The following is a 114,204-nucleotide window of genomic DNA, read 5'->3' as shown; positions in this document are numbered from 1 at the left end:
GGCGCCCTGGTGTTCATGTCGGGATGGATGGGCATCGACCTGTCGCAATACGACCTCGACGAGCCGATCGGCAACGTGCACAGCAACGCCATCCAGTCGGCGGTGGCCGCGTTCAGCCAGGCCTCCGATACGGGCAAGGAGTGGACCATCCGCGACATCGCGGCGTGGGGCGGCATCGGAGGGATGGGCCCGCTGTTGGTCGGGTCGGGCGAGAGCATCGCCGACCAGTTGCTCGAGTGGGCAAACGACACCGATGTCGACGGATTCAATCTCGCGTATGCGGTCACCCCCGGAACGTTCACCGACGTCATCGAGCACGTGGTCCCCGCGCTGGAGGCACGCGGGGCCTACGACCGCGAGTACGTGCCGGGAACTCTGCGGCACAAGCTGTTCGGCAAGGGAGATCTGCTTCCCGACCATCACCGAGGTGCGAGCTTCCGGGTGGGCGGCGTCAACTCCACGGTGGACGACTCTCTGCGTTTCGGAGCTGTCGCGCCCGCATGACCGACCAATGAACTCAAATCTCTGAACTGAAATCGGTAGCGATCGAAAACCGAATCTCAACGACACCCCAAATGTGCTTTCACATGCCATGATTCGGGAGAGGTCGCCGATTTCGGCGAGACACCATCAAGCAAGGAGTGGTCGGTCATGTGGGATTCATTCTGGGATTTCATCTGGTACACCGTGGTGATATTCGCGTTCATCGCGTATCTGATGATTCTCTTCAACGTTCTCGCGGATTTGTTCCGCGATCACAAAACATCCGGTTTGGTCAAAGCCGTCTGGATCATCTTCTTGATCCTGCTGCCGTACATCACCGTGTTCGTCTACTTGATCGCTCGTGGTCGGGGAATGGCAGAACGTGCGGCAGCGTCGCATGAAGCTGCCAGGAAGCAAGTCGACGACTACATCAGGCAGGCGGCGGGTACGTCACCGGCAGATCAGATCGCCCAGGCCAAGGCGCTTTTGGCTGATGGCACCATCGACCAGAACGAGTTCGAGCAGCTGAAGACCAAAGCGCTCAGTTCCTAGTTGGCGCCGGGCGTAGGGCTCGGTGTCGTCAGGCGTTGGCGACACCGAGTGCCATGCCGAGCATGACCAGGAGCACGCCGTTCGCGCAATTCCAACGCCGCCGGATCACGTCGCGCCGCAAAGGGCCCGACAGACGCCTTCCGGCCATCACAACCCCGACATAGACGGCGATTCCGAAGACGACGTCGACCAGCCCAAGAATGGCGAGTTCAAGTGGCAGTGATGCCGTGCCGGTGGCGAATTGGGGAAGCACACCGGTGACAAAAACGATCGCTTTCGGATTGAGCAGATTGGTCCCGAGGGCATTGCGAAACGCTGTCGCCGGGGACACCGCCTCACGATCGCGGGAGTCGCGGCGAACGATCAGACGGACTCCGAGGTAGCACAGGTAGACGGCACCGAGTATCTGGATGATGGTGAGTGCCATGGGCACACGCGCGACGAGAAAGCTGACCCCGGTCACCGCGAGGACGATGTGTACGGACAGACCCGTCTGAGCACCGGCGAGTGCGAGCAGCCCGTCGCGGCGATTCTCTGTGGACCACCGCAAGATCAGCAGGAAGTCGGGCCCGGGCACCACGTAGGCGACAGTCAGTACCGCGAGATAACCCAGCCAGTCGATCGTCACCGTGGACCGTTGCGGCGATGACGATGTCGATCGACCCGCGCCCGGTTGCCGCATCCTGGACTGCACCAGCGTTGGTTGGGGCGCGCCCGGTGAAAGAACTGGCCGCACAAGGGCGCATGACAGACCGCGAGGTTGGCGAGGTCGTCTCGCGCGATGAGGTCGACCACGGCGGCGGCTGCGTGACCCGTCAGCGCGATCGTCGGATCAGATTGCGCCCCAACATGTTCTGCTTCGCGTGCGTTTGCGGTGAGCAATCGGTGGACCGAGGCTGCCTGCACCGCGTCGTTGATGTCGTCCACGGCATCGGCCGGCAGGGACTCGCCGGCCACAGCGCTGTGGAGGATGAGCAGGGCGGCGTCGCGAACAGACCGGAACCGCTCCAGGCAATGTTCGTCGACGACCTCGGGGCGGGGCATCGGTGCGGGCTCCACGTCGAGCCACCCGACAAGATCGGCCGGCGTCGCGAGCAACTCGACCTGCCGGCCGTCCTCGATCCGGATGGTGTTGGCGACGTCGAGGGCCAGGTGATCCCCGAGCCACGGCCACTTCCGCTGCAACGTGTCATCCATGCCTAGATCGTGCCGATGAAATGGATAGGCTGTCAAAAACCATTACACGACGGTCGCAGATGCGAGTGATGTCACGATTGCCGCCAACCGCTTATGGGGTACTTGGCTGCTGAGGATGTAGGGGAACAAGCGATCCAGACGCTCCAATACCGGGGTGAGCCGCCGCAGATCACGTGCTGACGGTGTCGCGGGTTCCGGGAATGTCTACAGACGTAGGCCGAGCACATCGATCGTGGCATTCACGGTCCTGACGAACGGTGATCACATGCGGGTTCTTGTTCTGGGAGCGACTGGTTACATCGGGTCTCGACTGGTCCCAGCTCTGTTGTCGAAGGGGCACGAGGTGGTTGCCGCATCGCGCAATCGCAGCAGTCTCGAGCGCTTCGGATGGTTCGATCGGGTGAAGACCATCGAGTTCGACGCGCTCGACGCCGATTCGGTCCGCGACGGCATCAGCTCGGGCGGCGACATCGACGTCATCTACTACCTCGTCCACGGCATCGGACAGCCCAATTTCCGCGACGACGACCGCCGGGCCGCGGACAACGTGGCCGCCGCAGCGCGCGACGCGGGCGTCGGACGCATCGTCTACCTCGGAGGCTTTGTCCCCGACGACGCCGAACTCTCCGAACATCTCGAGAGCCGGGCCGAGGTCGGAACCGCGTTGTCGGTCGACGGGGGAGCGGACCTGGTGTGGTTGCGCGCGGCCGTGGTGATCGGCGCCGGATCCACATCGTTCGAGATGGTGCGCTATATGGCCGACCGTCTGGCCGTGATCCCGCTGCCGGCGTGGATGGACAATCCGATGGATCCGATTTCGGTGCGCGACGCCGTGCACTATCTCGCCGCGGCAGCCACCGACTCGGTGCCACCGGGTGACTACGACATCAGCGGTCCGGAGCGGTCGTCGTACAACTCGCTGCTGTTCGCCTATCTGCGGGAGATCGGTCAGCCCAGGGTCGGCGTGCTGCTCCCGAACATCGACGTGCGACTGGCCGGTTTTGTCAGCGGTTTCATCGTCCCGGTCCCCAGCGGGCTCGCGTCCGATCTGGTGAGATCACTTGACTACCCGATGAAGGCGTCAGAACATTCGATCCGAGACCACGTCCCCGATCCGCCGGGAGGATTGTTGACCATCCGGGATGCAGTGCGCAGATCCGCCGAGAGTCCACTTCCGAGGCCGGTCGACAAACTCCGCGACATCCATCACCTGGCCGACACCGACCCCGACTGGGCCGGCGGCGACCTGATGCGGGTGAAGATCGGGGTGCGAGACCGCTTCGGTCCGGCGTGGAACCTCCTGACCGGGGTCGTCGGCGCGGTGACAGGGCGGCCCAAATGATCACACTGCCTGAGAAGGTCCAGTTCCTCATCGGCACGATGGAGGACGACTCCAACGACCCGCCCGAGACACGCGCCCAGATGTTGCGCCGCAGGATCGTCGTGGTGGTCACGTTGCTCGTGGGCAGCGTGCTGCTGAGCATCTCGCTGTCGATAGATCCCGGTGACTCGTCGTTCTACCCGATGACCTTCGCCCTCGCGGCGGTCTGGGCCATCGGCGCGGTGCTGTCCGGGCCGCTACACCTCGGGGCATTTCCGCCGCCGCGTGGCGGGCCGGTGCGTGCCGGCGCGATCGGTGTCGCGGTGGGGCTGGCGCTGGGTGCGGTGTTTGTTGTCGGCGCGCTGGTGGTCCGGGAGATTCCACCCATCGCCGATTTCGTCTCCGATGTGCTCGACCACGCCGATCAAGGCACCTTCTCCCTGATTCTCGCCACCGCCCTTGTCAACGGCGTGGCGGAGGAGATGTTCTTCCGTGGTGCGGTGTACACGGCCCTCAAAGGCCATGCGCCCGTCATCTTCTCCACACTCATCTACATCGTCGCCACCCTTGCCAGCGGCAACCCGATGCTGGGCTTCGCGGCAATCCTGCTCGGAGCTGTGAGCGCTCTCGAACGGCGTGCCACGGGCGGCATCGTCGCATCGATGGGTACGCACATCTCGTGGACGATCATCATGGTCTTTGCTCTGCCGCCGCTGTTCTGACCCGAGCCGCTCGGCGCGAAGGCCGCACAAAACAACGAAAGTAGACATCCAAATGGCTGGTGTGAATGTTTCCGTCACGTCCGACCTCGAACCTGCTGCGGCCTGGAACATGGCGTCGGATCTGAGTCGCTTCGACGAGTGGATGACGATCTTCGCGGGCTGGAAGAGTCCGTTGCCCGCGCAGATCGAAGAGGGCACCGAGGTGTCGTCGCTGATCAAGGTGAAGGGTTTCCGCAACACGATCCACTGGACCGTGACGCGCTACGACGAGCCACGCCTGCTCGAGTTGTCGGGCAAGGGTCGCGGCGGTGTGCGGATCGAGATCGCACTGAAGGTCACGCCGGAAGGAAACGGCTCGATCTTCGACCTCGATGCCACTCTCAGCGGCAGCGTCTTGAACGGCCCCGTCGGCAACCTCGTCGCGAAGGTCATCGAGTCCGACGTCCGCAATTCCGTCGCGAACTTGGTTGCGTTGCGCTGATTGTCGGTAAGGGGTTGCGCGCTCTGCAGTGGGTGCGTGTCCCGGTTTTGCGAGCCGACCCGAACCCCAGCTCGCTTAACTGGCCGACGCTCGCCCCACAGCCCGAGCATGTGCCAGTCTCTCCGAGCTGACCCCGCGACCACGCTCGCCCGGCTGGTCGTTGCTCGCCTCGCAGCCCGAGCGGTTGCAGGTTCCACAACAAAACCCCCGCACCGGGCAAACCAGTTCGGGGGTTTCGGAAAACCTGCCCTATTTGTCAGGCGTCATCGTCTGGCCCTGGGATTCGCGTAGGGCCCGACCTTTCTCGACGAACTTCTGGTCGGTTGCTTCGTTCTTGTCCGATGCCTTGGTGTCCCGCGGCGGGAGTTGCAGGCGCTCTTCGGCCGGCAGACCTGCCTGGAGCTGCCGACCGCGCTCGAGCTCGGAGTCGAATTCGGCACCGAACAGCAACGCGAGGTTGGTGAGCCAGAGCCACAGCAAGAACACGATGACACCGGCGAGGGCGCCATAGGTCTTGTTGTAGTTGCTGAAGTTCGCGACGTACAACGCGAACAGGGCCGAGGCGACGATCCAGGTGACGATGGCGAGGATCGCGCCGGCGCTCACCCAGCGGAACTTCGGCTGCTTCACGTTCGGGGTGGCCCAGTAGAGAATCGCGACAACCAGGATCACGAAGATCAAGACCACGGGCCAGCGTGCGATGTTCCAGATGGTCAGGGCCGAGTCGCCCAGGCCGATGGCGTCACCTATCGACTTCGCAACCGGACCACTCACGGCGAGCATGAAGGCAACCGCCGCGGCCATGATCAGCGCGATCAGGGTGACGAGCAGCATGACCGGACGCAATTTCCAGATCGGCCGACCTTCGTCGATCTCGTACATCCGGTTCATCGCCCGGCCGAAGGCCCCCACGTAACCGGACGCCGACCACAGGGCGCCGACGAGACCGAGGACCAGGGCGAACCCCGCACTGGGCGCGGCAACGAGTTGTTCGATGGGTCCGCGCAGGGTGTCGACCGCGGACGAGGGTCCGAGGTCGTCGACCATCTTGAGTACTGCGTCAGTGGTTTTCTGACCTTGTCCGAACACACCAAGCAGCGAGACCAAGGCAAGCAGCGCGGGGAACAGCGACAGCACCGAGTAGTACGTTAGTGCTGCCGCGATGTCGGTGCACTGATCGCGCGAAAACTCCCGCAGCGTCTTCCGAAGCACGAACATGAAGGAGTGCTTGGTCAGCTGAGTCGGGGATTCGGGCTTGCGCGGATCTTCCGGATCGGGTGAGTCCGGGTTGTCCCGCACGTCCTCGCGCTGCTTGCTCATGATCAGTTGTCGCCGTTCTTGGCGTCGTCGACCAGGGCTTGTTCGTGCTCTGCTCGCTCGGCCAGCTCGTCGTCGTTCAGATGTTTCGGCGACTTCGCGTGCTCGTGGTGATCCGGATTGACCGTCTCGGTCGGGATCATGACGTTGTCCAAGGTGGGGTCATCTTTTGCTGAACTCATGGACGGGGGATAGCCCGGTGGCGGAGCGTTGAAACGCTCACGCGCCAAAATCTGTACGTTTGCAAAGTTCGACATTGGGAACCTTTACTGAGCGCCTGGCCGCTCTGCTGCGGTCGGCAAAGACAACCGACGATAGGAAATAACTGTGAGTACTACTGCTGCGGCTGTTGAAATCCTTGCTGAACGCTCCACCACCACCACATCGGTGGGTGTGATCGGCTACATCATCATCGGCGGTCTCGCCGGATGGATTGCCAGCAAGTTCATGGGCACCGACAAGCAGATGGGCATCCTGCTCAACATCGTGGTCGGCGTGCTCGGTGCGTTCCTCGGTGGCTTCCTGCTCAGCTTCGCTTTCGACACCGCCAGCGGCGGTTGGTTCTTCACCTTCCTCACGGCACTGCTCGGAGCGGTTATCCTGCTCGCGATCGTCAAGGCAGTCACCAAACGCCGATAGAGGGCACACTTCTACCCGCGCGGGCCAACGGTCCGCGCCGGTTTTGTTTTCTCACCAAGGATCCTGATGACGCAACTTCTGATCGACGACGATTGGACCCCCGAGGCGACTGCGCCGATACCGTCACGGTGGAGCAGGCCATCCCCACCCGGGATCGACCCGTTCTATGTGCCTCCGGCCGGTTTCGACACCCTGCCCGAAGGCACGCTGCTCCGCAGTCGGGAGATCCGGTTGGCGTTGCTGGGGATCATCCCGCAGAAGGCCAAGGCATGGCAGTTGCTCTACCGGAGCAGTGATCTGCACCGGAACGCCGAGCCCGCGGTGACGACGGTGTTGCTGCCTGCCGACGCGGACCCGGCCGAGCCCCGTCCGTTGCTCGCGTACCAGTGCGCCATCGACGCGGTGTCGGCGAAGTGTTTTCCGTCGTATGTCTTCCAGCAGGGCGCGTGGTCGCCCGGGAGCGTTCCGCCCTTCGAGATGTTCATCATCGCCAATGCGCTGCAACGTGGTTGGGCCGTGAGCATCGCTGATCACGAGGGGATGAACGGCTACTTCGGCGCCCCTCGGGAACCCGGTTATCGCGTACTCGACGGCGTTCGTGCCGCGTTGACGTTTGCGCCGCTGGGTCTGGACTCGTCGACACCTGTTGGGGTGTGGGGATATTCAGGCGGCGGCATGGCGTCATCGTGGGTCGCGGAGATGGCGCCGGAGTACGCGCCGGAGATCAACATCGTCGGTGCAGCACTCGGTGCGCCCGTCGGAGATCCCGGTGAGACGTACATCCGTCTCAACAGCACTTTATACGCCGGTCTGCCCGCTCTTGTGGTCGCCGGTCTGCGACACATCTACCCGGGCCTGAAGCAGGTGATCGAGGCCCACGTCGACGAGGAGGGCCGCAACCGACTGGACATGATCGAGTCGATGTCAACGGTGGAAGCCGTGATCCGTTTCGCCAAGGACGATTTCGACAACTACACCAAGATTCCGCTTGCCGATGTGCTCGCCAGACCCGAGCTGCTCGAGCTTTTCGACGACATCAGACTCGGTGACCGCATCCCGGACTGTCCGCTGCTGGTACTGCACCCCGTGCATGACCAGATCATCGCCGTCGAGGACATCGACGGCCAAGTGGAGCGGTACGAAAAGGGCGGTGCGCATGTCACCTACGTGCGTGACCGCCTCAGCGAACACCTTTCCTTGATGGTGTTGTCGGCGCCGGTGGTGCTCGACTGGTTGTCGGATCGGTTCGACAACGCGCCCCTTGCGGAGTCGGCCCGCAGCACGGTGTGGTCGACTGCATTCCGGATGGCGTCGCTGTCCGGATTCCTCGGAGTCGGTAGGGCGGCGGCGAAAGCGCTTCTCTCCCGCCGCCTTTGACCGATGTCCTTCAGCTCTTGACCTGGTCGCGCAATCCCTTGGTGGCCATTTCGAGAATTGCTTTCTGACCACGTTTGATGATGAAGCCGGGAACCGGCGCCTTCGGGTCGAGCATCATCTCGAACTCGACGTGGGTGCCCTTGTCGTTCTCGGTCAGCCGGTACTCGGCGTGCTGTGCCTTCTGCTGCGAACTCTCGACGAGATCCCAGGTGACGCCCGTGTCCGACCAGGTGTAGTCCAGGACCTGGTCGTCGGAGATGCCGAGGAGCGACGCCTTCATCTTGACCCGCTTGGGCCGCCCGTCGGGATGCCGGTCGATGACCTCCACACTCTTGTGGATCGATGACCAGGACGGCATCGATTCCACGTCGGCGATCGCATCCAGGATCTGTGCCGGTGTCGCGTCGATGTCAATGCTTGTGCTTCCGCTGACTGCCATGGGAAAACCGTAACGGATCGCTCGTCTATGTGACATCGGATATGGGTAAGTTCGTTTGGCGATACGAAAAACGCGAGACGCGGCATACTTCCTGAGGTGTCTCGAGAAGGGGGCAGCTGATGCCTTTGATGCCGATCACCGAATCGATGTTCCTGCTGGCCGAAACGCGTGAGCATCCGATGCACGTCGGGGGACTGCAGCTGTTTGTCCCGCCAGACGGTGAGGCCGAGGATTTTGGCGAGTTCGTTTACGAAACCTTCTGCAAGCAGACCGATGTGGCGCGTCTGTTCCGCAAACGGCCCGCCTCGCCCGTGAACGTGATGGGCACCCTGCGGTGGACTCACGACAAAGAGCTCGACTTCGACTATCACGTGAGACGTGCGGTGCTGCCGCGTCCGGGTCGTATCCGTGAACTGCTCAAGTACGTATCTGCACAGCACGGTGGCCTGATGGACCGGCATCGGCCGATGTGGGAGGTCCACGTCATCGAAGGTCTCGCCGATGGTCGGCTCGCGCTCTACACCAAGGTGCATCACTCTCTGGTCGACGGGGTTTCGGCGCTGCGACTACTCGAACGGGCGCTTAGTACCGACCCCGAGGACCGCAACGGCAAGGCGCCGTGGGACCCGGCCCTGTTCCGCCGGCCGAAGAAGGACGGCGGATCCCGTGGATCGCTGAATCCAGTGCATCTGGTGTCCGACGGTGTGAAGCTCGCCGGTGACATCGCGAGTCTGGCCCCGGCGGGTCTGCGGATCGGCATGCACGGACTGCGCGATCCGAACCTGGTGTTGCCGACCGGGGCGCCCAAGACGATGTTGAACGTACCGATCGGAGGGGCTCGACGATTCGCTGCCCAGCAATGGCCGAAGACCCGGATACGTGCGGTGGCAAAGATTCTCGAGATCTCCACCAACGACGTCATCATCGCGATGTGTGCTGGTGCCTTGCGTTCGTACCTCCTCGACCGGAACGCGCTGCCGAGCGCGCCACTGATCGCGATGGTCCCGGTGTCGATGCGCGAGGCCGGTGCGGACTATTCGGAGGGCAACGCCGTCACCACGATGCTCTGTAACCTCGGCACCAACGAGGCCGATCCCGCACGACGGCTGGCCGTGGTCACGGGGTCGACGCGTCAGGGGAAACGGATGATCAAGGACCTGACGCCGATGCAAGCGCTGGGTTTCGGTGGCGTCACCATGGCGCCGCTGCTGTTCTCCACGGTTCCCGGATTCGTTCGCTACACGCCCCCACCGTTCAACATCGTCATCTCCAACGTGCCGGGATCGTCGCGGCGGTTGTACTGGAACGGGGCCCGTCTCGACGGGGTGTATCCCGTATCGATCGCGTTGGACGGACAGGCCCTGAACATCACCGTCACCATGACGGCAGGCAAGGTGAACTTTGGACTGATCGGTGCCCGCAGCTCCATCCCTCACCTGCAGAGATTGCTTGTCCATCTCGAGAACGCGCTGACCGAACTGGAGAAGCTCGGTGGCTGAACGGATTCGGCGTGCCCGTCGTCGCCTGACGGGTGTCGGCGCGGCCGTCATCATCGGGACTTCGATGGTGGTGTCGTGCTCCAACGACGAGGCGGCACCCGATGTGTGCGCGATCCCGTCGGGCCCGAACGGTGGCACGGCCGCGCCTGCTACGACGGCGGCAACCCCCGACACCACCGAGAACTTGTCGACGAATCCTGAGGTCGCGACGGGCTACCGCTCGAACATGACTGCGGTGCAGACCACTTCGTTCGCAGCGGCCACCGCAAATCCGCTGGCGACCCAGGCTGCGTGCGAGGTTCTCGCAGACGGTGGCGACGCCGCTGATGCCCTGGTCGCCGCGCAGATGGTGTTGGGCCTGGTCGAACCGCAGAGCTCCGGGATCGGTGGAGGAGCGTTCGCGTTGTACTACGACGCGGACGATCGGTCGGTGCAGGCGTTCGACGGCCGCGAGGTGGCCCCGGCCGCGGCAACCGAGAACTACTTGCGCTGGATCGATGACACCAACCGGACCGAGCCCGTACCCGATGCGCGCGCGAGCGGCCGGTCCATCGGTGTTCCGGGCGTCCTGCGCATGCTCGAGTTGATGCAGTCCGAGCACGGAAACACTGAGTGGCGCAGCCTCTTCGAGCCTGCCGTCGCCCTTGCTGACGACGGGTTCTCCATCAGCCCCCGGCTGGCGGCCGCAATCGACGACTCGGCCACGGATCTCGGCGCAGACCCCGATGCGAGAAGTTACTTCCTGCAACCCGACGGTTCGCCGAAACCTGCGGGGGATACGCTCACCAACCCGGCGTACTCGAAAACGTTGGGTGCCATCGCATCCGACGGTGCGGAGGCGTTCTACAGCGGCGACATCGCGCAGGCGATCGTCGCCGAAGCAGGGTCGACGGCGAACGGGATGACCCCGTCGCAGATGACGGTCACCGACCTGGCGAACTACGAGGCCAAGGTGCGCGAGCCGATCTGCGTGCCGTATCGGGACAACCAGGTCTGCGGCATGCCCACCCCGTCGTCCGGTGGGATCGCGGTGGCCTCGACGCTCGGCATCCTGTCGAATTTCTCGATGAATCAGTATCCGCCAAGCACTCTCGATCTCAATGGCGGAAAGCCCTCGGTCAACGGTGTGCACCTGATCTCCGAGGCGGAGCGGCTTGCCTATGCCGACCGGGACAAGTACGTCGCCGACTCCGACTTCGTGCCGTTGCCCGGTGGCAGTTCCGAGGCGTTGCTCGACCCCACCTACCTCAAAGGCCGCGCCGCACTGATCAATCCCGCCCGCTCGATGGGTACGGCAACAGCTGGGACGTTCGACACCGGCCCGATGGGCTGGTTCGCCGGAGTGGAACACGGCACCAGCCACATCTCTGTCGTCGACGCCGAGGGCGACGCGGCGTCGATGACAACAACCGTCGAGTCGTCGTTCGGGTCGTTCCACATGGTCGACGGTTTTCTGCTGAACAACCAGATGACCGACTTCTCCGCCGAACCCACCGACCCTCAGGGCGCGCCACTGGCCAACCGGGTCGAGCCGGGCAAACGACCACGCAGTTCCATGGCCCCGACGCTGGTCTTCGAGGCGGCCGACAACGGTCTCGGGCAGCTGAAGATGGTGGTCGGATCCCCCGGCGGCTCGGTGATCATCCAGTTCGTCGTGAAAACCCTGGTGGGACTCATTGATTGGGGCATGGATCCCCAGCAGGCGGTCTCGATGGTCGACTTCGGAGCCGCGAACTCCCCGAAGACCAATGTAGGTGGGGAGCACCCGAGCATCTCGGGACCCGACGATCCCCTGGTGATGGGGTTACAGAACCTGGGCCACACCGTCGAACTCGCCGATCAGTCCAGCGGCCTGAGTGCACTCCTGCGAACGGAGACGGGATGGTCGGGAGGCGCGGATCCCCGACGTGAGGGAATCGTCCTCGGCGACTGACGGTTGAACATCGCATGTCACGTATCGGAAGTTCTGACCTGGATGTCTACCCGCTCAACCTCGGTGGCAACACCTTCGGCTGGACCAGTGACGCGGCCGAGTCGTTCGCGGTGCTCGATGCGTTCGTGTCCGCCGGCGGCAACTTCATCGACACCTCCGACAGCTACATGGCATCGGCGCCCGGGAACGTCGGCGGAGAGTCGGAGACGATTCTCGGCGAATGGTTCACCAAACGTGGCCGGCGCGACGACATCGTCCTGGCCACCAAGGTGAGCCGTCACCCCGAGTTCCTGGGTCTCGCACCTGACAACATCGCGCGTGCGGCCGAAGCATCACTGCGGCGCCTGAAGACCGACCACATCGATTTGTACTACGCGCACTACGACGACCCGGATGTGCCGCTGGCCGACACCCTGGGTGCCTTCGACGCCCTGGTCAAGGCGGGGAAGGTGCGCCACATCGGTATCTCGAATTACTCAGCCGAGCGGATCAAGGAGTGGATCGACGTCGCCGACGCCAATCGGTTCGCCAACCCGATCGCCCTGCAGCCCCATTACAGCCTTGTGGCACGCCAGCCGTTCGAGGAAGAATTGCGTCCGCTCGCCGAGAAGTTCGGCCTTGGCGTCTTCCCGTACTGGGCCTTGGCGAGCGGGTTCCTCACCGGCAAGTACCGCACTGCCGGGGACGTCTCGGGTGTTGCACGCAGCAAGATCGTGGAGCGGTATTTCAACCCCGAAGGGTTGGCGGTGGTCGATGAGCTCGATCGCATCGCCCGGTCTCGCGGCGTGCAGATCGCCACCGTCGCCCTGGCATGGACCCGTCAGCAGCCAACAGTGGTCGCCCCGATCGTCAGCGCCAGGTCACCCGAGCAGCTCGAAGCTCTGCTCGGGTCGGTCGACCTGACGCTGACCGTCGACGAACTGGCCCGACTCGACGACGTGTCGGCGAAGGTTCCTGCCGATCAGTAGTCGTCGTCGCCGTAGATGATGACGCCGCGGAGGTTCTTGCCCTCGGCCATGTCGCGATAGCCCTGGTTGATGTCCTCGAGCTTGTAGGTGGTGGTCACCAGCTCATCGAGCTTGAGGGCGCCGCTGCGGTAGAGGTTGAGCAGCTTCGGGATCTGCGTGCGGGGACCGACACCACCGAAGATCGCGCCCTGGACCCGCTTCTGCAACAGGGTGAGTTCGAACAGGTTGAGGTCGGTGGCCACCTGGTCGTACGGTCCCATCGCGGTGACGATGACCTGGCCGCCCTTGCCGGTGAGGGACAGGCCCTGCTGGACGTACTCGCCCTTGACCACACCCATGGTGAGGATGACCGTGTTGGCCATGGCGCCCCAGGTGAGGTCGGCGATATCGGCGGCGGCTTCTTCCATCGACGCGTACGTGTGGGTGGCACCGAAGTCCAGCGCGGTCTTCCGTTTGTCCTCCACCGGGTCGATCGCGACGACGAACCGCGCGCCTGCGTGGGCGGCACCCTGAACGGAGTTGATACCCACGCCGCCGATGCCGGCGACCACCACGGTGTCACCGGGCCGGGTGTTGCCGATGTCGACTGCCGATCCCCAGCCCGTGGAGACACCACAACCGAGCAATGCTGCCTTGTCGAGGGGGATGTCCTTCTCGATCTTCACGACCGATGCCTGGTGAACCGTGACGTAGGGGGCAAAGGTGCCGAGCAGGCACATCTGGACCACGGGGGCGCCGTCTTTGGTGACGCGGAAGGTGCCGTCGGAGATCGCCTGGCCGGTGAGCAGTCCGGCACCGAGGTCGCAGATGTTCTGCAGACCCTTGGCGCACGACGGACACGTGCCACAGGCGGGGATGAACGCGAGCACCACGTGGTCACCCTCTTCGAGGCCGGACACCCCTGGCCCGACCTTGGTGATGACGCCGGCGCCCTCGTGGCCGCCGAGGACCGGAAGGATCGGGATCGGACTGGACCCGTCGACGACGTGGGCGTCGGAGTGGCAGAGCCCGGAGGCGGCCAGGCGTACCTGAACCTCTCCGGCGACCGGGTCACCGAGATCGATCTCATCGATCTTCCAGTCGGTGTTCAACTCGGTCAGGATTGCGGCCTTGGTTTTCATCGCGGTAACTCTCTGCTCGCGGCCTGGCACTGTGACCCAGTCCCGGACCATGCACTTGCTGTGACCTATGCCACCTTACTGATGAATCAAGCTGCGTGCCGCGAATCGGTCAAGACCGGAAACGCCTGTGGTCAGATACATGTCCGACTGGGCTGAGAGCACCACGAAACAACCTGTTAGTCCCGGCGTGACCATCCGGAAATGGATCGGGCCTGTACTTGGTACAAGGCCTAACGCAGCACATCGATGTGCCGCGCGCCTAGTGAAACCCAAGTCCCGCACTGCCTTTGATCGCACCATGTCAGGAGACGCCATGTCCGATATCGATCAGACCATCGCCGAGAATATCAAGAAGTCTTTGGCTGAGATCCCGCATCCGTCGTTGCCCAAGGGCAGCAACATTTATGGGGGGACGAAGTTGTTCCCGGATTATCAGGCCGAGAACGGGGAAACGTACTTCACGTTGGTTCATGGGATTGCTCATGAGTCGTCGGTGAGCTTCGTGGCGGTGTTGCAGGCGACGCGGGCGTTGCGGAAGGGGTTTGAGTCGGCGTTGTATTTTTATGGCCCTGGTGCGATCAACTGTCTGGCGACGCGTGGTTTTCCGACGACGGGTGATTCGGGTTTCCCGGGGGAGCAGAACATCAATGATTCGTTGGCAACGTTCATCGGTGAGGGTGGGACGGTGTATTGCTGTCGGTTCGGGTTGGCACTTCATGGTGGTCGTGAGGAGGATTTGATCGAGGGTGTGATTCCGGCTCATCCGCTTGATGTGCAGGATGCGTTGATTCACTATGCCCGTAAGGGTGCCATCATCAACTCCACCTACATGGTCTGAGGGCAATCCGATATGCCTGAATCGGAGACGGAGCGCAGCGGAGCTCGACCAGGATCACCGACGGAGCGCAGCGGAGCTCGACCAGGATCACCGACGGAGCGCAGCGGAGCTCGACCGGAATCAGCGTTGTCGGCCCGCGTGGATCTTGCGTTGCTCGGAGTGCGGGGTTCGTTGCCGGTCAGGCGTTCGGCTGGTGCGGGTCCCAGCGACGACGGCCATCTCGTCATCAACGGGATCAACGCAGCGATTCCGCGGAACCCGTTGAGTCCGTACGTCCTTGAGGGTGACCAAATCCTTCTGGATGGTTCGTCCGAAAACCTGGGACTGGATGTGTCGGCCATCGATCGACCGGCGTTCTACGACCTCCGCACCGACTCGGGCACGGAGTACGAGAAGATCGCCAAACTGCATGGCCGGGACGTCCTGGCGAGCACGGTCATGCAGACCTGCATCCGCTACGACCCGGCGCAGCGGTGTCGCTTCTGCACCATCGAGGAATCGCTGCGTGCGGGAGCCACCGTGGCCGTGAAGAAGCCGGCTGAACTCGCCGAGGTCGCCGAAGCGGCGGTGCGCCTGGACGGGGTGAAGCAGATGGTGATGACCACCGGTACGTCTGCGGCGGGAGACCGTGGTGCCAAGCACCTGGCGCGGTGTGTGCGCGCGGTCAAAGCGGTTGTCCCACAACTACCCATCCAGGTGCAGTGTGAACCTCCGGGCGACCTGGCGACGCTCACGGAACTGCGTGAAGCCGGCGCGGAGTCGATCGGCATCCACATCGAGTCCCTCGACGACGCGGTTCGCGCACAATGGATGCCGGGAAAGGCCACGGTGTCCATCGGCGAGTACCGAGCCGCATGGGCCGAGGCGGTGCGGGTGTTCGGCCGTAATCAGGTGTCCACCTACCTCCTCATCGGACTCGGTGAAGATCCCGACGAACTGGTCGACGGCGCACGCGAATTGATCGAGATGGGCGTGTATCCCTTTGTGGTGCCGTTCCGTCCACACCCGGGTTCACTTGCGGTCGATATGGACTTCGCGCAGGCTCCGCGGGCGGATGTGGTCGAAGCCGTCACCCGGCGGGTTGCCAAGGAACTCACGGCTGCCGGCATGGCAGGTTCGGACCAGAAGGCGGGCTGTGCGGCCTGTGGCGCCTGCAGTGTTCTTCAGAATGTGGGTGGTTGACGATGCGTACCGAAGCCAGGGATCTGTCCATACTCACCGGTCCACGGCGCGTCACCGCCCCCGGTGGGTTCATCATCCAACCTGCCGACACGGCAGCACAATTGGCGTCGTACCGAGCTTTGCGTCACGACGGGTTCGTGCGTACCCAAGAACTCTTCACCCATACCGATCGCGATGACCTCGACGACGATCCGCGCACGGTGGTGTTGTGTGCGGTGGCCGACGACGGCACAGTACTCGGCGGCGTGCGTTTGGCCCCTGCCACCGGCGAGGACATCGGCTGGTGGACGGGAAGCAGGCTGGTGGTACTTCCCACCGATCAGGCACGCGGGGTCGGGCCTGCGCTGGTACGCGCGGCGTGCGCCTACGCCGAGAATGCAGGCGTCTTGCGGTTCGATGCGGCGGTGCAGGTGCGTTACCGCTCGATGTTCGCATCACTCGGTTGGGACCACACCGGGGAGGTGGACGTAGCAGGTACCGCGCATGCAGCAATGCGCTGGCCGATCAACAAGATCGAGCGCCTGGTCGCGGGGACGAAGGCGATGCTCGCCGACGTGCTGGCGCCGTTGTCCGGTCATGCTTCCGGTCTGGGCCCTGCAGGCTTCCGAGGAGATGACGGCAGCCCTGTGCCCGGCACCGACATGATCGCCGCATGCGACGCCATCATCCCGTCGATGGTGGAGCGCGACCCCGAATGGGCCGGCTGGTGCGCAGTTCTCGTCAACCTCAACGATCTGTCGGCGATGGGTGCCACGCCCGTCGGATTGCTCGATGCGGTGGGGGCGCCGACCCGCTCACAGCTGACGCGCATCATCCGGGGAATGGCGAAAGCTGCTCAGGCGTGGAACGTCCCGGTACTCGGGGGTCACACACAGTCAGGGGTGCCGGCGTCGTTGTCGGTGACCGCGCTGGGCCGGACCGGCTCGCCGGTGCGGCCGGAGGGGGGAGGGTGGGACACGCTCTACGTCTCACCACCGATGTGGGCGGCGGATGGCGCCGCGGTTACGCAGGGCAACAATGGGATTCGACGTCCTTTCGTGGGCCGGACGAACTCGAGCGGATGGGCACCTTCGTCCGGCGAGCCGCGCCGGCCGCGGCCAAGGACGTCAGTATGGCGGGTCTGGTCGGCACCACGGGAATGCTCGCCGAGGCCAGCGGCACAGGAGCGATACTCGACGTCGCTGCCATACCGCGGCCGGCAGGTGTCACGGTGGGGGAATGGGTCACCGCGTTCCCCGGCTTCGCGATGATCACCGCCGATGATCCGGGGCGGTCGATACCCGATGCCGGACCGGCGATCTCGGCGACGTGTGGTCGGTTGACCGACACCCCAGGTGTCGGTCTGCGCTGGCCGGACGGTGCCGTCACGAGCGCCGTGCACAGCACTGTGACCGGGTTGGGAGAAGCATGAGTCAGAGTGCAAACCACCGACACGTCGAGCCGAGGTCCTGACCCATGCCTGAGATGACCTTCACCGTGCGCTGGCCGAACGGAACCGAACAGCAGTGCTATTCGCCGTCTTTGGTGATGCATGATCACCTCGAGGTGGGTGGGCGTTACCCCGTAGCGGAGTTCGTCAGCCTCACCACACGTGCCCTCACCGAGGCGAGTGATCGGGTACGTGCGAAGTTCGGGTTCGCATGCACGTCGGCTGCCGCGCAGATGTCGGAGATCCGAGCGGTGTCGCGCCGCATGCCCGAAGGTGCTGTCGAGGTGCTCTCGATGACCGGTGCTGATCTCATCGAGCCCAAGAGCGCCGGACGATGACTTCGGCGAGCATTACGCCCACATCTGCCGCGGTTCACTAGTCTTCTCCCATGCCACCCATTCGTGTTGCCGCACTGGCAGCCCACTTCGGCCGGGACGTCGAACGTGCGGTGAGCAAGATCGTCGGCATCATCGAAGCGGCCTCTCGAGACAACGTCGATCTGCTTGTGCTGCCCGACGCGTCACTCGGCGGCTACATCGGTGATCTCCGGGCACCGGATGTGGATCACCTCCCTCCTGCGGTGGCCATCGACGGACCGGAGATGGCTCGAATCGCTGAGGCCGCAGGACCGATGACGGTGTGCGTCGGATACACCGAAGACGTTGACGGCCAACGCTACAACGCGGCCGCGTGCCTGTCCGGCGACGGCGTACTCGGTGTGCACCGCAAAGTTCATCAGCCTGCAGGCGAGTCGCTGGCGTACTCCGCAGGCGATCACTTCGGGGCGTTCGACACTCCCGTCGGCCGAATCGGGATGCTGATCGACTACGACAAGACGTTTCCCGAGGCCGCGCGCACCTTGGCGCTCGACGGTGCCCGGATCATCGCCGCGCTGTCGGCCTGGCCCGCCAGCGTGACAGACCGTGCCTCACGGCTTCCCAACGACCGGCAGTCGCGTCTGTTCGACCTGTACGACGCAGCGCGCGCCGCCGAGAATCAGGTGGTGCTGGTCTCGTCGAATCAAACGGGAGTGATGGGCAAGTTGCGATTCCTCGGCCAGGCAAAGGTTGTCGGCCCCGGCGGGGAAGTGCTCGCCAAGACGTGGGCGAAAGGCGGAATGGCGGTGTGCGACATCGACATCGATGCGGAGGTCGACCGGGCGCGCCGTGTGCTTCATCATCTCCGGGAACGTCGGGTGGACACCTACTGGCGGGACGAGTCGTGACGTCGGCATGGGCCGGCGAGCGACCGCCGAGAATTTCCCTCGTGACCTACTCGACCAAGCCTCGCGGTGGTGTTGTGCACACCCTCAATCTCGCGGAGGCACTGGCGCATGCGGGCGCGGAGGTGACGGTCTGGTCATTGGCCAGGGGTGGCGATCCCGGGTTCTTCCGACCGGTGGATCCGGCTGTCACGGTGCGTCTGGCCCGCTTCACCGATCGTGACGGCGACACCGTCACCGACCGGATCGTGCGGTCGATCGACGTGCTGCGAGCCGAATTCGACCGGGAAGCAGCCGATATCGTGCACGCGCAGGACTGCATCAGCGCGAATGCGGTCGGACGGTGCATCCGCACCATTCACCATCTCGACCAGTTCACCACCCCGGTTCTCGCGGCATGCCACGAAAAGGCGATCGTCGAACCCTATGCGCGGATCTGTGTGTCGGCAGCGGTCGCACGGGAGGTTCACGAAGGTTGGGGATACCAGCCGGTTGTCATCCCGAACGGCGTTCAGTCCGCCCGGTTCGCGGCGGCCGCAGGTGATTCGTCCGAAGCCGTGGCCAGGCGCGCCCGCTGGCGATCGCGGCTGGGCCGGTACGTGCTCGCGGTCGGGGGCATCGAGCCGCGCAAGGGCAGCATCGACCTGCTCGACGCCCATGCGCTGATGGTTCGCGAGCACCCCGATCTGAAACTCGTGTTCGCCGGGGGAGAGACCCTGTTCGACTACCGGGGTTACCGCGAGGAGTTCGACCAGCGGATGACGGACCTGGGTATCTCACCAATCGTGCTCGGCCCTGTCGACGACAACGAGTTGCCCGCACTGGTGGCCGAGGCGTCGGTCTTCGCCTTCCCATCCACCAAGGAAGGGTTCGGGCTGGCGGCGATGGAAGCGCTCGCGGCCGGGACCCCGGTGGTCACGCGCGACCTACCCGTGCTCCACGAAGTGTTCGGCGACACGGTTCGCTACGCTGCCACCCCTGCCGATCTGGCATCGGAGCTGAGCGCCGCGCTGACACCTGATCGGAGCCGCGTGGCCCGTGGCCGCACCCTTGCGGCCGGCTTGACCTGGGCGCATGCGGCCAGAGCGCACCTCGAGTTCTATCGGCGACACGGCTGACCGTCGACCACGCCGGGCCGTCTGCGGGGATCGGTGCCGGCCCGGGTCAGTGCCCGCCGAAGGAGAACCGGCGTCGTCGGCGACTCTTCGGTGATTCGGGAACGGTCATCGACTGGAAGTAGTCGACCATCGCGACCAATGCCCTGCGTTCCTCGGCGTCGTTGCGGGTCGGCCCTTCGCCGACAGTGATCGCGACCGGCGTGCCGCGATGGATGTCGAGCTCGTCCCAGCACAGCGCCAGACAGTTCGCATTCACCCGGCGTCGGTCGACCACCAGCATGATCTTCGTGTCGAACTCCGAGGTCTTCCAGGAGATCTTCTCAGCAGCGTCGAATGTCAGCGTTCCGGCTGATTCGAAGTCCTGTAGATACATCGGGCACTTTCCGTGGCTGGCAGTTACCCCATCGAGGGTAACCACCGGCGGTCACAGTGTCCGGGAAAAGTAGACCCTCTCGAACCCGTCCACGGTGGCGCGGTGGGTCTCCCGGAAACCCCGCCGCGGGTAGTAATGCAGGTTCTCGGTCATTGCCACGTTCGTGTGGAGCCGTAATTCACCGAGTCCACACGAGCGCGCGTGGTCGGCGGCGAACTCCAGCAGCTGCGAACCCACACCCAGTCCGCGTGCCGATGGGGAGACGGCGAGATTGTCGAGCAACAGGTGGTCGTCTTTCGCCGTCAACGCGATGGTGCCCACGGCATCGCCGTCACGGTCGGCCACCCACACCGAGCCTTGTCCGATCAATGACGTGTAGTCGGTCGACATCGGCCCGGGTCGTGCACCGATCCGCTCGATGTAGGGCTCGAAGAACACCGCGATCAACTGCGTCAACACGTCGGCATCGTCGGGCCGGGCCGGACGGATCATCGTCATGAGAACAGTGTGCCCACACCGGAGGGGCCGGAAAAGCAGTTGCGTCGCTCGCCTACATCCCGCACACTCGATCACGTTCTGTTCCCGGCAGTGAGGAATGCAGTGAAGACAGTCGACGGCCCCGCGTCCTAGCGCGCCGACCTGTCTCGACCGCTGCTAACAAGCGGTCATCGAGTTGGTGCGTTTTCCACCACTCATTCCTGGGAGCCACATGCGCCCGAATACCGAATCAGCCGTCGTTCTACGTGAGATCTCTTTCGACTGGCCCGACGGCACGCCCGCCCTGTCCGACGTCACGGCGACCTTCGGGCAGGGCCGCACCGGACTCATCGGCGCAAACGGCAGCGGCAAGTCGACGTTGCTCGGGCTTATGGCCGGGCAGATGGCACCCACGTCGGGATCGATCGACGTGATCGGCGAAACCGCCTATCTGCCACAGACTCTGACATTGCAGGTGCGCAGCACGGTCGCCGATCTGCTGGGCATCGGGACCCGGGTCGATGCACTCAGGGCGATCGAGGCCGGAGACACCTCCCCTGAACTCTTCGACGTTGTGGGCGACGCCTGGGACATCGACACCCGTGCCGAACATGCGCTTGGCCAGGCGGGCCTGCAAGGCATCGAACTGGACCGTGAGGTGGGCACGTTGTCGGGCGGTGAGTCGATGCTCGTTGCCATCGCCGGTCTGTGGTTGGCGGCTGCACCCATCACCTTGCTGGACGAGCCGACCAACAACCTCGACCGTGATGCCCGCCGGCGTTTGTACGACATGGTGCGCGCCTGGCCCGGCACGTTGTTGGTGGTCTCACATGACCCGGCGCTGCTCGAGCTGATGGACACCACCGCTGAGTTGCGGGAGAACCGGATCACCCTGTTCGGCGGCCCGCTCAGTGAGTACCGCGAATACGTCCGAGATCGTCAGGAGGCGGCTCGCCGGGATCTGCGGGTGGCCGAACAGAAGCTGAGAACCGAACAGCGACAACGCGTCGAGGCCGAAACCAAACTCGCCCGCCGGGCCCGGTCCGGCCGGAAAGACGCCGCGGACGGGAATCTGCCGAAGATACTGTTGGGCAAACGCAAACGCGCTGCCGAGAACACCGCCGGCCGGGTTCGGACACAGGCCGCCGACAAGGTGCGTGGGGCCCGCGAGGCCATTGACGCGGCGAATGAGTCCATCCGCGATGATCGCCACATCCGTATCGAACTGCCTGATCCGGATGTGCCCGCCGGCCGGCGCCTGGCCGAGATCCGTTCGGCTACCGAGACCATCGTCATCCAAGGTCCTGAACGTGTGGCCATCACCGGGCCCAACGGAGCGGGCAAGACAACGCTGCTGCGGACGTTGTGGGGAGTCGAGCCGGCCGTCGGCGATGCGCACATGGTGGCTCACACGGATCGGATCGGTTATCTGGCACAGCGTCTGGACGACCTCGATCCGTCCGAGAGTGTCCTCGGCACGGTCAGCGCCGCCGTCCCGGGCGTCGATCCGGAAACGATCCGCCGGCGCCTCGCCCAATTCCTCCTCCGCGGGGACGCTGTGGAACGGCTGATCGGCGACCTGTCCGGGGGCGAGCGCTTCCGGGTTGCCCTGGCGCGGTTGCTTCTTGCCTCACCACCCATTCAATTACTGGTGATGGACGAGCCGACCAACAATCTCGACATGGACAGCGTCGACCAGCTCGTCGAGGCATTGTCGGGCTTTCGCGGAGGACTACTCGTGGTCAGTCACGATGAAGATTTTCTGTCCCGGCTCGGGGTCACCCGGTCGTTGGCGTTGCGATCGGGCGACGTCAGCGCGGTCGGGGTGTGACCGGTCCTGGGCACGACACCAGAGGGGTGTGGAACAGGCGAGCTACTGCCGGTACGCCCGAGATCAGGTCCGCGGCACCGGTTTGAGACTCACAGCGAGACGTTCAGGATCGACCACATCGGGAACCCACTCGGTTCCTTCGTAGTCAAAGACGATGTCGATCGTGGCGGTTCCGCGATCGATTGTCACCAGACACTTCTTCCAGGGCGATGCGTCAGGCAGGCGCATGGCCTGTTGCAGCTTGTGTGCGGTCTCCAACGGTTCTATGCCGTCGGGGCTCGCGGCTTCCCAGTCCCCGGCCGAATACACGTAGCCGAACATCTGCTTGCGGCGATCGAGGTTGATTACAAGCGCAAGCTGATCCCACGGTTCGGATCGGTAGAACTGATCACCCACGATGTCGTTCCCCAGCTGATGGACGAGGGCGTCGGCGGCTTCGGAACCAAGAGATTGGGCCATGCCGGCAGACTGCACCCTGGCAGAGCCATTTTCAACACGTAGGTGAGGGAGTCACCGAGATTCGCCTGCCGTGCACATACGCGCAGTGGTAGGCATCGCTCGGCGGCAACGAGGTCGTCGCGTCCCGTAGCCCTTCTGCTGGGTGAGCGGACCGTCGGTGGCCTGGAGGTTGCGGGTGTCGCAGCCGTTGCGCCCACCCTCCACGCATCACCCGTAATTGGTTGTCCTCGGAACCTTTCGAGGACCGTCCCTGCAACCTCCGGACTACGCCTCCCGGCCAGGGTGTATCCCAGATCTACGAATGCGGCGGCCAATTTCAACGTGAGGCCGAAGGCCGTGCCCATCGACGAGACGGTTCACGATGTTGTGGCCGGGGGAGACGTCACCTCAGCTTGGGGTCGCAGCGTGCCGTAGACCACCAATCCTGCGACAAGGGCCCAGAACGCCGAACCGATACCCAGGACCGAAAAGCCCGCGGCCGCAACCACAAACGTCAGTACTGCCGCGGTTCGCGAGTTCTCGTCCCGGAGACTGGTCGCCAAAGCGACGGCCAGGGTGTCCAGGAGCGCCAGTCCGGCAACGGTTTCCACCAAACCGGCAGGTGCCACGGCAACCAACGCCGTGATGGCCGCGGAACCGATACCGAGAATGAGGTACATCGGGCTGCCGGTGGCGGCGGCGATCCAGCGCCGGCGGGGATCGGGATCTGCGCTCGGTGCGGCGGACAAGGCGGCGCTGATTGCCGCCAGGTTGGCTGCGTGCGCGCCTGCCGGTGCGGCGACAGCGGTACCGATGCCTGTCGTGAGCATTGCCGCGCGCCAAGGAATCCTGTAGCCGAAACTGGCCATCACCGCCGTGCCGGGGAGATTCTGGGAGGCCATGGTGACGATGTACAGCGGTATCGCGATACCGACGGCTGCCTGCCACGTCCATTCGGGCTGCACGAACTGCAATCGTGGGATGAGTGAGTCGGCAGACACCGACTTGTCCGAGGTCATCAGGACAACTGCGATCACCGCCGCGGCCGTCGCAAACGCTGCCGGCACAGCCCAACGCTTGGCGTACCGGGTGAGCACCAGCCACACCACCACCACGGGCGCAATCGCCAGGGGTTCGTCGGCGAACGCGCGCACGGGCTCCAGGCACAGGGGCAGCACGATGCCCGCGAGCATCGCTTGGGCAATGGACACCGGAATCGCCTGTACAAACGAGCCGAGCCGCGGCCACAGACCGGTCGCCACCACCATCACCCCGACGAGGACGAAGGCCCCGATCGCCGCAGCGAAGCCTCCATCAGGGGCTGCCGTGCCGGCCAGCAGTGCGGCGCCGGGCGTCGACCATGCGAGCGTGATCGGCATCCGATATCGCAGGGACAAGAACGCGATCCCGATCGACATCACCAGGCACAGTGCGAACAACCCGGAGGCGGCTTGCTCGGAAGACGCACCGACCGCCCGCAATCCGGTGAGCACCACGGCAAACGAGCTGGTGAAACCGACAAGTGCGGTGACGACACCGGCGATCATCGGTTGTCCGTAGGACACGCGTGCCTCTCGATCCGGTGGGGACTGGGTAGGCCCATCGTAGGATGCGCCGCCCTGCGCGGCCGTTCACCCTGGCCCGACCGTGGGATGGGGTATCAATGGATTCATGCCCGAAGGTGACACCGTCCATCAGGCAGCCGGCCGGCTGCATCGCGCACTTGCCGGAAAAGTGTTGACGCGCTGCGATGTTCGGGTGCCGCGGTACGCAACCGTGGATCTCAGTGGCAGAACGGTCGATGAGGTGATCGCCCGCGGCAAACATCTGCTCATCCGTGTCGGTGACCGCACCGTACATTCACATCTGAAGATGGAGGGTCGCTGGGACATCTACGCCAAAGGTGCGCGCTGGCGCCGGCCCGGATTCAAGGCTCGGATCATCCTCGAGACCGAGAAGGTGCAGGCCGTCGGTTTCGAACTGGGCAAACTGGAGATCTTGCGGCGCGATCACGAGGACGAGGCGGTGGGCCACCTGGGCCCCGACCTGCTGGGGCCCGATTGGAATGCGCACACTGCCGTCGACAACCTGGCTGCCGACCTCAAGCGGCCGATCGGGCTGGCGCTGCTCGATCAGCGCAACCTGGCCGGCATCGGCAACGTTTTTTTCGCGTGGAGATGTGCTTTCTGAGGCGGGTACATCCGGCGGTTCCCACGGGCGAAGCAGGTGACTTGGCCGAGTGGGTCGACCTGGCCAAACAGCTACTCGAATACAACCGCACGCGGGCGAACCGGGTCACCAACGTCGATCGGAATGGCGAGCGATTCTGGGTCTACGGGCGCGCCGGCCGATCCTGTCGTCGCTGCGGCACCACGATCGAACGGGGAGATCTCGGTGGGAGCGCCGACCTCGACCGCGTCATCTACTGGTGTCGGACGTGTCAGCCGCCGCCGTGACGAGTTCGGCGTCGATTGCAGGCGCAAGTGGCGGGGACGTCCGGCGCTCGGCCCGTGCACGCCAGATCGCCGCGCCCGCAGCCAGAATCACCATCGCCAGGACGAAGAGGCCGTAGCCGACAGCAGTGGATCGCAGGCCGACATGGATCACGGCGAACCCGGCGACGACGGCTGGAACACTGAATGCGGTGTAACTCACGATGAACAGGGTGGAGAACACCTGACCGCGGGCGGCAGGATCGGTGACCGCGATCAGCGTCGCCATCACGCCGACAAACGTTGCGCCGAAGCCGAACCCGGCGACCACGGAACCGATGGCATAGGCAGGAACGTTGGCCGTCAACGTCGCGACGAGGCTGACGATCAGTCCGGTACCGAGCGTACTCAGACCGACGGCCAGTTTGCGGTGGGCGCCCCACCCCGATGCGACGGCCGAGCCGAGTGCTCCTGATCCGAAGAACGCCCCGATCATCAGGCCGGCCACCATGTGGTTCTCCAGGCCGAGGATGCGCGCGACGATCGACGAACCCAGCGAAAGATAAAGGCCCCCAAGGGACCACGTGGCGAACATGGCCGGGGTCGCTGCGAGAAACGCTCCGCGCACGGCAGGCGGCAGGCTCGCGTTGGGGCGCAGAACCCTCCACAGGTGGCGACGAGAGGTGAAGCCGGTGCGAGGAGACGTCTCCGGGACGAACACGACGACCGCTGCCACGAGCACAGACGTGGCGACCAACAACAGGAACACCAGCTCGCGAGGCATCGGCGCGTACTGAACGAGAATCCCCGCCCCGACGGCACCGAGGGCCAATCCGCCTGGAGGAGAGGCGGAGCTGGCAATCGAACCCGCCCGTGGGGTGGGCTGCAGATCGACCAGGGCAGCGCTCAGCGTGCCGGTGATGGCCCCGGCAGCAAGACCCTGCAGAACTCTGGCGGCGATCAACATCGGAACGCCGTCGGCAAAGGCGAACATCAGCATCGAACCGGTCAGGACCGCAAGCGCACCAAGGATCACCGGTCGACGGCCCACGTGATCGGACAGTGATCCGACGGTCAGCAGGCCCGCGAGCAGCGCAATGACGTAGGCGGCGAAGATCACGGTGAGTGTGAACGACGAAAAGCCCCACAGCTCTTGATAAACCGGATACAGCGGCGAGGGAGCGGCGGCACCGAACATCACGGCGATGGTGGTGACGATGATCAGCCGAAACGCTGCCTTCGAACCCAGGGTGGGTCGGTGCATGACATCTCCCAACGGTTAAAGCAACGATGTTTGCTTTTGGAGACGGTAGCACCATCTGGCGGATTAAAGCCATTCGATTTGCAATAATGGTCGCATGAGCGCACCCGCACGATCAACAGCCCCACGCCGACCCGGTGGTCGGAGCGCTCGCGTGCAGTCCGCTGTCTACACCGCCGTCGGCGAACTCGTGAGCGAGGGATACCGCGAGACCATGACGATTCCCCAGGTCGCCGAACGTGCCGGGGTGAACCCCACGAGCATCTACCGGCGGTGGGGTGTGATGGACGCGTTGCTCGAAGAGGTCGCGGTTGCGGCGCTGACCAAGAACGAACCGCTCCCGGACACCGGCAGCATCGCCGGAGACCTGCGCGCCTGGGCGACGGTGATCGTCGACGACATCACCCGACCCCAGCGGACGACATACCTACGAGCGATGGTCGGTGCCCGCAAGGAGATCGGTACATGTCCCTGCTGGGACACCCGTGACGCCCAACTGCAGTCGATGATCGAACGCGCACGAAGCCGCGGGGAGAAGGTGCCGTCGGCGCGACGGGCTCTCGACCACATCGTCGCTCCGCTCTACCACCACGTGGTCTTCGGTCTCCCGGCTGACCGCGCCTACGCCGATCGGTTGGTCGAAGACGTGCTCGCGATGGGCGAGGCCTGAGACGTGCGTGCAGCCTGCGCGCTGAAAACCGTGCTCAGGGCGCCTCATTGGCTTAGTGTTTATTTTCCGGGGCACTGTGGCGGCGGGTTCCTTCGGTGACCGCGAGGCTGCGGCGAGTCCGACCCGCCCGATCGCAGCGGTGGGAGCGGCAACCGAACAGGTAGGGAAGCAACGTGGGATTTGTGATCGGGTTCGCGCCCTGGATTCTGTTCTGGGTTCTGGTGGGCAACGCCGGCTTCCTGACGGCAGTACTCGTCGCCTTCGCGCTGACCATCGCAGGTCAGGTTTTCCAGCGCTGGCGTGGCGAGCCCTTCCGCTCTCTGGAGGTCGGGACGATCGTCGTCTTCGTGCTCCTGGTGATCGCTGCCCTCACCCTCGACGACGACGTCCTGGAGCGCTGGCTGCAGCCGCTGTCGAATCTCGGGCTGTTCCTCATCGCACTCGGTGGTGTGCTGCTCGGCCGGCCATTCGTCCGTGAGTACGCCGAGGACTCGGTGGATGCAAAAACCGCCACCACCGACGGATTCCGTTACATCACCAACGCCATGACGTGGATGTGGGTGGCCGCCTTCGGTGCAATGACCTTGCTCTCGATCATCCCGCCGCTCGTCGACGGCGACGCAACCATCAAGGACGACGGGGATGCACTGTCGATCATCTGTTACTGGGTGGCGCCCTTCACGTTGCTCGGCATCGCTGGGGTGGTGTCGTCGGTGTTCCCCAATTGGTTCGAGACGCGTTCGGTGGAGGTGGCTGCCCGGGACGCGGGTGCAGAGACGATCGTCGATCAGCCGTCGCCCGCGCCCGACACCACGGACGGTCTGGCGATCACCGCGCCGAGCTCATCCCGGCACGACGAGAGTTTCGGCGTGCAGCTCACCGGTGCCGAACCCGGTGTCCGCGTGAAGATCGACGTCAGTGGGGCAGACCTGTTCGGTCGCCGCTGGCGCGCACAGGCAGCCTTCACGTCATCGGCAGACGGCACAGTCGATGTCGCCCGGGATGTCCCGGTCGAGGGGGACTGGTCGGTCGCCGATCCGGATGCGCCACTGTGGGCGATGCGGCCCGACATCTCCGACTCCACGGCGCCGGACCTGTTTGTTCCTCCGGTCGGTCCCTGGCACGTGACCATCGAGGCGACCTCCACCGGAAGGTCGGCCCGGCGGACGGTGTCGAGATTCCCGTCCGAGGTCGGCGTCGACGTGCGCGAGCTACAGATCGGCGGACGAGCGGCACTCCTGGCGACGCCGGGTGGAACCGCGCCCGACGCGGGCTGGCCCGCGGTCGCCTGCTTCGGCGGGTCCGAAGGCGGGGTCGACTCGCAGCGCGCAACCATCGCCACGCTGGCCTCCAATGGCTTCGCAGCGCTGGCCTACTCCTGGGTTGACGAGTCGACGGCACACGCGGAGGCGCCGCTGGCCCAGATTCCCCTCGAGCGATTCGCCGACGCGGTCGCCACGTTGACGTCGCAGCCCGGGATCGACCGCGCGCGGATCACCGCGATGGGCATCTCGAGGGGTGCCGAAGGACTGCTCGCCGCGGCCACGGTGACGCTGCTGCCGGTGAGTGGCCTCGTGTTGATCAGCCCGAGCTCGGTGTCGTGGCAGCCATCGGACCCGATGGCGAGATACCCGACACCCCCACCTGGACATCAGGCGGGCAAGCCGTCCCATGGGCACCCCTTCCGACCGGTTCCCTGATGCCTCAGCTGATCCGCAATGCGTGGCGCGTCCATCGCGACATCGCACACGGCCGCCCGAGTCTGCTGAAGCTGCACGACGCGTACACCGCGGGGCTCGATGAGCTCGGACCCATCACCAGCTCGTCCGCCCGGCTACGGAGTGAGGTCATCGACGTGCCCCTGCTCTGCATCTCCGGGACCGATGACCATCTGTGGCCGTCCGAGCGAATGGCCGATGAATTGCTCGCCGCCCGCAACCATCCGCTGGACCAGCACGTGCGGCTCGAGAATGCGGGCCATCTGATCAGACTCGGGATGTTCCCCGGCACCGCGCAGTGGAGCGCAGGCATCGCCTTCGGAGGCACCGCAGCCGGACAGGGGCAGGGACAACGGGCAGCGACGACCGCTGTTCTCGGCTTCCTCAGTGGAGTCTTCGTCTAGACCTTGTACACGGCGTGGAGGCCGTCTCTGCACAGGGTCGAGCTCCGCCTGTTCCAGCGGTCGAGCTCCGCCTCCGGCTTCGTCTCCCACCTTGCACTCGGCACCTGAGAGTGCTAAAACGGTGGCTGGCACTCGACAACCGTGAGTGCCAGGTTGGAACGGTGAGATCGGTCCTAATGACACGACCGATCGTCCGTCGCGGGCACCGGAACCAACCACCGAACTTCAGTGTCACCCCCTATCGGAGGATCACTTCGTAATGGCCAAGATCATCGCGTTTGACGAAGAGGCCCGTCGCGGCCTCGAGCGGGGCCTCAACGCCCTCGCCGACACCGTAAAGGTGACGTTGGGACCCAAGGGTCGCAACGTCGTCCTCGAAAAGAAGTGGGGCGCCCCCACCATCACGAACGACGGCGTCTCCATCGCCAAGGAGATCGAGCTCGAGGATCCCTACGAGAAGATCGGCGCAGAGCTGGTCAAAGAGGTCGCCAAGAAGACTGACGACGTCGCGGGCGACGGCACCACCACCGCCACCGTTCTCGCTCAGGCACTCGTTCGCGAAGGCCTGCGCAACGTCGCTGCCGGCGCGAACCCGCTGGGCCTCAAGCGCGGCATCGAGAAGGCCGTCGAGGCTGTCACCGAGTCGCTGCTGAAGTCCGCCAAGGAGATCGACACCAAGGAGCAGATCGCTGCTACCGCTGGTATCTCCGCCGGTGACCCGGCCATCGGCGAGCTCATCGCCGAGGCCATGGACAAGGTCGGCAAAGAAGGCGTCATCACCGTCGAAGAGGCACAGACTTTCGGCCTGAGCCTCGAGCTCACCGAGGGCATGCGCTTCGACAAGGGCTACATCTCCGGTTACTTCGTGACCGACGCAGATCGCCAGGAAGCCGTTCTCGAGGATCCGTACATCCTGCTGGTCTCCGGCAAGGTGTCAACCGTCAAGGACCTGCTGCCGCTGCTGGAGAAGGTCATCCAGGCCGGCAAGCCGCTGCTGATCATCGCCGAGGACGTCGAGGGCGAAGCCCTTTCGACCCTGGTGGTCAACAAGATTCGTGGCACCTTCAAGTCTGTTGCCGTCAAGGCTCCGGGCTTCGGTGACCGTCGCAAGGCCATGCTGGCCGACATCGCCATCCTCACCGGTGGCGAGGTCATCAGCGAAGAGGTCGGCCTGTCGCTCGAGAGCGCCGGCATCGAACTCCTCGGCACCGCCCGCAAGGTCGTTGTCACCAAGGACGAGACCACCATCGTCGAGGGCTCGGGCGACTCCGACGCCATCGCCGGTCGTGTGTCGCAGATCCGCGCCGAGATCGAGAACAGCGACTCCGATTACGACCGTGAGAAGCTGCAGGAACGTCTGGCCAAGCTGGCCGGCGGCGTTGCTGTGATCAAGGCCGGTGCTGCCACCGAGGTCGAGCTCAAGGAGCGCAAGCACCGCATCGAAGATGCCGTGCGTAACGCCAAGGCTGCTGTCGAAGAGGGCATCGTCGCCGGTGGCGGCGTGGCTCTGCTGCAGTCCGAGCCCGCCATCGACGGACTCTCCCTGGAAGGCGACGAGGCCACTGGCGCCAACATCGTCCGCGTCGCCCTGGAGGCTCCGGCCAAGCAGATCGCGATCAACGCAGGCCTCGAGCCCGGTGTTGTCGCCGACAAGGTCCGCAACAGCCCGCTGGGAACCGGCCTCAACGCCGCAACCGGTGTGTACGAGGACCTGCTGGCCCGTGGCATCAACGACCCGGTGAAGGTCACCCGCTCGGCGCTGCAGAACGCAGCTTCGATCGCGGCTCTGTTCCTCACCACCGAGGCCGTCGTTGCCGACAAGCCCGAGAAGAACGCTGCACCGGCCATGCCGGGCGGCGACGAGATGGGCGGCATGGGCTTCTAGTCCACGCTTCTCGCTCTACCGTTCACGCGAACCGGTCCACTCCTTCGGGAGTGGGCCGGTTTCGTTTGTGTGCGTGCTTGATTGCACACAAGTCGCTATCGAGGGGCTGGATGTGACGACGTGGACCATCCTGTGTGCACTCAGGCACGCCATACCACTTATGGCGACGACACGTCGCCGGCTATCCACAGGCTGTGGATAGCCAGATGCGCGGATTGTGTTTTGCCGCAACCATGCTCGCATGGGGGAAGTGCGAACACGTGCGCAGCTACTAGCGGGCGGGATGACCAAGCGCGAGCTCTCGCGTTTGAATCGACCATTGCCTGAGGTCTACTCGACGTCCGACCCGGGATACGTCGAACTTTGCACGGCAGTCACCTTGTGGAAAGCCGACTGCCGGTCTCAGTCACACCACCGCTGCGTGGTTGTGGGGATTGCTGTAGGACGAGCCCACGATTGTCGAGGCCACCGTTTCGCCGAGCGTCTCGGTCCGCGGGCCGAACTGGGTGCGACTGCACCGGCGCCCAGATGAACACGCGGTGGGCCGCAAAGGGCTGCCAGTGGTGCCGATCGAGCACTGCCTCATCGACGTCGCCACCACGCTTGACCAGCTGCCTCTCGAGGCGCTGTTCGACGCCGCAATCGGAACGCGGGTGAACTGGCGGGCAGTCGTGTGCGCAACTTCCCGCTCGAGATCAACGTGAGAGTCGGCGGCTACTACGGCGACCTGGTGTGTCGTCACATCCGGCCCTCCGACAGCGACTTGTGTGCAAACCGGCACGCCAGCCCCACCCGACCGCATCAAATTGCCGCGACGGGGTATGCGAACTTCATGCAGACCTTCTTGCCGTATCCGGACTTCGCGCGCTCGGCCGCGGTATTGGACGTGCCGCGGTTGGGGAAGCAGCGGGTCGAAACACTGCAGATCCTGCGGGCGCTCGAACTCTTCGACTACGGGTGGGGGAGCCATCCGGCGGTTCAGATGTGGCGTGGACACACCCCTGCCTTGGTTTGCTACGGACTGACCTTTGTCGAGGTGTGGACCGGTGGCGGGCGGGCCGACACCACCGCGGGGCAGATCGCCGAGTTCGCGCCGGAGGTGGTCGGGCGACCCCAATCGGAGCTGGTGGCTGAGGGCCTGATGCCACCGTGGTGGGACGACGAACGCCTCTACCTCAGTCACCGCGCCGCATTGGTTCGGAAGGATCCGGAGTTCTACGTCCCCGTGTTCGGGGAGATGGACGGCGACATGCCGTACTTCTGGCCCGATCCTCCAGAAGTCCCGACGCAGCTGCGCACTGGTGACCGCACGGTCTGGGTGGTGCGGCCGTCGTCTGCAGAGCAGTACGAAGAGTTCAGGCGCCGCGGCATCGTCGGTTTCGGGACCGAGTCCGGTATCGATGTCATCGCGGCGGCAGGCGGCGATCTCCGCACGCTGCTGAAGGAACGGGCTCCGGAACGCCGGCCGGGCAAGGATCTGCGTGTCCTGGCCTCGTTTGTCGGTGACCTGTCCGTGGGCGACGAGATCGCGGTGCCGATTCCGGGCACACGGGATCTGGACGTCGGAAGGCTGACGGGAGATTATCAATTCTCCCGCAGCGCAACGACTCTCGTTCCGCACCGCAGGCGGGTGCAGTGGGAGGGAGTACTCGCCCGCAGCGATGTCATGCCGCCGGCCCTGCTCCAGAATCCGCGGGCGCTGTTCCCCGTGCCAGTTGCCACTCGGTGACGGACCCGGTTCGTGTCATCGCTGATCACGCCACTGGCAATGACAACGAAACCGCGGATTTGAGTAGTTTCACGCTGCCGTGGCCTCGGTGCGCGGTCCTACTCTCATCGTCATGACCTACGGTCCTCCCGCCACGACGTACCCGCGCCCCACCCCGATTCCGGCGATTCCACCCCGCAGTCCGGGCCTGGTCGCCGACATCATCGTCACGTTTTGCTTGCTGGCTCTGCAAGTCCTCGTCGTCGTGGGCAGCGTGTACATGAGCCTCTTCTTCGTCATGGCCACCGACAGCTGCTACGCCGATCGGTGTGACACGGACAATCTGCTGTGGGCGTACGTCGTCGCAGATGGCGGAGGTGTGGCGGCTGTGGTGGTGTCGATCATCGCCGCGTCCATCTTGATGGTCCGGCGCCGGGTCGCGTTCTGGGTCCCGGTGGTGGGCATGATCCTGCAGATCTTCACCTTCGCACTCGGAGCCGGATTGGCCAGCAGCGTCGTGCCCTCTTGACACGCCGGTCTACGTGACGCTGGGAATGCCGATCGACACCAGGCTGTTGCACGTCACATGGCTTCGATCACCGTGGATATCTGGTCCGACATCGCGTGCCCGTGGTGCTACATCGGCAAACGCAAGTTCGAGGCCGGGCTCGCCGATTTCGCCGGCCGCGACGACGTCGAGGTGACCTACCACAGCTTCGAGCTGGCCCCGGATACCCCGGTGGACTTCGACGGCTCGGAGGTCGACTTCCTCGTGCAGCACAAGGGGATGCCGGCAGGCAGGTGCGCCAGATGCTCGACCAGGTCAGCGCCATCGCGGATGAGGTGGGTCTGCGGTACAACTTCGATGCACTGCTGCACACCAACACCCGCAAGGCGCACGAGCTGCTGCACTACGCCAAGCAGCAGGGCAAGCAGCTGGAGATGGCCGAGCGACTGTTCGCCGCCTACTTCAGCGAGGGGCGGCACCTGGGGCGCGACGAGGAACTCGCCGAGCTTGGCGCCGATGTGGGTCTCGACCGCGGCGCCATCGAGAATGTCCTGGCGGCAGGCGATTACGTCTCAGCGGTGGACGCCGACATCGCGCAGGCACGTGAATACGGCATCAACGGGGTCCCGTTCTTCGTGATCGACGGCCGCTACGGCGTGTCCGGCGCCCAGGCGCCCGAAACCTTCACCTCGGTGCTCGAGCGTGCACGGGACGAAGCGAAAGACGTGACTGCCGATGCCTGATCACATGGCCCAGCCTTTCGAACTCGTCGGTGAGGTCGATGCCGGAGTCTGTGTCGACGGCTACTGCGCGGTCCCGCGAGATCTGTTGGGCGACAGCGAGAACGGCACGAGCGATCACCGTCCGAACCACTCCTTGGACAACAGCTCGTAGGAGCGCACCCGCGCGGCGTGATCGTGCGTGATGGTGGTGACCGACAGCTCGGAGGCGCCGGTGGCGTCGCGGAGTTGTTCGAGTTTGTCCGCGACAGTGGCCGGAGATCCCACGAATTGGGTCAGCACACGGTCCCGCACCAGATCGCGGTCGTCTTCGGTCCATTCGAGTGCCGCGGCCTCGGCCGGGGTGGGATAGGGGATTGCACCTTCGCCGCGTCGAATGCTGCGAACCCACGGTGCGTAACCGCTGGCGAGCTCGACCGCTTCATCGTCCGTTTCGGCGACAACAGCATCGACAGAGACGGCGACGTACGGCTCGGGTACATCAACCGACGGTTGAAACGCTGCACGGTAGGCCTCGACAGCGTCGATCACCGAGCTCGGGCTGTGGTGGTAGCTGGCAACAAATCGCAGCCCTTTCGTCCCGGCGACCGTGGCGCTCGAGCCGCCGGACGCACCGAGGATCCAAACCTGCACATCGGCGCCCTCGCCGGGAGATGCGTGGGCGGATAGCCCATCCGAGCTCACGTAGGTGCCGTCGAGCAACGCGAGCACGGTCGAGACCTGCTCGTCGTAGTCGGGGGCGTATGCGCCCGGTTGCTGGAGCAGGTTCAGCACATGCCCGAGAGCCTTCTTGGAATAGCCGGAGGCCACGTCGTACTGCTTGGGCAGCAGCAAGCCGTTCGGTGTGTGGCTGTCCTCGTCGTGGTCGGCGCCGCCACGTCCGGCCAGATAGGCCTTGGCCGCACTCTCGTTCTCAGTTCCGGACGTGGGGGCCGGCCGCGAGGGCGAGCGTCCGATCCCCAGATCGAGTCGGCCGGGGTGGAGGGCGTCGATGAGCCCGAACTCTTCCACGGTTGCCAGAGGGGAACGGTGTCCGAATTGCACACCGGCCGAGCCCAATCGGATTGTCGATGTGGATCCGGCGACAAGCGCGATCTCGACCGCCGGTGATGACCCCAGGACACCGGGGTTCAGGTGGTGTTCGGCGAACCAGTAGCGGGCATAGCCGAATCTCTCGGCCTGCTGAGCAAGGTCGATGGTGTTCCGCAGCGCGGTGGTGCTGTCGGATCCGCTCGAACGCGGCAGGAGGTCCAGGACGGACAGTGGAACGGCAGTGCCCATGAGATGCTCCTGAGGTCGATGGCTGCTAACAGATCGGCCGAGCAACTCCTGATCCGGTGGTCGAGCCACTGACGACGATACCGGCGTCCTCACCGCGAGACGACTTACAATCTCGCGGGCCATTAACCTGGCGGAACAATCATTTCGGTTGTACGGCGGCACATTCGGGCCGTTGGTAGAACTCGAGGTGACCCCGCCGAGCGTGCCGGAGCTGCACGCTCGGCGGGATCATCGATGCCTTATTCGGCGGCTGACACCGTCTTGGTGAGCAGGTTGGCCAACGTCTTGCTGAAGGCAGCCGGCTGCTTCGGGGTGCCACCTTCGGCCAGCAACGCTGCGCCGTAGAGCAATTCGGCCGTCTGCCGAAGCGACTCATCGTCGCCGCGAGCCGCGAAGGCCTCCTGAAGTCCCTTGGTGAGGGCGTGGTCGGGGTTGAGTTCGAGGATGCGCTTGCTGTCGGGCATCGGGTAACCCGATTCCCGGTACATCCGTTCGAGTGCAGGCGAAAGACTCTGCGCCTCACCGACGATGCAGGCCGCCGAATCGGTGAGCCGGCTCGACAACCGCACCTGACTGACGTCATCGATGAGGACGCCGGTCAACCAGGTGAGCAATTCGTCGAATTGCTTGTTGTCTTTGTCGTCTTCTTCCTTGTCCGCTGTGTCGGACAGGTCGACCTCACCCTTGGCCACGGACTGCAGGGGCTTGCCCTCGAAATCGAAGATCTGGCCGACCCACATCTCGTCGATCGGGTCGGTGAGCAGCAGCACCTCGATGCCCTTCTTCTTGAACGCCTCGAGATGCGGCGAGTTCTCCAGCTGCTCGCGTGATTCGCCTGTGGCGTAGAAGATCTGGCTCTGGTCGTCCTTCATTCGTTCGACGTACTCGGCCAGCGTTGTGGCGGTGTCGACCGAATGGGTGGAGCTGAACGAACAGATCGCCAAGAGCGCGTCCCTGTTGTCTGCGTCCTGGAGCAGGCCCTCTTTGAGAACCCGGCCGAACTGCGACCACACGGTGTCGTACTTCTCGCGGTCATTGGCCCGCATGTCCTTGATCGTCGAGAGAACCTTCTTGGTCAATCGCCGCCGGATGGCCTTGATCTGCCGATCCTGCTGCAGAATCTCGCGAGATACGTTGAGCGACAGGTCTTGTGCGTCGACGAGCCCCTTGACGAAACGCAGGTACTCGGGCATCAGCTCTTCGCAGTCGTCCATGATGAACACACGCTTGACGTAGAGCTGGACGCCGGTGCGGCGTTCGCGCATGAACAGGTCGAACGGTGCGGTGGACGGGATGAAGAGCAGGGCCTGGTACTCGAAGGTGCCCTCGGCCTTCATCGGGATGATCTCGAGAGGCTCGTCCCACGCGTGGCTGATGTGCCGGTAGAAGTCCGCGTACTCCTCGTCGGTCACCTCCGACCGGGGTCGGGTCCACAGTGCCTTCTGCGAGTTGAGCACTTCTGTGGTGGTGGTCTCGGTCGGCCCGTCGGCGTCGGCGGCTGCGTCATCCGCGTCGTCGTCGCCGGGGGCCTTCGGCGGCACGGGAGTGGTCACGTCCATGCGGATGGGCCACGAGATGAAGTCGGAGTACTTCTTGACCAGCTGGCGGATCTGGGGCACCGAGGTGTAGTCGTGCAGATCGTCCTCGGCGTCCTCGGGCTTGAGGTGCAGCGTCACGGAGGTGCCCTGCGGTGCCTCGGCGACGTCCTCGATCGTGTACGTGCCCGCGCCTGCCGATTCCCACCGCGTCGCGGAGGTCTCGCCCGCCTTGCGGGTCAGCAGGGTGACCTTGTCGGCCACCATGAACGTCGAGTAGAAGCCGATGCCGAACTGGCCGATGAGCTCCTCGGCGGCGCCCGAGCCCGCAGCCTCGGCCTCTTTTGCCTCTTTCAGCTTGCGGCGGACATCGGCCGTACCCGACTTCGCGAGCGTGCCGATGAGGTCGACGACCTCGTCGCGAGACATACCGATCCCGTTGTCGGTGATGGTGAATGTCCGGGCGTCGGGATCCAGTGAGATCTCGATGTGGAGGTCGGAGGTGTCGACCTCGAGATCCTTGTTCCGGTACGACTCCAGGCGCAGCTTGTCGAGGGCATCGCTGGCGTTGGACACCAGCTCGCGGAGAAATGAATCCTTGTTCGAGTAGATCGAGTGGATCATCAGATCCAGGAGTTGCCGCGTCTCGGTGGCGAACTCCATCTCTTCGACTTGAGCGCTCACGTGATGCTCCTTCGGTTGTCGCAGATGTCGGTTGTTACAGGGTGTTGCTGGCAGTAATCGGTCGCGGGGTCCGACCAAACATTTTAGGCAGGCCGCTCGTAGTACATTCAGACCTCATGTCTGGTACGGGGAACGGTCGGTATCGGTGAGTTCGGTCATCCAGAATGTTCTCGGTCGGGAATTCGAGAACCTGCATCCCAACATGCAATGGCGGTATGGGATCGATTCCACCTCGCAACTGTCGCAGGTGGCCGGTGGGATGCTCGAGTCGGTCTACTGCTCGGCGATGCTGCCCGCGATGTTGTTCCACATGCGCAAACGCAACGCGATGCCCACCAAGACCAGCAGGCTCGTCCCGTTCACGATGCACAACTACTGCTATCAGGACGAGCTCGGGCGCGAATGCCTCGCGGTGCTTCGGTCGTTCGACTACACAACCGGCTCACATGGGCTGAACTCGCTGCTCGTCGACGGCCGGGAGGGACTGGTCGACTACTTCGGCGACGGCCCGGAACTACTGTGGCCACTCGAGGCACACGCCGACGCCCGCGGTTCGCTGGTCTTCGAGAGTGGCCCGATGCGGCTGCTCGCCGGCCCGAAGGTGGGCATGCGTGGTCTCCTCGCAGCGCGGATGAGGTACATCGAGGGCTGGGACGAACGGCACAACCGGTTCCGGGTCGATGCCTCGGTGCGTAACCCGGTGCTCGGTGAGCTCATCCACTACCGCGGTTGGTTCACCGCGCGCGACGAGCCCTGCCACCTGCGTGACATCCCGGACGAGGCCTGGCCACTGCGCCTCGAAGAACGCGAACACTGAACGGAGCTTGTTCAGCTCTCCGGACGCGTGAGTCCCAGGTGGTCGCGCAGGGTGGAACCTTCGTAGTCGGTCCGGTAGACGCCGCGTTCCTGCAGCAGCGGGACCACCTTGTCGGCGAACTCGTCGAGCCCGCCCGGGGTGATGTGCGGAACGAGGATGAAGCCGTCGCTTGCATCTTCCTGGACGAACTCGTTGATGGTGCGGGCGACCGTGGCCGGCGACCCGATGAACGACTGCCGGCCGGTCACCTCGATGATCAGCTCACGTGTGCTGAGGTTGTCCGCCTCGGCCCGTGCTCGCCATTCGTTCGCCACGTCGCGCGGATCGCGGTGGATACGAACGCTGGCCCGCCCCTTGGCGACCGTGTTCTCGCCCGGCAGGGGATCGATTGACGGCAGCGGACCGTCGGGGTCGTGGCCGGAGAGGTCGCGGTTCCACAGCTGCTCGAGGAACTTGATCGCGGTCTGGCCACTGACCTGTTGCAACCGGATCTCGTGTGCGCGGTCGGCGGCATCGGCGTCGGTATCGCCGAGAACAAACGTCGCTGCCGGCAGGATCAGTAGTTCCTCGCTGCGTCTGCCGTAGGTGGCCAGCCGGCCTTTGACGTCCTTGTAGAACGCCTGGCCGTCGTCGAGTGTGGAGTGCCTGGAGAAGATGGCGTCAGCCCCCGCTGCAGCGAACTCACGACCCTCGTCTGAGTCGCCGGCCTGGAAGATGGCCGGGCGGCCCTGGGGACTGCGGGGGACGTTGAACTGCCCCGAGATGTCGAACTGGTCGTCTCGGTGCGTAAACGAGCCGGCGTCAGGGCGCCGCAGGTACGTCCCCGACTCCTTGTCGGCCACGATGTCGTCGTCCTGCCACGAATCCCAAAGCTCGGTGGCGACTTGTAGGAACTGCTTGGCCCGGTGATAGCGCTGCTCTTTCGGGAGGTAACCGCCTCGTCGGAAGTTCTCTCCGGTGAACTCGTCCCAGGAGGTCACCACATTCCATGCGGCCCGGCCGGCGGTGAGGTGATCCAGGCTCGCGAACTGGCGGGCCACCTCATACGGCTCGTTGAACGTGGAGTTGATGGTGCCGGTCAGGCCGAGGTGTTCGGTGACGGCGGCAAGAGCGGCGAGCACGGTGAACGTGTCCGGCCGCCCGACCACGTCGAGGTCGTAGATCAGCCCGTTCTGCTCACGCAGGCGAAGTCCCTCGGCGAGGAACAGAAAGTCGAACTTGGCGCGCTCGGCGGTGCGTGCGAAGTGCACAAACGACTCGAACTCGATGTGACTGCCTGCATCGGGGTCGCTCCATACCGTGGTGTTGTTCACGCCTGGGAAGTGCGCGGCCAGATGTACCTGCTTGGTCATCGGTTGATCAACTCCGCTGTGGTCTGGAATCGGTTCACCGGACGGGAGAGGCCGAGATGGCCTCGCAGAGTGCTCGATTCGTAGTGGGTACGGAACAGGCCGCGACGTTGTAATTCGGGGACGAGGTCGCGGGTGATGGCTTCCAGATCGGCAGGTATCGCACCGGGCCGCAGGCGGAAGCCGGTGATACCGGCATCGGACAGTTCGGCGAGTCGATCGGCGAGGGCCTCGGCGGTTCCGGTGAACACCTCTGCGTCACTTGTGTATTGGATGCCCGCTCGATCGTCGAGCCGCGATTTGTATGCTTCAGCTGCGGTTGTCGTGTCACCGAGGAAGACCACGAGGTCGGCGAACACGTGGACGATCTCGTCGGCGCGGCCGGCCTGGTCCTGCGCCGTACGGATGACGGCGATGCTCGCCTTGGCGTCGGCGACGTCCGCCGGGGTGATGAAACCGATGTCCGCGGACGCTCCGACGAACTGATACGGAATCTCCTGGTGCGCAAGGGCGGTGATGATGGGCTGACCTTGCGGTGGTCGAGGCGTGATGGACGGTCCTCGCACCGAGAAGAACCGGCCTTCGAAGTCGATGTAGTGCAGTTTGTCGCGGTCGACGAAGCGTCCGGTGGCCTTGTCGCGGATCTCGGCGTCGTCTTCCCAGCTGTCCCAGAGTCTTCGGAGCACCTCGGCGTAATCGCCCGCCTCCTCGAAGAGGTCGGCCACCAGCTCAGCGGTCGCCGGGTCGTTTGTCACCGGGTCGCCGGCATCGGCGACCACGAGCTCCGGGAACGTGCGCCTGCCGAACAGGGCAGCCTCGTGTGGTCGGGCCGATACCTGCAACCGGACGCCGGCCCTGCCGTTGCTGACGTAGTCGAGGGTCGCGATCGCCTTCGACAGATGGAACGGCTCGGTATGGGTGACGGTGGCGGTAGGAACCAACCCGACATGCCGCGACAGCGGTGACACCCGTGACGCGATCAGGACCGAGTCGAGCCTTCCGCTGACTCGGTCGGTGCGGGGTGACGGCGCATCGAGTCCGGCCGGCCGGATACCGAAGGTGTCCTCGATCGTCACGAAGTCCACCAGCCCGGCTTCGGCGACGCCGACCAGGTCAGCCCAATAACGCGCGGTCAGCAGTTCAGCGGGCCTCGCCGTGGGCTCCCGCCAGGCGGCCGGATGCCATCCCGCGCCCTCGAGGGCGATCGCGAGATGCAGTTTGTCGTTGATCGGCATTCAGAACTCTCCGGTGAAGTCGGCGGGCGGGACTCGCTGTCGGCGTGTTGTTCTGCCAACGGACCTGTCACGAGAGAGATTCCTGTGGGCGGAGTCTCGATCAGCGTGACTCTAACCCTCGCAAACTGCGACGACCACCGGCTCAATAGGTGATAACCGTCTATTGGAGCCTGCCATGCCCATGAACAGTCTGATGTCCGCCGATCACCTCATGATGGCGGCTGCGGCCGCGCATCCCGAAGCGCCACAGGCAATACCGACGATGCACCTGTGCGCACCCGTCGAAGGGCGGTCCGATGATCGGCACACCCGTTCGGCTCTTGCGGCGCGGGCGATCGAGTACAGCAGGCGTTACGGGGGAACATCATGTGGATGGTTCGCCCGTCTGCGTGAAGAACTCGACTCCCGTCGCGACCTGAGCGCTCACGGTAAGTCTGCTTGACTGCCTGCCGTACCGATGTCAATGGTTCGGACTCGGTCGGCGACAACACTCCGCTCGGCGCATGTCGTCATGAATGCTTGGCGGCAGAGAGCGATCAACCAAGGGGAGTGGGTGGTGGAAGTGTTTGCGTTCGGCGCCGAATCGGGTGTGGGCGGCTGGGATTGGCGGGTGCGCGGGCGTTGCCGCGACCAGGGGATCGACTGGGAGATCTTCTTCGCACCGTCAGGACGAGAGCCCGCTGCAGTCCGACGGCGCCGCGAGGCAGAGGCCAAAGCGTTGTGCAACGGCTGCCCCGTGGTGCGGCAGTGCCGCGACCATGCCGTGGAGTTCGACGAGAAACACGGCATCTGGGGAGGGATGACGGTCGACGAGATCGCGGCCGTCGCTCGTGACGCCCGTTCGGCGTGAGCCGGCCACCGGCGCTCTCAGCGGTGTTCGCGCAGTGGAACGGCCGTACCGTTGCTTCTCGTTACGCTGGTTCCATGACCACAAATGTTCCGACCATCGACCTCAACTCGGGGACGTCCATTCCGCAGCTGGGCCTGGGGGTGTGGCAGGCGTCCAACGAGGAGACCGAGCAGGCCGTGCGGTCTGCGATCGACGACGCCGGTTACCGCCACATCGACACCGCGGCCGCTTATGGGAACGAAGAGGGTGTCGGCCGTGCTCTCGCGGCCGCGTCCGTGGATCGTTCCGAACTGTTCGTCACCACAAAACTGTGGAACGCCGACCAGGGATTCGAGTCGGCGAAGCAGGCATTCGACCAGAGCTTGTCGCGGCTCGGGTTGGACTACGTGGACCTATACCTGATCCATTGGCCTCTGCTGGACGACGACCGATTGCTCAGGACGTGGGACGCGCTCGAGGAGATTGCGCAGAGCGGTCGCGCAAAGGCGATCGGCGTGTGCAATTTTGAACCCCGCCACCTCGAACTACTGGTGAATCGGGGCGGAACGCTGCCTGCCGTCGATCAGGTGGAACTGCATCCGCATCTGCCGCAGCAGGAGATCCGCGACGTCGCGGACCGGCATGGCATCGTCGTTGAATCGTGGAGCCCTCTGGGAGGCACCAGCAACTCGGGCTGGGGCAAGGACTCCAAACCGAACACCCTGTTGACCGATCCGCTGATCTCCCGGATCGGTGAGCAGCACGGCAAGTCCCCGGCGCAGGTCCTGATCCGATGGCATCTGCAGAACGGTCTCGTTGTCATCCCCAAGTCGGTCAATCCCGACCGGATCGCTCAGAACATCGACGTGTTCGACTTCGAACTCACCGACGCCGATCTCGGCGACATCGCCACGCTGAACGATGGGGTGCGCGTGGGTGCGGACCCCAACGAGTTCAACGTCGGTGCTCCTGAATGATCATCTGACGCAGCACGGAGCGGTGCGATGATGGTCAGTCGCCGACGGCGATGATCCTGGGTGGCAGCGCTCCGTGCGGGATGGCCGGACCGATGGCCACCCGGCTTCCGGGCGTCCGTCCGTGACCCCAGCCGAGCTCGGCTCGATAGGACCCGACCGGCGCGTCCGCCAGCGTCGTCCGGTCGGCGACCGGCTCGGACGACGGCGCCACATAAAGTGCGTCGGTGGGGCAATACGCCTCGCACATGAAGCAGGTCTGGCAGTCCGATTGCCTTGCGATACGGGGGATCCCGTCGTTGCCGCGGTAGAACACGTCGGTGGGGCACGCGTCGATGCATTTGTCGCACCCGATGCATTTGTCCGCCAGGACGAGTTCGATCATGACGCGTGGGCCAGTGTTGGAGCGGTGGCCCGCGGCCGTGTCCACACCTCGTCCAGGCCGCCGGACAGGATGTGGTGGTGCTGGTTCGGATCCTGGTCGGGATGGTCCTCACGTTTGCTCATGCCACGACTTTCGGTGCGGCTCAACGCAGACCGGTACATCCACCGACCCACGGCGGTGACCGCGGCTGCTTGTCTGGCCCGCACGCGGTCGGGGCCGGCGAGAGGACCCATGTCGGCAGACAGGCCGGCCCACAGGGCGTCGAGTTCGTTCACCGCTTCCACCATTCGATCTCCATGCCGCAGGTAGTTCTTGCGCAGCGGGAGCAACTGTTGTCGTGCCGCCGCCATCACCTCGTCGGGCTGTAGCGACGGGCGGGACGTGGGACGCAGGCCGGCCCGGCCCGCCCCGATCAGATCGTGCTGGCCGACCGGGGACTGGGCCAAGGCGTGCTGCGCCGCAGCGGAACCCGCCCATGTGCCGGACGACATGGCCCATGCCGAATTGTGGCTGCCACCACCGGTGAAGCCTCCGCAGATCCGTTCCCTCGTTGCCGCGTCACCCGCCGCGTAGAGCCCTCGCACCGAGGTGGCGCAGGTGTCGTCGACGAGGTCGACACCTCCGGTTCCGCGGACCGTGCCCTCGGCGATCAGGTCCACCTCGAAACGGTCGGTGAACGGATTGATGCCACGGCGATCGAACTGCAGGAAGAAGTTGGGCTGGCCGAGGCGCATCCTGCGCTGTACCTCTTCGTCGGCGCGGTCCAGCTGGGCGAACACCCTTTCGCTGAGCAACGTTCGCGCGATCACCGAGCGTCCACCGGACGACCCGGCGCCCTCGAGTACGCGCCCGTCGTCATGGAAGAAGGTGGCGTATCCGTAGTAGGCGGTCTTGGTCACCGTGGACCCGGCTGCCGCGATGCCGTAAGCGTTGGAGAACTCCATCCCGGAGAGTTGGGCTCCCACCTCTGCGGCCATCAGCGTTCCGTCGCCGGTGTCGACGTTGGTGCCCAGCGCCCGGGACAGGAATGCGCAACCGCCGCTGGCCAGCACCACCGCGCCGGAGGTGATCGAGTAGTCGCGATGGTGATGTCGTTGGTACCCGGCCGCACCGCGCACCGAGCCGTCGGGTTCCACCAGTAGTTCCAGGGCCGGGGAGTGGTCGAGGATCGTGACGCCTGCTCGCGTGATCCAGGCTCGCATCCGCCGCATGTATTCGGGACCTTGCACACCCGTGCGGTTCTCCCGACCGGTCTCGGGATCGATGGGGAAGGGGTAACGTCCCTCGGTCGACAGGCGGTTCATGTTCAGGTAGGTCTGGTCGAGGACGCGGTCCATCCAGGAATGGTCCGCGAGGTATCCCCCCAGAGCTTCGCGGCTGGCCTTGGCTGCGCCGCGCAACTCCGGATCGGGGGCCACGTACCAGACGCCGGTGCCCGAAGGCGCTGTGGCGCCGCTTGTTCCGCAGTATCCCTTGTCCACGAGGATCACCTCGGCACCACCCTGCCGGGCGTGCAGCGCCGCCCACGCCGCAGCAGGGCCGCCGCCGATCACGAGCACGTCGGTGGACAATTCCAGTGGTGCTGACATCGGGCTCCTGATGTGACTGGCGTACGGCGACGCGGGTGTACATCGGAGGTTATGGCGGCACGGGGTACGGCAGAACCGTTGCGATCAGGGTGATTCTGGCCCGGCCTGATCACGGACCGGGTGCAGAGGTCGGCGTACTTGCGGCACCGAACGCGTGGGGCGATAGTCGAGGTATGCCCACCGACCGAGCTGCCCTGTCCGAGTTCATCACCGAACACACCCGTGGGACCCTGGCGACCATCCGGCGCAGCGGGGTCCCGCAACTCTCCACCGTCAGCTACTCCTTCGATCCGCGAGAGCAGTGCGTACGCATCTCGGTCACCGCGGATCGGGCAAAGGTCGCCAACCTGCGTCGTGACCCGCGCGCCAGTATCCACGTGAGCAGCACTGACGGCTGGAACTACGCGGTGGCCGAGGGGCGGGTGGAACTGAGCCCGGTGGCAGCGGCGACCACCGAGGACGACACCGTGTCGGAGTTGATCGACCTCTACCGCGACGTACTCGGCGAACATCCCGACTGGGACGACTTCGCCCGCGCCATGGTGGACGACAAGCGACTGGTCATCCGTCTCTACGCCGAGCACCTGTACGGCCGTATCGGCTGACGGCCTGGGCCGTCAGCGCTGGCGGCGCTTGGCCTCCTCCTTGAGTCCCTTCTGCGCGGTGTTGAGCGCCGTCTTCTGAGCCTGTTTCACGATCAGCCCTGGCAGCTTCACCTTCAGTTCCACGTCGAGCACGAACTCGACATGGGTTTTGTCGCCTTTGGGGGTGAGCGTGTACTGGCCGTGCTGGTAGCTCAGCTGATCGGCTTCGATGAGGTCCCAGGTGCAGGTGTTCTCGGTCCAGCTGTAATCGAGGAGTTGGTGGTCGGTCAGGCCGACCGCCTGCAGTTCGAGCTTCACCTTCTTGGGTGCGCCGTCCTCGTGTTCTTCCAGGATCTCGACCTTTTTGTGGGGGCCGGACCACTGCGGCAGCGACTCCACGTCCATCAAGATCTCCATGACGACGGCGGGAGGGGCGTCGATGTCGAATTCGGTCTTCGCGTTGACAGGCATGGACCAAAAAGTACACCTGCCGGCGGGCCGTCCCGTCGCTTTTGCGCGGGGGAGTCGCGGCGACGTGGGCATTGTCGGCGACGGAGTTTTCGTGATCAGACCGATGCACAAGAACGGGGGCTGTGTCCGGTCCGGCCGGAGTATGGTCTGTTCGGTAAGGCCGACGTGGTACCACTGCACCGGCCGGCCACTGCCTTGACGGGGGGCACTGGATACGTGTTTTTCGTTCGTGATGGGATCAAAGTTGTTCAGTAGTAATGTCTTTCGTGTTCGTTCTCGTCGCTTGGTGCGGGCGGGGGTGGCCGGGCTGATCGGTACCGCGGCGCTCGCGCTGGCCGGTCTTGCAGGGGCGGGTGGAGCATCGGCCGATCCGTTGACCTGCACTGCGGCCAACGGGCACAACGTGATTCGGGCAGACGGGTACGGCGCGTGTGGAGCGAAGGCCGGCCCCGGCAGCTTTGCGCACGCTGAGGACCACAGCCGCAACGGCACCGCCGTCGCATCGTCGAACACCGGCGGAAACGCCAATGCGTACAACCTGCAACCGAATACGTCGGCTCTGTCCGGTGCGGTGACGGGTGGCACGGGATACTCGATCACCACCGGGCCCGGCGGGATGGCCGTCAGTCAGGCTCGTGCGGGCGGTACGTCGATAGCGGTTGCAGGCTGGGGCGGTACGGCCTACTCGGGCCCCTACGGCACCACGTGTTCGGGCAGCTTCGCCGCAGCGGTCGACACCTCGACCGGGCAGGCCTGCATCGGATCCGGCGGCATCTGGCTCTCCACCCCGCGGCCGGCCTCTTAGAACCCACACTGCGGGGGCAGAAATCAACCCCCGCACCTCCATGCGAAGGGCGGCGCCGATCACGGTGTCGCCCTTTGCCCTGTCTGGATGCCGCGTCCGGCCCGTGTCGACCGTGACCGCTGGATCACCGCCAGTTCACCCTTCGGCCATGTAACAGCGGTGCGTCCGGTTTAGTTTGGAGAGGTGAATGAAATTCTGCGCCTCTCGGATTTCGGGCCCGACCACCCCGACGTCGGTCCCGACTTCAGCGTCGTCGCCGGCCGCGAGGCCCTCCAAAAGATCGTCGACCTCGCCGACACCACCCAGTTCCTCGTCGACGACCGCGATGATGACGATCCCCGCCTCCTGACCCTTCCCGGACGCAACGTCATCGACACCTGGCGTGAGGACTACCCGTACGACGAGCGCATGAGTCGCGACGAGTACGAGCTGGAGAAGCGGCTGCTGCAGATCGAGTTGCTGAAGTTCCAGAAGTGGAGCAAGCGCACGAGCAGCCGGCACGTGTTCGTCTTCGAAGGGCGCGATGCGGCGGGCAAGGGCGGCACCATCAAACGTTTCATGGAGCATCTGAACCCGCGCGGTGCCCGGGTGGTCGCGCTGGAGAAGCCGTCCGAGCGTGAGTCCACCCAGTGGTACTTCCAGCGATACGTGCAGCATCTGCCCGCCGCCGGGGAGATCGTCATGTTCGACCGCTCCTGGTACAACCGCACCGGTGTGGAGCGGGTGATGGGGTTCTGCACCGGCGAACAGCACGCCCAGTTCCTGCGGCAGGCACCGCTCTTCGAGGCCATGCTGATCGACGACGGTATGGATCTGGTGAAGTTCTGGTTCTCGGTGTCCCCGCTGGAACAGCGCACCCGCTTCGCGATTCGTCAGGTGGACCCGGTGCGTCAGTGGAAGTTGTCGCCGATGGACATCGCGTCGCTGGACAAGTGGGACAAGTACACCGCGGCCAAAGAAGAGATGTTCGCCGAGACCGACACCGAAGAAGCGCCGTGGATCGTGGTCAAGAGCAATGACAAGAAGCGGGCCCGCATCAACGCGATGCGGTACGTGCTCAACCTGTTCGACTACGACGACAAGGATGCCAACATCGTCGGCGAGCCGGATCCGCTCATCGTCGGCCGGGCACGCGATCTGCTGGGGGAGTAGACACCGATGGCACTCGCGAGTGGTCGTCTGACGGTCATGGCCTGCCTACCGCGGTTCACGCCGCCTGATCTGTAACCTGGGCCGGTGCGCTCCTTCCTTGCCGCAGTGCTGTGCCTGGTCGCCATCGTCGCGGCGGCCGTCGCCGTGCCCGCCTACTTCGTGAACGAGCGGGTTGTCGATCGTGACGGATTCCGGGAGACCGTGGCGCCGCTGGCCGACAACACGACCGTGCAGCAGTACATCGCCGACGAGATCACCGCCCAGGTTTCGTCGCAGGCGCCCCTGGTCCCCGATGGCCTGATCGCCCCGCTCGCCGACGCCTATACCAAGAGCGACAACTTCGAGCAGGACTTCGCCGACGCGATGATCCAGCAGCACGATTGGCTGTTCAAGGAGGCCACACCCGAAAGCGAGGGCGAGGTGATGTCCCTCGACCTGACGGCGATGGTCAACCGTGTCATCGCGGACGTGGGTTTCGGTGGCATCGAGATCAAGGGGCCGATCCTGGTGCCGCTGAGCGATTCTGCCCAGTCGGGACTCGAGGCGGGTCGGTACCACAATCTGGGCAACCAAATCGGTCTGCTCGCGATCAGCTCGTTGGTCATCGCGGTGGTCGCCACGGTGCTCGCCCTCGTGGTCGCACGACGGCGGGGCTTTGTGCTCTTGGCCGTGGGCTTCGGCGTGATCCTCGGCGGAATCGCGACGTGGCTCCTCGGGGAGGGCGTGCAACGACGGGCGCTCGATGAGGTCTCCGGCGCCGATGACTCGGCCCGCGAGGTCGCCGACATCATCGTCGACAAGGTCGTCGGTGACATGCAGGAGGTGGGTCTGATCGCCGTCGGCGCCGGCGTCGCCCTCGGTGCGGTGGGCCTGCTGATCTCGGTTGCGCTGGAGCGTCGCCGCTACTGACCCTGGCACTCGCTCCACGAAGGTTTGTCAGACTGGCATGCGAACATGTGTTCGTGTCCGAAGAGCCGCGGGAGCTGGCCAGCATCCTGCACGCCGACCTCGACTCCTTCTATGCCTCGGTCGAGCAGCGCGACCACCCTGAGCTGCGCGGCCGTCCGGTCATCGTGGGCGGTGGAGGCGTGGTCCTCGCGGCGAGCTACGAGGCCAAGGCCCGCGGGGTGCGCACTCCGATGAACGGCCGCGAGGCGGTCGCCCTGTGCCCGGACGCCGTCGTGATGCGGCCTCGGTTCGACAGCTACGTCGAGGCGAGCCAGGCAGTATTCGACATCTTCCGGGACACCACGCCCCTGGTGGAGGGCATCTCGATCGACGAGGCGTTCCTCGATGTCGGCGGTCTCTACCGGGTGAGTGGGTCACCGGCCGAGATCGGCGCCCGATTGCGCGAGCGGGTGAGGATCGAGGTCGGGCTGCCGATCACTGTCGGCATCGCGCGCACCAAGTTCCTTGCAAAGGTCGCCAGTGCGGTGGGAAAGCCGGACGGGCTGCTCGAGGTGCCGCCGGGTGGTGAACTCGAATTCCTGCACCCGTTGCCGGTGGAACGGCTCTGGGGTGTCGGGGCGGTGACATCGCGCAAGCTTCGCGACGCGGGCCTGTCCACCGTGGGCGACCTCGCGGCCGTTGGTCAGCCGACTCTCGCGTCGCTGCTCGGTCGCGGCGCCGGTTCGCACCTGTATGCGCTTGCGATGGCGCGCGATCCACGCCGGGTGGAGGTCGGGCGTCGTCGCCGGTCGATCGGGTCACAACGGGCGATGGGGCGGCGACCCAAAACTCAGGAGGATCTCGAGGCATCCATGGTGGGCATTGTCGATCGGCTCGGTAAACGCCTCCGTAAAGCAGAACGCGTGTGTCGCACTGTGATCCTCCGATTGCGGTTCGACGACTTCACCCGGGTGACGCGTTCACGAACTCTGTACGAACCCACCGACGGCACGCAGGTACTCATGACGGCCGCGCGTGCCCTGCTCGACGAAGCCATGCCGATGATTCGGGACAAGGGCTGCACGCTGATCGGGTTGTCGTTGACGAACCTCGACAGCAACGACTCCATCCAGCTCGCGCTGCCGTTCGACGAGCATCACCAGGAGAAACTGGACATCACCATCGACGGGCTCAGGGACCGTTTCGGTGCCGGGGCAGTGACGCGGGCAGTTCTCATCGGACGCGATCAGGGCATGGCCGCGCCGATGCTCCCCGACTGACACCGGCAAGGCGGGAGAGCTCGATCGGGGTCGGGGCCGTCAGCGCAAACACAGAATCTCGGGTTACGGTTGCTGAATGTCTTGGCAGGCGACCCATGGATGAGGTGACCGAGGTCCGCACAACCGGCACTGCGACAGACGTGTCGTCGCGGCGGCCGGACGGACCGGATCCCGATTCGTCGACCTCCACCGTGGGGAGTGGTTCGGCGCGGACGCGACTCGCCCACATGCTCGTCGCGGTCCGCACCCCGCCGTGGATCTTGGCGCTCGTCACGTTCGCCGTGTTGGCGGCGATCTACTGCCCGTATTCGATCCAGCGCCACGAGCGTTTCGGCTCCACCGGGTGGGACCTGGGAATCTTCACGCAGGCAGTGAAGGCCTACGGGCACTTCCGCGCCCCCGTCGTGCCGCTCGAAGGCACCGACGTCAACCTCCTCGGCGATCATTTCCAGCATGGATCGCTGTGATCGGACCGCTGTATCGGCTGTTCCCGACGCCGGTCACCTTGCTGGTCGTGCAGGGGCTGCTGTTCGCGCTCGCGGCGATACCGATCGTGCGGCTGGCCGCCAGACGACTCGGCATGGCGGTGGGGGTCTTCATCGCGATCGCCTACGGGCTGGCATGGGGGATCGCCCAGGCACTGGCGTTCGACTTCCACGAGATCGCGCTCGCGGTGCCCCTGCTGGCGTTCAGCCTCGTCGCCGTGGTGGAGGAGCGCTGGCGAGTTGCCCTGCTGTACGCCCTGCCACTCGTCTTCTGCAAAGAGGATCTCGGCGTCACGGTTGTGGTGATCGCTGCCGTCGTCGCGCTGCGATTCGGCCGCGTGTCCTATCGATGGGCCGTCGGCACCGCGATCTGGGGCGCCGCCTGGACGCTGATCGCGGCCAAGGTGATCATCCCGGCGATGGGGAGCGGCGACTACACCTACGAATCGAAGTTCGCCGACTCGCCCGCCGAGGGTGTGCGCGGATTGATCATCGGGGTGTCGCAGGGTGACGCGCGTGCCTCCACCGCATTTCTCCTGCTGGTGATCACGCTGTTCTTGGCTGTTCGCTCACCGATCATCCTGGTGGCAGTGCCGACCCTGACCTGGCGTTTCCTGAGCGTGAACCATCTGTACTGGGGCTTCGGTTTCCACTACAACGCGACGTTGATGCCCGTCATGATCGTCGCGATGCTCGACGCCTTGATCAGATTGCGGGGGCGGTCGATGTCGCAACGCACCGTCGTCGGCTTCGCCGCAGCGGCTGCGGCGATCGCGGTCGTCCTCGCCTGGGCCGGGCCCTTGGACCGGCTGACCGAACGCGACTTCTATTCACGCGGTGACCAGGCGCAGGCCGTCGACGAGTTCGGCGCGATGATCCCCGACGGCCAATCCGTGGCCACCACCAACAACCTGGCTCCGCATCTCGTCGCCGATCACGAGGTGACCCTGTTCCCGAAGCAGAAGCGTGATCGTTCCACCGCGCAGTGGATCATGGTGGACACCAACATCTCCGGCCTTTTCCCGGCCAACAAGGCCGACACCAACAAGGCGCTTGAGAAGATCGAGGACAGCGGGCAGTACGTGCGCGTGGCGGCCGACGACGGTGTGGTGTTGCTCAGACTCCGCTGACCGACCGGCCTGACTCATCCGCCCAATTTCTCCCACAGGAACTCGTAGGCGAGGGCTGACTTGAACGCGGCCTGCTTGTTGTCGGCGGCGCCGCCGTGCCCGCCTTCGATGTTCTCGTAGTAGCTCACCGAATGGCCGAGTTCCTCCATGCGTGCGACGAACTTACGAGCGTGGCCTGGATGCACTCGGTCGTCACGGGTGGAGGTGGTCATCAGAAGCGCCGGGTATGTCGCATCGGCCCGTAACAACTGGTAGGGCGAGTACTTGGAGATGAACTCCCACTGCTCGGGGTCGTCGGGGTCGCCGTACTCGGCCACCCACGACGCACCTGCCAGCAGCAGGTGGTAGCGCCGCATGTCGAGCAGTGGAACCTGGCAGACCAAGGCGCCGAACAGTTTTGGGTAACTGGTGAGCATCACTCCCATCAGCAGCCCGCCGTTGGAACCGCCCTGTGCCGCGAGCTTGTCCGCGGTGGTGAGTCCCCGGTCGACGAGATCCCTTGCCACAGAAGCGAAATCCTCGTACACCAGATGCCTGCCTGCGAGCTGGGCCTGAGTGTGCCAGGTGGGACCGTATTCGCCGCCACCGCGAATGTTCGCGATCACGTAGACGCCGCCGCGGGCGATCCAGTTCCGACCCGATATCGCGCCGTACGCGGGTGTCATCGAGTTCTCGAAACCGCCGTATCCGTACAGCAGGGTGGGGCCCTGCGACACATCGTTCCGTTTGATCACGAAATAGGGGACCCGCGTGCCGTCGTCCGACGTCGCGAAGTGTTGCGATGCGGACACCGCGGACGCGTCGAACAACTCGGGCGATTGTTTGATGGGGGCCACTCCGTCGGTGCTCGACCCGTGCAGCAGGCTGGGTGGCGTGGTGAAACTGCTTGCCGACAAGAACAATTCGTCGCTGTGGTCGGGGTCGGTGTCGAGTACGGAGATGGTGGCCAGCTCGGGCAGACCGGGCAGCTCGGACACCGACCAATCGGTCACGCTCAGCAGACGGAGTTCGGTCTGCACGTCGCGCAGGGTCACCAGGACCAGATGGGCGGAGGTGAACGAGAAGTTCTGCAGGCTGGTGTGCTCGTCGGGTGCAAAGAGCACGGTTCCCGCGCGGTCGCCCGCAAGGTACGACGGGTAGTCGAACACGACCAAGGTGCCGGTCGGATGAGTCAGATCGTCGTGGAGTTCCCACGGCGATCGGGTGAACACCAGCAACCAGTCGCGGTGAACGCTGGTGTGCGCGTCGGTGGGGACGTCGATGAGGGTGGGCTCGCCGCCGGTGAGCTCGTAGAACTCCTGATTGAAGAAGTCGGTGGACCTGATCAGGAAATGTCGTTCGAACCCGATTGTGTCGTCGTACATCGCTTGTACCGCAACATCACTCGTCGCGCCCGTGTACACCGTCTCGGCTTCCTCGAGTGAGGTGCCGCGTGACCAGCGCTTCACCACCCGCGGATATCCCGAGTTGGTCAGGGACGACTCGCCGTCGGGCTGATCGCCGAAGTCCGTGCCGACATAGACGGTGTCCTCATCGATCCAGCTGATGTCGGATTTGTTCTCCGGGAGCTCGAAACCGCCGTGATCGGCGGTGATCCAGGTGCGCGTACGCAGATCGAACTCGCGGACGACCGACGCGTCGGCGCCCCCTCTGGACAGCAGGATCAGCGCCCGGTGATGGTCCGGACGTAGGACGAGTGCGCCCTTCCACACCCAGTTCTCGCCCTCGTCGGCGGCAACCGTGTCGAGGTCGATGAGCACGTCCCACTCGGGTGAGTCGGTGCGGTATTCCTCGAGGGTCGTCCGGCGCCACAGCCCCCTCGGATTCTTCGCATCACGCCAGAAGTTGTAGAGGTGCTCGCCGCGGCGTCGTACGTAGGCGATGCGGTCGTCGGTGTCGAGCACCTCCAGCGCGGCAGCCTCCAGGTCGGCGAACCGACTGCTGGTGGTGAGGGCCTCGATCGTGGGCTGATTGTGCTCGCGCACCCACGTCAGAGCGTTCTCGCCGGTTACGTCTTCGAGCCAGAGATAGGGATCGGTGTCGCTCACCGGACCCAGTCTGCCGCACATGCCGTCCGTGCCCCGCAACTGATCTGTCGATTCAGCCCCATCTCGATCGTCATCGCTGTGCACGACCGCCAGATCCACCACACTGAGACTGCAGAACACAAGGAGATCCCATGCGTTACTCGCTACTGATGAACTACGCCGAGCCGAACCCGGGGGAGGTGTCGGAGGAGAACATCGCCGAAGCCCAGCGGGCCTTCGGGGTGTACGCCCGTGCCCTCGAATCGGCAGGGGTGCTGATTGCCGCCGAAGTGCTCGCCTCCACGGCCGCGACGACAACGCTCACTCTCAGAGACGGCGGTCTGCAGATCCAGGACGGACCGTTCGCCGACACCCAGGAAGCTCTCGCCGGAGTGTTCGTCATCGACGTCCCCGACCTCGACGCTGCGCTTGCCTGGGCGGAGAAATGCCCGGGCGCACAGTTCGGGGTGATCGAGATCCGCCCTGCCGCCACGTCTTTCGTCGATGGTTCGTGGACCTGAGCACAGAACCGGCGAAGGTGCTGGCGGCAGAGGCAGCCCGCACCTCATACGGTCGCCTGGTCGCACTACTGGCCGCTGCCGATGGGGATGTTCCCGCTGCCGAAGACGCGCTGGCCGACGCATTCGAGCGAGCCCTGTCGCGCTGGCCCGTCGATGGCGTGCCGGCCAATCCCGATGCGTGGCTGCTGACCGTCGCCCGCAACCGCAGAAGGGACCAGTGGAGGTCGGCGGCCGAACGATCCACCACCACCCTCGATCCGATTCGCGACGCCCAGGTCCACATCGACCACATCGATCCCGACGAGATCGAAGACCGCCGGCTTGCCCTGATGATGGTGTGCGCTCATCCGGCGATCAACACCGCCATACACACGCCACTCATGCTGAACACGGTGCTCGGTTTCACCGCCGATCAAATCGGTCGTGCGTTCTCCGTGCCGACCCCCACGATGGCGGCCAGGCTGGTACGTGCCAAACGGCGAATCAAAGCGGCGCGCATTCCGTTTGTCATACCTGATGCGGCAGCGCTGCCATCACGGATGGCGGCAGTGCTCGAAGGCGTCTACGGCGCGTTTGCCATCGACTGGCACAGCGCGGGCACGGCGACACGCGACTCGCTGACCGCCGAGGCGCTCCACCTCGCCGAGACCCTCAGCGCACTGGTGCCCGACGACGCCGAAGCCCACGGCCTCGCGGCTCTGATCAACTTGTCGAGTGCCCGGTTGCCGGCCAGATTCGACGTCCGCGGTCGGCTGGTGCCGCTGGCCGAGCAGGACACGACCCGGTGGGACCAGCACCTGATCGATCGCGGGATCTCGCATCTCCACGCGGCGCACCGCATCGGAGAGCTCGGACGTTTCCAGCTGGAAGCGGCGATCAGCTCGCTGCACTGTGCTGGAAGGGTCTCTGGGACGACGGATTGGCCGGCCATCCGGGATCTGTACCGCGTCTTGCGTGCCGTGGCGCCGACCCTCGGGGGTGTCGTCGCGTTGGCAGCGGTCACGGCCGAGGTCGATGGCGCGCAGGCTGCCCTGACCATGCTCGACGACCTCGGCGACACGACCGGCCACTTTCAGCCGGCGTGGTCGACCCGGGCTCATCTGCTCGAACAACTTGGACGCGCGGATGAATCGGCGGCCGCCTACGACAAGGCGATCTCGCTGACAACCGACCCGGCCGAACGCGCATATCTCCTGGCCCGGCTCGCCCGACTCACGTGAGCGTCAGGCCGGTGCCACGACATTGCCGTGCGCAACCCGTTCACCGGTGCGGATGGGACACCGGGTATGGGAGTAGATGGTCGGCATACACAGATTGCAGTGGATGCACTGCGACACCGTCGACGGATCGGCTTCGATGCGCAGTGGCAGATCGGGTTCGCGCAGCAGCGCGCGGCCCATCGCCACGAACTCGAAGCCTTCCGCCATGGCCGTGTCCATCGAGGCGCGGTCGGTGATGCCGCCGAGCAGGATCAGCGGCATGGAGACGGCCTCACGCAACTGCCGGGAGAGCGGCAGGAGGTAGCCGGGGTGGTAGTCGTACTCCTTGAGGAAGAAGGGGCCGACGGCCTTGAGCCCCCACCGCATCACGCCCTTGAACGAGGCGGCGAACTCCTTGCGGGGAGCATCGCCGTGGAACAGATACATCGGATTGAGAAGAGAACTGCCCGCGGTCGGTTCGAGGGCGTCGAGGTGCCCGTCGGATTCGAGAAGTCTGCCTACCTGGCACGCTTCATCGACCTGCAGACTCCCGGGGAAGCCGTCGTACATGCTGAGCTTCGCCCACACCGCGGCCTCATCGCCGACCTCATCGCGTACCGCCTCGGCGATCTCGCGGCAGAACCTGGCGCGGTTCACCAGGGATCCGCCGTACTCGTCGTGGCGACGGTTGAGCAGTGGGCTGAGAAAACTGCTGGCCAGATAGTTGTGGCCGAAGTGGATCTCGAGGCCGTCGAAACCGCTGTCCACCGCTATCCGGGCCGCGCGGCGAAACTTCACGAGCATCGATGCGATGTCGTCGGTGGTGACCTTGCGGCACAGGGTCATGCCCATCGGCGCGGGAATCCGCGACGGCGCCAGGGCCTTGGCTTGATTGGAGATGGGGTTGGCCACTGGCCCCGCGTGACCCAATTGAGCTGCGGCGAGGGCGCCTTCGGCGTGAATCGCCTCGGTCAGCTTCTGTAGCCCGGGCATTGCCTCCGGTCGCATCCAGATCTGGTGGCGGTCGGTGCGTCCCTCGGGCGACACGGCGCAGTAGGCAACTGTTGTCATCGCGACCCCGCCGGCTGCCACTTCCCGATGGAACTCGATCAACTCGGGCGTGACCAGTGCCTCAGGCGTGGCGCCTTCGAAGGTGGCGCACTTGATCAAACGATTCTTCAGTCGCAGGGGACCTAGCGAGGCTGGTTCGAACGGTGTGGGCTGCACCCTTGGGACGGTAGCGCGGTTTGGGATCGCAAACAAGAACACGTTCTAGTTGGCTTTGCCTGATGATTCAATCCGTGTGCCGCCGGGCACCGAATCCTTGCTGAGACGATTTCATGGTGTCGGCGAACGGCCGTGGACACAGGGCGATGTGCCGCACGCGCACCCAGCAGGAGCATGCAGATGAGTTCACAGCGAGATCGAGGGCAGGACGGTCGGGACGACGAGCAACGCCGGTCTGTGACCGATCTCCCGTTCGACCCCGGTGTCGACGACGCGGTCGCGGACACCGACGACGCCGACATGCCCAAGCGTCCTGACCGTTGGCTGTGGATCCCGACGTGCTGAACGCCCGCTGTGGCCGCGCTTGTTCGCTCTGAACGAAGACGGCTCCGACTAGGGGTATCCGTCAGCGCCCGCAGGTGCGGCGACGTAGGGTGGACGTCGTGGCTGAACACTTTGACACAGTTGTCCTCGGCGGAGGTCCGGGAGGTTACGTCGCCGCGATCCGGCTGGCGCAACTCGGACAGAAAACCGCAGTAATCGAAGAGAAGTATTGGGGCGGGGTGTGCCTCAACGTCGGATGCATCCCATCCAAGGCGTTGCTGCGTAACGCAGAACTCGCGCACGTCTTCAATCATCAGGCCAAGATCTTCGGGATCTCCGGCGACGTCACCTTCGATTTCGGTGCTGCGTTCGACCGCAGCCGCCAGGTCGCGGACAAGATGGTCAAGGGCGTTCACTTCTTGATGAAGAAGAACAAGATCACCGAGATCGACGGTTTCGGGGAGTTCACCGACGCGAAGACGATAAAGGTCGGCGACCGCGAGATCACGTTCGACAATGTGATCATCTCGGTGGGCGCCACCGTGAAACTTCTTCCCGGCGTCGAGCTGTCGGAGAACGTGGTCACCTACGAAGACCAGATCCTCACGCGTGAGCTGCCCGACTCGATCGTCATCGTCGGCGCCGGCGCCATCGGTATGGAGTTCGGCTACGTGATGGCGAACTACGGGGTCGATGTCACCATCGTCGAGTTCCTCGATCGGGTTCTGCCGAACGAGGACAAGGACTCGTCGAAGGAACTCGCCAAGGCGTACAAGAAGCTCGGAGTCAAGATCCTCACCTCCACCCGGGTGCAGTCGATCGATGACCAGGGCTCGCAGGTGGTCGTCAAGTACACCGACTCCAAGGACAAAGACGGGGAGCTCACCGTCGACAAGGTGCTCATGTCGGTTGGCTTTGCACCGCGTCTGGACGGCTACGGCCTCGACAAGACGGGGGTCGAGACGACCGATCGTGGCGCCATCGCGATCGACGATCACATGCGGACCAACGTCGACGGCATCTACGCCATCGGCGATGTCACCGGCAAGCTGATGCTGGCGCACGTCGCCGAAGCGCAGGGTGTGGTGGCCGCCGAGACCATCGGCGGCGCCGAGACGATGATCATCGACGACTATCGGATGATGCCGCGCGCCACCTTCTGCCAGCCGCAGGTCGCCTCGTTCGGACTGACCGAGGAGCAGGCGAAAGAAGAAGGTTACGACGTCAAAGTGTCCACCTTCCCGTTCACCGCGAACGGCAAGGCGCAGGGGCTCGGCGAGCCGACCGGCTTCGTCAAACTCATCACCGACAACACCCACGGTGAGCTGATCGGCGGGCACCTCGTGGGCGACAACGTCTCAGAGATGCTGCCCGAGCTCACGCTGGCCCAGAAGTGGGATCTGACGGCAACCGAGCTGGCGCGGAACGTGCACACTCACCCGACGATGTCCGAGGCGATGCAGGAAACCTTCCACGGTGCCATCGGGCACATGATCAACCTCTAGACATCTCATGTCGATCGTAGGGCCCGGCGAGATCTCGCCGGGTCCCACGCTTTTGTCCCGCGAGTGGATTCCGCAGGGGCCGTTGAACATTCGTGCGACCTTGAGTCTGCATCGTCGCGGTAGCGGTGATCCGTCGTTCAAGTACGCCCCGAACGGGTCGATCTGGCGGGCGATTCACACTCCCGACGGGCCCGGCACACTGGCCGTGTCGCGGCGGGGCGAGTCGGTGATCGGCAGGGCGTGGGGGCCCGGCGCAGGGTGGTTGCTCGACCAGATGCCCCGCATGCTGGGCAGCGAGGACAACGCCGACGAGTTCGTCGCGCATCACGATGTGATCGCCGGGCTGGCACATCAGGGTCAAGGGCTGCGCATCGGCCGCACCGACCGGGTGTGGGAGGCGCTTGCGGCAGCCGTCCTGGAGCAGAAGGTGACCGGCCGCGAAGCCTGGCGGGCCTGGCGGTACATCGTGCGCAAGTACGGCGAACCCGCGCCCGGCTCGCCGAGCATGAAGGTGCCGCCGCCGCAGCAGGTGTGGCGCGAGATCCCGCAGTGGGAGTGGCACGCCAGCGGTGCCGAACCGGCCCGGCGCAAGACCATCGTCCGGGCCGCGGGTTACGACGTTGAACGCAAGGCCGACAAACTCCACCTGCTCCGAGGGGTCGGGCCGTGGACGGCCGCCGAAACGAGAGTTCGCGCGGTCGGGGATGCCGACGCGGTACCGGTCGGGGACTATCACATCCCCTCCCAGGTGGGCCATACGCTGATCGGTGAGGCGATCGACGACGACCGCATGCTGGAACTGCTCGAACCCTATGCGGGACATCGCTATCGGGTGATCCGGCTCATCGAGTTGTACATGCCGATGCCCGCCCGTCGCGGTCCGCGGATGTACACACGCGATTACCGCAACATGTAGCCCCGACCGTGCCGATACCCCCGCCGACCGTGCCGAAACCCCCGCCGACCGTGCCGAAACTCCCGTCGAGCGTGCCGAAACTGCCGTCGACCGGGCCGACGAACCGTCAGCGGTAAGCGCCGCAGGCACGCAGCGCGGTCTCGATCTCATCAACAAGATCTTGGGGATACTCGCGTAGACGTTCTGCGGTGACCCGGATGATCGTCCATCCCAACCTGGCAAGTCGGCGATCCCGCTGTTCGTCGTGGTGCTTCTGCTCGGTCGAACTGTGGAACTCGGCGCCGTCGAACTCTATGCCGAGTTTGAATCGTCGATACCCGAGGTCAAGACGTGCGAACGCCACCCCGTCCGAGTCGTGTACGACGATTTGCGATTCCGGCCGCAGCAATCCGCCTTCGACGATGAGCAAGCGCATCCAGCTCTCAGGAGGTGACTCGGACGCCGGATCAATGTGTGGGATCAGCGCCCGAATCTGTCGGATACCTCGGGTGTCGGGATGGTCGGCCACGTAACGCCACAGAGCCTTCACGTCGAGACCGGTCGACTTGACCAGGTCGTCGAGATGACCGAGGGCTCGCCACCTGGGTGGCCGTCGGCCCAGGTCGTACGCAGTCCGGATCGGGTTCGTGACCCTCAGTCCGTCGATCGTTGTGACATCGGTGGGCGCCAGATCAGAGCGATGTACGCGAACACCACCTCGATGACGTCCCTGGCCGGTCGAGTTCCTGCAGATCTCGATCGGCGATTCGTCGTCGTACCAGTTGACGCCGTGCAGGAATGCGGCCGACAAACCGAAGACCACGGCCCCTGGGCCCGCGCGAAGGACCGCCCCCTGAATACCGTCCAAAGGGCCCAGCTTCTTGGCCGGACTGATCCGGACACCGCGATGCATCCGCCGAAACTCCCTGTCTACGAGGGCCTTCGAGATTCCGCCCGTACGAGCAGCATCCGGTCCCCAGAATGGTCGATCTCCAAGTGTCATTTCGCATGGACGTCATCGCCGGCCTGCTGGTTCCTCCGATAGGCCGTGACGACTTCCGGGCTACCGCTCAGGAGTCACCGTTCGATGCGAACTTGGGCCCGGTCGACGGGCGTTTCGGCACGGTCGGCGGGTATTTCGGCCCGGTCGGCGGGCTTTTGGGCCCGGTCAACGGGTGTTTGGGCACGGTCGGCGGGGTTTTAGGCCCGGTCGACGGGCGTTTGGGCACGGTCGGCGGGTGATCTGGCGCCGATAGAGGCGTTGTCGTAGAAGCAGGGCACGATGGGGCAATGACCACGGGAACCGGAACCACAGCCACGCGCGCGCAGGCCCAGGAGATCCTCGAGCAACTGGCAGGCCCGGCCGCGACGTTGCGCGACGACCAGTGGACCGCGATCGAGGCGCTGGTGGTGCAGCGACGCCGCGCACTGGTGGTGCAGCGTACGGGCTGGGGAAAATCCGCCGTCTACTTCATCGCTGCCAAACTCCTGCGCGCCGAGGGTCGCGGCGCCACGGTCATCGTCTCGCCGCTGTTGGCCCTGATGCGCAACCAGGTTGCGTCGGCAGAGCGGGCCGGTGTCAAGGCCGCGACCATCAACTCGGGCAATGTCACCGAATGGGACGACATCCACCAGCGGGTGGCCGAAGGTGACCTCGACGTCCTCCTCGTGAGTCCGGAGCGCTTGAACAACCCCGACTTCCGCGACAACGTGCTCCCGTCACTCGCCGCCGACGCCGGGCTCGTAGTGGTGGACGAGGCGCATTGTGTGTCGGACTGGGGCCACGACTTCCGGCCTGACTACCGGCGGATCCGCACACTGGTTGCCGAACTGGGTACGGACGTGCCGGTGCTCGCCACCACCGCGACCGCCAACGACCGGGTGGTCGACGACGTGGCCGCCCAGCTCGGGGTGGGTGGCGGCGACACGCTGGTGCTGCGCGGTGGCCTCGACCGCGAGTCGCTGCACCTGTCGGTGGTGAAGGTCGCGACCTCGGCCGAGCGGGTGGCTTGGCTTGCCGCACACATCGGTTCGATCGAAGGATCGGGCATTATTTATACGCTCACCGTCTCGGCGGCCCGCGATGTGGCAACACTGCTCACCGACATGGGCCATCAGGTTGCGGCCTACACGGGATCCACCGACGCGGCCGAGCGGGAACAGCTCGAGGCCGACCTGCTCGCCAATCGGGTGAAGGCCTTGGTGGCCACCTCGGCCCTCGGCATGGGATTCGACAAGCCGGACCTCGGCTTTGTCGTCCACCTCGCGCGCCGTCGTCGCCGATCGCCTACTACCAGCAGGTCGGCCGAGCGGGCCGCTCCACGGCGAGCGCCGAGGTGATCCTGTTGCCGGGCAGCGAAGATCAGGAGATCTGGCGCTACTTCGCGTCGGTGGCCTTTCCCCCGGAAGCATTGGTGCGCAGAGTCATCGAGGCGCTCGACACCGAGCGACCACAATCGACACCTGCGTTGGAGCCGCTGGTCGACCTCGGGCGGTCGCGGCTGGAGATGGTGCTCAAGGTACTCGACGTCGACGGGGCGGTTCGGCGGGTCAAGGGCGGCTGGCTGGGTACCGGCCAGCCCTGGACGTACGACGAGGCGCGGTACGAGAAGCTCGAGCAGGCACGTCGCCGCGAACAGCAGGCGATGCTCGACTACCAGGACACCAACGGGTGCCGGATGGCGTTCCTGCGGGAACAATTGGACGACCCCGAACTGGAGTCGGGCAGCAGGTGTGGACGGTGCGACAACTGTGCCGGACAACGCTATTCGGCCGACGTCGACCGGGCAGCACTGGATGCGGCCCGCGACCAGTTGCAACGGCCGGGCGTCGAACTGGCCCCACGCAAGCAGTGGCCGTCGGGAATGAAGAAGCTCGGTGTGGAGCTGTCCGGCAAGATCAAAGACGGTCCCGAGATGGGCCGGGTCATCGGCCGTCTCACCGACCTGGGCTGGGGCGCGCGCCTGCGCCGGCTGCTCGACGAGCCGGACGCTCCGGCCCCGGACGAGGTGATCAAGGCGGCTGTCGCAGTTCTGGCAGCCTGGCCGTGGCAGAACCGGCCCACGGCCATCATGGGGCTCGACTCTGACACCCACCCGATCCTGATCGGTTCGGTCACCGACCGCTTGTCGGAACTGGGCCGGCTGACCAATCTCGGCACGCTGCGGTACGCGCCCGACCGTCGGCCGGTGACTGCCGCCAACTCCGCATATCGCGTTGCCGCACTTGCCGAGTCGTGGGTCGATCCAGACCCGGCAGTGCTCTCCGAAGTGGCGGGGCCGGTGCTGCTGGTCGACGACATCGCCGACACCGGATGGACCTTGACGATGGCCGCACGCCAGGTACGCCGGGCCGGTGCGAGCGAGGTGCTGCCGTTCGCCCTGGCAAGTGTGAGCTAGTCGCCCTCCGGGTTGCTGAGGTGGCTCAGCCGGTTGCCTGCACCTGGTCCTGGATACGGGCAAAGGGACGCGCTGCCTCGAGCTCGAACGCCAACTCCAGCAGGGTTCGTTCGTCACCATGTGCCGCCGAGAAGTGCACGCCGATGGGCAAACCGCCGGTGGTGCGACCCAGCGGTAGTGACATGGCCGGTCCACCGGCGGCGTTGTTCAACGGGGTGAAACTCACGTAGTTGACCAAACGCGGGAACATCACGTCGAATCCGGCTGCGGGGGAGAGGTATCCGAGCTCCGGGGTGGTGTGCCCGAGAACCGGCGACAGCACGATGTCGAGGTCGGTGAATGCCTCGCGGTACTGGCGCTCGCTTTTCTTGAGGCCACGGATCGACAACGGCGTCAGCCATGGCCGGCGAACGAATTGCCGCGCCAGGCCTTTGGTCAGCGAGTCCGTCTTCGACTTGTCGAACGGAGAGCCGGTCACCCGACCGCCGAAATGCTGGGTGGAGAAAGCCATCAGAGCCCAGTAGTGGATGAAGTCGCGAACAAAGGTCTGATCGGTGGGAATCGTGATGTCGCGGACGTCGTGACCCAGAGATGCCAGCAGCGCTGCCGCGTCGTCGACGGCCGATTTGGTCTCTGCGTCGGTGGGCTCGCCTGCGATGGAATCGGTGATCAATCCGATCCGCAGACGCCGCTCGGAGGGGCCTTCCACCTTGCCCACGCGGGGCAACTTCGCGGCGGGCCGGAACTGTTCGATTGCTGCGACGAACGCAGCGGTGTCGCGCACGGTACGGGTCACCGCGTTGTTCGACACGATGTCGACCGGCATCTGCTTGCCCTGCAGCGACTGCACCTCGCGGCCGCGCGTCAACTTGAGGCCGACCAATCCGCATGCGGCAGCCGGGATACGGATCGACCCGCCGCCGTCGTTGGCGTGAGCGATCGGCACCACGCCTGCAGCAACTAGGGCGGCCGACCCGCCGGATGAGGCACCGGCGGAATACGCGGTGTTCCACGGATTTCGGGTGGGCGGCAGGTGCTGGAATTCGGTGGTCGCGTTGAAGCCGAACTCGGGCAGGGTGGTCTTACCGAGCATCGTCATGCCCGTTGACAGGTATTGCTCGGCGTACGGCTCCGTGGTGGCCTTGACCTTCGGGTGAACGGCTTCGGAACCGTGGCCCGTCGGCAGGCCTGCGATATCGGTGTTGTCCTTGATGAAAGTCGGGACCCCAGCGAAAACCCCGCCGGTAGGCCGTTCGGAAGCAGTGCGCGCGCGGTCGTAGTCCGTCACCACGATCGCGTTGAGTGCGGGGTTCACCTTCTCCGCGCGGGCGATGGCGGCGTCGGCTGCCTCGCGCGCGCTGATCTCACCTGCGGCGATCGCTGCGGCCAGTGACGTGGCGTCGTGTTCGCCGAGTGCGTCGTCGGTGAACGCGTGGACGTGGGTTCGGTCGGTCATGGGCTCACGCTAGCCCACCGATATTGGTAAGACCACTTGACCAATAACCAGAGCGCTTCTATCGTCGGACCATGCCGTTCGAACCGATCAAACATCGCAGCGTGCCCGAAGACGTGTACGAACAGATCGTCGACGGAGTGCTCAGCGGGGATCTGCCCGCAGGCCAGAACCTGCCCAGCGAGCGGGAGTTGGCCAGAGTGCTGGGAGTGTCGCGACCCGCGATTCGTGAGGCCATGAAGCGTGTGGCCGCGGCCGGTCTGGTCACCATCCGGCAGGGTGGGGGCACCACGGTCCAGGACGTCAGAAGGTTCGGCGGGCTCGATCTGCTTCCGCGACTGCTCTTTCGAGGAGGCGAACTCGATGTATCCGTGGCCCGCTCGGTGGTGGAGGCCAGGGCGCACATCGGACCCAAAGTGGCCGAACTGGCTGCCCAGCGTGCAAACGCCAGCCAGATAGCCGCGGCGCGGTCGGCGGCGCAGAAGCTCGCCGACACCGCAGAGCCAGTGGCCCAACAGGTTGCGGCGCTAGATTTCTGGGACGCGGTGGTCGACGGTGCCGATTCGATCACCTTCCGGCTCTTGTACAACACCATGCGGGCCGCTTACGAACCGGCGTTGGCAGCGTTCGCGGTGGCACTGGCTGACGAAGTCGGCAACGCCGACGGGTATCACGCGATCGTCGAGGCGATCGCGGATCGCGATCCTGCGGCGGCCACCCAGGCGGCCGCCACCCTTCTCGCACCCGCCACATCGATCTTGATGTCGGCGTTCGGAGACATGGAGACCTTGCTGCGCGAGGGAGAAAGCGATGCGGAGGACACCGATGACATCTGACCGTCGAGCCCACGACCGGGTTCGTAAAGACGAGCAGGGGCGATCGAGCACTCGCCGTGGACTGACCCTCGGGGCCGCGTTCGGCGAGTTCGTGCGACATCCCACACCGTGGATGATCACGGTGCTGTTGGTCGGTTCCGGTACAGTCCGCGTGCTGGTGGCCGATTGGCAGTGGACCGATGCAGTGATACCGGCGGTGATGGTCGCGTCGTTCCCGTTGGCGGAGTGGATCATTCATATCGGTGTTCTCCACTGGCGCCCGAGATCGGTCGGTCCGCTGAAGGTCGATTCGCTGCTCTCGCGCAAACACCGTGAACACCACCGGGATCCGCGGAACATACCGCTGATCTTCATTCCGTGGCAGGTGCTCTGCGTCGTGATCCCGGTCGCAGTCCTGATCGGCGTCTTCGCGTTCGGACCGCTCGGGCTGGGACTGACATTCCTGACCACGCTGGGTGCGCTGGGGCTGGTCTACGAGTGGACGCACTATCTGATCCATACCGACTACAAGCCGAAAAGCCGTCTGTACAAGGCGACGTGGCGCAACCACCGGTTTCATCACTACAAGAACGAGCACTATTGGTTCACCGTCACCACCTCCGGTACGGCCGATCGGCTGCTGGGGACGGACCCTGATCCCGAGTCGGTCGAGAAGTCACCGACGGCGAAAAACCTTCACGCTCTGAGTTGACCCCGTTGTCCCGGCGCTCGAGGTGTTCAGCCGGGTTTGCGCGCAGTGACGTACTGGGCCTGGCCGGTGACGGTCTGTTCGATGTCGACAAGACCGGCTGCCCGCAGTCGGTCGGTCACCTCGTTCCGCTCGAAGAGGTGGTAGCCGCTCCGGCCGGCGACCAACGACACACCCGGAAGCGATGTGAGTGGGGTGCGCAGCGAGGTGAAGACCGCGACCTCGCCCTGCGGCGCCGTCACCCTGGCGAGCTCATCGAGCACCACACCGGGGTCGGGAACGAGGTAAAGAGCGGCCAGGCAGCAGACGGTGTCGAAAGTGCCGTCGGGAAAAGGTATTTCGTGTGCGTCGGCGCGTATGTATGCCACTCGCGGACCGCTGTTGGTGCGCACCGCCCGTTCGATCATCGGAACCGAGAAGTCCAGACCCACGCACACTCCCTCTCCGGTCAGCTGATCGGACAGTGTGCGGGTGTAATTGCCGGGGCCGCATGCCACATCGAGGATGGCGCGGTCGCCGGCGCGGCCCAGACGCGCAACCAGTTGCCGGTCGAACTCTTTTGTGGACGTGCCGCCCAGGCTGAACAGTCGGGTGAACACCGGCCGCCATGCCCGCTCATAGATGGTGGCGAACACCGGGTTCTGCATGATCGACAAGCTGGTGCTCGCAGCGGGCTCGGGCGGCCCCAGGAGGTCGAGGTAACCCGGGCTGTCGTCGATGGGCCCGGGCACCCGCCCCGGGTCGAGCATGCCGCGAACCTTGTCGGTGGCGGCGCTCAATGGTCACGCTCGATACGCAACGTTCCGATCGTGGTGGCCAGCGAATCGTATTGACCGACGAGCAGGACGAACTCGATGAGTCGGCGGTCGTCGAGATGCGCCGACAGCTCTTTCCACGTCACGTCGCTCAGGTCCTTGGTACCCACCAGCTCGTCGACCGCGCGCAGCAGCGCCAGTTCTTTGCCCGACCATCCCGCGTCCGGCCCCTGGAGGATCCGCGAGAACTCCGCCTCGTCGATGCCTGCTCGCTTGCCGAGACGCTTGTGATGGTCGAGTTCGTACTCGCAGGTGCGTAGATGAGCGGTTCTGATGATCACCAGTTCGGTGTCGTGCCGAGCGAGTGAGCCGAACGGCATCATCTTCGCCGAATAGTGCAGCCATCCACGAAAGAGGCCCTTGCCGCGGCCCAGCGTGGAGAACAGGTGCATGTCCGACAGGCCGAGGGTGCGCGCGGCACCCTTGCTGATCACCCAGTTGAACGGTCCGAGCTGACGAAGGTTTCCGGGGTCGATCCGTTGTGAACTCACCAAGCCAACCTATCGGAGTGCCGCCGACCCGAGTCGCACACAATCATTTGAGATCCTGAAAGCGTCGCCGGCATTCGGTGCACCTGAGTGGTCGCCGAGCGGGGCTTTCGGGCAGAGTTGATCGGGGCGGCTTGATGATCGAGGAGTGGAGCGACTCGTGCGTCGGATACTGATCGTGGTCGGGGCCGCGCTTGCGGCCATGGCCGTTCTTGCCGGGTGCGGCGGCGGCGATGTCGGTGGTTTTGCCGAACTCGAGAAATCAGGTGTGCTGCGGGTGGGAACCGAGGGCACGTACCCGCCCTTCAGCTACCACGACTCCCAGACCGGCGAACTGGTCGGCTACGACGTCGACGTCGCAAAGGCCGTGGGCGACAAGCTCGGTCTGCGGGTGGAGTTCGTCGAGGTGCCCTTCGACTCGATCTTCGCCGCCCTCGAGGCCGACCGCTTCGATGTGGTGGCCAATCAGGTCACCATCACCGACGAGCGCAAGGCGAAATACGACCTGTCGGAGCCCTACGCGATCGGAGAGGGCGTGATCGTCACCCAGGCCGACGACACGTCCATCACGTCGCTGGCCGACCTCCGGGGCAAGACCACCGCGCAGACGGAGACCAGCAACTGGGCCGGGGTGGCACGAGACGCCGGGGCAACCGTCGAGTCGGTGGACGGTTTCACCCCCGCGATCAAACTGCTCAACCAGGGCCGCGTGCAGGCCACGGTCAACGACAGTCCCTCGGTGCTCGCCTATCAGGCCACCACCGGCGACACCAGCATCAAGATCGCTGCGAACATCGGGGAGCGCTCTGAGCAGGCGTTTGCCGCCCGCAAGGACAGCGGACTGCTCGACAACATCAACGGCGCGCTGGACGAGCTCCGGGCGGACGGAACCCTCGAAGAGATCTCGCAGACTTATCTCGACGCCAATGCAGCCGGCACGGCCGAGGAGAAGACAGCACCGAGCACGTGGGAACTCATCGCCGACAACCTCTGGCCGATGGCCAAGGCCACCATCACCGTCACCATCCCGCTGACGGCGATCAGCTTCTTCTTCGGACTGGTCATCGCGCTCGGCGTGGCACTGGCGAGGATGTCGAGGAACCGGGCCATCTCCTCGGTGGCCCGGATCTACATATCCCTGATCCGAGGCACCCCGTTGCTGGTGCAGCTCTTCATCATCTTCTACGCACTGCCCGAATTGAACATCCTCATCAATCCGTTCCCGGCCGCGGCAATTGCTTTCAGCCTCAACGTCGGTGGCTACGCTGCCGAGATCATCAGGGCCGCCATCGGCAGCATTCCCAAGGGCCAGTGGGAGGCCGCGGAGACGATCGGGATGGGCTACACCACCGCCCTCCGACGCATCATCTTGCCTCAGGCTCTGCGCACGGCTGTTCCGCCCCTCTCCAACACTCTGATCTCGTTGGTGAAAGACACATCGCTGGCCTCGACCATCCTGGTGACCGAGCTTCTACGGACCGCGCAGATCGCGGCAGCCCCCGCCTTCGAGTACTTCGCCCTCTACGGCACCGCCGCCCTGTATTACTGGATTGTGTGCCTTGCACTGTCCTTTGCGCAGGGACGCCTCGAGTTCCGACTGGACAGGTTTGTGGCCAAATGACCGATCTCCGTAAATCCCAGCCCACCGGCGACCTGGTCACCGTCACCGGTCTCTCCAAATCATTCGGCGACAACCACGTGCTCCGGGGCATCGACTTCACGGTTGCAACCGGATCGGTCACCACGCTGATCGGCCCGTCCGGCTCAGGCAAGACGACCATCCTGCGCTCGCTCAACGCACTCGACATCCCCGACGGCGGCCAGGTCTCCATCGCCGACGTCGCCGTCGACTTCGACGCACCGGTCGCAAAGCCGCTGCTGGCCCGGTACCGGGCGCAGTCGGGCATGGTGTTCCAGGGACACAATCTGTTTCCGCACAAGACAGTGCTGGAGAACATCATCGAAGGCCCGACGATCGTGCAGAAGCGCCCGCGCGACGAGGTCATCGCCGAGGCCAACGCATTGCTCGAGCAAGTCGGCCTGACCGACAAGCGCGACCAGTACCCGCATCAGCTGTCCGGAGGTCAACAGCAGCGCGTGGGAATCGCCCGAGCGCTTGGACTCAAGCCCAAACTGATGCTGTTCGACGAGCCCACGTCAGCTCTGGACCCCGAGCTGGTGGGGGAGGTGCTCGGGGTGATGAAAGACCTTGCTGCACAGGGCTGGACGATGATCGTGGTGACCCACGAGATTCACTTCGCGCAGAAGGTCGCCGACCAGGTGCTGTTCGCCGACGGCGGGGTGGTGTTGGAGAAGGGGCCACCTGCTGAGGTGGTCGGCGCACCCAAACACCAACGGACCAAGCAGTTCCTGCGGCGTATTCTCGACCCGGTCTAGGTCCTGGCGGCTCGGGTTCAGCGCACCAGGTACGGCGAGACGGTGCTGCGGTGCTCGTCGATGTCGAGCTTGACCCCGAGCGCAGGGAAGGCTCGCTGCGGGCAATTGACCCGTTCACAGACCCGGCACCCGGCACCGATCGGGGTCACGTTGGCCTGCGGACCGATCTCGAGACCGTCGGAGTACACGAGCCGCGCCGCATGACGTTGCTCGCAACCCAGCCCGATGGCAAAAGTCTTGCCGGGCTGGCCGAATCGCGCCGCCCGCCGCTCGACGGTGCGCGCCACCCAGAGGTAGTTGCGACCGTCGGGCATCTGGGCGATCTGGATCTGGATCTTCCCCGGCGAGCCGAACGTCTCGTACACGTTCCACAGCGGGCACGTGCCGCCGCTGTTCGAGAAATGGAAACCGGTGGCGGACTGTCGTTTCGACATGTTGCCGGCGCGGTCGACGCGCACGAACGTGAACGGCACACCGCGCAGGTTGGGGCGCTGCAGAGTGGACAGCCGATGGCAGATCGTCTCGTACGACACCGAGAAGAACGCCGACAGTCGTTCGATGTCGTAGCGATAATCCTCTGCGGCACCGTGGAATTGGGAATAGGGCAGCACCGCGGCGGCAGCGTAGTAGTTCGCCATCCCGAGTAGGGCCAGCCGCCGGGCCTCGTCCGAGGTGAAGTTGCCCTCGTCGACCATCTGACGCATGAGGTCGCCGCACTCGAGGTGCCCTAGTTCGGCTGCCAGTTTGAACACCCGCTGTCCCTGCGAGAGGTGCCCCGAGATCTCCAGACGTCGTGTGGCCGGGTCAAATCGGTGCAGCACGGTGTCGCCCAGGTCGACGCGTCGCACGATCTGTACCCCGTGCACCGTCTGCAGTCTGTCGGTGATCTCGTGCCGAATGTCGCCTGAGTGCATCCGCATGCGGGTGGTGAGTTCCTCGGCGGCGGTGTCGAGCTCGTGGAGGTAGTTGTGACGCTGATAGAAGTAGTCGCGCACCTCTTCGTGCGGTGCGCTGATCGAACCGCGCATGCTGCCGTCGCCCCGGTCGTCGGTTGCGGCGGCGAGTTGATCGGTGGCGATCCGATATCTGCGGTGCAGGTTCACCATGGCCTTGGCGAGTTCGGGATGGCTGGCAACCAGATCGGTGATCTCTTGAGCGTCGGCGCTGGCGCCCACGTCCTCGTCCATCACCACCTCACGCACCTCGGCGATCAGTCGCGCATTGTCCTGAGAATCGAAGAACGAGGTGTCGACGCCGAACACCTCGCTGATCTTGAGCAATACGGGAGCGGTCAGAGGTCGTGCGTCGTGCTCGATCTGGTTGAGATACGACGGGGAGATGTCCAGTGACTGCGCCAGGGCAACCTGGGAGATGCCGCGCTCGGAGCGCAGCTGTCGCAGTCGGGCGCCGACGTAGGTCTTGGGCATTCTTCTAGCGTAGGCGGCTCGCGACCGACGGCAGGTGTGCCGGAACGAGGTCGACCAGCGAGTTGTCCGGATGGATGCGCTGCGGCGGCCGTGCTGACGTGGTCGCCGCTGGCACTGTCTGACCTGTCTAATCTGTGGGGGTGTTGCGCAGACGAGCGGGTGCAGGCGTCATCGTCCTGACGGTGCTGGGCCTGATCAGTGCCGGATGCGGCGACAATTCGACAGACGATGGGCCCGCATCGTCGTCGTCGGAGGAACCGACGAGTCTTGCGGAGAAGTTGCTGCCCGCCCGTGAGTTCCCGGACGGATACCAACCGACTGAGTTGGGGATCGTCGATCTTCGCGACCAGAATGCGGCCGCCCTGGCCGCGGCGCAGACCGCCGTGTTCGAACCGGCGCAGTGCCGGCCCACCGCGGACGCCGATCTCAACGAACAACTCGATGCGGGCAACGCCGCGGTGTCGGCACGCCAGTCCCCGGTCGGGAACACGATCACCGAGCTCGTGACCACTGCGGTCCGAGACATCGACGCCGATGTCCGAACGAGCTCCGGCGCGTGCGCCAGGGTCACCGTCACGATCACCCAGGGGAGCACTGCGGGCACCACGGTGGTGACCGACAACCAGCGGCTGAGCCCGCCGCCGTTGCCGACGTCAGTGTCGTTGCTGGTGAGGTCGACCGCGACAACGACGTATCCCGGTGGCCGTACCGACGTCCAGCAGACCTTGGCCGGCTATGCAGTTGTCGACGGGACAACGGTGCAAGTGGTGGCCATCTCGTCCGAGGGTGGGATGAGCGACCTCGGCTTCTCGGACTTGTTCAAGCGCGCGGTCCTTCGCGCTGCGGCCTGACCCTGTGGCATCGGCCGGGCACAGCTCGTGTCCGGTTCTGTGTGTGATTGTGGTCACCGTATCTTCGTTGCTGCCGGTGGCCGGCGCGGGCTGAGTGTTGCTTGCGGTCACAGGAATCGAGTGGGAGGCCCCGCAGCAAAATCCCAGTACGCGCGTACTTTTTGCGTACTGGAGAGTAGTTAATTCAGGCCGGTTCACAGCCTGATCTTCGCAAAGTTTGCAAAACCGTGGGAAAAGCTGGCCCGAATTCACACGAGACAACCTGTGGACCTGCGGATTTGTGTGTGGCACTCTCGGTTAAGGCACCGCCTCGCCAGGGTGAAGAAGTTGTTAATTTGCCCCGATCAGGTTCGGCTGGGCTCCGGACCCACCGGAGCGGGCCACTACACCAGCAAGCTAACGAAAATGGAGTGCGAGATATGAGCACCGTCGGAAAACCAAGGACTGCCGAAGAGATCCAGCAGGACTGGGACACCAACCCTCGTTGGAAGGGCATCACCCGCGACTACAGCGCGGAGTCGGTCGCGAACCTCCAGGGTTCTGTGGTCGAAGAGCAGACCCTCGCGCGCCGTGGCGCCGAGATCCTCTGGGAGGGTGTCACCCAGGGTGACGGCAGCTACATCAACGCACTCGGTGCCCTGACCGGTAACCAGGCTGTGCAGCAGGTTCGCGCCGGCCTCAAGGCCGTGTACCTCTCCGGCTGGCAGGTCGCCGGCGACGCCAACCTCTCGGGCCACACCTACCCGGACCAGTCGCTGTACCCCGCGAACTCGGTTCCCTCGGTCGTCCGTCGCATCAACAACGCTCTGCTGCGCGCCGACGAGATCGCCCGCGTCGAGGGTGACAACTCGGTCGACAACTGGGTTGTTCCCATCGTCGCCGACGGTGAAGCCGGCTTCGGTGGCGCGCTGAACGTCTACGAGCTGCAGAAGGCCATGATCGCCGCAGGTGCCGCCGGCACCCACTGGGAAGACCAGCTGGCTTCGGAGAAGAAGTGCGGCCACCTCGGTGGCAAGGTGCTCATCCCGACCCAGCAGCACATCCGCACCCTGAGCGCGGCGCGCCTGGCTGCAGACGTCGCCAACGTTCCGACCGTGGTCATCGCCCGCACCGACGCCGAGGCGGCCACGCTGATCACCTCCGACGTCGACGATCGGGACAAGAAGTTCGTCACCGGTGAGCGCACCGCCGAGGGCTACTACCACGTCAAGAACGGCATCGAGCCGTGCATCGAGCGCGCCAAGTCCTACGCGCCGTACGCCGACATGATCTGGATGGAGACCGGCACCCCCGATCTCGAGCTCGCCCGCAAGTTCGCCGAGTCCGTCAAGAGCGAGTTCCCGGACCAGCTGCTGTCCTACAACTGCAGCCCGTCGTTCAACTGGAGCAAGCACCTCGACGATTCCACGATCGCGAAGTTCCAGAACGAGCTCGGCGCAATGGGATTCACGTTCCAGTTCATCACCCTGGCCGGCTTCCACTCGCTGAACTACGGCATGTTCGATCTCGCCTACGGTTACGCCCGCGAGCAGATGACGGCGTTCGTCGACCTGCAGAACCGCGAGTTCAAGGCCGCCGACGAGCGTGGCTTCACCGCCGTCAAGCACCAGCGTGAGGTCGGCGCCGGCTACTTCGACAACATCGCCACCACCGTCGATCCCACCAGCAGCACCACCGCGCTGGCAGGAAGCACCGAAGAGGGTCAATTCCACTAGAACTGGACCCCCTCTCGGGAACTTGAGCGAACTAGTGGGCGGCTCGCGACTACCGTTGCGGGCCGCCTGCTCGTTTTCAGGTGAGTTCTGGGCGTACCCCACAAGGGTTACCCTCGTCTCGCCTTTTGTGTTGGTTGTTCTTTGTTCAATGATTTCTTTCGGTTCAAAGATGTTGTGCTCGTTGTTTTTTAGGAGCTTGTTGTGAGCGAGAAGATTTCGCGGGTCGGCGTGATCGGTGCCGGTCAGATGGGCGCAGGCATTGCCGAGGTCTGTGCCCGGGCGCACGCCGACGTGTTGGTGTACGAGACGACCCGCGAGCTCGCAGCCGCCGGAAGATCCCGCATCCTGCGATCCCTCGATCGCGGTGTGAGCAGCGGAAAGCTCACCGAACGCGAACGGGAGCAGGCCTCCGCGCGGCTGCGGTTCACCACCGATCTGGGCGACTTCGCTGACCGGCAGATGGTGTGTGAGGCAGTGATCGAAGACGAATCGATCAAGACCGAGATCTTCGAGCAGCTCGACAAAGTGGTCACCGACCCGAATGCCGTGCTCGCTTCCAACACCTCCTCGATCCCGATCATGAAGCTGGGCATGGCCACAGCTAATGCCGACCGTGTAATCGGCATGCACTTCTTCAACCCGGTTCCGGTGCTCCCACTCGTCGAACTGGTGACCACGTTGATGACCTCGCCCGAGGTGACCACGCGCGCAGAGCAATTCGCCCGCGACATCCTGGGCAAAGAAGTGGTCCGATCGGCAGATCGCTCCGGGTTCGTTGTCAACGCACTGTTGGTTCCCTACCTTCTCTCCGCGATTCGCATGGTGGAGAGCGGATTTGCCACGGTGGAAGACATCGACAAGGCCATGGTGCTCGGCTGTGCCCACCCGATGGGTCCGCTCAAACTGAGTGACCTCGTCGGTCTCGACACGGTCAAGGCGATCGCCGACAAGATGTACGAAGAGTTCAAGGAACCGTTGTACGCCCCGCCCCCTGTGTTGCTGCGCATGGTGGAGGCCGGCCGGCTCGGCAAGAAGTCCGGGCACGGGTTCTACAAGTACGAGTCCACGAAGGCCGGCGTCAAGAACTGACCGGCTGGACGTGCGTGGGTCAGGCGGGCGGGAACAGTGGCCCCCCACCGAACGGTTCGCGATGGGATTTCGGTGGCGTTCCGTCGTTGTTCACCAACCCGTACTGCGCGCCGAGTTCCGCGGTCACCAGGGTGTGGCCGTTGCGCTCGGGCAACGAGGGGTCCCGCCACAGACGGTCGATGACGCGGCCGACGAATTGAGGATGTTCTGCCTCGTCCAGCCGGAAACCGGCGAACTCCTCGATGCCCAGCGACATCAGCAGCTCGGTCTGGATCAGGCCCAGCCACAACGAGATCGCGGCCACGCCTGTGCCGGAGAGTTCGTGGCCCATGTCGAAGGCCATCTTGTCGAGGGCGGCTTTGCTCATGCCGTACAGCACCGAATGCAGGTGGCCGCGGGTCCCGAACGACGAGATGTTGATCATCAGGCCGCTGCCCTGCGGAACCATGATCTTCGCGGCCTCCACGCAGGCGACGTAGTGTGCCCGTAAACCGACCGTGATCAGGGTGTCCCAATCACCGATTGGCCGCTCCCAGAACTTGTCGCTGAATCCGCCGAACCCTTTCGGGGCCGCCCAGACATTGTTGACCAGCAGGTCGAGTCGACCATGCTCTGCCGAGATCTGGTCGAACAAGGCGGACACCGAGGCGTCGTCTGAGTGGTCGCAGCTCACGCCGACAGCGGCGCCACCGGACGCGTTGATCTCCGATACCGTCTGTCCCAGTGGCTCATCCGGCTTCACACCACCGCGTGCGGTCACGTAGACGGTCCAGCCGCAGGCCCCCAATGCCGTTGCCACACCCTTGCCGACGCCACGGCTGGCGCCGGTCACCAGCGCCACGCGTTCGGTCACCGGATGTCCTCTCCGGTTGACGTCCCCGGGATGTGGATGTCGTCGCGATCGACGTCGTCGGGTAGCTGCGCGAACGGGGGAGCGGTGACGCCCGTGATGGTGAAACCGCCGAACAGGTCCACCGCGGACAGCTCACCCTCGCCCGCCCCTTCCGGAGTCTCGACGATGGCCCGGGTTCCGGCGGCTATCACCACGTCGGCGGGCAGTGCCGGCGCGAGCCCGCGGATACGTCCGGCCCAGACGTAGCGACCCGCCAGCGGATCGAAATGCCCCGACAACTCCACCTGAACCTGCGCGGGCTCGTGCCCGTCGATCGTCACCGTCGCCGGACCTGAGTAGGACCCGGCCCCGTCGTCCTCGTGCTCAGCCATGCCGACAAACCTATCCCGCGGCCACCGGCGCCCGACAACGATCGCAGACAGCAGTCACTCCGGAGCGCCGGGCGCCTTCGGGAGGGGATGGTCCAGGGAGTTGAAGTACTCGGCCGAGCCCCCGGCTGCAGTGATGCCGGCAATCGAGGACCACACCATCATCGTGAGGTAGTCGATCAGCTGTTCCTTGCCCAGCCGGTGCTCCACCATCCACCAATGCACTGCGAGCTGGATGGCCCCGACAAGGCTGTAGGCCCAGGTCTCGACACCACCGGTTTGCGAGCCCTGCTCCACGAGTCGGTTGATCATGACAAACGTGAGCATCTGGGCAATCAGCTTCTGGGAGTCCGCCACCACCTCCGAGCCCGATCCGCCCGACATCACAAACGAGTAGATCTGCGGTTCGTCGGCAACGGTCTGCACATAGACCGAGATGACCATCCGCGTCAGTTCGAACTCGCCGACGTCCTCGTTGATCGCACTGCCGAGGCGTGGCACCAGGACGGTCTCGATGAAACGCATCATCGCGGCAGTGGTGAGGTCACTCTTGTCGGTGAAGTACCGGTAGAGGACGGTCTTGGAAACGCCTATCTCCTGGGCGATCTCGTCCATCCCGGCATCGGCGCCGAGGGTGCGTACCGCAGCCAGGGTGCCATCGACCAGTTCGCTGCGCCGGGCTTCCTTGTGACTTTCCCACCGGCGTTTGCGGCCGTCGGGTTTGGCCTCGTCGGCACCCACCTGGTGGCGGATCGCCTGAGGCAACGCAACACCTTTGCTGGCCGCGACAGCGGCGGCAGCAACGGCCGCGCGCGCGGCGGCGGCGGGGTTGGGACGTGGTGACATCGGTGCGGAGTCGTTTCTGGTCGTGGGCGGTCGCGTCCAGCTTATGTTCCCCGGCACTGCGCAACGCCCAAAGAGAGCCGAGTCACCTTCGCCGGCGCGATTCTGTGCCCCGACTTTGGGTAACACTGGACAAATGAATGCGACTCCAGCGACGCCGCCGGCCATCGACCCGGGTGGACGCCATCGGTTGCCCGGTGAGCTTCCGGCCGGTCGGCCTTCGTCCTCACCGTCGGGTGAGGCCCCGAAACGGACCATCGCCGGGCTCAGCGGAGCCGACGCCGAACGCAAGGCCGCGCTTCGCCGGATGAAGATGGTGGCCACCGGGTTCCTGCTGTTCGCCGCTGCCGTCTACTTCTTCTGTCGCTGGATCGAGGATCGGGACGGCGACAACGTCGCTGCCTGGGTGGGTTACGTACGCGCGGCGTCCGAGGCCGGAATGGTGGGCGCGCTCGCCGACTGGTTCGCGGTGACGGCGCTGTTCAAACACCCACTGGGGATTCCGATTCCGCACACTGCGTTGATCCGGAAGAAGAAGGACCAGATCGGCGAACAGCTCGGCGACTTCATCGAGGACAACTTCATGACCCCTGAGGTCATCGAAGACAAGGTGTCGCAACTGGCACTGCCCACCCGGGTCTCGTCATGGCTCGCCGATCCGAAGAACGCACCCCGGGTGGGTGCCGAAGCGGCGCGGGGTATCGCTTTCGCTGCCGAGATGCTCGACGACGAGGACATCGAGCAGCTGATCATGGCGGGAATGCGCTGGGCCGCCGAACCTGAATGGGGACCGCCGGCCGGGCGGGTGCTCGAACAATTGATCGCAGAGAACCGGCTGGAGCCGGTGATTCAGATGGTCTGCGACCGGGCCCACGACTTCGCTCTGGGCAGCCAGGATCTGATCGACCGGGTGATCGACAAGGACGGGCCCGCGTGGGCCCCGAAGTTCGTGAACTCACTGGTCGGGGACCGTCTCTACCGTGAGCTGGTCGAGTTCACCTTCAAGGTGAGGTCGGATCCGGATCATCAGGTGCGCCAGGCGATGACCGCCATGCTCGTCCAACTCGCGACCGACCTGCAGAACGATCCGGCGACCATCGCGAAACTCGAGGCGATCAAGACCGAGATGCTCGAACGCGACGAGGTCACCGGTGCGGCGTCGACCGCCTGGAATGCGGGCAAGGCGCTCATCGAGCAATTGCTGGCCGATCCCAACGGGACGTTGCGGGCCACACTGACCGATTCGATCATCCAGGTGGCCGTCCGCATCCGCGACGACGAGGTGCTGCAGAACAAGATGAATCAGTGGATGGTGCGCGTGGCACGGCACGTCTCGCAGAACTACTCGCAGGAGATCATCTCGGTGATCACCGAGACGGTCCGTGGTTGGGACGCCGACGACACGAGCAAGAAGATCGAGTTGCAGGTGGGTCGGGATCTGCAGTTCATCAGGATCAACGGCACCGTGGTGGGGTCGCTGGCCGGCCTCACCATCTACACCGTGTCCGTGCTGCTCTTCCACTAGCGGGCGAGACGGGGCCGCAGGGCTGGCGCGCCTCTGACCAGCGATCGGCTGTGGTCTCCATCACGAATTAGCAGATTGCTTGCAATTGCTAGCAGACGTGGCAGTATGGGGAACCGAAGCCTGAAGGAGTAGCCGAATGGTTCCCACACCAGCTGAATCCGAGGACGAACCGGTGACGGCGGTTGTCGCGAACGCGGCACAGGACATTGCCCAGGACATCGGTGCCAACGTTGCCACCGCTGCCCAGGACATAGGCAGTTTCATCAGGTCTCAACGGATCGCCGCCGAGGTGTCATTGCGTCAGCTCGCCGAGCGCGCGGGGGTGAGCAATCCGTACCTCAGTCAAATCGAACGAGGGTTGCGCAAACCTTCTGCAGACGTACTGGCCCAGATCGCAAAGGGGCTGCGCGTGTCTGCCGAAGTGCTGTACGTGCGGGCCGGAATCTTGGAAGAGCGGCCCGCGAGTCCGATGCGCGACGCGCTGATGGCCGACACCGCCATCAGTGAACGCCAGAAACAAGTGTTGCTCGAGATCTACGAGTCCTTCTGTAAAGAGAACCGGGCTGCGAGCGAAAGCGACACGGACACAACACAATCAGCACCAACCTCAGATACCGGAGACAACACATGACCAAGTCAGACCGCAATCTCGCCAACCCGATCTACGCCGCTGTCGGCGCAGGAGACCTCGCCCTCAAGCAGGTCAACGAAGTGATCGCCCAGCTGCGCGAGCGCACCGAGACCGCCACCGAGCAGGCACAGGCGCGTTTCGAAGAGACCCGCACCACCGCGCAGAGCCGCATCGAGGAAACCCGCGAGCGCATCACGGCGCTGCCGGAAGAGGTTCCCTCGACCGTGGAAGAGCTGCGCACCAAGTTCACCCCTGAAGAGCTGCGCAAGGTCGCCGAGGCCTACATCGAGGTCGCGACCGGCATCTACAACTCGCTCGCCGAGCGCGGCGAAGAGACCGTCGAGCGCCTGCGCACCGCTCCTGCTGTCGGAGAACAGCTCTCGCGCGCCGAGAAGGTCTACAACGACGCGGTTGACCTGACCGAGGACACCCTCGGCACCATCTCGTCGCAGACGCGGGCCGTCGGCCAGCGCGCGGCGAAGCTCGCCGGTCGCGCCTCGGCCAACATCGAAGAGGCCATCGAGGACGCCACAGACGAGGCCACCGACAAGCTCAACGGCACCGCCGGCAAGGTTGAGATCAAGGCGCGTGCTTCGAAGAACTCACCTGCCAAGAAGATCGCCGAGGCCAAGGAAGCGGCTCAGAAGACGCCGGCCGCCACGGAACCGGCTCCGGCCAAAGCTCCCGCCAAGAAGGCCCCGGCGAAGGCCGCCACACCTGCCACCGCAGCGAAGGCGCCCGCCAAGAAGGCTGCTCCGGCCAAGAAGGCTCCGGCCAAGAAGACCACCGGATAGTCATCGACTGACGAGCCGTCAGGCTCACCGCCGCCGTGTTTCTTCGGCGCGACCGCCAACTTCGGCGAACCGGACAGTAGGCTGCCACCGTGGATGTCATCTCTTTCATGGGTTACGCGCAGAGCATTGTCCTGTTGCTGTTGACGGTCGCGGCCGGAGTCGCGGCGGCGGTGTCGTTGGTGCATGCCGCACTTCAGCGGCCGGATGCCTTTCCGGCGGTCGACCGCCAGACGAAGGTGATCTGGGTGAGCATCCTCGCGGCCGCCACATTGATCATCTGGCTGTTCGGCGCGATCAGCTTCCTCGGGATCATCGCTGTGGTCGCTGCGATCGTCTACATCGTCGACGTGCGGCCCCGGGTCGACTCCATTCAGAACCAGTCCTGGTTCCGCAAACGATGACAACATTGATTGACGAATAACCTTGACAATGGGCGGTGTCGTATAGGACTGTGGTCCTAAGCACACATCGTCCTTTGGAAGGGAGTCCGCGATGACAATGATTGTCGAACCCGCGTCCAGACTCGACCGCGTGCACGACCGGCAGGACATCGCCAAGAGGTTGTTGAAGTCGGCCGCACGCAAGTCCTACGACCCGCTCATCGAGGTCGATTGGGATGCCGAGGTGGTCCCCGGTCTCTACGGCATGACCCCGGAGTGGTGCAGCCTGTACGGCACGGACCTGTGGGACCGGATGACCGAAGAGCAGCGCATCACCCTCACCAACCACGAGGCCGCCAGCATCAGCGCCACGGGCATCTGGTTCGAGCTCATCCTCATGCAGATGCTCATCCGCGACGCCTACCGCCAGGACCCGGCGAGCCCACACTTCCAGTTCGCGCTCACCGAGATCGCCGATGAGTGCCGCCACTCGACCATGTTCGCCAAGGCGGCAGAGGTCTTCGGTATCCCCAACTACGAGCGGCCCCGGTGGGTCAACTTCCTCTCGCGGCCCTTCAAGGCGCTGGCGTCGGGATCCCTGGCCTTCGGTGGCACCCTTGCCGCCGAGGAGATCCTCGACATGATGCAACGCGATTTCATGAAAGACGATCGCGTACAACCGGTCACACGCACGGTGAGCAAGATCCACGTGCTCGAAGAAGCCCGTCACATCCGCTTCGCCCGCGAAGAAACGGTGCGCATCGCGGCCGAGATGACCCCCATGCGTCGTCGCATGACCCAGCTCTCGTTGGCCGTCACCGTGTACCTGGTGATGTACAGCCTGGTGAACCCGAAGGTGTACGAGGCCGCGGGCCTCGACAAGCGCGAGGCCAAGCGGGCTGCGCGCAACAATGTGCACTACCGCGACCGCACCAGGGACGGCTTTGCCAAGACCATCCGCTTCCTCGACGAGTGCGGTCTGATCGGTGGCCCCGGCAAACTGCTGCTCAAGCGGGCCGCAATCATCTGACGACAACCGGCGATACCGGCCCGCCTCCGCCGTCAAGCATCACGACCCGACCTAGAATGAGCGGATGGCTGAATACCGGATCAACGAACTCGCGGATGTCTCCGGCGTCAGCGTTCGCAACATCAGGGTCTATCAGGACCGTGGGTTGTTGCCGCCGCCAAAGATCAAGGGGCGCACGGGCTGGTACTCGGCCGAACATCTGAGCCGGCTCAAGGTGATCTCGCAGATGCTCGAGCGCGGGTACACCTTCGCCACGATCAGCGAATTGTTGATGGCCGCCCGGTATGGGCTGAAGGTGGAACACGTCCTCGAAGGGGAGCCCAAACGCGGTAGCCGGTGGAAGAACTTCCGCCGGATGGCCACCATCACGATCTCCGAACTCCGCAAAGGGCTCGGGGCCACCGACAGCAACATCGCGCTCGGCCAGCGTCTCGGACTGCTGGTCAAAGAGGGTGCGGGTTACGCCGTGACCAACCCCGAGGTGCTGGCCGGCGCCGAGGTCCTGGTGAAGGCGGGCATCGATCTGGATGTTCTGCTCACGCGATGGGAGCGGGTCCAGCAGGATCTGCAGGACATCGCGGCAAGCTTCGTCTCGATCGTCACCGACAAGTACTTCGAGGACGGGTCGCCGCTCGAGCTCGAGGAGAGCGAAGTGATCCGGCTGGCCGAACTCGTGCACACCGTGCGGCCCATGGCGCACGACATCGTCGAGGTCGCGTTCAGCAAGGCGATGGACACCGAGATCTCCAAGCGCTCGATCGCGGTGCCGAACTGATGATGGCAACAGATGATGAGAAGGCCGGCGTCCAGGCGGAGTCCGGCTCCACATAGAGATGGGTAGATCGGACAGATGAACACACGATCAGTGGCTGTCGGCGGTGCCGCGGTAGGAGTGGGAGTGATCGCGGCCGGTGCGGCGATCACCGGCACCTTCCTCGGATCGATCGTGCGAGAGGCCCTGAAGGCACCTGACCCGATCGAAGACGAGCCCGACCCGCTGCTCGCCACGCCGGCGCAGGACCCCGAGCACATCGAGGTGATCGCCGCTGACGGCACCCCGATCAACGTCGTCGCGTACGGTCCCCCGGACGGAGAGCTGATGGTGCTGGTCCACGGCTGGACCTGCAACACCAAGTACTGGTATCCCCAGATCAACACCTTCTGCGACCGCTTCCGCGTGATCGCGTACGACCAGCGCGGGCACGGCGAATCGCCCCGTGGCAAGACGAAGCTCAGTACCGATCTGCTCGGTCAGGATCTCCAGTCCGTCCTCACCTCCGTGGTGCCCGCAGGGCGCAAGGCATTGATCGCCGGACACAGCATGGGCGGGATGACCATCCTGTCCTGGGCTCAGCAGTTCCCCGAGACCGTGCCGGAGGTGGCGCGCGCGGTGATCCTCACGTCGACGTGTTCCAACCATCTGCTGCCCAACCTCGGCCTGATCCCGCTCGACCTCCCGAAGGCACTCTCGCCGATGGAGTACCTGACGGGTCGGCTCGTCGCCGGTGCCACGATCCATCTGCCGCGGACGCAGATGTCGCGCAAGGTGACCCAGTACATCGCGCTGAACACCACGTCGCGCAAATCCCACGTCGACTTCTGTGACGACATGGTGGCCTCGTGCCCAGGTCGCTCCCGCGGGAAGTGGGGAAACGCGATGGTGGACCTGAACGTGTCCGACGGACTCGACGCCCTGGTGGTGCCCACGGTTGTTGTGGTCGGTTGCGACGACAAGCTCACTCCGCCGGTGCATTCGGAGCAGATGGCCAAGGTGCTACAGAGCCACGGCCACCTCGAAGAGCTGGTGATGTGGCCGGGCATCGGGCACATGAGCAGTATCGAGAACTCCGACGGTTACAACAAGCTGATCACCGACCTGCTGCAACGCACCGCCTGATGGCCACCCGCGATCAGGCGGTCCTGCACGAGCCCCGACAACCGGTGGAACACCGGACCGTCGACAGGCCGGCAGGTGCCTCGATCGCGATCAGCATTTACGGTCCCGCCGACGGTCCGGTGGTGGTGCTCGTCCACGGCTTCGCCGTGAACTCCAAATACTGGTATCCGCAGGTGAACGGACTCGCGGACCGTTACCGCGTGGTCATCTACGACCAGCGTGGTCACGGGCGTTCGGCCCTCGGGTCCGATCCCACCGTGAACGACCACCTCGGACAGGACCTCGATGCGGTCCTCGGTGCGGTGGTACCCGACGGTGAGAAGGCCGTGATCGTCGGGCACAGCATGGGCGGCATGTCGGTCATGAGCTGGGCCGCCCAGTTCCCGGCGAGCGTCCGAACGTACGCGCGGGCGATCATGCTCGCCGGTACCGCGGCCACGGCGCCGGTCACCAAAGCCGCCATGCGCTTCGGAGATCCGGCAACTCTCGCACGCCGCGCCGAATACGAGTTCGCCTGGCTTGCATTTCGGGCGATCCACTGGCCCGGAGGTGACCTGATGATGCGATCCGGTATGACGGTCGCCGGAGCGTTGTTCCCCGGGATCAGTCGCCCGCAGCTCAAGTTCCTCGACTCACTCCTGCGTGAAACAGACTGGCGCACAAGGGCAAAAGTCGGCAGATCGCTGGAAGATCTGCACGTCGAGCGCGGGTTGGCGAACATGCCGGTGCCCGTCGCAGTGGTGGTGGGGGACCGGGACAGGCTGACCCCGCCCAGGCTGGCCGATCCGGTGGCCAATGCCCTGCGCTACACGGGCTCGCTCGAACGATTCGAAACCTGGCGCGGCGCAACGCATCTACTCAATTGGGAGCAGCCGGAGCGATTCAATCGGACGATCGAGGAGCTCTTCTCCGCCACGCCACGACCACGTTAGTCGGGGAACCCGTCGAGCACTGCCCGCGAGCCGGACAGGCCGAGCCTGGTGGCGCCGGCCGCGATCAGCTCGGCAGCGAACTCGGCGGTGCGGATGCCTCCGCTGGCCTTGACACCCACCCCGGGGCCCACGGCCGCGGCCATGAGTCGCACCGCCTCGACACTCGCACCGCCGGCAGGATGAAAACCGGTGGAGGTCTTCACCATCGATGCCCCACCTCGGACGGCGGCCTGGCACACCGAGGTGACGGTGTCGGGGCCGGCGAGCGACAACAGTGCTGCGGACTCGATGATGACCTTCAGTGTGATCGACGCGCCGATGCCTTCTCTGACGGTGAGGACATCGGCGAAGATCTCGTCGAACCTGCCGTCCACGGCAGCGCCGACGTCGATCACCATGTCGATCTCCTGCGCGCCGGAGTCAACCGCGAGCCGCGCTTCGGCCGCCTTGACCAACGAATGGTGCTTGCCGGAGGGGAATCCGGCGACCACACAGCTCCGCTGGGCGCCGGTGTCGATGGGCAGCATCGACGGTGAGAGGCAGACGGCGAGCACCCCCAGATCGGCGGCTTCGGCGACCGTTGCCTCGGCATCGGCACGGGTCGCCTCGGGTTTGAGAAGTGTGTGATCCACCATCGCGGCGACCACACGCCGGGTGAGGCTCGAGCCGGTCGGGGCAGGCAAGGTATCGGACATGAACCGAGCTTGGCACACTGGTTGGTTGTGACCACACTCTCGCCGGTCGATTCCGCCGGCCACCGCTATGTGCTGACTCTCGGCTGCCCCGACACCACGGGCATCGTTGCCCGGATCTCGGGATTCTTGGCCGAGATCGGCGGTTGGATCGTGGAGGCGGCCTACCACTCCGATCCCGACAACGGCTGGTTCTTCACCCGCCAGGCTGTGCGTGCCGACTCGGTGCAGATGGATGTCGACGAGCTGCGGGCACGGTTCGAGTCCGAGGTGGTCGCCGGGCTGGGCCCGGAAACCGAATGGCGCGTGAGCGATTCGGCCGTGCCGAAGAAAACCGTGCTGCTGGTGAGCAAAGAAGGCCACTGCCTCGGTGATCTCCTGGGCCGCTCCTACCGAGGCGAGCTGCCCGCCGAGATCAACGCGGTCATCGGCAACCACCGGGCACTCGAGGACTTCACCACGCGGATGGGCGTGCCGTTCCACCACGTGCCGTTCGGCGAGGACAAGGCCGCTGCCTTCGAGGAACTACGCGAACTCGTCGACGTCCACAACCCCGACGCCGTGGTGCTCGCGCGGTTCATGCAGATCCTGCCCGAGGAGTTGTGTGATCACTGGGCGCGCAAGGCGCTCAACATCCACCACAGCTTCCTCCCGTCGTTCGTCGGGGCGCGGCCCTACCATCAGGCGTTCACCCGAGGGGTGAAGCTGATCGGGGCCACCTGTCACTACGTCACCAGCGAGCTGGATGCGGGCCCCATCATCGAACAGGACGTGATCCGCATCGACCACTCCGACTCGGTGGCCGACATGGTGCGCCAGGGACGCGACATCGAGAAGCTCGTGCTCGCACGCGGGCTCCGCTGGCATCTCGAGGACCGCGTGCTGGTGCACGGACGAAAGACGGTGGTGTTCAGCTGACCCTCGCGGGTTCAGCGGCCCCGCTTCAGCCGACCGGCACTCAGACGACGCTGCAGGTGTCGCTCTCGCTGTTGTTGCTCGACTCGCTGCTCTGCGGGAGGGCGACGTCCGTTCCGGAGAACGCGAACTCGACTCCACGATCGGTGACCTTGAGCTGGTCGAAGCTCACCTGATCGAACATCGGCGGGAACAGGCCGGCACTGACCTGGTCGACCAGGAGCTGCGCCCACGAGGTCGGGATGCCAAACGATGCCGCGCTGGCGTCGACGACCTCGAACGTCAGCTTGCCGTCCTTGGTGATCGGTTTGAGCTCCGCCTCGGCAGGCAGCGAGAACATCAGCAGCTGGAAGTTGCCGCCGATCGTGATGGTGCCCGCAGCTTCGTTGCCGGTGACCTTGTCCACCTTCAGCCCGCCGCCCATGGCCGACAGGAGGCCGCCGAGACCACCGGAGCCCGGGTCGGACGTGTTCGGGTCCGTGGTGGTCGCCGGGTCCTGGGTCTGCTGGCTGAGCTCCATGATCCGGCTGAAGGGGACGTAGCCGTTGCCCTGTAGTTCGCCGACGGTGGCGTCTTTGTCGCCGCTGCTGATGTCGTCTGCGCGAGCATGCAGCTTCATGGCCGAGTCGCCCTCGTCGCTGGTGTCGACCTGGACGTACGGGATCTCTCCCGACATCCACTGCATCAACATGGGCTTTTTGCTGAGCGACACCGAGGTCGGTGCCCCGGTGAGTTCGCCGAAGGACTGTTCGAGGCAGTCCTTGGACTTGCTTCGTAGGTACAGCTCACTGCCGACCCCGAGGATCACCAGCAGCAGCACCAGGCTGAGCGACACCATTCCGACGATCAAGCCACGCCTGCGCTTCGGTCGCTGGGGCGTGACGCCGCCGTCATCGGGCCCGCCTGGACCGTAGGAAGGTCCGGCCGGTGGGATCGGGGGCTCTCCGGGTCCGTCGTAGGGCGCGAAACCGTCCGGCGGCACCTCGAGCTGAGTGGTGTCGTGGCGACCTTGCGACCACGCCGTGTCGGGCTGCTGGCCCGCCGCGACCGGCGCGAACTTGTCGGTGGGCGGGTTCGGATCATCCTGTGCATTGTCGGGCACGCCGTGCGTGCCTGCAGGATCAGTACCGGTTCCGTGACCTGGATCGGCCTGTGGGGTATGGCCGGAATCGGGTCGGGGCGTCTGGGTTGTGTCGGCGAGATCGTTTCCCTCGGCTCGGTCGGCGGCATTGGGAGAGGGCTGCCCGGCCTGGGTCGATTCGGCGTCGTCGCGTTGATTCATCACGTCGATAATGCATGGTCAGAGGGCCAAACGGGGTAAGAGTTCGCTAAGTATCGCAATGCCGCAGGTCATGGCATGGAAATGGCACGGTGATCATTCGATGGGACGGCGGTTCGCCAGCACGGCGATGGCTGCGCGTGCGCGGTCCACTTGATCAAAGTCCAGATCAATGACAGCTAATTCTGGGTCGTTGCCGAGCTCGGTGTGCACGGCTCCGAAGGGGCCGGCGACGAGCGAATGGCCGATGCCGGTCGGCGCCGACGACTGCGCGACGTCGGGATCGGCCGGCACGGCCTGGCCGACGGCAGCAACAAAGCAGCCGCTGTCGAGGGCCCGCGCTGCCGCGAGGATGCGCCACTGTTCCAACTTGCCATCACCCGAACCCCAGGACGCCGGCACCACGATCAGCTGGGCGCCGCGATCGGCGAGCGCGGTGAACAACGCGGGGAATCGGATGTCGTAACAGGTTGCGACACCGACCGTTGTCTCGTCGACGTCGAAGGTGACCACATCGTCGCCGGCTTGGACGGTCCGCGATTCGGAGAACCCGAATGCGTCGTAGAGGTGGATCTTCTCGTAGCCGGTGAGGTCACCGTCCGCGTCGGCGATCACCAGTGTGTTCCGCACCCGCCCCTCGTCACCGGGAGTGAACATGCCGGCCACCACGGTGATCCCGTGGTCCCGTGCGACATCGCCGACCCCGCGCCCCCACGGGCCGTCCAGTGGTTCGGCCACCGGACCCAGCGGAACTCCGAAACGGCACATGGTGGCCTCGGGGAAGATCACCAGTTCGGCACCGGCGTCCGCGGCCGCGGCGCTCTGCTCGGCCACCAGGGCCAGGTTCGCGGACGGGTCGGTGCCGCTGGTGGTCTGGGCCAGGGCGATACGCATGCGACCTACCCTACGACCGTCGACCGTGCCGATAACCCCGCCGACCGTGCCGATAACTCCGTTCACCGGGCCCTAACAGCCCTCGAGCGTGCCGAAACTCGAATCGACCGGGCGCCCGATCGCATCGAGTGGGCTGAAATGATCGCGAAAACTACGGGCGACTCGGTCGACCCGCCACCGTGGCGCCCGCTCAACGCTCGTTCGGGCACGATCGATTCGAGTTTCGGCCCGGTCAGTGGCTGTTTGGGCACGATCGGCGGCGTTTCGGCGCGGTAGGCGGGTGGGCTAGGTGGCGGGGGCGACGACATCCCAGGGGACCGTGACGACATTGTCGCGATGGCGACGGCGATCGGGCAGGGGGTCGATCCCGTTGTCGGACAGCAACTCCAGGGTGCGACGCCAGCGCTGGCGAGGACCGAACGGGGCCATCGGAGCGGCAACATCCCAGCATCGGTCGAGAACGGTGAGCAGATGATGGATCCGCTCGCCGGGGACGTTGCGATGAATCAGAGCCTTGGGCAGGCGCTCGGCGAGATCGGACGGCCGGTCGCTGTGCGCCGGGTCCCAGGACAGGGTGAACGTCAACGGCCTCGTGTTGTCCAGCAGAATCCAGCAACACCGCCTGCCGAGTTCGTCGCACGTTCCCTCGACGATGTATCCGCCGGGTGCGAGCCCCCGCTGCATCCTCGACCACGCCGCAGCGACCTCCGATTCGTCGTATTGCCGCAACACGTTGAAGACCCGCACAAGATGGGGTCGCAGGCCGGCGAGTTCGAATCCGCCGACCGCAAATCGGACGCCGTCCCGGGCCGGGACCACCCGTCCGGGGTCGATCTCGAGACCGACGAGTTGGGTGCCCGCGACGACGGTGCGCAGGCGGGCTGCGAGTTCGAGAGCGGTGTCGGGACGCGCGCCGTAGCCGAGATCGACTGCCAGGGGACTGTCGGCCGAGGCCAGGGCCTCGATGATCAGGTCGTGATGGACGATCCAGCGGTCCACCCGCCGCAGTCGATTGATCCCGGTGGTGCCCCTGGTGATGGCGCCGTCGGGTTTGGGGCTAGAGGTTGGCGTCGATCCATCCCGACGTGAATTCCGCTTCGCCGCGGAAGAGGTCCACCAGGTTCACCAGCATGAGCTGCTCGAGTTTGCCGTTGATGAACGGGATGTAGACCTTGACCTCGGTGGTCTTGCGGATGGTGCTGCCGGTCTCGGTGGGGAACAGTTCCTGCCAACCCGTCAGGCTGCCGGGGCCGGCGGGGATCGAGGCGTCGTAGGTGCCCTTGGTGTTCTCGGGGTCGAACGGGCCGAGGAACTCCTTGCGGGTGATGATCATGTCTTTTTTCATCACCGTCTGGGCGATCGCCGGGAGCTCGCTGCGGGGTAGGACCTGCTTGAGGACCAGATCCACACCGTTGTCGTCCACCGTGAGCGACTCGATGTCGGATTGTGGCGTCAGCTTGCGGAACTCTTCCATCTGCGCGTCCCAGAACTCCCGCGAGGACAGCGCCTCGTACACCGTTTTGGCAGGGTGGTGGTACCGGGCGGAGTAGGAGAGACGTCGTGCCATGAGGGAGAGCGTAACGCCGGTCAGTGAGTGTTGATCCATTCGGTGGTGTATTCGTGCTCGGCCTCGATGAGCTGTACCACGTTCTCGGCGATGGCCTTCTCGACCTTGCCGCCGACAAACGGAATGGACACCTCGACCGAACCATCGAACGAAATCTCGCAACCGGTGGACGTGGCGATCAACCTCTGCGACCCCTTGACCTTGGCCGGCGCGCCCGAGACAACTGCGGTGAAAGCTCCTTCGGCGGCCTCGCCTTTGGACCACACCACGGTGCGGGTGATCTCCAGATCGCCCGGCCGGATCTTGGTCACCATCGACGGGAGGTTCTTCTCCGGGACCCGCTGTCGCAGCACCACGGTGACCTTGTCGCCCTCGTCGGTGAACGAATCGAGGTCGGAGAGGTCGGCGGCGACATTGGCCACCAGATCTTTCCAGTACTGCTCATCGGCCACTGCCGCAGCGAACTGAGCCGGGGGACAGGGGAAGTCGATGGAATGGTGCAACTTGGTCGCCATGAGTGCAGGCTACCGTTGCTGGGTGGCCACACAAACCGACAACCGTGTACCTCTGGCAAAGATGACCACACTGCGTGTGGGCGGTCCGGCCAGCGAGGTGATCACCTGCCCCGACGCCGACTCGCTGATCGACACCGTCCGTGACCTCGACGAGGCCGGCATCCCGGTGCTGTTGGTGGGCGGCGGATCCAACCTGGTGGTCGGCGACGACGGGTTCGACGGCACGGTGGTGCGCATCGCCGGTACCGATCTGGACTGGGGCGACGATCAGGTGACCGCCGATGCCGGGGTGAACTGGGATGCGCTGGTGGCACAGAGCGTCGAGCGGGATTTCGGTGGCCTCGAGTGTCTGTCGGGGATTCCAGGGTCCGTCGGTGCGACCCCGGTGCAGAACGTCGGCGCCTACGGAGTCGAGGTGGGGTCGCTGATGCGTTCGGTGCAGCTTCTCGACCGCCATACGGGTGCGGTGAACTGGGTGGACCCCGGCGACCTCGAACTGGCGTACCGCAGCAGCCGCCTCAAGCGTCGAAGCGACGAGGTGGTGATCCGGGTGTCGTTCCGGCTGAACGCAGATGGACTCAGCCAGCCGATCCGGTACGGCGAACTGGCCCGGACACTGGGAGTCGAGGAAGGCGAGCGGGTACCCGCCGCCGATGTGCGGGCGGCGGTGCTTGCGCTACGGGCGAGCAAGGGGATGGTTCTCGATCCGGACGACCACGACACCTGGAGCGTCGGGTCGTTCTTCACCAATCCCATCGTTCCGCAGGAGCACCTCCCTACGGTTCTGACGAGGATCGTCGACGAACTCGGCGACGATGCGACGGTGCCTCAGTTCCCGGCTGACGGTGGCGTCAAGATGTCGGCCGGATGGCTCATCGAACGGGCCGGTTTCGGACGGGGTTTCCCCGGGGCGGACGCGCCGGCCCGACTGTCGACAAAGCACTCGCTGGCGGTGACGAACCGGGGAAACGCGCGGACGTCGGACATCATCGACCTCGCACGCCAGGTACGTGATGGAGTTCACGCCAGGTTTGGCCTCTGGCTCGAACCCGAGCCTGTCCTGGTTGGTTGCAGCCTCTGAATGACATTTGCCCTGGCCCGGGACGCTGACCAGGCCTGGTCAGCGTTTGGGATCGTTGCCTGCAGGTAATGTCTGACGCATGACCGAACCCCGTGACCGCATGCTGCTCACCAGGCGCTCGGCTCTCACCGCACTTGCCGTCGGCGTCGCCGGCGTGACTGCCGCAGCATGCTCGACCGACGACAAACCGGGCACGTCTGCCTCCGGTGAGAAGGGGCCCGCCGAGCCTGTTGCAGATGTGTCGTACAGCCCGGCCCTCGACTCCACAGATGCCTCCCCGGTCGGGAAGATCTCGGTGACCGTGAAAGACGGCGTGCTGAATCCCGACGTCCAGCTCACCAACGCAAACGGGCGTGTGGTGGCGGGCACCATGTCCGAGGACCGCAAGACGTTCTCCATCTCTGAGCCCCTGGGCTACGGAGGCCAGTACACTTGGGCGGGCTCGGCAACCGGCAACGACCGCCAGACGGTTCCCGTGGCCGGCACCTTCACCACAGTCACCCCGCAGAACCAGATCGGCGTCGTCATCAACATCGCCGACGGACAAGAGGTGGGTGTCGCTGCGCCTCTCATCATCAAGTTCGACGAGGTGGTGACCGACAAGAAGGCGGTCGAGCAGGCGCTGAAGGTCACCACCACACCCGAGACCGAGGGCAGCTGGGGCTGGCTCGGCGAAGACGGCGGGTCGCGCGTGCATTGGCGTACCAAGGACTACTACCAGCCAGGCACCAAGGTCTCGATGGTCGGAAAGCTCTACGGCCTCGACCACGGTGACGGCTACTACGGCGAGGCCGACGTCACCAGTGACTTCGTGATCGGGCGCAACCAGGTGGTGCTCGCGGACGCCGACTCGCATCAGATCGTCGTCCAGAACGACGGCAACACGTTGATGACGTTGCCCTGCAGCTACGGCGAGGGCGACCTCGACCGCAACGTGACCCGATCGGGCATCCACGTGGTCAGCGAGAAGCACGAAGACTTCTACATGAGCAACCCGGCGGCCGGGTACTTCAACGTCCGCGAACGATTTGCCGTACGAATCTCGAACAACGGTGAGTTCATCCACGCCAACCCCGACACCGTCGGAGTGCAGGGCTCGTCCAACGTCACCAACGGCTGCATCAATTTGTCGCTGGCGAACGCAGAACAGTACTTCAACACCGCGATGTACGGAGACCCGGTGGAGGTCACCAACACCCGAATCCCGTTGTCCGAGGCCGACGGTGACATCTACGACTGGATCTACGACTGGCAGACCTGGAAGTCGATGTCGGCTCTCGGCGGGGATCCCGAGGTCAAGAACGCCCCCGCCACACCCACCGACGCCCCCGACGTCTCCGGCATCCCGCCTACCCCGCAGAACACCGGCACACCTCCCGCCGGCTGATCGGGGAAAGATCTAGCCGGTCTTGATGTTCCGGCGTGCGGATGCCTGATCCCGCGGTTTGAGCAGGATCGTGTCGAGGTTGACGTGCGGGGGACGGCTTGCCACGAAACCGACCACCTCGGCGACGTCTTCGGCGGTCAGCGGTGTGAGCCCCTCATAGACGGAGTCGGCCTTGGCCTGGTCGCCGCCGAATCGCACAAGTGAGAACTCGGTCTCGACCATGCCGGGCTGGATCTCGGTCAGCCGAACCGGTTTACCCAGCAGCTCCGGGCGAAGCGTTCGATGCAGGAGGGCCTGGGCGTGCTTGGCCGAGGTGTATCCGGCACCGTTGTCGTAGGCCTCGATCGCTGCGATGGACGTGATGGTGACGATGAGTCCGTCGCCCGATTCGATCAGTTTGGGCAGCAGCGCCTTGGTGATCCGCAGGGTTCCCAGCACGTTGGTCTCCCACATCCAGCGCCAGTCGTCGAGGTCCGCGTCGGCGACGGTGGCGAGCCCCTTGGCGCCGCCGGCATTGTTCACCAGAATCTCTACCGTGGGCACCTGGTCACAGAACTCCTGGACGGATGTGTCGTCGGTGACGTCGAGGGCGATGGCGGTTCCGCCGATCTCGGCGGCGAGGGCATCGATGCGGTCCACCCTGCGGGCGCCGACGACCACGTGATAGCCCTGAGCGGCAAGAACTCTGGCCGTTGCCTCCCCGATGCCTGAACTGGCACCGGTTACTACGGCGACCTTGCGTCCGCCAGGGTTGGACTCTGGGCTGCCTGCAATTGTCATGGCCGCCAGTCTAAAGCTGTGGTGCCCGGTAGATTTCTCCAGCATGGGACCAGGACGCGGTAGTCGACTGTGAACACCCGATCCCGGACCACGCGGACCGTGTCGTTCGAGCGCGGCGACGGCGCGGCGGCGGTGGTCCTGCGTGCGGTGCGCACCCAAGGTCCGGTGACGCGTGACCGTCTGCCCTCGGCGACCGGGCTTTCGGCAGCCACCGTCAACCGGCAGCTGCAGGCGCTCGAGCGGCTCGGGCTGGTACGCGAACGACCGGATCTGATCGCGGCCGGGGCCATCGGCCGACCGAAGATCCCGCTGACCATCGACCGAGATCGGTTCTGTGTGATCGCCATTCACATCGGTGCCCGGTCCACGCTCTTGGTGGTCGCCGACCTCGGTGGCCGACTGCTGCAGACCGCCGCGATGTCGACACCCACCGGGCCCGTCGGGCCGGCCCTCGCGTTGATCGCCCGCCGGGCTGCGCTGGAGGCGGCGTCGTTCACCCACCGGGTTCCGCTCTGGGCCGGCGCTGCCGTCGGCGGTGAGGTCTATGACGACGGCAGCGTCGACCATGCGCAGCTCGGATGGAGACGGGCCCCGGTGGGGCAGGTGCTCTCCGACGAGCTGGGTCTCCCGGTGTCGGTCAGCCCTCACGTGCAGGCCATGGCCGCGGCCGAGTTGCTCCTGGCCGGGTCAGGCGACAGCTCGGGCGTGGATCTGCTGTTCTACGTGCGTGAGACGGTGGGGCTGGCCACCACGATCGACGGCCGGGTGCAGCGTCGGCCTGGCAACATCGGCCACCTTCCGGTCGCGGCCCCGCTGCTGTCGGGTTCTGCCGATGCAAAACTGCAGGATGTGGTGGGTCGCAAGGTCTTCGACCAGGCTGTCGCGGCGGGGGCAAACGTGAACGACGTCCTCGATGAGCGCGCACGGGTGTTGGGCGAAGCGGTCGCGCTGGTGCGAGACCTGATCAACCCCGACCGGGTGGTTCTCGCGGGCCAGGTGTTCGCCGAACACCCGCACGGGCTGGCGCCGGTGCAGGCCGCCTTCGACGCCGCGAGCACGTTGCCTCCGATGGAATTGTCGCCGCCGCGGTTCGGTGCGCGCGTGCAGGAGGGTGCCGCGATGGTGGTGTCGCTCGGTGCGATCTACGCTGATCCCATCGGAGCCTTGCAGGACGCGAGGGTATGACGCGACTCCCGGAAGGACCCTCTACCGCACATGGCCGACCTTGATCCCCAAGCCCAGCGCGATGTATCGATGTACCTCGACGTCGCCGTGAACGCCGCCACCGAGATAGAGCTACAAGTCGCGGTCGCCAGGATGCCCGGGCTGGATTTCTCCGACGAGTTGTCGATCACGCTGAACGGCAACACCATTGTTCCCGACGAGATCATCAGCGACAGCGGGAACCGGATTCACTGGATCCATGCCGAGCCGGGCAATCTCTACATCCAGTACCGCGCCCGCGTGGACGGGCAGGCTGATCCTGCTGGGGTCGGCCGCTTCGATCCGTCGCTGTACCTGCGGCCCAGTCGCTATGCGGAGGCGGACAAGTTCTTCGGCTTCGCAGCCGGGCAGTTCGACACCACCGCCTCGCCGTCTGATCAGCTGGTCGCGGTGACGGACTTCGTGCGACAACGCATTTCGTACATCTTCGGCGCCAGCGACCCGATCGACGGCGCTGCCGACACCCTGATGTCGGGGGCAGGTGTGTGTCGCGACTTCGCGCATCTCGTGGTCGCACTGTTGCGCGCCTTGGGAATTCCGGCCCGGCTGGTCGCGGTGTACGCACCGGGCCTGTCGCCGATGGACTTTCACGCGGTGGCCGAGGCGCTCATCGACGACCGCTGGGTGGTGGTGGACGCCACCGGACTGGCGCCCCGGCAGTCGCTGGTGCGCATCGCGACCGGTCGCGACGCCGCCGACACCGCGTTCCTCGACAACCACGGGGGAGACGTCGTGCTGAACAGCTACCAGGTCAGCGCGGTCGTCTCGGGCGATCTGCCCCTCGACGACCATGCCGAGCAGGTTCAGTTGCGCTGATCGCTGCCCAGGTCGTTGATCATCGGGAGCGTGGTCTGACGTACGACCGCCAGGACGGTGAGGTGCATCGGGTGAGGTGGCCGATGGGCGGTGTCGTCGACCCCGGGTTCTCCGGTGCCGGCGACGATGCCGGACAAGCCAGTGGGAATCGTCTGGTGTGCCGCGGTGCGTAGCTCATGCGACAACAGTGCGCGGCGGTGCTTGGTGATCACTTGGAACCGACTTGGCGCCGCCGACGCCGGAGGTCGGCGCTTGTCAGACCCCTAGCAGCCTCGCGCAACGAAGTAACCCGATGTGGCTGTAGGCCTGCGGATGATTTCCGAGGGACCTTTCGGCGACGGGGTCGTACTCTTCGGACAGCAATCCGGTCGGACCGGCGGCCTTGACCATCTGATCGAACAGCGCCTCGGCATCGTTGCGACGGTCGATCAACAGGTAGGACTCGATCAGCCAGGCGGCACACAGGTGGAAGCCGCCCTCGCCGCCGGGCAGGCCGTCGTCGTGGTGGTAGCGGTACACCGTTGAGCCGCTGCGCAGTTCGGCCTCCGTCGCGTTCACCGTTGCGGTGAATCGCGGATCGGACGGATCGATCAGACCCGACAGCCCGATGTGCAATGTCGCGGCGTCGAGATCGATGCCGTCGTACGCCGCGGTGTACGAGCGTGCGGTGTCGTTCCAGCCTTCACGTAGGACCTGGCGCGCGATGGTGTCACGCAGGACGGGCCATCCGAGTTGCACCTGACGGCCGAACTCGTCGCCGAGCTTGAGAGCCCGGTCCACGGTCATCCAGCACATCACCTTGGAATAGACGTGGTGTCGCGGATTGCCGCGGATCTCCCAGATGCCGTGGTCTGGTTCGGTCCACCGGCGTTCGACGGCATAGACCATGTCGCGCACCAGATCCCAGTCCTCGTCCCTGAGGGGTTTCGGATCACCGGCTGCCTTGCGTGCGTGCGAGAGGGTGGAGATCAAATCGACGATCGGGCCGAACACATCGAGCTGCACCTGCTGGTTGGCGGCGTTGCCGACGCGGACGGGACGCGACCCGGCGTATCCGGGCAGGGAGTCGATCACGGCCTCGGGGGGAAGGCCGGTGCCGGCCAGTGTGTAGAGCGGGTGGAGCCACTCGGGGCCGGTGACCGTTCCGAGCACCTGGTGCAGCCAGCCGAGGTAGTCCTCGGCCTCAGTGTACGAACCGACCGAGACCAGCGCGGACGCGGTCAATGCGGCATCACGAAGCCAGCAGTAGCGGTAGTCCCAGTTGCGGACTCCACCGATTTCCTCGGGCAATGACGTGGTGGCCGCCGCCATGATCGAGCCGGTGTCGGCGTGCACCAGCCCACGCAGGGTGAGCGCCGAACGCTTCATCAGGTCGCGTTTGACGTTGGGCAGGTCCAGGGTCTTTGCCCAGTCGCTCCAGTAACTCTCGGCCGCGGCGCGACGCTCGGCTTCGGGCAGCGGATGGGCGTCGAGATCTTCGGTGCCGCAGCGCAATTCGAGGACGATCTCACCGCCTGACGGATCGATTACCGCAGTGGCCGTCTGGTGGTTCTTCTCGCTCTCGATCTCCCAGGTGACCCCGGGGGACCGGAGGACCAGTGGCTCGTTGGAGCCGAGCACACGCAAACCCTCGTCGGACGTCTCGATCCGGACGGCCGCCTGCCCGAACTCGGGCCGGGGCGCGAACCGCACATGGACGGGAACGTCGCCGCGGATGACCCGGGTCAGATCGGTGCGACCGACCGGCACGTCGTGGGGCAGATAGTCGGTGACCTCGAGCCCGGCCCATCGGGTGCGGACGGTCATGGTGCTGTCGATGTAGCGCTGGCTCAGTGGCAAGGGTGCGGCCTTGCCGGGCTCGATGGGCGGCCCGACCGCGAACTCGCCGGCCTCGTCGGTGCCCAGGAGGCTGCCGAACAGTGCGGCGGAGTCGGGTTCGGGGTGGCACATCCAGCAGACCTTGGCGTCGGGCGTGACGAGGGCTACAGTGCGTGGCGACGCGAGCATCGTGAGTCGTTCGATGGGGACCGCATTGCCACCGCGAAGCCAGGTGCGTCGCTCCTCGACGAGGAAGGCCAGGGCCGTGGCGACCTGTTCGGTGTCGTCCACACGGTACGCGGCCAGCGAGTCGCCCTCACCGACCTTGACCCCCAGATCGGGTCCGTGCAGTCGCAGGAACGCCTTCTCGTCGGTGACGTCGTCGCCGAAGAAGACCGCAGCACTGGCCCCGGCCTCGTGACGCAAGATGTCGAGCGCCTGACCTTTGTCGGTGATGATCACGGCCAGTTCGATGACCGACTTGCCCTCGGTGACCTGTACCCCGTCCCAGGTGGCCGGTCCGGTGCGGGCACGATGCAGCGCGGCATCGGCGTCGGTCTTGGAGGCGTTGCGCACATGCAGAGCGGTGCTGGCGGGCTTGGCCTCCACCGTGACGCCCTCGTAGTCGGCCGCGATCGCACGGAACTCGACGACCAGGGTGTCGAGCAGTTCGTGGGCGGCCGGGGTGATCTCGTGCACGAAGCCGATGTCGAACTCGCTGCCGTGACTACCGACCAGGTGCACCTCGGCAGGCAACCGCGACAGGGTTGCCAGATCGCGGAGGGCGCGGCCGGAGATCACGGCTGCGGTGGTGCTGTCGAGCTCGGCCAGCGCACGCATGGCGCGCACCGAGTCGGTGTTGGGGCGGGCGTCCTCGGGCCTGGAGACGATCGGGGCCATGCAGCCGTCGTAGTCCGAGGCGACCAGCAGCCGGGGCATACGTGCGATGGTTTTGAGGGCGCGACGCAATTCCGGGTCGAGGTCTTGTGCACTCACTCAGCGAGTTTAAGACCGTCGACCCCTCTGGCGTCCAATCCGTCCTGCCATGGACCGATAAATGCTGCGTTCGTCACACTTCTTCGACCAGATCGATGCGGCGGTCGCCGCTCGACATGGTCTCGGGGTCGGCACCGAGTGCGCCGAGGAAACTCTCGGCCCACCGCTGCACGTCATGTGCGAGCACCTGCCTGCGCAGCGCCCGCATCCGACGCCGACCCTCGTCGGGGTCTTGCTCGAGGGCTGCGACGATCGCGTTCTTGACACCTTCGGTGTCGTACGGGTTGGCCTGGAACGCCTGACGCAATTCGGCTGCCGCGCCGGTGAACTCACTGAGCACCAGCGCCCCACCGAGGTCGCTGCGGCAGGCGACGTACTCCTTGGCGACCAGGTTCATGCCGTCGCGCAGCGGCGTGATCAACATGACGTCGGCGGCCACGAAGAAGGCGATCAGGTCTTCGCGGGGAACGGGCTGGTGCAGATACTGGATGACCGGATGCCCCACACGTCCGTAGGTGCCGTTGATGTTGCCCACCAACTGTTCGATCTCGCCGCGCATCTTGATGTAGCTGTCGACCCGCTCGCGGCTGGGCGTCGCCAGCTGCAACATGGTGACCTCGTTGGGGTCGACCCGGCCTTCTTCGAACAGTTCGGACAGCGCCTGCAGACGTACGTCGATGCCCTTGGTGTAGTCGAGGCGGTCGACACCGAGCAACACCTTCTTCGGGTTGCCCAGCTCCTCGCGGATCTCGACTGCCCGTTTGCGGATCTCTTTGGTCTTGGCCTGGGTGTCGAGTTCGCCGGAGTCGATCGAGATGGGGAATGCCCCTACCCGGACCGTGCGGAAACCGACCTGGACCACGCCGAACTTGGAGCGGACGCCGACCTGACCCTTGGATGTCGCCTGTCCGGCCAGCCGCCGGGCGAGATACAGGAAGTTCTGCGCGCCGCCGGGAAGGTGGAATCCGATCAGGTCGGCGCCGAGTAGACCCTCGATGATCTCGGTGCGCCACGGCATCTGCATGAACAGTTCCACCGGCGGGAACGGGATGTGCAGGAAGAACCCGATCCGGAGATCCGGACGCAGCATGCGCAGCATCTTCGGCACCAGTTGCAACTGGTAGTCCTGAATCCAGACCAGCGCACCTTCGGCGGCCGCCTCGGACGCGGCCTCGGCAAACCTGCGGTTGATGGCGACGTAGCTGTTCCACCATGTCCGGTTGTACTCGGGTTTGACGATGACGTCGTGATAAAGCGGCCAGAGGGTGGCGTTGGAGAAACCCTCGTAGTAATCGGCGATCTCCTGCGCGCTCAGTGACACCGCGTAGAGCTGGAGTCCCTCCACCTCGGGGTGTTCTGCGGCGTCGGCGACACCCGACCACCCGACCCACGCACCCGTCTGCGACCGCAGGATCGGTTCCAGGGCGGTGACCAGACCACCCGGACTGCGCTTCCAGCGCACGGTGCCATCCGCGAGCGTCTCTTTGTCTACCGGCAGGCGATTCGCGACTACAACGAAATCGGCGCGGGTATCGGACTCATTCGATCGCTGCGGAGTCACGAATCAGGCTTCGCCCGGCGCGATTCCGAGCATCCCGAACAGCATTCGGCATTCATCGGCATCGGTGGCGTAAGCGGCAACCACCCGGCGGGCAGAATTGGCGGTCTCGTCGGCCACGGGTTCCAGATCCTCGTCCGCGAGGTCAGTCTTATCGCTGGTCTTGGCAGGCATGGCGACCATAATACCTGTTCAGTTCTGGGGTCCGATCACGCCGGGGCGTGCCTGCATCTGGTGCATCGGCTCGGTGGCGGCGTCGGGATCTGCCTCTGGTTCTTCGGTCAGACGACCGGGCCGGATGGCCGAGCGGGCGGTCAACAGAACCCGTGTCGGTTTGGTGGGGATACGAGGCCGTCGCAGGGTGCGTGCGATGAACTCGCCGAGGGTGACACCGGCTGCCAGACTCACACCCGTACCCACCGCGGCCGCCAAGGCCGTGAAGCCCTCCACGGTCTGGTCGCCCAGGATCCCGTAGAGGCCGCGGTAGATCGCCAGACCCGGGAGCAACGGTGTGATGCCCGCGACCGCGACCACAAGCGGAGGGGTCACCGCTCGGCGGGCCAGCAGACCACCGACCAATCCGACCAGGGCTGCGGCGAAGCCGGCCGAGATCACCGAGCCGATGCTGAAGTGTTCGGCGGCCGCGACAACAGCGGCGCCGAGTCCACCGCCGAAGAAGGCGGTGGACAGGGCGCGACGCTCGGCGTAGCTGGCGAGCGCGAAGGCACCCGCGGCCAGACCGCCCGCGACGACACGCGTCGGGGTGGTGGCCAAGTCGAATGACGTCGTGGTGGTGATGGTCGGCAGATAGATACCCGTGCCTTCGAGGGCGCGGATCGCGATACCGACACCGCTGATGATGCCGCCGGTCATGATCAACAGTTCGAAGAACCTGGCGGCGCCGGTGATGGGTGCGCCGGTGATGGCGTCCTGCACCGAACCGACCAGCGACAAACCGGACAGCAGCACGATGACGCCTGCCGCGATGACCTGGGAGGGGGCGATGTCCACGCCGAGGGCGTCCTGGTACTGGAACACCAGCGCGGCGGGGATCACCGCGATGAATCCGCCCGTGACCTGCTGGAAGAACAGCGGTGTGCCGATCTTGTTGAGCAGTCGGTTGGTCCGGTCGATCACGGCGGTGGTGATGAAGGCAACCACTGCGACGAGCCAGCCACCGCCCAGGAGCACCGACAGCGACGCCGCCATCGTCGACCAGGACAGGGTGGCTATCCAGCGACGGTACGGGTGCGGGGCGGCGATGATCGAGTCGATGACCTCGTGCGCTTCTCCGGGGTCGATGGCGCGGCTACGGATCTTGCGGACCAGACGGTCGACAGCTGCCAGACGGGTGAAGTCGAGCGAGCGGTAGTGCACCGTTCTCATCGCGGTCACGGGCGGCATCGATGCGCCGCGTCGGGCGCTGACCCAGATGGTGTTGTAGGTGACGTCCACTTCGCAGTTCTCGACGCCGTACATGCTCGCCACAAATCGCACCTGGGTCTGGGTGTCGATCGCGCCGGTTCCGGAGTCGAGTAGCACCGCGCCGACCTTGATCGCCAGATCCAGGACTTCGGTGACCGCGGCATCGTCGGTGAGGTCGATCGGCCGACGTGGGGACACCGCCGGTTCGAACGGTTCGATGGTGTCGATCGTCGCTCGGTGGTTCCCGACGAGGCGGCCCGCAAGAGTCGCGATATACTCGCGCACGCAGTTTGCCTCCTTAGCTCAGTGGTAGAGCACTCGCCTTGTAAGCGAGCGGTCGTCAGTTCAATCCTGACAGGGGGCTCCACCGATGCGGTTGCCCCGACACCGGGCGCATCGACCTCCCGGAGACAGGGTAGGGCGACCACCTGAGGACCACCAAAGTCGCCAGATCCCCCGGTCCGGCTATGTAGGTGAGAGTGGTCCGGGTCACCCGAAACATGGCTTGTACGAAGAGGTTTCCCACGGACCATGTCTTCCGCCTCATGGGCTGAGCCTGCGTCAGATATGAAGGCACCTCGGTTCTGGCCTCATCTCCGGCGAACCGCCGCGACCACCACGTCGTGGAGCTGAACATCTCGCCCATCGGGCCCGGTCATCGATCGGTGGGTTTCGCGGGCGGTCGAGATATCCCATTCGGTCGGGTCCAGCTGGGCAGTGATGTCGGCAGCGCGCACCGAAGCCGACTCCGGCGGCGAACCATCTGTGTCGTGATGGCCGTGGCCGGCATCGTGCGAGGCGGCCCCGCCGTGGTGGTCGTGGTGGAGGTGCCCGACTATGAACAGCATGCCGCCGGGAGCCACCCAGTCGGCGATGCGGCGATAGAAGTCGAGCTGCGGTATCGCGGGGTGTGCGTAGTGCGTGGTGACCAGGTCGTAGCGGGCTTCGGGTTCCCACGTGGACAGGTCGGCCTCGACCCATCGCACCTGAGCGGCAATTCCCGCCTGCGCCGCCCTGTCGGCAGCGCGGGCCAGGGCCTCGGCGGCGATGTCGGCGCCAGTCACCTGCCAGCCACGTGTTGCCAGCCACACTGCTTCGGTGCCGCCGCCGCACCCCGCGTCGAGAGCGGTCCCGGGCGTCAGGCCCGCGACCTCGTGAGTCAGGTGTGGGTTGGGCGCGCCGGCCGCCATCGCCGTGGCGCGGTCGCCGTGCCAGATCTCATCCCAGTACTTCTTGTCGAACGAGTGCGTCATTGTGCTCATTTCTCGGGTTGCCGGTGCCGGTTGCACGGTGGCACCGGATTGCTTGATGGTGCGATGGGGAACGTTGTAATCGCAAGATTCGTTGCCAAATGGCAAAGTGCAGGACATGAACGCTTCGATCGACCGCACTCTCGATGCCGTGGGGCCGCGGCTCAAGCAGCTTCGGCAGCATCGCGACCTCACCCTGATCGATCTCGCCGAGGAGACGGGAATTTCGACGAGCACTCTGTCCAGGCTCGAGGCCGGTCTGCGACGGCCGACACTGGAGCAGCTGTTGCCGCTGGCCCGGGCGTACGGGGTCACGTTGGATGAGCTCGTCGACGCGCCACCGACCGGAGACCCGCGGGTCAACATGCGTCCGATCCCCACGAACGACGGTTCCACCGTGGTTCCACTGACTCGTCGGCCAGGGGGTATCCAGGCGTACAAGTTCGTCTTGCCCGCCGGACGCGACGACGTCGAACCGGATCTGCGGAGCCATGAGGGTTACGACTGGGCCTTTGTTCTCAACGGACGACTCCGGCTGATACTCGGCGAGCACGACCTCATCCTCGAGCCCGGAGAGGCTGCCGAGTTCGACACCCGCACCCCGCATTGGTTCGGTGCGACGAGCTCCGGCCCGGTGGAGTTCCTCAGCCTGGTCGGCAAACAGGGGGAACGTGCGCACGTGCGTGCTGCGCCCAGACGCCGGGAACCCGACCGGGCGTGAACAGCCCGGTGTGGCGGTGTTCAAACAAGGCACAAGAAGTACAGTGCTCGGAGTTTCCTGGGAAGGCGCACATGACCGCAATGGATGGCGATGCTGAGCTGGGTTCGAGCATCCGCCGGCGTCTGGGTGGGCGTCATCCGATCGTGGCGGTGGCTTGGGTTGGTCCCCGCGGGCTGTCACTGGCGACCACGGGGACCACCACCACAGCCGACCTGGAGATAGGCTCGATCTCCAAAGCGCTCACCGGACTGCTGTACGCAGATGCATGCTCGCGCGGAGAAGTGACACCCGAGACAACGTTGGCAGCGCTGCTTCCGTTGCCGGACAGGGAGATCGGCGCGATCACGCTCGAATCGCTGAGTACACATCGATCTGGACTGCCTCGGTTGCCCGCGGGCATGAACCCGCTCCGTCGCACCGTGAAGATGTGGACGCATGGCGCCTCGCCTTACGGTGAGACGCTCGAGGAGCTCCTCGCGCAGGTACCCAACACCAAGCTGAGGTCGCCGAAGGTGAGATACTCCAATCTCGGCTTTCAGCTACTCGGGCATGCGGTGGCACAGGCCGCCGGCCAGAGTTTTCAGACGTTGTTGGGTGATCGTCTCGCGCGGCCGCTCGGACTCGAGAACACCTACGCCCCATACACACCGGCCGAATTGGCCTCGGACGCCGTGGTCGGCCGAAGCCGGTTCGGTCGGGTTCAGCAACCGTGGACAGGGGAGGCCATCGCACCCGCGGGCGGCGTCCGTGCGTCCATCGCGGACATGGGTCGCCTCGTCTGCGCTCTGCTCGACGAATCTTCCCCGGGCATGGCAGCTCTCGACCCGGTTGCCAAACTGATGGGTCCTGCACGCATCGGTGCCGGCTGGATGACCCTCGACGTGAAGGGCCGAAAGGTCACCTGGCACAACGGAGCAACGGGCGGATTCGCCAGCTGGATCGGGGTGGACCGTGCCGCCGGGACAGGCCTGGTGATCTTGTCCGCAACTGCGGCGTCGGTGGACAAGCACGGGTTCGCCTTGCTCCGAGAACTCACCGACGATTCACCGCGTCGCCGGGACTGATCAACGTGTCACAGTGGTGACGTGGATCTTGTCAGGCATCTCAGGTTCTTTGTCGCCGTCGCCGAGGAGGGTCATTTCGGGCACGCGGCCGCGCGCCTGCAGATGACCCAGCCTCCCGTGTCGCAGGGCCTCCGTCGTCTGGAGAAGGAACTCGGGGTGGAACTGATCCGCCGGAGCACCCAGGGCGCCGAGCTGACCAGCGCGGGCCGGGATCTGCTGCCGCGGGCACGTGTCCTGGTTGATGACGCCGAACGGTTCGTCGGCGAGGCCCGTCGACTTCGGGGGCACCACGATGTCCTGAGATGCGGGTTGCCGAGCGACCTCGACCCTGCGATCGCGGCCGCGTGCGCTGTCTCCCTCAGCCGCCTGCGCCCCGACCATCACTTCCGGATGACCACCGCGTCCATCATCGACCTCGTCAAGGATGTCCGCGCCGGTCTCCTCGATTGCGCAGTGGTGGAACACCCGTCCGTGGTCGAAGGACTTGATGCGGGACCGGCCGCCCGGATACCCCGCTCCTTTCTGGTGCCCGCGGATCACCCGGTGGCCAAGGCAAAGAAACCGACGGTGCGGATGCTCGACGGGCTGGCCTGTGCCCATGCGCCGCGGGCCACCAACCCACCGGCCTTCGACCTGCTGATCGACACGCTGCACGTGCGCGGTCTCGATCCGGTTGTGCTGCCAACGCATTCGGCAGGTGAACTGGTGGCAGCAGTCGCTTGCGGGGAGGCTTTCGCTCTGGCAACGGGCACCTCACAGGTCCGCGTCAAGCGCGTCGCGATGATCCCGGACGACGTGGCGTTGCGCCTGCGCACAGTTCGCCGCCCGGGCACGGCCCAGCCCGCGGTCGACGCAATCGAATCCGCTCTCTGGAAGCTCGCGCGGTGAGCGGCCCGGCTCCGGATGCGGACGCGTCGAGGCATCTGAGCGAGGTCTTCGCTGATGCCGGATGCGCCGGATGGGTACACGCCAGGACGATCGGCCGGGCGGTTGAACGGGAATTCGACTGGGCGGCAGATGATCCCGTCGTGATGGCATCGGTCTACAAGCTGCCGCTCCTGCTTGCTCTGTGTGACCTGGCCGAAATCGGGCAGATCGACCTGACTGCCACGGTGGTGGTCGACCCGGCGGATTGGGCGGTGGGGCCCACGGGTATCGCGACCTTGCACGACCCGGTGACATTGAGCTGGCGTGATCTGGCCGTACAGATGATGGTGATCTCCGACAACGCGGCAGCCGACGTGATCCTCGACCGGGTGGGTTTACCGCGGGTGCAGGAGAAACTCGATGCGCTTGGCCTGACCGAGACCAGGGTGGTCGGTGGCATGGCCGAACTGCAACAACAACTGGTCCGGGAAACGGGCACCGACACTGTGGTGGAGGCGTTCTCGGTGCTCGCCGACGCAGACCGGACGATGACCGTCACGGCCTACGACCCGGCGCTTGCCAGCGCGACGACGCCCCGCGACGGCACACGTCTGTTGCAACTCATCTGGACCGATCGGGCGGTGTCGGCGCAGATGAGTGAATTCGTTCGGTCGACGATGCGTAAACAGGCCTGGCAACAACGTCTTTCGTCGGGATTTCCGTTGGGCGTGGCAACCATCGCGGGTAAGACCGGCACACTCGGCGCCATCCGCAACGAGATCGCTGTTGTCGAGTATCCCGGCGAACATCCGATCGCGGTTGCCGTCTTCACGCTGGCAGCCAGAGCCGAGCTGTCCCTGCCGACGGTGGAGGCGGCCGTCGGGCGGGCTGCGCGAATCGCGGTGACAGCAGTCCGGAGCCCGCTCTGACACGGTGATCGTCACGAGCTCTGCCACGCTCGATAGCGATTCGCTATCGGCCGCGGAGGCGATGCGACATTGCCGGGTCGCGGCCCGCCTGCTTGAGTCGGGGCATGGACGAAAAACACCGGTCGCCCTACTTGCGTCGAATCATTCCGATGATCCTGTGTGCTCTTGTCGGTTCGAGCTGTTCATGGCTGAGTGACCACCCCGAAGACACTTTCGGCGAGTTCGCCTCGGCCCTCAGTGAGCGGCACGTCGGCGACGCCGCCGAACTGACCACCGATCCTGCCGCGGCAACCACTGCGATCAACGACATGTTCGAGGGGCTCGGCGATGGGGCGGAGGTGGTGGTCACCGCGGACGACGTGGAGTCCGATGGGAGCGACGGGCGTCTGACCATGGCGTGGAATTTCGGGCCGGGTAAGGATCTCCGGTACGAAACACGCGGCAGGACAGTCCAATCCGATGGCGACCGGAAGCTGGTCTGGGATCCGACGCTGCTGCACGACAACATGCTTCCCGGTTCGACATTTCGGTATTCGGACGACAAAGATTTGATGACACCGGTGGTGGACCGCGGTGGAGCGGCGCTGCTCGAGTGGCAGACGGTCGGAGTGGTCACCGTTCGGCGCGATGCTGTTGACGCAGCATCCACCGCGTTGGCCAGGGCGCTGCGCCGGTTCGACGCGTCCATCACGGAGATGTCGATCCGGACGGCTGCGGAGCAGCAGCAGGGCGATGCCTTCACCGTCATCACGCTTAGGGAAGATGACGTCGAGGCCGTTCGTGCGCAGCTCGAACCGATCGAGGGCGTCACGATCGTGGACCAGGGAAAGTTGTTGACCACCGACCGCGCCTTGCGGTCACCGGTTCTGGGCGACATCGAACGCACCTGGAACGACGTGATCACCGAACGCGCCGGATGGTCGGTGTCGTTGGTGGATGCCGAGGGCAACGCCATCGATCAGCTCACGGCGGTGCCACCCCGAGCGACCGAGCCGCTACAGCTGTCCATCGATCGACGTCTGCAGCTGCTCGCGCAACGAGCGGTGGCAAGCCGATCCGAACCGACTGCGCTGGTGGCCATTTCGACAAACGCCGGAGGTATTCTCGCGGTCGCACAGAATGCCGCGGCGGATCGGGAAGGTGCGATTGCGCTCAGCGGACTGTATCCACCGGGTTCGACGTTCAAGACGGTGACCACCGCGGCAGCCTTGTCCGAGGGGATCGCGACACCGCAGACACCGCTGCCGTGCCCGGGTCGGGCCACCATCGAAGGCCGGACCATTCCGAACGAGGACGACTTCGATCTCGGGACGGTGCCCTTGGCCACTGCATTCGCCCGGTCCTGCAACACCACCATGGCGGGGCTCTCGAATCGCCTCGGGGCCGACGCGCTCCCGGCAACCGCCACCCGGTTCGGCATCGGCGTGGACTTCGTGGTCCCTGGGATCACCACGGTCACCGGGACGGTGCCACGTGCCCACAGCGCTGCTCTGCGGGTGGAGAACGGTATCGGTCAGGGCAAGGTCACCGCCTCGCCGTTCGGCATGGCGGTCGCCGAAGCGAGTCTCGGACATGGATCGATGGTTCTTCCGACCCTCATCTCCGGTCGATCGACAACGGCCAGCGTGAAGCCGGGGCCACTGGATCCCGAGGTTGTCGAAGCCTTACGGGCGATGATGCGCCAGACCGTGGCGACGGGTACTGCCTCCGAGCTCAGCGACATCAACGGGTTAGGGGGTAAGACCGGTACCGCGGAGTACGGCGACAACACCCGTTCTCACGGGTGGTTCGCCGGGATCGCAGGCGACATCGCCTTTGCGTCGCTTGTTGTCGGCGGGAACAGCTCTGCCCCGGCCGTGGCGGTTGCCGGCGAATTCCTTCGACCTGCAACCGGTCGGTGACGAACCGGCCGGTCCTAGTCCAGGAATCTCGCGCGTACTTCAGGAGAGGGGAGCGGGCACGTGTCGAGCTTCCCGAACACTCGGTATCGGATGGCCGCAAAGCCGTCATACAGCCGGTCTCGCACGGGGCGGGGGATCACCCGGGCGACCTTCAGCCACCGCCATGGCCGGTCGGCATGGGTGATCACACGCAGTGCGGCGTCGGACCGCATCGACACACGCTCACCCTCCGTGCCCGGGTTGTCCACGTAGACAACCGAATCGACCCCTGCCAGTTCCGGATGCCGTTCGATGACACCGCGCGCGAAGTCGCCTTCCAGCGCGGCGAAGCGTAGTTCCTCTCGACGGTCGACGCGGAGGAGGAATTGCACTGCGTGGTTGCAGAATCCGCAGACCCCGTCGTACAGGACCACTGGTTGCTCAGGCATCGGGCCCTCCTTCGATACGACACAGGCCGGCAGGGTCGACCCTACTGAGTCGTCACCTGCACCCGTGCCTCAGTACAGGTTGCACTTCTCCGCGGCGTCGTTTGCCTGGTGCATCGTCGGTCCGAAGTAGCGGGGGCTCATGAAGTCGTAGAGATTGATGCCCAGCTGGTCTCGACCGGTACCGAACATGGTGTTGGCAGTGTCGGGTCCGATGAAGTCCGGGGTCCAGTTGCTTCTGTCGGTGGTCGGTCGCTCCCGGGTGAAGAACATGTTCCATCGCATCGGCCCGTTGCCGTCGAAACTCCACGTGGCCTGCATCTGTGCGATGCGCGGCATTGAACTCCATGGGCGGTGTTGCTCCATGGTCACACCCCAGTCCGTGTAGTTGCCACAGCTCAGGCCGTTCACGTCACCGGGTCCGACCGGTGGGGGTGTGCCACGGATCAGCCACGGATACGTGGTCGCCAGGAGTGTGGTCGCAAACCAGGTGCGCAGGCCCCTCGTCAAATCGCTCAGCAGTTGACCCGGCTGGGTCGGCGCAACCCAGCGTTCTTCCATGATCTCTGTGTTGGCAGCTTGGAGTTTGCCGTAGTCGGAAGCCATGATGAGGGCAACGGTGCTGAATGCGTAGGTTGCCGCGGACAGAGAATCCTCGACCTGGAGTCCCAATTGGTCGGCGCGAACCCGCGTCTTGTTGGCCAGTGAATTGGCGTTCGCATTCGCCTCGCCTTCACCGCTCACGTAGGCGCCGAGTCCGAGGAGAGTCGAAATCGGTCCCCATACGGCCTTCGATTCCGGTGCGACCAGCGTGACTACGCTCATGATGACGTTGATCAGTTTCAGACCGTCCGCCAGAGCTGTACTCGCGGGCGGCGGTGACACTTCTCTGACCATGTCGTTGCCTATTTTCGTGACGTTCAGTTTCGCGTCACCACGGACAAGTCCCATCGACGCCTGCAGAGTGTCGTAATAGGTTTTGACTGCGACAAATGACGTGACTTCCTTGCGTAGCTGCGTGAGGGCTGCGTTGAAATCTGCGGCTGTGAAGGAAGCCCCGTCGGTGGGCATGGTCACCGATGTTGCGAGCTCCTGTTTGATCGATGTCCAGGCCGCGTTGTAGTTGGTTCGGTACTTCTCCCGAATGTTGCAGGTGGTGGCAGTTGGTGACGTGCACCCGGGAACATTCGCTTTCCACCCGATGTACGTCTCCGCAGCGGCGTTGATGGATGGGAAGTTCGGGGCTCGGTCAGAACCACCCTGGAAGGCGGGTTGGTACATGATGGCGTTCTGCTTGAGGTCCACGCCGCCGAGCGGGCCCGACTGCAGAGGCAGAAACGAGGAGTCGTGGCCGCGGGAGATCAAACCTGTTGCGGGACCCGGCTTACCGAGAATCGTGCCCATCTCGACCACGGATGATCCGGCGGCTGCTCCGCCGACGAGGGTGTAGTCGCTTGTACCGCCCAGACCGAGGAATGACAGTCGCGACCCGCCCAGCCGAACGATGGCGTCGGCGCCGTCCTGCCACGCTCCGGTCGGCTTCGGGCGGCCGAAACTCTGGACGATGACAAGAAGCGGACGTCCACCGGCATCGACTTCCGCAGCCGCCGCAACGAGTTTGGTACTGAGTTCGCGATTGCCCGCCTCGTTGGTGGTGACCACGGTGGCTCGTACGAGGGTGCGAGAGTTTGGCTGTCGAAGCCGCGGATGACGAAGCCGTCTGGGCCGCTCGGCGTCGACGTGTAGGTGGCTGCGCCGACCGTCATGGTCACAGTGTTTCCACCGCCCGCTTCCTGCCGGGTCGTGAAGGGTATCGGCGCCGGTGGCGTGAAGTCATAACGCTGTCCCAAGGCACTCCAGCGGAGCAGTCCGGTGATGTTGGCACCCGCGCGGTCGCCCACGTCTGCGCCGACGCGTGTGAAGGCTGTGCCGTCGGGAGCTCCGGTCTTGCCGACAATGGAGAACGGCGCACCGGCTTCCATCCGGTTCAGGTCGCCGCGGCTCATGGAAGACGCCCCCAGAGCTCGCAAGAGATCGGCAACGGCCGGTTCGCGGCCGGCATTGGTCATCCCGCGGTGGCCGCTGACGACAACAATCGTGTCATTGCGGTTCCGGAAGCTCTCGGTGATCGACGTGAGCACTCGGACGCCGTCGGCGTTGTTGGGTGCTGTCCCCGAATTGAGCCGGGCGTGGGTGCGGGCATCCAGGACGGCCAGGAGGAGGTTCTGTCGATCGGATGCGGCGGGCATGCCCTCGCCGTTGACGATGATGGAGGCCGCCGGGTTGTCCGAGAGCGTTTCGATCGGGACCCCGAGGACTGGCTCACCGGCGTTCGGGGACAACAGTTGCAACCCGCCTGTTCCAGGTGTGTTCGGCTCAGGTGTGGGATTGTCTGGTCCGGTCGATCCTGACGATCCGGTGTCCGCCGGTGCGCCATCGGATGATCCGGCTCCCGGGAGGTCGAAGGGGAATGTGGGCTCGTCCGCGCCCGCCACCCCTGCGTTGTGGAGGGTTGCGACAGCGACGGCCGAGACGAGCAACACCGTGCCCGCTCTGAACCGGGTCCTGCTGCTGCGGCGTGAGAACAATTCGATGGCTCCTTTTACACAGGCAGGAATGGCTGCGGCCATACCCGCATCGCAACCTAGGGGTCGAATGCATATTTTTGCAACGTGGAGAACCCGGAATTGTGTGGACGACGACGGGAAATGATTGCAAAAACCATGCGGCGCAGGTGAAGAGTGAGCTTGTCCGCCTCTGGGCCGAAGAAGTACCTCGTGTCGCAACCGTAAGGACTTGCTCCATGCTCTCTCGCCTCCGACGATTCGCCGCCATCCTTGTGGTGGGCGCAGCACTGTCGGCCGGTGTGCTCGTGCCATCGGGCTCAGCGTCGGCGCAGCCTGTTGCGCCGGGCGCGCAGTTCAAACATTTCAATATTCATATTCGCTCGACCGACGGAGGCGCAGGTGGCGTCCACTGTGTCAAGAATCAACCCTTCGGACGCGAAGGCAGTCGATGTGATGCACACGGCTATTACGACGACAGTCAAGCCGCGGGATTCGTGAACGTCGATGGTGGGGTTGTCTACGACAGCGACGGCCGCGGCGGCACGTACCTCAAGTTCTATACCAAGGCCGGCGAAGTGATCGAGGGAAACATTCCGTCCCGCAGTTCCGCCGACTTCACGATCTCGAGTTTCAACTCCCCGGCATTCGGCGTCTTGGCCCGCACCGGGCAGAAGTTGTACCTCGATGTGAGAACCACCGATCACGGCCAGACCACCGGTGACCGGTGGGTCGACTTCTATCTTCATGGCGACCTCGTGATCAACACCCCGGTCGGCGGCAGCTATCTCGAGGGTCTCCTCGATGACTTCCTGGAAGGCGTCAGTGGCGCATTCGGTAGCAGCTGAGCGCGGCCCGGGGGTCGGCGGTCGAGTGTCCGACCAGACCAATCGTCCAGCCGGGACCGGCCTCAGAAGTCGAGGACGACCAGCGCCACCAGGACGTTGACCAGTGTTGCCGACACTGCGCGCTGGCCTCGGCGGTTTCCGGCGGCGTCGGTCATGCTTGTTTGTCAACCACTTCCAGCAACTGCATCATGCCGTGGTCCTCGTGGAAGAGGATGTGGCAGTGCATGACGAACTGGCCCGTGAAGTCCTCGAACCGGTGGCGGATGGTGAGTGTTCCGAACGGCGGCAGCATGGCCGTGTCCCGGTAGTGCTGCTGATCGACCGGTTGGTCGTTGATCGCCACCACCTGAAAGTCGTTGACGTGAATGTGAACTGGGTGAGGCTCGTAGGTGCGGTTGATGAAATGCCACTCCTCGGTGTCGCCGAGTGTCATCGTTTCGTTGACCACATGGTGGTCGAACATCGCGCCGTTGATGTAGTACATGAAATGCTCGGTGTCGCCGGTCCCGCGCGGTTCCATCTCCTCGAAGACGAACTCCCGTCGGCGGTCGATGGCAGCGTCACGCAGGTCGTCGAAGGGGAGCAGTGCGCCCGGAAGGGGCTCGGGTGTCTGTGTGTCCCCTTTCGACACCAGGTTCAGCAGGGGCATCGGTGCGGGCACCATCGACGAGTAGAAGGGGCCGAACTCATCCCAGCTCAATGACCGCATCTGGTAGGTGCCGATGTTGGCGCCTTCGATGAGTACATCGGCTCGCCCACCCGGCACCACCTCCAGAACGTCGACGGTGGACACCGACGTCCGGGCGGAACCGTCGATGCCGATCACATGCATCGGATGTTCGTCGAGCTGTAGACGCAGGAACAATGAACTCGCATTGATGATGCGCCACCGTTGCACTTCACCCGGCGCGATCTCGGTGGTGGGCTGGAAGGTGCCGTTGACCAGTGTCTGTTGCAGGCTGTTCGAGCTCTTGTCGCCCGGAACCATCTTGCCGTCCTGCATCTCGGTCTGACTCAGGACCAAGAGGCGTTCGGGGCGCCCCTTCACGCCGGGCAGTTCATCGAGCTCGCCGCGCACGATGAGGGCCCCGAACAGACCCCCGAAAACCTGTGTGTCACTGATGGTGTGCTGATGCGAGTGGTACCAGAACGTGCCCGCGGAATGGTCAGCGGGGAGGTCGTACGAGTAGTCGAAGGTCTCACCGGGCTCAATGGCCATGAGAACGTCGTCGCTCGGCTGTTTCGGCGAGACGTGCCAACCGTGTGTGTGCAGGTTGGTGGGCTCGTCGATGTCGTTGATCAGCGACACCTCGATGCGGTCACCCGGCCGCACGTCCAGCGTCGGCCCGGGGTAGCTGCTCTCGTAGGTGACCGCCGAGACCTTCCCGCCGCCCATGGCCACATCGCTGCGAGCGACCTTCAATTGTGTTTTCAGCGAACCGTTCTCGCTCGCCCGGACGCTCGGCTCGAACCAGGTGACCCCGCCTGCGTCGTCTTTGCCCGAGGCGCATGCGGTGAGGACTGACCCGCCGAGCAGGGGAAGGCCGACGAGCGCTGCGGCTCCGGTGAGAAAACGTCGGCGATTGACCGCTGGGACAGGCATTTTCGGCTCAGCCATCGGTGGGCTCCTTGGTGATGGTGACGGTGCGTGAGGTGGAGCCGATCCCGTTCGCGGTCCAGGTGACGTCGATCGTGTGTTGCGCCGGTCCGTCGCACGCGAAGACCACCGATGCCCCGATCCCGGTCGGTCCTCCGGCAGGCACCTGGAAAGGAACCTGGTCTTTGATGCCCACGGGGAGTAGTTGGCCGTCGAGGCGCAGTTCCACCCCGGTGGCCGATGGTGCGCGCCACCCGACGGTCACCACGGACCGCGGGGGAGTGTCTTTGAGACACGTGAACGTGGGGAGGACGGTGAAGTCGTCCACCTGTAGTGCGCCGCCCGGATCTGTTGCCGGCACCACGGACGCCGTCGGTGGCGTGGTCCGTGTCGGGATCGGCGCCAGCCCGTCGCGGCTGTCCGACGAAGACGAATCGTCGTCATTGCATCCGCCGAGCACCAGCAGCAATGCTGCAGTTGTCACCAGCGCGCCCGTCACACCGGTCCGGGGTGGCAACCGCCACGAGGCACCGCTCATGACTTTGGTGCCGTTGCCGGCAGAGTTCTAGCGTTTTTCGCGCACATGGGGATACTTCACCGGCAAGGTGCATATTTTTCGCATAGGCACCCTTGTCGCCGAGTTCCGGTGCGTCGCCGGGAAGTGTCAGCGAGCCCGCACGGGAAAGACACGCTGTGACATGACCGGTGCGAACCACAATCGGGACAGATCCATGGTGTCGGTCCGCTTGGCGCTGCTGGGCACGAGGCCGTGCTCCACCCCGCCGGGTGACCAGTGGTCGTGCAGATCCTCGGCAGCAAAGATGAACGGCAGCCAGTCGGTCATCTCCTCGGGGCGGGTGAACCCGCCCGCGATGGCCCACAGCACGTCATCGGTGCGGTAGGTGAGGAAGTGTTCGCCGTAGGCAGGGCCGAGCCCGTCGCCGATCAGGGCCGTGAGCACAAACCACTCCGTGGCGGCCAAGACGTGCTCAGAGGTGTTCGACCGAGCCAGCTCGTAATGTTCGTCGACCGAGGCAACCGCATGGTCTTCGTCGAAGAACACCTGGGCCTGACTGATGTCGCGGCCGGCTCCGACTCGAGCATGGTCGGGCATCCCGAGGACAAAGTAGGCGCTCTGCGGTGTCACCTCATCTCCCATGGACGCATTGTGTCAGTGCTGCGGCCGCTGCGCCCGCAGGCGCGAGGGTGAGTGGCCACCGCCATTCG

General features: G+C 65.0%; 110 protein-coding genes, 1 tRNA gene and 6 pseudogenes (1 of these 117 cut by a window edge). 70 read left to right on the top strand and 47 right to left on the bottom strand.

Translation table 11 applies throughout. From position 1 onward, the window contains the following. Together W823_RS41595 and W823_RS41590 are read left to right on the top strand one after the other, a co-directional pair. Positions 1-504, top strand: the 3' end of a protein-coding gene (locus W823_RS41595) for an LLM class flavin-dependent oxidoreductase (protein WP_023957646.1). Its footprint begins 918 nt before the window's first position; the window shows 504 of its 1,422 coding nt (coding positions 919-1,422); its start codon lies off the left edge, out of view; the stop codon is at positions 502-504. A 147-nt stretch (positions 505-651) separates the two neighbouring features. Continuing rightward, positions 652-1,035: an SHOCT domain-containing protein gene (locus tag W823_RS41590; RefSeq protein ID WP_023957644.1), complete on the top strand. Its 384-nt coding sequence runs from the start codon at positions 652-654 to the stop codon at positions 1,033-1,035. 28 nt (positions 1,036-1,063) lie between these two features. Here the strand turns inward: W823_RS41590 and W823_RS41585 are convergent, their stop codons facing one another. Together W823_RS41585 and W823_RS56525 are read right to left on the bottom strand one after the other, a co-directional pair. Next, positions 1,064-1,663, bottom strand: a complete 600-nt coding sequence (locus tag W823_RS41585) for a LysE family translocator (protein WP_023957642.1) — start codon at positions 1,661-1,663, stop codon at positions 1,064-1,066. Beyond that, on the bottom strand, positions 1,660-2,232 hold the full coding sequence (locus tag W823_RS56525; RefSeq protein WP_023957640.1) for an ABATE domain-containing protein: 573 nt from the start codon (positions 2,230-2,232) through the stop codon (positions 1,660-1,662). Before W823_RS56525 ends, W823_RS41585 begins: the two co-directional genes overlap by 4 nt. 265 nt (positions 2,233-2,497) lie before the next feature. Between W823_RS56525 and W823_RS41575 the strand changes: the two genes are divergently transcribed. From W823_RS41575 to W823_RS41565, 3 genes are read left to right on the top strand one after another with little or no spacing between them, the layout of a single operon-like run. Further along, positions 2,498-3,574: an NAD(P)H-binding protein gene (locus W823_RS41575; protein ID WP_031332123.1), complete on the top strand. Its 1,077-nt coding sequence runs from the start codon at positions 2,498-2,500 to the stop codon at positions 3,572-3,574. Beyond that, positions 3,571-4,275, top strand: a complete 705-nt coding sequence (locus W823_RS41570; protein WP_023957636.1) for a CPBP family intramembrane glutamic endopeptidase — start codon at positions 3,571-3,573, stop codon at positions 4,273-4,275. Before W823_RS41575 ends, W823_RS41570 begins: the two co-directional genes overlap by 4 nt. A 52-nt stretch (positions 4,276-4,327) precedes the next feature. Next, positions 4,328-4,756 carry an SRPBCC family protein gene (locus W823_RS41565; RefSeq protein ID WP_023957634.1) on the top strand — a complete coding sequence of 143 codons (429 nt, stop codon included), beginning with the start codon at positions 4,328-4,330 and terminating at the stop codon, positions 4,754-4,756. Positions 4,757-5,005: 249 nt separating this feature from the next. Here the strand turns inward: W823_RS41565 and W823_RS41560 are convergent, their stop codons facing one another. Next, positions 5,006-6,076, bottom strand: coding sequence for a YihY/virulence factor BrkB family protein (locus W823_RS41560; protein WP_023957632.1), 1,071 nt, complete (start codon positions 6,074-6,076; stop codon positions 5,006-5,008). Between the two features lie 2 nt (positions 6,077-6,078). Continuing rightward, positions 6,079-6,255: a hypothetical protein gene (locus W823_RS58405; protein WP_023957630.1), complete on the bottom strand. Its 177-nt coding sequence runs from the start codon at positions 6,253-6,255 to the stop codon at positions 6,079-6,081. 145 nt (positions 6,256-6,400) lie between these two features. Here W823_RS58405 and W823_RS41555 point away from each other — a divergent pair, with 145 nt between their 5' ends. Further along, the gene (locus tag W823_RS41555; RefSeq protein ID WP_023957628.1) at positions 6,401-6,712 is read left to right on the top strand and encodes a GlsB/YeaQ/YmgE family stress response membrane protein; all 312 of its coding nucleotides are present in this window, start codon (positions 6,401-6,403) and stop codon (positions 6,710-6,712) included. 66 nt (positions 6,713-6,778) lie between these two features. Beyond that, the gene (locus W823_RS41550) at positions 6,779-8,089 is read left to right on the top strand and encodes a lipase family protein (RefSeq protein ID WP_023957626.1); all 1,311 of its coding nucleotides are present in this window, start codon (positions 6,779-6,781) and stop codon (positions 8,087-8,089) included. A 10-nt stretch (positions 8,090-8,099) separates the two neighbouring features. Here W823_RS41550 and W823_RS41545 read toward each other — a convergent pair whose 3' ends face one another. Further along, positions 8,100-8,528 (bottom strand): SRPBCC family protein, encoded by a 429-nt coding sequence (locus tag W823_RS41545; RefSeq protein ID WP_023957624.1) that lies wholly within the window; start codon positions 8,526-8,528, stop codon positions 8,100-8,102. A 119-nt stretch (positions 8,529-8,647) separates the two neighbouring features. Here W823_RS41545 and W823_RS41540 point away from each other — a divergent pair, with 119 nt between their 5' ends. From W823_RS41540 to W823_RS41530, 3 genes are all read left to right on the top strand, one after another. After that, positions 8,648-10,027, top strand: a complete 1,380-nt coding sequence (locus tag W823_RS41540) for a wax ester/triacylglycerol synthase family O-acyltransferase (protein WP_023957622.1) — start codon at positions 8,648-8,650, stop codon at positions 10,025-10,027. Between the two features lie 64 nt (positions 10,028-10,091). Continuing rightward, entirely contained in the window at positions 10,092-11,960 is a 1,869-nt protein-coding gene (ggt, locus tag W823_RS41535; protein ID WP_081729736.1) for a gamma-glutamyltransferase, read from the top strand. A 14-nt stretch (positions 11,961-11,974) separates the two neighbouring features. Next, positions 11,975-12,928, top strand: a complete 954-nt coding sequence (locus tag W823_RS41530; RefSeq protein ID WP_023957618.1) for an aldo/keto reductase — start codon at positions 11,975-11,977, stop codon at positions 12,926-12,928. On the opposite strand, the gene W823_RS41525 is transcribed toward W823_RS41530, so the two are convergent. Further along, on the bottom strand, positions 12,922-14,049 hold the full coding sequence (locus tag W823_RS41525; protein WP_031332120.1) for an NDMA-dependent alcohol dehydrogenase: 1,128 nt from the start codon (positions 14,047-14,049) through the stop codon (positions 12,922-12,924). The two genes, W823_RS41530 and W823_RS41525, sit on opposite strands and share 7 nt — an antisense overlap. Before the next feature lie 313 nt (positions 14,050-14,362). Here W823_RS41525 and W823_RS41520 point away from each other — a divergent pair, with 313 nt between their 5' ends. The 6 genes and pseudogenes from W823_RS41520 to W823_RS41495 all read left to right on the top strand — a co-directional run bounded on the left by W823_RS41520 (position 14,363) and on the right by W823_RS41495 (position 19,838). Then, positions 14,363-14,887 (top strand): MSMEG_0572/Sll0783 family nitrogen starvation response protein, encoded by a 525-nt coding sequence (locus W823_RS41520; protein ID WP_031332118.1) that lies wholly within the window; start codon positions 14,363-14,365, stop codon positions 14,885-14,887. A 126-nt stretch (positions 14,888-15,013) separates the two neighbouring features. Further along, positions 15,014-16,069, top strand: a complete 1,056-nt coding sequence (locus W823_RS41515; RefSeq protein ID WP_023957612.1) for an MSMEG_0568 family radical SAM protein — start codon at positions 15,014-15,016, stop codon at positions 16,067-16,069. 2 nt (positions 16,070-16,071) lie between these two features. Further along, positions 16,072-17,480: pseudogene (locus W823_RS41510) on the top strand (MSMEG_0567/sll0787 family protein). Positions 17,481-17,524: 44 nt separating this feature from the next. Continuing rightward, positions 17,525-17,836 carry an MSMEG_0570 family nitrogen starvation response protein gene (locus tag W823_RS41505; RefSeq protein WP_023957610.1) on the top strand — a complete coding sequence of 104 codons (312 nt, stop codon included), beginning with the start codon at positions 17,525-17,527 and terminating at the stop codon, positions 17,834-17,836. Between the two features lie 50 nt (positions 17,837-17,886). Next, on the top strand, positions 17,887-18,723 hold the full coding sequence (locus W823_RS41500) for a carbon-nitrogen hydrolase family protein (RefSeq protein WP_023957608.1): 837 nt from the start codon (positions 17,887-17,889) through the stop codon (positions 18,721-18,723). Positions 18,724-18,764: 41 nt separating this feature from the next. Further along, entirely contained in the window at positions 18,765-19,838 is a 1,074-nt protein-coding gene (locus W823_RS41495; protein ID WP_235189507.1) for an MSMEG_0565 family glycosyltransferase, read from the top strand. Between the two features lie 46 nt (positions 19,839-19,884). On the opposite strand, the gene W823_RS41490 is transcribed toward W823_RS41495, so the two are convergent. Further along, positions 19,885-20,211: an HPr family phosphocarrier protein gene (locus tag W823_RS41490; RefSeq protein ID WP_023957604.1), complete on the bottom strand. Its 327-nt coding sequence runs from the start codon at positions 20,209-20,211 to the stop codon at positions 19,885-19,887. A gap of 51 nt (positions 20,212-20,262) precedes the next feature. After that, a complete protein-coding gene (locus tag W823_RS41485; RefSeq protein WP_023957602.1) occupies positions 20,263-20,709 on the bottom strand; it encodes a GNAT family N-acetyltransferase in 447 nt (148 codons plus the stop codon). Between the two features lie 211 nt (positions 20,710-20,920). Between W823_RS41485 and W823_RS41480 the strand changes: the two genes are divergently transcribed. After that, positions 20,921-22,519, top strand: coding sequence for an ABC-F family ATP-binding cassette domain-containing protein (locus W823_RS41480; RefSeq protein ID WP_023957600.1), 1,599 nt, complete (start codon positions 20,921-20,923; stop codon positions 22,517-22,519). Positions 22,520-22,582: 63 nt separating this feature from the next. On the opposite strand, the gene W823_RS41475 is transcribed toward W823_RS41480, so the two are convergent. Further along, complete coding sequence (locus tag W823_RS41475; RefSeq protein WP_023957598.1) at positions 22,583-22,978, bottom strand: hypothetical protein; 396 nt, start codon at positions 22,976-22,978, stop codon at positions 22,583-22,585. A 356-nt stretch (positions 22,979-23,334) separates the two neighbouring features. Further along, positions 23,335-24,504 carry a benzoate/H(+) symporter BenE family transporter gene (locus W823_RS41470; RefSeq protein WP_081729735.1) on the bottom strand — a complete coding sequence of 390 codons (1,170 nt, stop codon included), beginning with the start codon at positions 24,502-24,504 and terminating at the stop codon, positions 23,335-23,337. 124 nt (positions 24,505-24,628) lie between these two features. Between W823_RS41470 and W823_RS41465 the strand changes: the two are divergent. Next, a pseudogene (locus tag W823_RS41465) lies at positions 24,629-25,413 on the top strand (DNA-formamidopyrimidine glycosylase family protein). On the opposite strand, the gene W823_RS41460 reads toward W823_RS41465, so the two are convergent. Further along, on the bottom strand, positions 25,376-26,653 hold the full coding sequence (locus W823_RS41460; RefSeq protein WP_023957594.1) for an MFS transporter: 1,278 nt from the start codon (positions 26,651-26,653) through the stop codon (positions 25,376-25,378). The pseudogene W823_RS41465 and the gene W823_RS41460 sit on opposite strands and share 38 nt — an antisense overlap. Positions 26,654-26,747: 94 nt before the next feature. Between W823_RS41460 and W823_RS41455 the strand changes: the two genes are divergently transcribed. The 7 genes and pseudogenes from W823_RS41455 (at position 26,748) to W823_RS41425 (ending at position 34,286) form a co-directional block, all read left to right on the top strand. After that, the gene (locus tag W823_RS41455) at positions 26,748-27,320 is read left to right on the top strand and encodes a TetR/AcrR family transcriptional regulator (RefSeq protein ID WP_031332111.1); all 573 of its coding nucleotides are present in this window, start codon (positions 26,748-26,750) and stop codon (positions 27,318-27,320) included. 173 nt (positions 27,321-27,493) lie between these two features. Then, positions 27,494-29,442 (top strand): annotated as a pseudogene (locus tag W823_RS56520) (acyl-CoA thioesterase/BAAT N-terminal domain-containing protein). Positions 29,443-29,701: 259 nt separating this feature from the next. Further along, on the top strand, positions 29,702-31,327 hold the full coding sequence (gene groL, locus W823_RS41440) for a chaperonin GroEL (RefSeq protein WP_023957590.1): 1,626 nt from the start codon (positions 29,702-29,704) through the stop codon (positions 31,325-31,327). Between the two features lie 539 nt (positions 31,328-31,866). Further along, on the top strand, positions 31,867-32,031 hold the full coding sequence (locus W823_RS58100) for a hypothetical protein (protein WP_161634000.1): 165 nt from the start codon (positions 31,867-31,869) through the stop codon (positions 32,029-32,031). Positions 32,032-32,159: 128 nt separating this feature from the next. After that, the gene (locus tag W823_RS41430; RefSeq protein WP_031332130.1) at positions 32,160-33,056 is read left to right on the top strand and encodes an MSMEG_6728 family protein; all 897 of its coding nucleotides are present in this window, start codon (positions 32,160-32,162) and stop codon (positions 33,054-33,056) included. 112 nt (positions 33,057-33,168) lie between these two features. Further along, a complete protein-coding gene (locus tag W823_RS56515; protein WP_023957584.1) occupies positions 33,169-33,564 on the top strand; it encodes a hypothetical protein in 396 nt (131 codons plus the stop codon). Between the two features lie 57 nt (positions 33,565-33,621). Further along, positions 33,622-34,286 (top strand): annotated as a pseudogene (locus tag W823_RS41425) (DsbA family protein). A 114-nt stretch (positions 34,287-34,400) separates the two neighbouring features. Here the strand turns inward: W823_RS41425 and W823_RS41420 are convergent. Both W823_RS41420 and htpG read right to left on the bottom strand, forming a co-directional pair. Further along, positions 34,401-35,564 carry an LLM class flavin-dependent oxidoreductase gene (locus W823_RS41420; protein WP_023957580.1) on the bottom strand — a complete coding sequence of 388 codons (1,164 nt, stop codon included), beginning with the start codon at positions 35,562-35,564 and terminating at the stop codon, positions 34,401-34,403. A gap of 239 nt (positions 35,565-35,803) precedes the next feature. Then, positions 35,804-37,783, bottom strand: a complete 1,980-nt coding sequence (gene htpG, locus W823_RS41415) for a molecular chaperone HtpG (RefSeq protein ID WP_023957578.1) — start codon at positions 37,781-37,783, stop codon at positions 35,804-35,806. 145 nt (positions 37,784-37,928) lie between these two features. Here htpG and W823_RS41410 point away from each other — a divergent pair, with 145 nt between their 5' ends. Continuing rightward, complete coding sequence (locus W823_RS41410; RefSeq protein WP_023957576.1) at positions 37,929-38,600, top strand: DUF4166 domain-containing protein; 672 nt, start codon at positions 37,929-37,931, stop codon at positions 38,598-38,600. A gap of 11 nt (positions 38,601-38,611) precedes the next feature. On the opposite strand, the gene W823_RS41405 is transcribed toward W823_RS41410, so the two are convergent. Further along, positions 38,612-39,952 carry an NtaA/DmoA family FMN-dependent monooxygenase gene (locus tag W823_RS41405; protein WP_023957574.1) on the bottom strand — a complete coding sequence of 447 codons (1,341 nt, stop codon included), beginning with the start codon at positions 39,950-39,952 and terminating at the stop codon, positions 38,612-38,614. Beyond that, the gene (locus W823_RS41400; protein ID WP_023957572.1) at positions 39,949-41,184 is read right to left on the bottom strand and encodes an LLM class flavin-dependent oxidoreductase; all 1,236 of its coding nucleotides are present in this window, start codon (positions 41,182-41,184) and stop codon (positions 39,949-39,951) included. Before W823_RS41400 ends, W823_RS41405 begins: the two co-directional genes overlap by 4 nt. Positions 41,185-41,359: 175 nt before the next feature. Between W823_RS41400 and W823_RS41395 the strand changes: the two genes are divergently transcribed. The 3 genes from W823_RS41395 to W823_RS41385 all read left to right on the top strand — a co-directional run bounded on the left by W823_RS41395 (position 41,360) and on the right by W823_RS41385 (position 42,990). Beyond that, positions 41,360-41,626 carry a hypothetical protein gene (locus W823_RS41395; protein ID WP_152538045.1) on the top strand — a complete coding sequence of 89 codons (267 nt, stop codon included), beginning with the start codon at positions 41,360-41,362 and terminating at the stop codon, positions 41,624-41,626. 111 nt (positions 41,627-41,737) lie between these two features. Continuing rightward, the gene (locus W823_RS41390; protein WP_023957568.1) at positions 41,738-42,034 is read left to right on the top strand and encodes a WhiB family transcriptional regulator; all 297 of its coding nucleotides are present in this window, start codon (positions 41,738-41,740) and stop codon (positions 42,032-42,034) included. Positions 42,035-42,108: 74 nt separating this feature from the next. Then, positions 42,109-42,990 carry an aldo/keto reductase gene (locus tag W823_RS41385; RefSeq protein ID WP_031332108.1) on the top strand — a complete coding sequence of 294 codons (882 nt, stop codon included), beginning with the start codon at positions 42,109-42,111 and terminating at the stop codon, positions 42,988-42,990. Between the two features lie 34 nt (positions 42,991-43,024). Here the strand turns inward: W823_RS41385 and W823_RS41380 are convergent, their stop codons facing one another. Together W823_RS41380 and W823_RS41375 are read right to left on the bottom strand one after the other, a co-directional pair. Continuing rightward, a complete protein-coding gene (locus W823_RS41380; RefSeq protein WP_023957564.1) occupies positions 43,025-43,372 on the bottom strand; it encodes a ferredoxin family protein in 348 nt (115 codons plus the stop codon). Then, positions 43,369-44,961, bottom strand: coding sequence for an FAD-binding protein (locus W823_RS41375; RefSeq protein ID WP_023957562.1), 1,593 nt, complete (start codon positions 44,959-44,961; stop codon positions 43,369-43,371). Before W823_RS41375 ends, W823_RS41380 begins: the two co-directional genes overlap by 4 nt. A gap of 173 nt (positions 44,962-45,134) precedes the next feature. On the opposite strand from W823_RS41375, the gene W823_RS0128890 reads away from it, so the two are divergent. Next, positions 45,135-45,566, top strand: a complete 432-nt coding sequence (locus W823_RS0128890) for a PPOX class F420-dependent oxidoreductase (RefSeq protein WP_031332106.1) — start codon at positions 45,135-45,137, stop codon at positions 45,564-45,566. 12 nt (positions 45,567-45,578) lie between these two features. On the opposite strand, the gene W823_RS41370 is transcribed toward W823_RS0128890, so the two are convergent. Further along, positions 45,579-46,016 carry an SRPBCC family protein gene (locus tag W823_RS41370; RefSeq protein ID WP_023957558.1) on the bottom strand — a complete coding sequence of 146 codons (438 nt, stop codon included), beginning with the start codon at positions 46,014-46,016 and terminating at the stop codon, positions 45,579-45,581. A gap of 286 nt (positions 46,017-46,302) precedes the next feature. Between W823_RS41370 and W823_RS41365 the strand changes: the two genes are divergently transcribed. The 6 genes from W823_RS41365 to W823_RS41345 all read left to right on the top strand — a co-directional run bounded on the left by W823_RS41365 (position 46,303) and on the right by W823_RS41345 (position 51,756). Beyond that, complete coding sequence (locus W823_RS41365; RefSeq protein WP_235189503.1) at positions 46,303-46,821, top strand: DUF6764 family protein; 519 nt, start codon at positions 46,303-46,305, stop codon at positions 46,819-46,821. 183 nt (positions 46,822-47,004) lie between these two features. Next, positions 47,005-47,973, top strand: a complete 969-nt coding sequence (ppk2, locus tag W823_RS41360; RefSeq protein ID WP_023957554.1) for a polyphosphate kinase 2 — start codon at positions 47,005-47,007, stop codon at positions 47,971-47,973. Positions 47,974-48,057: 84 nt separating this feature from the next. Next, positions 48,058-48,882: a hypothetical protein gene (locus tag W823_RS41355; RefSeq protein ID WP_023957552.1), complete on the top strand. Its 825-nt coding sequence runs from the start codon at positions 48,058-48,060 to the stop codon at positions 48,880-48,882. Between the two features lie 47 nt (positions 48,883-48,929). Continuing rightward, positions 48,930-50,141: a DNA polymerase IV gene (dinB, locus tag W823_RS41350; RefSeq protein ID WP_023957550.1), complete on the top strand. Its 1,212-nt coding sequence runs from the start codon at positions 48,930-48,932 to the stop codon at positions 50,139-50,141. A 95-nt stretch (positions 50,142-50,236) separates the two neighbouring features. Beyond that, positions 50,237-50,608: a hypothetical protein gene (locus W823_RS58095; RefSeq protein WP_051406479.1), complete on the top strand. Its 372-nt coding sequence runs from the start codon at positions 50,237-50,239 to the stop codon at positions 50,606-50,608. Further along, positions 50,605-51,756 (top strand): DUF2079 domain-containing protein, encoded by a 1,152-nt coding sequence (locus W823_RS41345; protein WP_051406478.1) that lies wholly within the window; start codon positions 50,605-50,607, stop codon positions 51,754-51,756. The genes W823_RS58095 and W823_RS41345 overlap by 4 nt, the downstream gene beginning before the upstream one ends. Positions 51,757-51,770: 14 nt before the next feature. On the opposite strand, the gene W823_RS41340 is transcribed toward W823_RS41345, so the two are convergent. Beyond that, positions 51,771-53,825 (bottom strand): prolyl oligopeptidase family protein, encoded by a 2,055-nt coding sequence (locus W823_RS41340; RefSeq protein WP_031332101.1) that lies wholly within the window; start codon positions 53,823-53,825, stop codon positions 51,771-51,773. 110 nt (positions 53,826-53,935) lie between these two features. Here W823_RS41340 and W823_RS41335 point away from each other — a divergent pair, with 110 nt between their 5' ends. Both W823_RS41335 and W823_RS41330 read left to right on the top strand, forming a co-directional pair. Continuing rightward, a complete protein-coding gene (locus W823_RS41335; RefSeq protein WP_023957546.1) occupies positions 53,936-54,304 on the top strand; it encodes a YciI family protein in 369 nt (122 codons plus the stop codon). Beyond that, positions 54,295-55,524, top strand: coding sequence for an RNA polymerase sigma factor (locus tag W823_RS41330; RefSeq protein ID WP_023957544.1), 1,230 nt, complete (start codon positions 54,295-54,297; stop codon positions 55,522-55,524). Before W823_RS41335 ends, W823_RS41330 begins: the two co-directional genes overlap by 10 nt. 3 nt (positions 55,525-55,527) lie before the next feature. On the opposite strand, the gene W823_RS41325 is transcribed toward W823_RS41330, so the two are convergent. Then, a complete protein-coding gene (locus W823_RS41325) occupies positions 55,528-56,730 on the bottom strand; it encodes an NADH:flavin oxidoreductase (protein ID WP_023957542.1) in 1,203 nt (400 codons plus the stop codon). Between the two features lie 180 nt (positions 56,731-56,910). On the opposite strand from W823_RS41325, the gene W823_RS58090 reads away from it, so the two are divergent. The 3 genes from W823_RS58090 to W823_RS41315 all read left to right on the top strand — a co-directional run bounded on the left by W823_RS58090 (position 56,911) and on the right by W823_RS41315 (position 59,475). Further along, a complete protein-coding gene (locus W823_RS58090) occupies positions 56,911-57,075 on the top strand; it encodes a hypothetical protein (RefSeq protein WP_161633999.1) in 165 nt (54 codons plus the stop codon). A gap of 98 nt (positions 57,076-57,173) precedes the next feature. Further along, entirely contained in the window at positions 57,174-58,559 is a 1,386-nt protein-coding gene (gene lpdA, locus W823_RS41320; protein WP_031332095.1) for a dihydrolipoyl dehydrogenase, read from the top strand. A 7-nt stretch (positions 58,560-58,566) separates the two neighbouring features. Beyond that, entirely contained in the window at positions 58,567-59,475 is a 909-nt protein-coding gene (locus W823_RS41315; protein WP_023957536.1) for a DNA-3-methyladenine glycosylase, read from the top strand. Between the two features lie 106 nt (positions 59,476-59,581). On the opposite strand, the gene W823_RS41310 is transcribed toward W823_RS41315, so the two are convergent. After that, positions 59,582-60,367 (bottom strand): DUF559 domain-containing protein, encoded by a 786-nt coding sequence (locus tag W823_RS41310; RefSeq protein ID WP_023957534.1) that lies wholly within the window; start codon positions 60,365-60,367, stop codon positions 59,582-59,584. Between the two features lie 68 nt (positions 60,368-60,435). Between W823_RS41310 and W823_RS58400 the strand changes: the two genes are divergently transcribed. Together W823_RS58400 and W823_RS41300 are read left to right on the top strand one after the other, a co-directional pair. Beyond that, positions 60,436-60,696 (top strand): hypothetical protein, encoded by a 261-nt coding sequence (locus W823_RS58400; protein ID WP_023957532.1) that lies wholly within the window; start codon positions 60,436-60,438, stop codon positions 60,694-60,696. 48 nt (positions 60,697-60,744) lie between these two features. After that, a pseudogene (locus W823_RS41300) lies at positions 60,745-62,852 on the top strand (RecQ family ATP-dependent DNA helicase). 25 nt (positions 62,853-62,877) lie between these two features. On the opposite strand, the gene W823_RS41295 reads toward W823_RS41300, so the two are convergent. Next, entirely contained in the window at positions 62,878-64,308 is a 1,431-nt protein-coding gene (locus W823_RS41295) for an amidase (protein ID WP_023957530.1), read from the bottom strand. 71 nt (positions 64,309-64,379) lie between these two features. Here W823_RS41295 and W823_RS41290 point away from each other — a divergent pair, with 71 nt between their 5' ends. Both W823_RS41290 and W823_RS41285 read left to right on the top strand, forming a co-directional pair. Further along, on the top strand, positions 64,380-65,141 hold the full coding sequence (locus W823_RS41290; protein WP_023957527.1) for a FadR/GntR family transcriptional regulator: 762 nt from the start codon (positions 64,380-64,382) through the stop codon (positions 65,139-65,141). Continuing rightward, complete coding sequence (locus W823_RS41285; protein ID WP_023957525.1) at positions 65,131-65,832, top strand: sterol desaturase family protein; 702 nt, start codon at positions 65,131-65,133, stop codon at positions 65,830-65,832. Before W823_RS41290 ends, W823_RS41285 begins: the two co-directional genes overlap by 11 nt. A 26-nt stretch (positions 65,833-65,858) precedes the next feature. Here the strand turns inward: W823_RS41285 and W823_RS41280 are convergent, their stop codons facing one another. Continuing rightward, entirely contained in the window at positions 65,859-66,578 is a 720-nt protein-coding gene (locus tag W823_RS41280) for a class I SAM-dependent methyltransferase (RefSeq protein WP_081729733.1), read from the bottom strand. Positions 66,579-66,604: 26 nt separating this feature from the next. Next, on the bottom strand, positions 66,605-67,135 hold the full coding sequence (locus W823_RS41275; RefSeq protein WP_023957520.1) for a carboxymuconolactone decarboxylase family protein: 531 nt from the start codon (positions 67,133-67,135) through the stop codon (positions 66,605-66,607). Positions 67,136-67,334: 199 nt separating this feature from the next. On the opposite strand from W823_RS41275, the gene W823_RS57215 reads away from it, so the two are divergent. Together W823_RS57215 and W823_RS41270 are read left to right on the top strand one after the other, a co-directional pair. Then, the gene (locus W823_RS57215) at positions 67,335-68,753 is read left to right on the top strand and encodes an ABC transporter permease subunit (protein ID WP_081729732.1); all 1,419 of its coding nucleotides are present in this window, start codon (positions 67,335-67,337) and stop codon (positions 68,751-68,753) included. Further along, complete coding sequence (locus W823_RS41270) at positions 68,750-69,529, top strand: amino acid ABC transporter ATP-binding protein (RefSeq protein WP_023957516.1); 780 nt, start codon at positions 68,750-68,752, stop codon at positions 69,527-69,529. The genes W823_RS57215 and W823_RS41270 overlap by 4 nt, the downstream gene beginning before the upstream one ends. A 17-nt stretch (positions 69,530-69,546) precedes the next feature. On the opposite strand, the gene ramB is transcribed toward W823_RS41270, so the two are convergent. Further along, on the bottom strand, positions 69,547-70,956 hold the full coding sequence (ramB, locus tag W823_RS41265) for an acetate metabolism transcriptional regulator RamB (protein WP_023957514.1): 1,410 nt from the start codon (positions 70,954-70,956) through the stop codon (positions 69,547-69,549). Positions 70,957-71,096: 140 nt separating this feature from the next. Between ramB and W823_RS41260 the strand changes: the two genes are divergently transcribed. From W823_RS41260 to W823_RS41250, 3 genes are all read left to right on the top strand, one after another. Beyond that, positions 71,097-71,807 carry a hypothetical protein gene (locus tag W823_RS41260; RefSeq protein ID WP_152538044.1) on the top strand — a complete coding sequence of 237 codons (711 nt, stop codon included), beginning with the start codon at positions 71,097-71,099 and terminating at the stop codon, positions 71,805-71,807. Between the two features lie 419 nt (positions 71,808-72,226). Beyond that, the gene (gene aceA / locus W823_RS41255; RefSeq protein WP_023957510.1) at positions 72,227-73,522 is read left to right on the top strand and encodes an isocitrate lyase; all 1,296 of its coding nucleotides are present in this window, start codon (positions 72,227-72,229) and stop codon (positions 73,520-73,522) included. A 201-nt stretch (positions 73,523-73,723) separates the two neighbouring features. Next, positions 73,724-74,611, top strand: a complete 888-nt coding sequence (locus W823_RS41250) for a 3-hydroxybutyryl-CoA dehydrogenase (RefSeq protein ID WP_023957508.1) — start codon at positions 73,724-73,726, stop codon at positions 74,609-74,611. A 19-nt stretch (positions 74,612-74,630) separates the two neighbouring features. Here W823_RS41250 and W823_RS41245 read toward each other — a convergent pair whose 3' ends face one another. From W823_RS41245 to W823_RS41235, 3 genes are read right to left on the bottom strand one after another with little or no spacing between them, the layout of a single operon-like run. Next, positions 74,631-75,464: an SDR family NAD(P)-dependent oxidoreductase gene (locus W823_RS41245; RefSeq protein ID WP_023957506.1), complete on the bottom strand. Its 834-nt coding sequence runs from the start codon at positions 75,462-75,464 to the stop codon at positions 74,631-74,633. Continuing rightward, on the bottom strand, positions 75,461-75,835 hold the full coding sequence (locus W823_RS41240; protein ID WP_023957504.1) for a DUF4873 domain-containing protein: 375 nt from the start codon (positions 75,833-75,835) through the stop codon (positions 75,461-75,463). Before W823_RS41240 ends, W823_RS41245 begins: the two co-directional genes overlap by 4 nt. Before the next feature lie 54 nt (positions 75,836-75,889). Continuing rightward, the gene (locus W823_RS41235; protein ID WP_023957502.1) at positions 75,890-76,678 is read right to left on the bottom strand and encodes a TetR/AcrR family transcriptional regulator; all 789 of its coding nucleotides are present in this window, start codon (positions 76,676-76,678) and stop codon (positions 75,890-75,892) included. A 304-nt stretch (positions 76,679-76,982) separates the two neighbouring features. Between W823_RS41235 and W823_RS41230 the strand changes: the two genes are divergently transcribed. From W823_RS41230 to W823_RS41195, 8 genes and pseudogenes are all read left to right on the top strand, one after another. Beyond that, positions 76,983-78,200, top strand: coding sequence for a DUF445 domain-containing protein (locus W823_RS41230; RefSeq protein WP_031332082.1), 1,218 nt, complete (start codon positions 76,983-76,985; stop codon positions 78,198-78,200). A 136-nt stretch (positions 78,201-78,336) separates the two neighbouring features. Further along, positions 78,337-78,831, top strand: coding sequence for a helix-turn-helix domain-containing protein (locus tag W823_RS41225; RefSeq protein WP_023957498.1), 495 nt, complete (start codon positions 78,337-78,339; stop codon positions 78,829-78,831). Next, positions 78,828-79,625, top strand: a complete 798-nt coding sequence (locus tag W823_RS41220; RefSeq protein WP_023957496.1) for a hypothetical protein — start codon at positions 78,828-78,830, stop codon at positions 79,623-79,625. The genes W823_RS41225 and W823_RS41220 overlap by 4 nt, the downstream gene beginning before the upstream one ends. A 107-nt stretch (positions 79,626-79,732) precedes the next feature. After that, a complete protein-coding gene (locus tag W823_RS41215) occupies positions 79,733-80,026 on the top strand; it encodes a DUF2516 family protein (RefSeq protein ID WP_033336109.1) in 294 nt (97 codons plus the stop codon). Positions 80,027-80,117: 91 nt separating this feature from the next. Continuing rightward, positions 80,118-81,035 (top strand): diiron oxygenase, encoded by a 918-nt coding sequence (locus W823_RS41210; RefSeq protein ID WP_031332080.1) that lies wholly within the window; start codon positions 80,118-80,120, stop codon positions 81,033-81,035. Positions 81,036-81,099: 64 nt separating this feature from the next. Beyond that, positions 81,100-81,786 (top strand): annotated as a pseudogene (locus tag W823_RS41205) (MerR family transcriptional regulator); the annotation flags it as partial. Between the two features lie 99 nt (positions 81,787-81,885). Continuing rightward, positions 81,886-82,932, top strand: coding sequence for an alpha/beta fold hydrolase (locus W823_RS41200; protein WP_023957488.1), 1,047 nt, complete (start codon positions 81,886-81,888; stop codon positions 82,930-82,932). Next, positions 82,932-83,864 carry an alpha/beta fold hydrolase gene (locus tag W823_RS41195; RefSeq protein WP_023957486.1) on the top strand — a complete coding sequence of 311 codons (933 nt, stop codon included), beginning with the start codon at positions 82,932-82,934 and terminating at the stop codon, positions 83,862-83,864. Before W823_RS41200 ends, W823_RS41195 begins: the two co-directional genes overlap by 1 nt. On the opposite strand, the gene deoC is transcribed toward W823_RS41195, so the two are convergent. Further along, entirely contained in the window at positions 83,861-84,559 is a 699-nt protein-coding gene (gene deoC, locus W823_RS41190; protein ID WP_023957484.1) for a deoxyribose-phosphate aldolase, read from the bottom strand. The genes W823_RS41195 and deoC overlap by 4 nt on opposite strands. Positions 84,560-84,586: 27 nt before the next feature. Between deoC and purU the strand changes: the two genes are divergently transcribed. Then, positions 84,587-85,474: a formyltetrahydrofolate deformylase gene (purU, locus tag W823_RS41185; RefSeq protein WP_031332076.1), complete on the top strand. Its 888-nt coding sequence runs from the start codon at positions 84,587-84,589 to the stop codon at positions 85,472-85,474. A 40-nt stretch (positions 85,475-85,514) separates the two neighbouring features. Here the strand turns inward: purU and W823_RS41180 are convergent, their stop codons facing one another. The 5 genes from W823_RS41180 to W823_RS41160 form a co-directional block, all read right to left on the bottom strand. Beyond that, positions 85,515-86,753: an LmeA family phospholipid-binding protein gene (locus tag W823_RS41180; protein WP_023957480.1), complete on the bottom strand. Its 1,239-nt coding sequence runs from the start codon at positions 86,751-86,753 to the stop codon at positions 85,515-85,517. Positions 86,754-86,846: 93 nt separating this feature from the next. After that, positions 86,847-87,644, bottom strand: a complete 798-nt coding sequence (locus tag W823_RS41175; protein ID WP_023957478.1) for a carbon-nitrogen hydrolase family protein — start codon at positions 87,642-87,644, stop codon at positions 86,847-86,849. 285 nt (positions 87,645-87,929) lie between these two features. Beyond that, entirely contained in the window at positions 87,930-88,652 is a 723-nt protein-coding gene (locus W823_RS41170) for a class I SAM-dependent methyltransferase (RefSeq protein WP_235189510.1), read from the bottom strand. 49 nt (positions 88,653-88,701) lie between these two features. Further along, positions 88,702-89,211: a DUF2505 domain-containing protein gene (locus W823_RS41165; protein ID WP_023957471.1), complete on the bottom strand. Its 510-nt coding sequence runs from the start codon at positions 89,209-89,211 to the stop codon at positions 88,702-88,704. A 20-nt stretch (positions 89,212-89,231) separates the two neighbouring features. Further along, on the bottom strand, positions 89,232-89,726 hold the full coding sequence (locus tag W823_RS41160; protein ID WP_023957469.1) for a DUF2505 domain-containing protein: 495 nt from the start codon (positions 89,724-89,726) through the stop codon (positions 89,232-89,234). On the opposite strand from W823_RS41160, the gene W823_RS41155 reads away from it, so the two are divergent. Together W823_RS41155 and W823_RS41150 are read left to right on the top strand one after the other, a co-directional pair. Beyond that, positions 89,725-90,807, top strand: a complete 1,083-nt coding sequence (locus W823_RS41155; RefSeq protein ID WP_023957467.1) for a UDP-N-acetylmuramate dehydrogenase — start codon at positions 89,725-89,727, stop codon at positions 90,805-90,807. The two genes, W823_RS41160 and W823_RS41155, sit on opposite strands and share 2 nt — an antisense overlap. 79 nt (positions 90,808-90,886) lie before the next feature. Continuing rightward, a complete protein-coding gene (locus W823_RS41150; RefSeq protein WP_023957465.1) occupies positions 90,887-92,194 on the top strand; it encodes an Ig-like domain-containing protein in 1,308 nt (435 codons plus the stop codon). A 12-nt stretch (positions 92,195-92,206) separates the two neighbouring features. On the opposite strand, the gene W823_RS41145 is transcribed toward W823_RS41150, so the two are convergent. Continuing rightward, the gene (locus tag W823_RS41145; protein WP_023957463.1) at positions 92,207-92,974 is read right to left on the bottom strand and encodes an SDR family NAD(P)-dependent oxidoreductase; all 768 of its coding nucleotides are present in this window, start codon (positions 92,972-92,974) and stop codon (positions 92,207-92,209) included. Between the two features lie 99 nt (positions 92,975-93,073). Here W823_RS41145 and W823_RS41140 point away from each other — a divergent pair, with 99 nt between their 5' ends. After that, positions 93,074-94,159 (top strand): ROK family transcriptional regulator, encoded by a 1,086-nt coding sequence (locus tag W823_RS41140; protein WP_023957461.1) that lies wholly within the window; start codon positions 93,074-93,076, stop codon positions 94,157-94,159. A gap of 30 nt (positions 94,160-94,189) precedes the next feature. After that, positions 94,190-95,014: a transglutaminase family protein gene (locus tag W823_RS41135; protein ID WP_023957459.1), complete on the top strand. Its 825-nt coding sequence runs from the start codon at positions 94,190-94,192 to the stop codon at positions 95,012-95,014. On the opposite strand, the gene W823_RS41130 is transcribed toward W823_RS41135, so the two are convergent. The 5 genes from W823_RS41130 to W823_RS41120 form a co-directional block, all read right to left on the bottom strand. Further along, the gene (locus W823_RS41130; RefSeq protein ID WP_031332069.1) at positions 95,002-95,226 is read right to left on the bottom strand and encodes a hypothetical protein; all 225 of its coding nucleotides are present in this window, start codon (positions 95,224-95,226) and stop codon (positions 95,002-95,004) included. The two genes, W823_RS41135 and W823_RS41130, sit on opposite strands and share 13 nt — an antisense overlap. 43 nt (positions 95,227-95,269) lie before the next feature. Then, the gene (otsB, locus tag W823_RS0128865) at positions 95,270-97,828 is read right to left on the bottom strand and encodes a trehalose-phosphatase (RefSeq protein ID WP_031332067.1); all 2,559 of its coding nucleotides are present in this window, start codon (positions 97,826-97,828) and stop codon (positions 95,270-95,272) included. A gap of 73 nt (positions 97,829-97,901) precedes the next feature. Further along, positions 97,902-99,389 carry a trehalose-6-phosphate synthase gene (locus W823_RS41125; protein WP_023957455.1) on the bottom strand — a complete coding sequence of 496 codons (1,488 nt, stop codon included), beginning with the start codon at positions 99,387-99,389 and terminating at the stop codon, positions 97,902-97,904. Positions 99,390-99,392: 3 nt separating this feature from the next. After that, a complete protein-coding gene (locus W823_RS58395) occupies positions 99,393-99,560 on the bottom strand; it encodes a hypothetical protein (RefSeq protein ID WP_165842579.1) in 168 nt (55 codons plus the stop codon). Positions 99,561-99,578: 18 nt separating this feature from the next. Next, on the bottom strand, positions 99,579-101,096 hold the full coding sequence (locus W823_RS41120; protein ID WP_023957451.1) for a threonine/serine exporter ThrE family protein: 1,518 nt from the start codon (positions 101,094-101,096) through the stop codon (positions 99,579-99,581). 7 nt (positions 101,097-101,103) lie between these two features. Here W823_RS41120 and W823_RS41115 point away from each other — a divergent pair. Continuing rightward, a tRNA-Thr gene (locus W823_RS41115) sits at positions 101,104-101,178 on the top strand. 223 nt (positions 101,179-101,401) lie between these two features. Here W823_RS41115 and W823_RS41110 read toward each other — a convergent pair. Then, positions 101,402-102,064, bottom strand: a complete 663-nt coding sequence (locus W823_RS41110; RefSeq protein WP_031332063.1) for a bifunctional 2-polyprenyl-6-hydroxyphenol methylase/3-demethylubiquinol 3-O-methyltransferase UbiG — start codon at positions 102,062-102,064, stop codon at positions 101,402-101,404. 115 nt (positions 102,065-102,179) lie between these two features. Here W823_RS41110 and W823_RS41105 point away from each other — a divergent pair, with 115 nt between their 5' ends. From W823_RS41105 to W823_RS41085, 5 genes are all read left to right on the top strand, one after another. Continuing rightward, positions 102,180-102,782 (top strand): helix-turn-helix domain-containing protein, encoded by a 603-nt coding sequence (locus W823_RS41105; protein ID WP_031332062.1) that lies wholly within the window; start codon positions 102,180-102,182, stop codon positions 102,780-102,782. Positions 102,783-102,853: 71 nt separating this feature from the next. After that, positions 102,854-103,846, top strand: coding sequence for a serine hydrolase (locus W823_RS41100; RefSeq protein WP_023957445.1), 993 nt, complete (start codon positions 102,854-102,856; stop codon positions 103,844-103,846). A gap of 21 nt (positions 103,847-103,867) precedes the next feature. Then, complete coding sequence (locus tag W823_RS41095; RefSeq protein ID WP_023957443.1) at positions 103,868-104,734, top strand: LysR family transcriptional regulator; 867 nt, start codon at positions 103,868-103,870, stop codon at positions 104,732-104,734. Further along, positions 104,731-105,642 carry a serine hydrolase gene (locus W823_RS41090; protein ID WP_023957441.1) on the top strand — a complete coding sequence of 304 codons (912 nt, stop codon included), beginning with the start codon at positions 104,731-104,733 and terminating at the stop codon, positions 105,640-105,642. The genes W823_RS41095 and W823_RS41090 overlap by 4 nt, the downstream gene beginning before the upstream one ends. 104 nt (positions 105,643-105,746) lie before the next feature. Beyond that, on the top strand, positions 105,747-107,543 hold the full coding sequence (locus W823_RS41085; RefSeq protein WP_023957439.1) for a penicillin-binding transpeptidase domain-containing protein: 1,797 nt from the start codon (positions 105,747-105,749) through the stop codon (positions 107,541-107,543). Between the two features lie 14 nt (positions 107,544-107,557). Here W823_RS41085 and W823_RS41080 read toward each other — a convergent pair whose 3' ends face one another. From W823_RS41080 to W823_RS41070, 3 genes are all read right to left on the bottom strand, one after another. Beyond that, a complete protein-coding gene (locus W823_RS41080; protein ID WP_023957437.1) occupies positions 107,558-107,971 on the bottom strand; it encodes a thiol-disulfide oxidoreductase DCC family protein in 414 nt (137 codons plus the stop codon). Between the two features lie 69 nt (positions 107,972-108,040). Then, positions 108,041-109,381: a hypothetical protein gene (locus tag W823_RS41075; RefSeq protein ID WP_152538043.1), complete on the bottom strand. Its 1,341-nt coding sequence runs from the start codon at positions 109,379-109,381 to the stop codon at positions 108,041-108,043. Beyond that, positions 109,330-110,598 carry a hypothetical protein gene (locus tag W823_RS41070; RefSeq protein ID WP_152538042.1) on the bottom strand — a complete coding sequence of 423 codons (1,269 nt, stop codon included), beginning with the start codon at positions 110,596-110,598 and terminating at the stop codon, positions 109,330-109,332. The genes W823_RS41075 and W823_RS41070 overlap by 52 nt, the downstream gene beginning before the upstream one ends. Before the next feature lie 173 nt (positions 110,599-110,771). Here W823_RS41070 and W823_RS41065 point away from each other — a divergent pair, with 173 nt between their 5' ends. Further along, complete coding sequence (locus tag W823_RS41065; protein ID WP_023957430.1) at positions 110,772-111,380, top strand: hypothetical protein; 609 nt, start codon at positions 110,772-110,774, stop codon at positions 111,378-111,380. A 151-nt stretch (positions 111,381-111,531) separates the two neighbouring features. On the opposite strand, the gene W823_RS41060 is transcribed toward W823_RS41065, so the two are convergent. The 3 genes from W823_RS41060 to W823_RS41050 form a co-directional block, all read right to left on the bottom strand. Then, positions 111,532-112,998 carry a multicopper oxidase family protein gene (locus W823_RS41060; RefSeq protein WP_023957428.1) on the bottom strand — a complete coding sequence of 489 codons (1,467 nt, stop codon included), beginning with the start codon at positions 112,996-112,998 and terminating at the stop codon, positions 111,532-111,534. Further along, complete coding sequence (locus tag W823_RS41055; protein WP_023957427.1) at positions 112,991-113,515, bottom strand: hypothetical protein; 525 nt, start codon at positions 113,513-113,515, stop codon at positions 112,991-112,993. The genes W823_RS41060 and W823_RS41055 overlap by 8 nt, the downstream gene beginning before the upstream one ends. 126 nt (positions 113,516-113,641) lie before the next feature. Continuing rightward, positions 113,642-114,136, bottom strand: coding sequence for a hypothetical protein (locus W823_RS41050; RefSeq protein ID WP_062795283.1), 495 nt, complete (start codon positions 114,134-114,136; stop codon positions 113,642-113,644). Positions 114,137-114,204: the final 68 nt, after the last annotated feature.

The organism is Williamsia sp. D3, from assembly GCF_000506245.1.
Classification (GTDB): domain Bacteria; phylum Actinomycetota; class Actinomycetes; order Mycobacteriales; family Mycobacteriaceae; genus Williamsia; species Williamsia muralis.
This window is presented reverse-complemented; position numbering and strand designations above follow the sequence as displayed.

Coding starts and splice junctions, on each gene's coding strand:
- W823_RS41590 (WP_023957644.1), top strand. CDS start 652: ATGTGGGATTCATTCTGGGATTTCATCTGGTACACCGTGGTGATATTC.
- W823_RS56525 (WP_023957640.1), bottom strand. CDS start 2,232: ATGGATGACACGTTGCAGCGGAAGTGGCCGTGGCTCGGGGATCACCTG.
- W823_RS41575 (WP_031332123.1), top strand. CDS start 2,498: ATGCGGGTTCTTGTTCTGGGAGCGACTGGTTACATCGGGTCTCGACTG.
- W823_RS41570 (WP_023957636.1), top strand. CDS start 3,571: ATGATCACACTGCCTGAGAAGGTCCAGTTCCTCATCGGCACGATGGAG.
- W823_RS41565 (WP_023957634.1), top strand. CDS start 4,328: ATGGCTGGTGTGAATGTTTCCGTCACGTCCGACCTCGAACCTGCTGCG.
- W823_RS41560 (WP_023957632.1), bottom strand. CDS start 6,076: ATGAGCAAGCAGCGCGAGGACGTGCGGGACAACCCGGACTCACCCGAT.
- W823_RS58405 (WP_023957630.1), bottom strand. CDS start 6,255: ATGAGTTCAGCAAAAGATGACCCCACCTTGGACAACGTCATGATCCCG.
- W823_RS41550 (WP_023957626.1), top strand. CDS start 6,779: ATGACGCAACTTCTGATCGACGACGATTGGACCCCCGAGGCGACTGCG.
- W823_RS41545 (WP_023957624.1), bottom strand. CDS start 8,528: ATGGCAGTCAGCGGAAGCACAAGCATTGACATCGACGCGACACCGGCA.
- W823_RS41540 (WP_023957622.1), top strand. CDS start 8,648: ATGCCTTTGATGCCGATCACCGAATCGATGTTCCTGCTGGCCGAAACG.
- ggt (WP_081729736.1), top strand. CDS start 10,092: ATGGTGGTGTCGTGCTCCAACGACGAGGCGGCACCCGATGTGTGCGCG.
- W823_RS41530 (WP_023957618.1), top strand. CDS start 11,975: ATGTCACGTATCGGAAGTTCTGACCTGGATGTCTACCCGCTCAACCTC.
- W823_RS41525 (WP_031332120.1), bottom strand. CDS start 14,049: ATGAAAACCAAGGCCGCAATCCTGACCGAGTTGAACACCGACTGGAAG.
- W823_RS41520 (WP_031332118.1), top strand. CDS start 14,363: ATGTCCGATATCGATCAGACCATCGCCGAGAATATCAAGAAGTCTTTG.
- W823_RS41505 (WP_023957610.1), top strand. CDS start 17,525: ATGCCTGAGATGACCTTCACCGTGCGCTGGCCGAACGGAACCGAACAG.
- W823_RS41500 (WP_023957608.1), top strand. CDS start 17,887: ATGCCACCCATTCGTGTTGCCGCACTGGCAGCCCACTTCGGCCGGGAC.
- W823_RS41490 (WP_023957604.1), bottom strand. CDS start 20,211: ATGTATCTACAGGACTTCGAATCAGCCGGAACGCTGACATTCGACGCT.
- W823_RS41485 (WP_023957602.1), bottom strand. CDS start 20,709: ATGACGATGATCCGTCCGGCCCGGCCCGACGATGCCGACGTGTTGACG.
- W823_RS41480 (WP_023957600.1), top strand. CDS start 20,921: ATGCGCCCGAATACCGAATCAGCCGTCGTTCTACGTGAGATCTCTTTC.
- W823_RS41475 (WP_023957598.1), bottom strand. CDS start 22,978: ATGGCCCAATCTCTTGGTTCCGAAGCCGCCGACGCCCTCGTCCATCAG.
- W823_RS41470 (WP_081729735.1), bottom strand. CDS start 24,504: ATGATCGCCGGTGTCGTCACCGCACTTGTCGGTTTCACCAGCTCGTTT.
- W823_RS41460 (WP_023957594.1), bottom strand. CDS start 26,653: ATGCACCGACCCACCCTGGGTTCGAAGGCAGCGTTTCGGCTGATCATC.
- W823_RS41455 (WP_031332111.1), top strand. CDS start 26,748: ATGAGCGCACCCGCACGATCAACAGCCCCACGCCGACCCGGTGGTCGG.
- groL (WP_023957590.1), top strand. CDS start 29,702: ATGGCCAAGATCATCGCGTTTGACGAAGAGGCCCGTCGCGGCCTCGAG.
- W823_RS41430 (WP_031332130.1), top strand. CDS start 32,160: ATGCAGACCTTCTTGCCGTATCCGGACTTCGCGCGCTCGGCCGCGGTA.
- W823_RS56515 (WP_023957584.1), top strand. CDS start 33,169: ATGACCTACGGTCCTCCCGCCACGACGTACCCGCGCCCCACCCCGATT.
- W823_RS41420 (WP_023957580.1), bottom strand. CDS start 35,564: ATGGGCACTGCCGTTCCACTGTCCGTCCTGGACCTCCTGCCGCGTTCG.
- W823_RS41405 (WP_023957574.1), bottom strand. CDS start 39,952: ATGACCAAGCAGGTACATCTGGCCGCGCACTTCCCAGGCGTGAACAAC.
- W823_RS41400 (WP_023957572.1), bottom strand. CDS start 41,184: ATGCCGATCAACGACAAACTGCATCTCGCGATCGCCCTCGAGGGCGCG.
- W823_RS41395 (WP_152538045.1), top strand. CDS start 41,360: ATGCCCATGAACAGTCTGATGTCCGCCGATCACCTCATGATGGCGGCT.
- W823_RS41385 (WP_031332108.1), top strand. CDS start 42,109: ATGACCACAAATGTTCCGACCATCGACCTCAACTCGGGGACGTCCATT.
- W823_RS41380 (WP_023957564.1), bottom strand. CDS start 43,372: ATGATCGAACTCGTCCTGGCGGACAAATGCATCGGGTGCGACAAATGC.
- W823_RS41375 (WP_023957562.1), bottom strand. CDS start 44,961: ATGTCAGCACCACTGGAATTGTCCACCGACGTGCTCGTGATCGGCGGC.
- W823_RS0128890 (WP_031332106.1), top strand. CDS start 45,135: ATGCCCACCGACCGAGCTGCCCTGTCCGAGTTCATCACCGAACACACC.
- W823_RS41370 (WP_023957558.1), bottom strand. CDS start 46,016: ATGCCTGTCAACGCGAAGACCGAATTCGACATCGACGCCCCTCCCGCC.
- W823_RS58095 (WP_051406479.1), top strand. CDS start 50,237: ATGGATGAGGTGACCGAGGTCCGCACAACCGGCACTGCGACAGACGTG.
- W823_RS41340 (WP_031332101.1), bottom strand. CDS start 53,825: ATGTGCGGCAGACTGGGTCCGGTGAGCGACACCGATCCCTATCTCTGG.
- W823_RS41335 (WP_023957546.1), top strand. CDS start 53,936: ATGCGTTACTCGCTACTGATGAACTACGCCGAGCCGAACCCGGGGGAG.
- W823_RS58090 (WP_161633999.1), top strand. CDS start 56,911: ATGAGTTCACAGCGAGATCGAGGGCAGGACGGTCGGGACGACGAGCAA.
- W823_RS41315 (WP_023957536.1), top strand. CDS start 58,567: ATGTCGATCGTAGGGCCCGGCGAGATCTCGCCGGGTCCCACGCTTTTG.
- W823_RS41310 (WP_023957534.1), bottom strand. CDS start 60,367: ATGCATCGCGGTGTCCGGATCAGTCCGGCCAAGAAGCTGGGCCCTTTG.
- W823_RS58400 (WP_023957532.1), top strand. CDS start 60,436: ATGGTCGATCTCCAAGTGTCATTTCGCATGGACGTCATCGCCGGCCTG.
- W823_RS41295 (WP_023957530.1), bottom strand. CDS start 64,308: ATGACCGACCGAACCCACGTCCACGCGTTCACCGACGACGCACTCGGC.
- W823_RS41290 (WP_023957527.1), top strand. CDS start 64,380: ATGCCGTTCGAACCGATCAAACATCGCAGCGTGCCCGAAGACGTGTAC.
- W823_RS41285 (WP_023957525.1), top strand. CDS start 65,131: ATGACATCTGACCGTCGAGCCCACGACCGGGTTCGTAAAGACGAGCAG.
- W823_RS41280 (WP_081729733.1), bottom strand. CDS start 66,578: ATGCTCGACCCGGGGCGGGTGCCCGGGCCCATCGACGACAGCCCGGGT.
- W823_RS57215 (WP_081729732.1), top strand. CDS start 67,335: ATGGCCGTTCTTGCCGGGTGCGGCGGCGGCGATGTCGGTGGTTTTGCC.
- W823_RS41270 (WP_023957516.1), top strand. CDS start 68,750: ATGACCGATCTCCGTAAATCCCAGCCCACCGGCGACCTGGTCACCGTC.
- ramB (WP_023957514.1), bottom strand. CDS start 70,956: ATGCCCAAGACCTACGTCGGCGCCCGACTGCGACAGCTGCGCTCCGAG.
- aceA (WP_023957510.1), top strand. CDS start 72,227: ATGAGCACCGTCGGAAAACCAAGGACTGCCGAAGAGATCCAGCAGGAC.
- W823_RS41240 (WP_023957504.1), bottom strand. CDS start 75,835: ATGGCTGAGCACGAGGACGACGGGGCCGGGTCCTACTCAGGTCCGGCG.
- W823_RS41235 (WP_023957502.1), bottom strand. CDS start 76,678: ATGTCACCACGTCCCAACCCCGCCGCCGCCGCGCGCGCGGCCGTTGCT.
- W823_RS41230 (WP_031332082.1), top strand. CDS start 76,983: ATGAAGATGGTGGCCACCGGGTTCCTGCTGTTCGCCGCTGCCGTCTAC.
- W823_RS41225 (WP_023957498.1), top strand. CDS start 78,337: ATGGTTCCCACACCAGCTGAATCCGAGGACGAACCGGTGACGGCGGTT.
- W823_RS41220 (WP_023957496.1), top strand. CDS start 78,828: ATGACCAAGTCAGACCGCAATCTCGCCAACCCGATCTACGCCGCTGTC.
- W823_RS41215 (WP_033336109.1), top strand. CDS start 79,733: ATGGGTTACGCGCAGAGCATTGTCCTGTTGCTGTTGACGGTCGCGGCC.
- W823_RS41210 (WP_031332080.1), top strand. CDS start 80,118: ATGACAATGATTGTCGAACCCGCGTCCAGACTCGACCGCGTGCACGAC.
- W823_RS41200 (WP_023957488.1), top strand. CDS start 81,886: ATGAACACACGATCAGTGGCTGTCGGCGGTGCCGCGGTAGGAGTGGGA.
- W823_RS41195 (WP_023957486.1), top strand. CDS start 82,932: ATGGCCACCCGCGATCAGGCGGTCCTGCACGAGCCCCGACAACCGGTG.
- deoC (WP_023957484.1), bottom strand. CDS start 84,559: ATGTCCGATACCTTGCCTGCCCCGACCGGCTCGAGCCTCACCCGGCGT.
- W823_RS41180 (WP_023957480.1), bottom strand. CDS start 86,753: ATGAATCAACGCGACGACGCCGAATCGACCCAGGCCGGGCAGCCCTCT.
- W823_RS41175 (WP_023957478.1), bottom strand. CDS start 87,644: ATGCGTATCGCCCTGGCCCAGACCACCAGCGGCACCGACCCGTCCGCG.
- W823_RS41165 (WP_023957471.1), bottom strand. CDS start 89,211: ATGGCACGACGTCTCTCCTACTCCGCCCGGTACCACCACCCTGCCAAA.
- W823_RS41155 (WP_023957467.1), top strand. CDS start 89,725: ATGAGTGCAGGCTACCGTTGCTGGGTGGCCACACAAACCGACAACCGT.
- W823_RS41160 (WP_023957469.1), bottom strand. CDS start 89,726: ATGGCGACCAAGTTGCACCATTCCATCGACTTCCCCTGTCCCCCGGCT.
- W823_RS41150 (WP_023957465.1), top strand. CDS start 90,887: ATGACCGAACCCCGTGACCGCATGCTGCTCACCAGGCGCTCGGCTCTC.
- W823_RS41145 (WP_023957463.1), bottom strand. CDS start 92,974: ATGACAATTGCAGGCAGCCCAGAGTCCAACCCTGGCGGACGCAAGGTC.
- W823_RS41135 (WP_023957459.1), top strand. CDS start 94,190: ATGGCCGACCTTGATCCCCAAGCCCAGCGCGATGTATCGATGTACCTC.
- W823_RS58395 (WP_165842579.1), bottom strand. CDS start 99,560: ATGCCTGCCAAGACCAGCGATAAGACTGACCTCGCGGACGAGGATCTG.
- W823_RS41110 (WP_031332063.1), bottom strand. CDS start 102,064: ATGACGCACTCGTTCGACAAGAAGTACTGGGATGAGATCTGGCACGGC.
- W823_RS41105 (WP_031332062.1), top strand. CDS start 102,180: ATGAACGCTTCGATCGACCGCACTCTCGATGCCGTGGGGCCGCGGCTC.
- W823_RS41100 (WP_023957445.1), top strand. CDS start 102,854: ATGACCGCAATGGATGGCGATGCTGAGCTGGGTTCGAGCATCCGCCGG.
- W823_RS41085 (WP_023957439.1), top strand. CDS start 105,747: ATGGACGAAAAACACCGGTCGCCCTACTTGCGTCGAATCATTCCGATG.
- W823_RS41080 (WP_023957437.1), bottom strand. CDS start 107,971: ATGCCTGAGCAACCAGTGGTCCTGTACGACGGGGTCTGCGGATTCTGC.
- W823_RS41070 (WP_152538042.1), bottom strand. CDS start 110,598: ATGGCCGCAGCCATTCCTGCCTGTGTAAAAGGAGCCATCGAATTGTTC.
- W823_RS41065 (WP_023957430.1), top strand. CDS start 110,772: ATGCTCTCTCGCCTCCGACGATTCGCCGCCATCCTTGTGGTGGGCGCA.
- W823_RS41060 (WP_023957428.1), bottom strand. CDS start 112,998: ATGGCTGAGCCGAAAATGCCTGTCCCAGCGGTCAATCGCCGACGTTTT.
- W823_RS41055 (WP_023957427.1), bottom strand. CDS start 113,515: ATGAGCGGTGCCTCGTGGCGGTTGCCACCCCGGACCGGTGTGACGGGC.
- W823_RS41050 (WP_062795283.1), bottom strand. CDS start 114,136: ATGGGAGATGAGGTGACACCGCAGAGCGCCTACTTTGTCCTCGGGATG.